Here is a 114,211-nt window from a genome sequence, read left to right as displayed (position 1 = left end):
GCCTGGTGTACGCACCTTGGGACGTCGCCACCTGGCGACGACGACGTCCTTCGGCCGGGCCGGATAGCCCGCGACGACCGGCCATGTGCCGCTCCGGTGTCTCCACACCGGTGCGACCTGGCCCCACCGTCCCGACCATTGGCACTCACAGTGTGCGAGTGCCAATGCCTTTTTTAGCACTCTCACCTGCCGAGTGCAAGCACGATGGGGCCGCTCAGCCGAGTTCCGCAGCCAGTCCGGCGCTGTTCACCGGCCCCTCATGGGCCCGCTGCTCGGTGTACGTGACCAGCAGGCCGGCCAGCTGGACGAGGTAGGCCGGCAGGGCCAGGACCGAGGTGACCACGATCACGGCCACCACGCCCACCGCGGAGCCCGGCGCGCCGAGCGGATCCGTACCGAACGGGACGGTGCCCACCGACTCCAGGGCGCCGGAGATCAAGCTGATGACGAGCACCACGCCGCCCACCAGCGCCACACGGCCGAGCATCATCCCGAACCGGTCGTGGAACATCCGGAACGACCGGCCGATCGGGTTGTGCCGTTCGAAGAGGTAGACCGGGCCGGCCATGCTCAGCGCGAACGCCAGATAGATGCCCGGCAGTACGCAGAGACAGATACCCACGCCGACGAGCAGGCCCATCACCAGCGTCCAGCCCCACAGGCCGAGCGCCCGGCGTACGCCGTACCGCAGCGCCCCGTCGAGGCTGGCCGGCCTGCCCGCGGCCTGCTGGGTGATCACCCAACTGCCTGCGGCCCACCCGACGGCCTGCACCGCACCGATGAGCAGGCTGCCGACGATCAGCACCACGACGAAGGTCAACAGCTCGGCACCGAAGTTGTCCGGCAGCCCGGCCACCGGGTCGACGGGCTGCGTATCCCACTTTGCCGTCGGGTCCAGGGCCAGCGAGATGATCGCCAGGACAGCCGCGGGCAGCACCTGGGTGAGCAGGAGAATCGGCACCAACTGCCGCCAGCCTCGCCGCAGTGCGCCGTTGAACCGGTCGAGCCAGCCCGGCAAACCGGCACCGGGCGGCGTGACAAGCGGGTCGTTGGGGTCGAGGCCGGGCGGGTACCAGCCGACCTGCGGCCCCGGGTACCAGTGCTGACCGCCGTAGGGACCAGCGCCGGGCGGGTAGCCGCCGGTGGGCGGGAAGACCCAGCCCTGCGGGGGCGGACCGGCCTGCGGGTCACCCCAGCCCTGCGGCGGCGGACCGGCCTGCTGACCCCAGCCGGCCTGCGGGTCACCCCAGCCCGGCGGCGGACCACCCGGCTGACCCCACCCACCCTGCGGGGCACCCCACCCTGGCGGCGGGCCGGCGGGCAGTTGACCTGCCTGCTGGCCCCAGCCACCCTGGGCGGCGTCCCATCCGGGCTGCTGACCGGGGTACGGGCCGGACGCGGGCGTCGCGCCGGGCGGAAGCGGATCGGACGGACCCTGCTCCCCCGGCCCGATCGGCGGGTTGGACGGGGGCGGCTGGTCGGTCATGAACCCTCCTCAGCAATGGCTGGAACGGTTCACGATCTTCCCGGGTGGGCTTCGCCGGCGCAGCCCCGACCCGCCGACGACCGGACACGATTCGGCTACCGGCCGGGCGGATGGGTGCGGGGCTGCGCTCAGGCGACGACGCGTACGTGCTCGGCCTGCGGACCCTTCTGACCCTGGGCGATCTCGAACTCCACCCGCTGACCGTCGTCCAGCGCCTTGTAGCCGTCCATCTCGATCGCGGAGAAGTGGACGAACACGTCCTGACCGCCGTCGACGGCAATGAAGCCGTAGCCCTTTTCGGCGTTGAACCACTTCACGGTGCCCTGTGCCACGGTGCACTTCCTCACTCTGCGCGGCGTTGCCTGGCCCCGGCGCACGGCAGGGCCGGACGCCTCCGGCCCACCGCTTCAGCGATCGACGACGGCCGCTGAAGGGGGTGACCGAAATCGCACGCTACACGAGGAGTGACGGCCGCGCACGACCACAAATCGGGCATATTCCTGACCCTTCCCTCAGCACGCCTGACGGTGGCGACAACCCCCGCTTGATTTACGCCCGTCGTTGCGCAGGTGGCCGCTGCCGGCCCTGATCAACCACCGCGGGATGCGCGTGGGCCTGCCGAGGATCCGGGTGGGAACGGGTCAGGCGCGGTCCGGAAAACGGCTTCTGCCCCTGTGGTAGGCATGCAGACATGACCACCGACACCGACTCGGCCGCCGTTCGGCAGGCGAAGATCCGTCGGGTCCGGCCGGAGGATGCCGGCCGGATGCGGGCCCTGCGCCTGGAGATGCTCGCCGACGCGCCGTTGGCCTTCCTGGAGACCCTGGCGGAAGCGGCGGCCCGGCCGCACGCCGAGTACGCGGCCCGGATCGCGTACACCTCGATCGGGTCCGACACCGCGCAGTTCGTCGCCGATCCCGGAGGTCGGCTGGTCGGGCACGCCGGTGGCACTGTGGCGCCGCGCGAGGCCGACCTGACAGTGATCTACGCGGTCTATGTCACGCCGACCTGGCGGGGCAGCGGCCTGCTCGGTGATCTGATCGACGAGGTGGCGGCCTGGTCGCTGGCCTGCGGTCGGCCGGAGTTGATGCTTGAGGTGGTGGTCGGCAACGACCGCGCCTGTCGCGCCTATCAGCGGCTGGGCTTCAAGGACACCGGGGTACGCGTGCCCCACCCCACGATCCCGGCCCTGACCGAACTACAGATGCGCCGCCCCGCCAAACTGCCACTGCAAAACCGCGTGCTGATCTGACCACCCAAGCAGGCTTCGACAAGCGTGCCCACAAAGGGTTTCCGGGGCAGCCCGACCCGCGCAGGGATCAAGCCTGACCGCCCGGAGCGGGTCGGGCTGCCCCGGAAACCCCAACCGCAACCACAATCAGACGTGACGCCGCGACTGCACCACCCGGAACCGGTTGGCGACATAAGCCCCGTCGGTCAGCGCCGAGTTGGCCGCTGCGTTCGCCCCGCTGCCGTGGAAGTCGGAGAACGCCGCGGACTGGTTCACGAAAACCCCACCGGTCAGGTTGCAGGACAGGTGCACCCCGACGTCGACGGCCACCGCCTCGGCGGCGTCCAGCACTGCTTCGTCGGTCGAGTAGACCGCCGCCGTGAGCGCGCCCTTCTCGCCGACGGTCCGGCGCATCAGCTCCAGGCTGTGCGCCGTGGAGTCGGTCGCGATGGCGAACGAGATGGGCCCGAACCACTCCCGGCCGTAGGTGTCCGCGTCGTCCGCGGCCAGCTTCACGATCGTCGGGGTACGCACCACGGCGTCGGCGTACGACGGGTGCGCGACGGCCCGCGACTCCAGGATGGGCTCGCCGACCTTTGTCACCTCGGCCAGCCGCTCCAGCACGCCGTCGTTGACGATGGCGCCGGTCAGCTCGACGCCCCGCGCCGGGTCGGCGGTGAGCTTGCCGACCGCCGCGGCGATGCCGCCGGCCACCTCGTCGAAGCTCTTGTGGCCCTGGTCGGTCTCGATGCCACCGGCCGGGATGAGGATGTTCTGCGAGGTGGTGCACATCTGGCCGCTGTAGAGGGTCAGCGTGAAGCCGAGGTTGCGGCACATGCCGGCGAAGTCGTCGGTGGAGTCGATCACCACCGTGTTCAGCCCGGCCTTCTCGGTGTAGACCGACGCCTGCCGGGCGTGCGTCTCCAGCCAGTCGCCGTACTCGGTGGACCCGGTGAAGTCGACGATCTTCACGGACCGGTGCAGGGCCAGGTCGCTGGCTAGCTTTTCGCCAGGCGCCTCGGCGGCCAGCAGGATCAGGTTCGGGTCGAAGCCGGCCTCGGCGAGCACCTCCCGGGCGTACTTCACTGTGACGGCCAGGGGCAGCACCGCGCGCGGGTGCGGCTTGACGATCACCGGGTTGCCGGTGGCGAGCGAGGCGAACAGCCCGGGGTACGAGTTCCACGTCGGGAAGGTGTTGCAGCCGATCACCAGCGCCACTCCACGGGGCACCACGTGGAAGGTCTTCGTCATCCGCAGCGGGTCGCCCTTGCCCGCGGGCTTCTCCCAACCGGCCGTCTGCGGGTGCCGGGTCATCTCGGCGTACGCGTACGCCAGCGACTCCAGCGCCCGGTCCAGCGCGTGCGCGCCGCCGGCCTGGAAGGCCATCACGAACGCCTGCCCGCTGGTGAACTGCACAGCGTTGGCAAGCTCGAAGATGTGCTTGTGCAACCGGTCGAGGATCTCCAGGCAGACGCCCACCCGGGCCTGCGGGCCGGCGTCACGCCAGGCCGGCAGCGCCGTCGAGGCAGCCCTGATCAGCTCGTCGGTGCCGGCGTGCGGGTAGCGCACGGCCAACTCCACACCGAACGGGCTCGCCTCGGTGGCGATCCGCCGGCCCGTGCCGGGCTGGTCGAGGGGGAAGTCCCCACCGAGGTACGCCTCGAAGGCGGCCTTGCCGTCGGCGGCGGCGGTCTCGCCGTACACCCGGGGGCTTGGGGATTCTGGGTACGCGGACCAGTAGCCCCGCTCCGTGATCGCGGTCAGCGCACGGTTGAGGGTGTCGGCGTGCCTGTCGTACAGGGGATGCGGGGTCTCCGTCATGCCGCCATCATGCCTGAGGACCCCGCACGAGCAGTAGCGCCGATCGCCCGTCAGAGGGTGAGCTGCCAGTTGTTCCAGGAGTCCACCGGGCGGAAGCCGAGCCGCTCGTTGATCGCCACCATGTAACTGTTGCTTGCCGCGTTGAAGGTGTCGACGACGCGTACCGCCGGCTCGTGGGTGAGCAGGTGATGCAGATTTTCGATCTTGGCGAGCAGACCGAGCCGGTGCCCACGGTGAGCGGGGTCGACGATGGTGATCTGCTGGAAGGCGTGCCAGTCTGCGCTGGCGCCCACGTCGAGCAGGGTCCAGGCGACAAGCCGACCGGACGCCTCGTGTCGCATCCCGAGGTGGTAGCGCCGCCGGCCCCTGGCCTCCAACGCCCGGTCGGTGCCCCGGATGCGTTCGGCGTCGACCTGCTCCGGCTCCCACTGCACGTCGCCCATTGGCGCGTCGATGAGCAGTCGGCCGTCCAGATAGGCGATGTCCGCCAGGTACTCCGTCGGGGTCGCACCCTGCCAGGTGACGGACTGATAGCCCTCGGCCATGGTGTGGGCCTCGGCGAGCGCAGCGCGCAGCGCGACCCGGTCGATGCTGTCGATGTCGAGTCGGCGACGCACGTCGACAAGCGCGGCCTGGGCTCCTATCGTGGCGGCGAACGCGTCACCCGCCACCGATCGGGGCGGCCCGTCGGGCATCGTGGAGACGGTCATAGCGACCACCCGCTTGCGTCCGTGCTCGCGCAGCAGGCGTACCCCGTACTCGTGCAGTGCCCGGCCGACGCCGCGACGCCGCAGCTCGGGATGCACCGTCAGCTCGACTGTCGCGTTGTCGGTGTTGTCGAGCTGGGGCAGGTCCAGTTGCAGGTAGCCGGCCGGTACGCCGTCCAGCCGGGCCAGTGCCCAGAGCGACTCGGTGCGGGGCATCGGCGTGTGCAGGAGCGCGTCGAAGCGTCGCCGGCAGAACGGCGGGAAGTCCGGCAGGTCGATGGTGCTGGCGGCCGCGCCGATCCGGTACGCCTCGTCGACCGCGGCCTGGTCGGCGCCGTCGAAGGACGCGATCGTGATGCTCATGCCGGCGAGCCTGTCACCGGAAAAAGCGATCGGGCCACCGAATTAATCCGGTGGCCCGATCGGACGTGGTCGGGAGGGACACTCGCACAACGCCTCCGGCGTTGGGTCGCAAGAACTTCAAAAGTCTCCGGCGAAATGCCCTCCCGCACGGAGCATCTTGCGCCGTCCGGTTCCTGTCGTCAAGTCCGCAGCGGCGGGTTTTCTACACTCACTGCGAAAAGCCAGTTACCCGGCGGATCGGCCCGATCCCCCGTCCGGGCGATCCCTCGCCCTCGACGGACGGCTCGACGCCGCTGGATCAGAGGAGGCCGGCGTCGCGGGCAGCGCGCAGCGACGGCTTGATGTGGTGGGTCGGGCCGACCTGACCGGCCACCGCGTCGATGGTCTTCAGCCCTTCGCCGGTGTTGAACACGACCGTCTCGGCCGTCGGGTCGAGCCGACCGGACTCGACGAGCTTGCGCAGCACCGCCACTGTGACGCCGCCAGCGGTCTCGGCGAAGACCCCTGTGGTGCGGGCCAGGTCGCGGATGCCGGCGCGGATCTCGTCGTCGTCGACGTACTCCATCCAGCCGCCGGTGCGACGGACCGCCTCCAACGCGTAGAGGCCGGCGGCCGGATCACCGATGTTGAGGGACTTGGCGATGCCTGTCGGCTTGACCGGGGTGATGGTGTCGGTGTCGGCGTGCAGCGCCGAAGCGATCGGGTTGCAGCCGGCCGACTGGGCGCCGAAGACCTTCCAGCCACCGGCCGGCGCCTCGACCAGGCCGATCTCGACAAGCTCGGAGAACGCCTTGTCAATCTTGGTGAGCAGTTCGCCGCTGGCCATCGGGATGACCACCTGGGCGGGGATCCGCCAGCCGAGCTGCTCGGCGACCTCGTAGCCGAGGGTCTTGGAGCCCTCCGCGTAGTACGGCCGGACGTTGACGTTGACGAACGCGGTGTCCTCGAACTCGTCGGTCTCGACCAACTCGCCGCAGAGCCGGTTCACGTCGTCGTACGAGCCGTCGATGGCGACGAGCTCGCCGCCGTAGACGGCCGTGGTGATGACCTTGCCCTGTTCCAGGTCGCTGGGGATGAAGACCACCGAGGGCACCCCGGCGCGGGCGGCGTGCGCGGCCACCGAGTTGGCCAGGTTGCCGGTCGACGCGCAGGCGAACCGGGTGAAGCCGAGCGCCTTCGCGGCGGTGAGCGCCACCGACACGACGCGGTCCTTGAACGAGTGGGTGGGGTTGGCGCTGTCGTCCTTGACCCAGAGCGGCGCGGTGATGCCCAGCTCGGCGGCGAGGTGCGGGGCCGCCACAAGGGGCGTCAGACCGGGGTCGACGGTCACCCGGGTGGCCGGGTCCTGACCGGCGGGCAGCAGCGCGGCGTACCGCCAGATGTTGTTCGGGCCGGCCTCGATCTGCTCGCGGGTGACTGTGGCGAGGGCGGCGGTGTCGTAGTCGACCTCCAGCGGGCCGAAACACTCGTAGCAGGCGTGCTGCGCGGCGAGCGGGTAGCGGGCCGAACAGGCGCGGCAGACCAGGGCGCGGGCGGGGCTGGCGGAGGTGTCGATGCCGGAGGCGGCGAGCGTCGACGTCATGTCGAGAGTCCTCTCATCTTTCCCCGCATCGCACGGTGCGGCAGGGACGGAATTGGCACCTGCCCCACGGGTCGCTCAGCGGTGAGCGCGCGGGGTGGTTGCCGGGGCGTCGTCGGGCCGTATCCCTCAGCCCCTCTGGATGAGGTATTCAGTTGTGCCGCCGAGTCTAGGCACCGCCGGCCGTCGCATCCAGCGCTGATCCCACGCTGTGAGCTAACCGACCAGGCCAGGACGGGTGACGAGCACGGCGCGTCGCCGGGGCCGCCTCGTCGAGGCCCCGGCGACGCGCGGTGGGAGCGCGGTCAGACCGGTACCGAAGTGGGCTCGGCGATCGGCGCGGTCAGAGTGGCGGGGCGACGCCGGGCCAACAGCGAGTCGAGCGCCCAGGAGCCTGGGCCGAGCACCGCGACCAGCAGGAAGGACCAGCAGAAGAGCGCGGACAACTCACCGCCGTTCTGTAGCGGCAGCAGGCCGTCCGGCTGGTGCACGACGAAGTAGGCGTACGCCATCGAACCGGAGGCGAGAATCGCGGCCGGTCGGGTGAAGAGACCGACAAGCACCAGCGCACCGCAGATCAGCTGAATCAGCGCGGCCCACCAGCCTGGCCACGTGCCGAGAGGTATCGCCTTGCCGGTCATGGGGTTGCCGCCGAACAACCCGAAGATCGAGGACAGGCCGTGCAGCGTGAACAGCAGGCCGGTCACGATGCGGAACAGGGACAGGATCGGCCCGCCGAGCCGAGAGACGTTCATGGGACCTCCATAGATGGATATCGATATCAACCATCATGGAGCATGAATCCATCGAAGTGAACAAGTTCCTTGCTAGTGGGAAAATCCCCGATCGAACATGTCCGGTCACACCCGTGACGACGGACGGCCTCGACGGAGCGTCACGCGGGCCGCCGCCGTGGGAGCGCTCCCGAGACGACGGTACAGCGTGTCACGCGGCCCGTACAGCCTGTCGAGCTGCCCCGGAGGTGGGGCAGTTGGTCGAGCCGCGAAAGAGATGCTGCGGCTGCTATGCCACCTCGGTCACCGGGGTGGCATTGTTCTTGATCGAGCGGAGGATCGAGACCATGCGGTCGGCGTCGGGGTTGGAGAAGAGCGCCTCGGGACCACGTGGGGCGACACCGTTGAACGGGGACTCGTAAAGCCGCCCCGGCTCCATCACACCGTTCATGGTCAGATCGTTGATGATCAGGTTGATGAAATCGAGCTGGGCGGCGCTGAGGTTCCGGTCGACGAGGAATTCGCTGAACGCATCCCGGGCCGCCTCGCGGTCCAGCCCGACCAGTGAGCGGATGAAGAGGCCCAGGCCCTCGGAGGATCGCCGGGCCTGGTCGATGTCCTGCTTGTCGCCGACGCCGCTCTCGCCGAGCATCCTTTCCAGCTCGGCGAGGTCGGTGCCGGAGAGTTGCCTGTTGCGGCGCAGCTTCTGCACGGCTACGTGATCTTCGTGGGTGCGCAGGTAGACGCGCATCTTCGCGCGGAAGCGATCGAGGTCGGTGCCGACTGTCACGCCGCTGAACGGCACCTCGACCTCCTGGTCGATCTCGTCCGCGAAGTTGGTGAAGACGACGGTGCGACGCGCCTTGGGCACCAGCCGGACCAGGTCACGCATCCGACGCCGGGCCAGCTCCAGCATGGGTAGCGTGACGTCCTGCCACCACTCGTCGCCGGCCACCTCGTCGAGCAACTGAGCCCGTTGCTGGATCATCGGGATGCTGGTCTGTTCCAGCAGCGCCGAGGCGACCTCCTGGACTTCGGTGCGGTGCCGGTTGAACCGGCTGTCGGGCACCAGCAAACCGAGCTGCATCCGCAGGATCAGCAGATCGAAGCGCTTGGCCTCCTCCCCGTCGTCGCGGACTTCGCTGGGCAGGCCGGCGAGGCCAGCGACGATCTGCGCGGAGGCTTCCGGCGACAGCCGGTGCCAGTTGGCGAGGTCGACGTAGTACTCGACGAGGCGACGGTGTGGACGCACCACCACGTTGTCCAGGCGCATGCCCTGCACCTGGCCGTTGAGGTCTCGGGCAATGTCCCGGCGCAGGCCAGCCTCGCTCTGCGTACCATCGGCCGCTTCACTGTCGGCGGCGTCGCCGGGTCGACGCTGGTCGAGCTGGCTGACCAGCTCGACCTTGGCCTTGAAGATCCGTTCGGTGAGGGACGGGCTGAGTGAGCCCTCGGTGGTGGTCGGGTCCTGGCCGAAATACTCGAAGTTGCCGCAGAAGTCGAAGACGAAGAAGTCCTTCTTGTGGATGCCCGGGGCATACAGGTCGAGCCGGAGGCGGGTGCCCCGGCCGAGCATCTGGGCGAACTTCGTCTTGGACCGCACGATCTTGAAGAACACCAGGTTGACGACATCGGGGACGTCGATACCGGTGTCGAGCATGTCGACGGAGATGGCGATGTGCGGCTGCTTGTCGGGGAGCGAGAAGGTGTCGATCAGGCCCTGCGCGCGCTCAACCCGATGGGTGATGATTCGGGCGAAGTCGCCCCGGTAGTGCGGGTAGTTGTCGTCGAAGCGCTTGGCGATGAACTTCGCGTGCTCGTTGTTCTTGGCGAAGATGATCGTCTTGCCGATCCGGTCACCGCCGGCCACCCGGTGACCTTTGGTCATCAGGTATTCGAGGACCTTGTCCACAGTGTCGGCGTTGAAGAACCACTTGTTGACCGCCTCGGCGCTCACCTCATCGGGAACGTCGACGTCGTCGCCCCACTCCAGGGCGTCCCAGTCGTCCTTCTGCTGCTCGGTCAACTCGTCGTAGCGCAGCCCGGAACGCTGGATCCGCAGGTCGACCGCGACCACCCGCGGCGGCACCAGATATCCCTCGTCGACGGCCTCTTCCAGGGTGTACGCGTCGGTGGGGACGCCGTCCACCAGGTCGAAGAGCCCGTAGGTGTTGCGGTCGACCTCATCCTTGGGGGTGGCGGTCAGCCCGACGAGCAGCGCGTCGAAGTAGAAGAAGATAGCCCGATACTTCTGGTAGACCGACCGGTGCGCCTCGTCGATGACGATCAGGTCGAAGTGCCCCGGCCCGAAGCGGCGCATCTCGCCATCGGTCTGGTTGATCAGGCCCAGCATGGTCGGGTACGTCGAGACGTACACCCGGCCTTCGCCGACCTTGTCGGCGGTCAGGTTGACGGTGGTCACGTCGGGCAGGTGGGCGCCGAACGCGTTGGCGGCCTGGTTGACCAGGGCCACCCGGTCGGCGAGGAACAGCACCCGCTTCACCCAGTTGGCACGCATCAGCAGCTCGACCAGCGCGATGACGGTGCGGGTCTTGCCCGCGCCGGTGGCCATCACCACCAGCGCCTTGCGCTGCCAGTCCACCTCGAACGCCTCGGAGATCAACCGGATGGCCCGCTGCTGGTAGTGCCGTTCGACGATCCCCCCGTCGATGGTCAGCTCGGCGAGCCGCCGCCGGGTCGTACGTCGCTGCACGAGCAGTTGAAGCTCGTCACGGGTGTAGAAACCCTGCACCGGCCGGGGCGGATAGCAGGCGTCGTCCCAGAGCCAGGTCTCGTAGCCGTTGGTGTAGAAAATGACCGGCCGCTGCCCGTGCGCCGCCTCCAACGCGTCGGCGTAGTTCTTGGCCTGCTGCTGACCGGTCAACGGGTCACGGCGGGTGCGCTTCGCCTCGATAATGGCGAGGGGCTTGTCGTCGTCCCCCCACAGCACATAGTCGACCCGTCCGGTGCCGGACCCGTGCGGCAGGCCGGTGACCGGGAACTCCCGGTCCCGTGGCTGGTCGAGCCGCCAACCCGCCTCGGCGAGCAGCACGTCGATGTAGCGGTCGCGGGTCTCCTGCTCGTTGTAGTCGTGCTCGTCGGGCCGGGCCGCGTTGGCGGCCTTCGCCGCCGTGATCTGCTCGCGCAGGGCGGCTACCTGCGCGTCCAGGTCGGCGTTGTCGGCCTCCGCCGCGGCCAGGGCAGCGTCCCGGGCGGCCAGCCGCTCGTCCAGCGCGCGCACCTCCGCGCGGCTCTGCGCCCGCGCATCCGCCGGTCGCGGCACCAGCGCAGAGTCAAAGACAAGAGCATCCGGGGGTACGGCGGAAGGGTCGCGGGTGTAACGACGAGCAATCCAGTACGTCAGGTCGAACAACTGCCGGACGACATTCTCGCCGTCCGGCTTGGGCACCTGCCCCTTGTCGTGCACCGCCGAGTTTCCCTTGATGCGAATGATCTGCATCTTGGCGGTCATCGTCGCGCCGACCAGGTTCTTCATCGTCGGCTCGTTGATCAGGGCGATGAGCCGAGTGTCGTTCGGCTTCCGCAATGTCTGATCGGCGCGATAGAGCCACTTCACCGCGTGTTCCAGGCAGCGGCGAGCATAGAAGCAGGCCGTACGCGGATTGACCAGAGCGTTCAGCTCGGCCTGCTCGGCCTCGGCGAACAACTCGGGCCACTCGGCGCGCAGGAACACGAAGTTGCTCATCGACGAAGATCCTCCCGGCGTGTGGACAGCCCTCGATCGTCACACATCAAAGCTCCCCACGAAAGGCCCTATCCTGAAGAGATGCGAAGAGGGCGTCCAACTCGGCCAAGCGCGCCCGGTGCATACCCTTAAGCCGATTGGCGGCGGCGGCTTGAATCGCAAACTTACGCAAAAGGTTGGGTGGCGGGACAAGGACCCGGGTGGCCGCAATCTGCTTGATGTTCAAGGTCGGCTGACTTACTGTCCGCAACTCGCGCACGAAGTAGTCCTGCACTGCCTTTGTTCGCAGATACGCCATCAGATACTGGCGAGTGTCGTCGTCGTCGAGAGGCACTCGTGCAACAGCGCGGGCAATATTGGATCCCACGTCCTTCGGACCAACCATCGATACCGAACCAATCGATCCAACACAGCTAACAAGTATCTCGTTTCCACGGATACGGGATCTATAATATTGACCCTCAATTGACGAACTTATGCGCTTCAAGACAGACCGATCAACTCCACCATCAGCCAGGTCGCCGACACGAATCATCGGCACCCCAGTCTCGTCGTAACCTCCCGGCTGGACAACTCCGTAATTAATCCGGTCCCCCCTGGATACGAGCTCAGCCAATTCGCACTCAGGAAACCCGTGGGGGTTCGCAAAAGGATCGCCGAACATATCCAGAAAAGCGGACCGCTCAAGCTCGTCGAGCAGGGCCTGAGCCTCCCGCTGCTTGGTGCTCAGATTATCCAGGCAGTCCAACATTTCGGTAATCCTGCGCTGCTGACCAAGCGCAGGGAGTGGAAGCGATAGCCGCAGTAGGGCGTCTCGACTTACGGTGGCTTGGTTCACCCACTGCTGGCACATCGACTTGAACACGCCGCGCAAGAATTGCATCTGCAGCCAGCGCGTCAAGTAACCCGGCAGCACCTTCGCCTCATCGACCCGCAGTCGGAAAAAGTGGTTGCTAAACACCGCTTCGGTCGATCGGGTGAACAGGGCCGCCTTACCTACAAGGTCGGGGCTGTTCGTGGCGTTGAAGAGGACATCACCGGGACGCAGTGAAAATTTCTCCATGCGCTCAGATTGGCGCGGAACCAATCGCCGTCTCGAAAGGTCGAGTCGACCGTCCCGGGTCACGTTATTCATGCGAATCTGTAGGATGCCATCCTCGACCTCTTCACCGCAGGCATACCCGGGTTTCACCTCAGTCAATAGATCCCAAAGAGGAACGATCGCCGGACGGCTCATCCGAGCATCGCCTTCAGGTCGGACATGCCCTGTTGGATCTCGGATTCGAGGCGTTCGAGGTCCGCGAGGATTTCTAGCGGAGGCCGGTGCTCGATCTCGTCGTGTACGACCGCCTTGTAGCGGTTGAGGCTGAGGTCGTAGTCCTGGGCGACGATGTCGTCCTTGGTTACGCAGAAGCTCTGCTCGGTTCGTGCGCGCTTCAGCTCGTCATGGTTGCGCTGCGCCCAGCGTGCCAGCACGTCCGGCAAGTTGTTCTTGGCGTGGTCGGCTTCGGTGAAGTCGACCGACGGCCGCGCACCGAGCTTGTCTTCCGGCAGCAGCGGGGTCCGCTTGTCGTCCAGGCTCCAGCCGTCGGCGGTCACCTCGTAGAACCACACGTTGTCGGTGCCGCCGCTGTTGGTCTTGGTGAAGAAGAGCACCGCCGTCGACACGCCTGCGTACGGCTTAAAAACGCCGCCTGGGAGCTTGACCACCGCGTCTAGCTTGTGGTCGTCGACCAGCATGCGGCGGATCTCCTTGTGCGCCTTGCTCGACCCGAAGAGCACCCCGTCGGGCACGATGACCGCCGCTTGGCCACCCGGCTTGAGTAGCCGCAGGAAGAGCACCAGGAAGAGCAGTTCCGTCTTCTTGGTTTTGACGACCTGGGTCAGGTCTCTCGCGGTGCTGTCGTAGTCGAGGCTGCCGGCGAAGGGCGGGTTGGCCAGGATGATCGAATACTTCTCGGCCTCGTCGGCGACGCTCTGCGCGAGTGAGTCGCGGTATTCGATGACCGGGTTCTCGACGCCGTGCAGGAGCATGTTCATGCTGCCAACGCGCAGCATGGTGCTGTCGAAGTCGAAGCCGTGGAACATGTCGTGGTGGTAGTGCCGGTTGCGCTTGGGCTCGTGAAAGAGGTATTCGTGCTCCCGGCTGACGTACCTGCTGGACTCCATGAGGAAGCCGGCGCTGCCGCAGGCCGGGTCGCAGATGGTGTCATCAGGCCCGGGAGCGACCATCTCCACCATGAGCTGGATGATGTGCCGGGGGGTGCGGAACTGTCCGTTGTGACCGGCTGTGGCGATCTTGCCGAGCAGGTACTCGTACAGGTCGCCGTTGGTGTCCCGGTCTTCCATCGGCACGCTGTTGAGCATGTCGACCACTCGGGACAACAGCGCAGCGTTCGGGATGGTGAAGCGGGCGTCCTTCATGTGGGTGGAGTAGGTCGAGCCGTCGCCGCCCAGCGTCCGAAGGAACGGAAAGACGTGCTCACCAACCGTGTCGAACATTTCAGCCGCGCCGACGTTTCTAAAGCGTGACCAGCGCAGCTCCTCGTACGGCTTGCCCTTGGCGTCGCTGCCGGGCGGGAAGATTGGCCGTTCGATCGGTATGCCGGTCCGCGTCGCTTTGTTGAGGGCCAGCGTGTGTAGGTCGTCCAGTCGGCGGATGAACAGCAGGTAGGTGATCTGTTCGATCACCTCAAGCGGGTTGGAGATACCGCCCGACCAGAAGGTATCCCAGATCCGGTCGACCTTGCTCTTCAGTTCCCCAGTGATCACGAAGCGTTGCCCCACCATCTCGATACGTCTCGGCTGAGCCCGTAAGGCTACGACGCACTTGTTCATCCGGGGAACCCGGCGCTCGGCGTCTTCGAGATGGTGTCGTCATGCCGACTGTGGCGATCTTCCGGGGCAGCGACGAGACGGCAGTGTCCGATAGCGTCCGGCCCAGCACACGGAGCGAGAATGTCTCGCCTCGTCAGCCGGAGGGGCCGCATGGCGAGCATCGAGGAAGTCAAGGCCGCGCTCGCACAGGCCGCCGAACAGGGCAACAGCACCCAGCAGCATATCCGCGCGGCCATCGAGGCGACCGAGCAGACGCTGGCCCGGCTACGCGCGGTGGCGGCTGGCACGGGGCAGCCGACCATCGCCGAGGCCATCGCGCGCGGCGAGCAGAGCAAGCAACGCCTCGTCGAGGCGATGACCCTGCTCCAGGGGAGTTCTCAGGCCCCACGCAACTCCATGAACGTGCTCGGCTAACGGGATACCCGGCGAGAAGGGCGAAAGTGTGAGTCGGCAAACGTCCCGATTGATGACGCAGGACAACCTCGGTGCGCTTCTGTCGCCGCTCGCCGCAGCGGTGACTGTCGGCGGAATCATCTGGGCGACGAAGAACCACGTTGCGCGCGAGGGGGTTATCCGGGTCGACACCAAGATCAAGGCCCTCGCGCCCTGTCGTCTACAGGTGCGGGTCAACTACCTCAAGCCGAGCGAGCCACAGTTTCAATACCTTGCCGGTGACGGCCGTACGGCCTTCTCAGCCCGCCGACTGTGCGTCAACACCCCACACCGTCCGTTCGCCGGCACCCACAAGCACCGGGTCGAGCCCGGCGGGGGCGAGGAGGCCGCCTACGAGCCCGACGACATCCCCTTCGTTCCGCTGCAACCACGGGTGTCACCCGGGACCTATCGTGCGATCCTGGAAGCGTTCGCTGCGGAATGCTTCATCACGTTCGGCACCGACTTCGGCTGGTCAGAACCGTGAGGGGGATGATCGTGGACGCTACGACCGTGATCGGCGCGGTCCTGCGGGCTGCCAATGACAACACTGTCGCGCACCCGTACGGCGATGGTCTGCTTGTTGATCTGCCGTTGGCCTACGGCGACGGCGACGGCGTGCGGGTGTTGGTCGAGCCGATGGGCACGGGGTTCCGAGTCAGTGATCGCGCAACGGCCGCCACTCTATTGGCGATGGCAGGGGTCAACCTCTTCGCCGGTCGCGCCGCAGAAGCGTTCGCAGAAATCACCCGCGGTGCTGGCCTCAACGGGGTCAACGCCGTCCCGGGTGAGCTTGCCACCTTCGGCACCGCCGACGATCTGGGCCGACTGATCCTTGCCGTCGCCCAGGCATCGCTGCGGGCCGATCAGCTTCGGTGGCTCGCACCCCGGCAGGCGGGCATGCGGTTCGTCGATCGGGTTGCCGATCGAGTCACCGTTTGGGCCGGTCGCACTCGCCACCTCCAACGGGACGCGCCGATCCCACTCGGGTCCGGGCGCACCCGCTCGGTGACGGTGCGGGTGGCCAACGACGGCAAGGCGGCATACGTCCAGGCGCTCAGCTTGCGTGACCCCGATCAGGCGGCCGAGCACTGCTACCACGTCTTTGGTCTCTCTACGATCGCAAAGGAGCGCCGCATTGCTGCCTTGGCCGGCACGAAGCGAGACTGGCCGGCGGCAATCGTGACGGAGCTCCAGACCGTCAGTGATGTCGAGTTCTTCGACGAGCCGCTGAGCCTGGAGCGACAGCTCGACAAGGTGGTTCCCCCACCGCAGCCTGCGCTCCGGGCGTAGCCTCTCCGGCCAAGTCACTGCGGGTTGTTCCGGGGCTGACTGAGGGTACGGATTTCGATAGGGTCGGCGGCGTTCGCAACGCCGAAGTGATCGCTCATGCCTCGCGTCATGAACGTCCTCGGCTGAACGGTAGTGCCTTGCTACGGCATCTGCGTCCGATCCCAGGTGTCGATCGTCAGCGCTCGGCTGCCCCTGCCGCTGGTATTCCTCAGTCCCGCGAAGCGAGTTGGGCTGCCTCCGTGAGCAGCGCCTCCAACTCGGCGTCAGCGAGAGCCTCGTCAGTGAAGACCTTCTGGACCGTCGCCGCTTGGATGCGTCCGATCATCTCCTGGCTGATCGCATAGTCAAGCGAGGGGTCGATGGTCGAGAGGATCAACGACTCGGCGTCGTCGGCTCGGATCTCAGGGCCACCGTCATACTGGGCGCGCAGGTCTGCGACAAATTTGATTACTCCGGCCCGGTCTGCGCGAACCCGCTACGACGTGATGTCCTTGCGGGTGAACCGCCAGAACGCCAGCCCCCAGAACAGCGTCGCGTAACAGATCGCCGAGATGCAGCCGCGCACCACGTCGTCGGTCTGCACCGGTGTGGAGAGCAGCCCCAGCCAGGCGGTGCTGAAGTGGGTGGGCAGGAAGTCGCGCAGAGCCCCCAGGGCGGTGATCTGGTCCAGGATGCTCGACAGGATCCACAGCAGCACAGCGCCGCCGACCGCGCCGAGCGCGGCGTCCGTCGTCACCGACAGCAGGAACGCCAGCCCGGCCACCACCAGGAGTACGACCGCCAGGTAGCCGAGCACGGCGAGCAGCCGGAGCAGCCCCTCGGTCGGCTCCAGCTCGGCGGCGACAGTGCTGCGCAGCGGCGACCAGCCGTAGCGCAGGGTGCCGGCGAGCAGGGCGGTGCCGGCCAGCAGGAGCAGGGCCAGCCCCGAGTACGCGAGCGCGACCACAAGCTTCACTGTGAGCAGCCGGGCGCGGGGCACCGGGATGGCCAGCAGGTAGCGCAGACTCCCCCAGCTCGCCTCACTTGCCACCGTGTCGCCGCAGAACAGCGCGACGACCACCACCAGCAGGAACGACGCCGACACGAAGATCGAGAACAGGGTGAAGTTGAGCCCGCCCGAGGTGGCCAGCTCGACCAGGCTGGAGAACTCGTTGCGGCCGTTGTCGTCGTCGCCGCCCGAGTCGAACTGGAACGCGATCAGGATGATCAGCGGCAGCAGCACCATGAACCCGAGCGCCAGTTGGGTACGCCGCCGCGACGCCTGCCGGCGGAACTCCGCCGCGAACGGCATGGTGGCCGACGGCCGGTAGCCACGGGCCGCACCGGCCGGATCGGTGACGCCCGACGGCGTGTCGACGGAAGAGCCAGCCATCACCGGTCACCGCTTCCCCGAGAGTTCTCGCCCACCAGGGCGAGGAACGCGTCCTCCAGGCGCCGCCGGGGCACCACCCGGTCCACTCCGATGCCGGCGCGTACCAGCTCGGCCACCACCTCGCTGCGGGCCGTGCCGTTGGTGTCGACCACCAACTGACCGTCGCTCTCCGGCAGCACCCGAACGCCGTGCAACTGGTCCAGCACCGCCCGCGCCGCCACCGGGTCGCTGACGTCGAACAGCACGCTCGGCGACTCGCCCACGATCTCCTCCACCGGCCCGGACGCCACGATCCGACCCTTGTTCACCACCACCGCGTGCGTGCAGGTCTGCTCCACCTCGGCCAGCAGGTGGCTGGAGACCAGCACCGCGCGCCCGTCGGTGGCGTACCGCTGCAGGACGCGGCGCATCTCGGCGATCTGCGGCGGGTCGAGCCCGTCTGTCGGTTCGTCGAGTACCAGCAGTTCGGGCAGGCCGAGCATGGCCTGGGCGATCGCCAGACGCTGGCGCATACCGTGGCTGTAGTTCTTGATCTTCCGGTGCACCGAGTCGCCCAGCCCGGCGATCTCCAACGCCGCGTCGAAGTGCGCGTCCTCCCACGGCCGTCCGGTGGCCCGCCAGTACGCCTTCAGGTTGTCCAGGCCGGACAGGTGCGGCAGGAAACCGGGCCCCTCCACGAGCGCGCCGATGCGGGAGAGCACCGGTGAGCCGGGCACCAGCCGCCGACCGAAGACGTAGATCTCACCGGCGGTCGGCTGGGTCAACCCCATCAGCACCCGCAGGGTCGTGGTCTTACCGGCGCCGTTCGGCCCGAGCAGACCCACCACCTGACCCGGGTGCACCTCGAAGTCGACGTTCGACACGGCCACGAAGCCGTCCGCGTACTCCTTGCGCAGGGAGCGCACGGCGAGCGGCGTGTCCGCGTACTCCGGATGCACCGAGCGGTCCTGGCGGCGATGGCGGCGGCGGACCACTGCGACGACCACGACGAGCCCGATCGCGATGGCCGCGAGCAGGCCGGCGAGCACCCAACGCCACACGGTCGCGGCGGTGGGGATGGGCTCGCCGTCGATCGTGGGCAGGCTCACCGCGCCGTCCACCGCCACCGTGTAGACGGTGGGCTCGGCAGGCGTGGTGTACGCCTGGTCGGACGTGGCGACCACAAGGCGCAGCCGGTGTCCGGCCTCGACGCGGTGGACGATACCGGGCAGCGTCACGGTGACCGGGCGGGCGTCCTGCACCTGCTCCGGCAGACCGGTGAGCCGGACCGGCGCGACAAGCCCGTTCGACAGGGTCGCGGCGCCGTCCTTGTCGACGTCGTAGAGCTTGACGAAGAGCACGGCCTCGCCGGTCGGCGACGCGGCCCGCAGGGTGACGGTGGGCGCGCCCGCCACGTCGACCGCCTCGGTCAGCGGCGTCGACTCGAACCGGGCGTGCTGGCCCGGCACGTCGCCGGCCACTCCGCCGAGCAGCGAGGTGAGCCCGCCGGCGAACGGGATCGAGGAGATGGCCGCCGGATTGCCGTTCGGCGGGTTCGCGATCGGCTGCGGCGGGCCGGCGACGGTGACCTCCCGGCGGCTGTCGCCGTCCAGACCCGGGTAGTCGGTGGTACGGAAGCCGGTGGCGACCAGACCTCGATCGAGCGCGTCGAAGCCGGCGATGCGCGACCAGGTGAAGTCGTCACCAGGCGCGTCGCCTTCGCCCTTGACGTAGTGGTCGAGCCACTGGGCGGTCAGGAACTTCACCCGGTCCGAATCCGAGCGGGGGCCGGCACCGCCGTCGTGGCCGCCGGTGAACCAGGCGACCCGCACCGGGGTGCCGGCGGCGGCGATGCCCTTGGCGTTGGCGTCCGCCTCGCCCAGGGGGAAGAGCGTGTCCGCCTCGCCCTGCACCAGCAGGGTGGGTGCCGTGATCCGGTCCAGCACGCCGGCCGGGCTGGACCGGCGCAGCAGGTCCACGGCGGCCTGGTCGGCCTGGCCGGTGGTGGCGATCCGCAGGTACGCGGCGCAGATGTCGGCGGCGAACCGGCCGCAGGCCGGGTCGGCCGCTCCGGCGGGTGCGCCACCCGGACCGGTGCCCGGCCCGCTGCCCGGCCCCGGGCTGGGCGGGCCGGCCGACGCGGGTGCGCCCTCCGGCTGGGCGGCGGTCGTGCCGGAGAGCCCGGCCGGGCCGCTGCCCACGTTGCCGCCCCCGCCGAAGAAGAGGCCCGCCCAGCCCTTCTTGAACACGCCCTCGGTCGGCGACGCGCCGGTGCTCTCCGGCAGGAACGCGCGGGACAGGTCGTTCCAGGTGATCATGGGGACGATCGCGTCCACCCGCCGGTCCTGGGCGGCCAGCAGCAACGCCAGCGCGCCGCCGTACGAGCCGCCGACCACGCCTACCTTCGGATCGCCGGGAGCGTCGGTGCGCACCTCGGGCCGGTCGGCCAGCCAGTCCAGCAGCCGCTGCGCGTCGCGTACCTCGTAGTCCGGGCTGTCCAGGTGGATCTGACCACCACTGCGGCCGAAGCCCCGCGCGGTCCAGGTGAGCACCGCGTACCCGCGTCCGGCGAACTCCTCCGCGTCGGAGCGCACCGAATCTTTTGTGCCGCCGAACCCGTGCGCCAGCAGCACGGCCGGCACCTTCCGTCCGGACGAGGCGTCGTCCGGCAGGTACAGGGTGGTGTCCAGGTCGACGGGCTGGTCACCGGCCGGTCCAGAGCGGACGGTGAGCATCGCGCTCTCGGTGCGTACCCCCGATCCCTGCGGCCACACCGCCCAGGTCACGGCGGCAGCCAGCAGGACGACGACCGCCGTCGCGGCGATCGCGCGACGGCGGGTGGGCAGGGCACGCCGGAACCACGCGGCCGGCGACGGCGATCTCATGCGGCACACGGTACGGCCCCGAGCCTGAGCGCTGGCTGAGATCCGCCGTACGTCCGTTCGGTTACTCCGATCGGTGATCGAGACGGGTGCGACCGCGCAACGTCCAGCGCTGGCCAGTGAGTTGAGTTCGCATTCCGTGAATTCCGATCTTCGTCGGAAATCCACCTCGATCCCTCCATGTCACACCCACCAATGCCACGCAGCGTGTCTACAACCCGGACGAATGGTGACATCGCTCGAACTGACGCAAACCTGACTCTGCGCCAGCGACCCCACCTCGACGGCTTCGGTTAGTTTTCCGGTCCGGCGGACGGGACTCATCGATGAACCCGAAACCGCGTCGACCCCCGCCCGACGCCGGAGGAGACACACCATGACAGTTCCCGCGCCGCGGGCCCGTCGACGGACGTCCACGCTGGGCCGAATGCTGCCGCTGCTGCTCATCGCCGCGCTCCTGGCCCCGGTGGGCTTGCTGCTCACCCAGAGCTGGCAACACACCGGCGAGAATCGGGACCAGGCCTCCCGGGCACGGCTGGGCGTGGAGTACCTGCGCGCCCTCGCCCCGATCACCGAAGCCCTTGTGGAGGCCCAGTCGGCCGCCGTCAGCGGCCGGCCCGTCCCCGGTGAGCCGCTGACCCGCGCCGTCGAGCAGGCCGCCACGCTGGACGCCCGCATCGGCGTCGAACTGCGCAGCCAGGAACGCTGGGCCGGGCTCCGGGCCAAACTGGAAGCGCTGCGCGACCGCCGCCCCGCCGACCCGGAATCCGCCTACACCGCGTACGGCGAGGTCACCGACCTGCTGCTCGACCTGCACGACAAGGTCCGGGAGAGCTCCGGGCTGGTCCGTGATCCCGGCGCCGACTCGTACTTCCTCCAGGACAGCGTCGGCCAGGAACTGCCCGAGGCGATGGTGGGCGCCGGCCGGCTCGCCGACCTGGGCACGCTCGTCAGCCGCCGGCCCGCCGCCGAACGGACCCGCGGCCTCATCGAACTGACCAGCGTGCGGGTATCCGCCCTCGCCCCCGCCAACGGCGTGGTGGACAACCTGCGATCGGCGGTGGACAGCTCGGAGAGCACCGACCTGGGCGCGAACGTGCTGACCCCACTTGACGCCTACCAGCGGTCGGTGGAGGCGCTTGCCGCGTACTCGACCCCGGCCGCCGGCACCGGCGCGGTGGATCCCGGTCAACTGGCCGCCGCCGCGCTCAACTCGCGCAACGCCGCCCGGCAACTTCAGCCGGTCGTCCTCGCCGAACTCGACGCCCTGCTCGTAGAACGGCTCGACGGGCTGGACCGGGACCGCTGGATCACAGTCGGTGCCGCAGCCGTCGCCGTGCTGCTGCTGGGCTGGCTCGCCACACTGCTGATCGCGGCCGCCCGCCGGGCCCACCGACGCGCGGCCACGCCGACCACTGACGTGGACAGCTCGGGCGACCTGACGACGGGTGATCCCTGGCAGCCGCCGGGTGGCACGGGCAGACCCGCCGACCAGCGAACGCTGCAACCCGTCGGCGCGACCCAGCACACGGAGATCGCGCAGTGGGGGCCCTTCGATGCTTCTCGGTAGGCTCCGGATCCGCGGCAAGCTCGCGCTGCTCGTGGTGATCCCCCTGCTCAGCCTGGTCGGCCTCGCCGTTCCCGTGGTGCTCGACCGGGTTGCCGCCGCGCAACGCGCCGGCGAGATCACCGACCGCGTACGGCTCGCCAGCCAGGTCGGCAGTCTCCTTCAGGACCTTCAGCAGGAACGCGTCCTCTCGATCGGCTTCCTGCTCCGCCGGGTCGACCGCTCCGAACTGATCCGGAAGTCCGCAGATGTGGACGACCGGGTCGCCGACCTGCGATCCGGAGCCGACACGAAGCTGACCGACCGGGTCGAGCACGCCCTCGACGCGGTGTCCAGCCTCATCGATCTACGCTCGGCAGTGCTGACCGGCACCGCGAACCCGATCCAGGTGATGGAGGGGTTCGGCCCTGTCAACACCGGGCTCATCGAGTCGCTCCGGCTGAACTTCGGCGTGGACACCGACACGCTCACCGGCCGCCAGGTGCTCGCCCTCGACGGGCTGCTGCGCGCCGACGAGGGTCTGGGCGCCTGCGCCACCCTGAGCCTGGTGGTCAAGGCGACAGGCGCACCGCAGGCCAGCGCCGCGTACGTGGCGTGCATCGCCGCCCTCCAGGTGGACAGCCGACGCTTCCGGAGCCTGATCACACCCGATCAGCTCAAGGTCGCCCAACTCCTGGACTCGGCTGTCGCCGCGCGTACCAGCCCCGACTTCCTGGTCACCAGCGCCCGGGACCCGGCCGGCGCCGTCCGCGACGTGCCGCTCGACGCGCTCTTCCCGTCCGTCCGCTCGATGATCCGACTCGGACAGTTCGTCGAGAAGAAGCTTGTCGCCGACGTGGTCGCCGAGGTCACCGCCGAGCGACGGCGGGCACTGACCGCCGCGCACCTGGTCGGTGGTGCCGCAGTGCTGATCATTGCGCTGGTGGTGCTGCTGAGCGCGGCTGTCGCGCGGACCGTGGCCCGGCCACTGACCCGCCTCACCCGCTCCGCCGACCGGGTCGCAAGGACCGCGGAGGCGGAGCTGATCCGGGTCACCGACGACGAGGCGGAGAGCGCACAGTCGGTACGTCTGGAACCTGTCGACATTCGGGCCAACGACGAGATCGGCGACCTGGCCCGGGCCTTCGACCGGGTGCAGAACACGGCGGCGCAGCTGGTCGAGCGGCAGATCGCCGGCCGGCGCAACGTGGCACAGATGTTCGGTCACGTCGGGCGGCGTACCCAGAACCTGGTGGGCAGGCAGATCGCCCTGATCGACCGGCTGGAGGAGCAGGAGGCCGACCCGGGCCGCCTGGAGCACCTGTACCGGCTCGACCACATCTCCAGCCGGTTGCGGCGCAACGCCGGCAGCCTGGTGGTGCTCTCCGGTTCGGCCGGAGCCGACCCGCACACCGCGCCGGTGCCGCTGGCGGACGTGGTGCGGTTGGCGCTCGGTGAGATCGAGGACTACACCCGGGTGGAGGTGCAGGTGCCGCCGGGCATCTCGGCCGCACCGGCAGTGGTCGGCGACCTCGTCCTGGCGCTGGCCGAGCTGATGGAGAACGCGACGGTGTTCTCCCCGCCGCACACCCGGGTGCTGGTGGCCGGTGAGCCGTCCGAGGTCGGTGCCCGGCTCACAGTGGTGGACCGGGGCATCGGCATGACCGAGCAGCGGCTGTTCGAGGAGAACGCACGCCTCACCCGGCGGGAACGCCTCGACCTCGCACCGACCGAGGTACTCGGCCTCTTCGTGGTGGGCCGGTTGGCCCGCCGCCACGGCTGGACGGTGCACCTGACCGCCACGGTGGGCGGTGGGGTGACCGCCCAGTTGGACATCCCGTCGGCGTCGCTTGTGGTGCGCCGTGCCGACCGGGCCGGGGCGACAGTGGCTCGGGCCGCGGTGCCGGACCGGAGCCGACGCCCCTCCGCCGCCGTCGACCCGGCTCCGAGTGCCCCTTCCCGTGCCGCCACCGTTGCGGCGGCCACCGCCGCGCCGGCCAGCCTGGAGACGGACCTCCTCAGCCGGGCCACGCGCAGCCTGGAATCCGGCGAGTCCTGGGACGCGTTCGGGGCCCGGGAGCCCGGCGACTCCCCGGTCACCGTCGACGCGGCGCACGCACCGGCACCGTCGGCACCGGCCGACCTGACGGACCCCAGCACAGGTCTGCCCCGTCGGCCAGCCCAGGGAACGGCGCGCGTAGACATCGGCCAACAGCGCCCGGCCACCGCGCCGGAGACCCGGGAACCGTCGGGCACCCCCAGCGGACCCCGGGTCCGGCAACGGGTACCCGGTGCCAGCCTGGGCGCCACGGCCGCGCCGGTCGGGCCGGTCGACGCCACGGCCGCCGACCCGACCGCCGCCCGGGCCCTGGTCGAGGCGGTCCAGGCCGGCGTACGCCGAGCCGAGCAGACCGTCACAATCGACCTGCCCGCGACGCCGGGCGACCCCATCCACCCGATAGTGGGCACCGGCGCCCCCGCAGACACCACACTGGACCGTCCACACCTCAACAGGCGGGTGCCCGGAGCGAACCTCGCGGTCACCCCGCCCTGCCCGCCGACCAGCCCGCACCCCGGCGACCCGGCCGAGGTTCGCAACCTCATCACCGAGTTCGAGGCGGGCGTTGCCCGCGCCCTCCGTGAAGTCAGTCCAGACCGCCGGAACGAAGAAGGATCATCACGGTGACCAGCCCCTTCCTGCACGAAAACGTCGACCAGAGCCAGCCCGGCGCCGCGGGGGACCTCAGCCCTGAGGCCCGCACCTTCAACTGGCTGCTGGACTCCTTCACCTCCAGCACGGCCGGGGTCCTGGAGGCGATCGCCGTCTCCTCGGACGGGCTGCTGATGGCCATGTCGGCCATCAAGGACCGGTCCAACGCCGAGCGGCTTGCCGCCGTGGTCTCCGGCATGACCAGCCTCGCCGGTGGGGCGGCCAGTTGGTACGCGCTCGGCGGCCTGAACCGGGTGATCGTCGACATGGCCGACGGTTACCTGCTGATCAGCGCGATCAGCAGCGGGTCGGTGCTCGGCGTCGTCGCCGACCGATCGGCCAACCTGGGCACCGTCGCCTACGAGATGACGCTCTTCGCGGGGCGGGCCGGTGGGGCGCTCACCCCGCGGCTGATCGTCGAGCTGAAGAACTCCGTCCAGCAATGACGCCGGAGGTCCCCGGCGACGATCCGGATCCGGACCCGCGGGTCCGGATCCGCCCCTACCTGCGTACGCCGCACCCGGGTGGGGGCGGCACGCCGGCGGCGCCGGAGCCGGACGACGGCCGTCCGGCGGGTCCACGCCCCTTCGTGCTCACCTCGGGACGGGTGGAGAGCGTGGACCCGGCGATCGGGCTGGAGACGCAGGTGACCCTGCGCGCCGACGACGGCCGGTGGACCGGTACGTCGACAGCCCTGCTGGCGCCGGAGCTTCAGGCGATCCTCGCGCTCTGCGCAGAGCCGATCTCCGTGGCCGAGTTGTCGGCCCGGACCCGGCTGCAATTCGGCGTGACCCGTGTCCTGGTCGGCGACCTGCGCGCCGCCGGTCACCTGGACGTGCATGTCACCGATGGCAACGACGCCTTCAACCCCGACCTCATCCTGCGAGTGATTGATGGACTCCGTGCGATCTCCTGAATGGCCGGTCGCCCCGATCGGGGGTCTCGCCGGCAACAGCGCCGCTGCCCGTTACGGCACGTCGCCGGGCACTGATCCCATGCTCGGGCGCATCGGCCCGCCGCCGACCGCGCCTCCGCCACCGCCGTACCGGCCGACGCCGAGCGCCGCGCCGTCGCTGCCGTCCGGCCGCCCGCCCGCGACGCCACCGATACCGGTGAAGATCCTCGTCGCCGGCGGTTTCGGGGTGGGTAAGACCACCACAGTGGGGGCGATCTCCGAGATCGCGCCGTTGACCACCGAGGCCGAGATGACAAGCGCGGGGATCGGCGTGGACGACCCCGGCATCCGGTCGGCCAAGACCACCACCACGGTGGCGATGGATTTCGGTTGCGTGACCATCGACCGCAGCCTGAAGCTCTACCTGTTCGGTACGCCGGGGCAGGCGCGGTTCGGCTTCATGTGGGACGACCTGGCCCGGGGCGCGCTCGGTGCGCTGGTGGTGGTCGACAGCGCCCGGCTGGACGACTGCTATCCGGCGATCGACTTCTTCGAGCAGGCCGGGTTGCCGTTCGTGGTCGGCGTCAACGCGTTCGACGGTCGACTGGCACTGGAGTTGGGTGAGATCCGCTGGGCGCTTGCCATCGGTGACCACGTGCCCCTGGTGCAGTTCGACGCCCGGGACCGGCTCTCGGTGCGGGACGCCCTGCTGGTCGTCCTGGACCGCGCGTTGGACCGGGCGACCGGGAAGGGTAGGGCCTGAGCCGACCGGCTCCGGTCGTGGCGGGAAGGGGTGATCGGGTGAGGGGCGACCTTGGCGAGACGCTGGCCCGGCTGGCCCGGCGCGAGGAGGCGCTGCGCCGCAGGACCAGTGACCGTGACGACACCTCGACGCCGCGTCCGGCGGGTGGCCCGGAGCACGGCCCGGGTGGCCGGGTCGACACCAGCGGGTCGGGCCGCCATGACGCGCGACACGCTGGGCGGGACGAACCCGCCGACGCCGCCGGATGGGGGCCGGTCGAGGCGGTGGCCGAGGCGGTACGCGAGGTCGTAAGCGCCCACCCGGGGCTGGCGGTGACGGTCCACGTCGAGCACGACGGCCGGACGTACCCGCTGCGGGTCGACTGGGACGGCCAAGACGTCACTGTCGGTCCGGCACCGGCGGCACCTGCTGTGGCACCGGTGGAGCCGCCACCGTCCTGGCCGCTGTCCGGTCGGACGGTGGCGGCCTGGACACCCGGCCCACACGGGTTGACGCCGGACCCGGCGGCCCGCCTGGCAGAGTTGATCCGGCGCGATCCGACGCTGCTGGACGAGGTGGATCCGGGGCGCTGATCGCCACGGCTGGCCGACGGCGGCTACGGTCGGGCGGTGGCGCAACCCGACCTGACTCTGATCGCGAGCCTGCGGCCCGCGGCGCTGGACGCCCGACGGGGCATCGTACGGCTGCACCCGGAGGCGCTGACCGCGCTGGGGTTACGCCCCGGTGACCCGGTCCGGCTGGCCGGCCGCCGGGAGACCGCCGGGATCGTCGCGGCGGCCGACGCGGGCGCGAGCAGTGCCCTGCTGTACGCCGATGACCTGACGCTCGGCAACCTCGGGCTGCGCGACGGCGGTCAGGTGCGGGTGTCGCCGCTGCCGTTGACCCCGGCGGGCCGGGTCACACTGGCCGGGCCTGTGGAGGTGGTCGCGGCGGTCAGTCCGGAGATGCTCCGGCTGGCCCTGTTGGGCAAGGTGCTCACGGTCGGCGACGACGTGTCGCTGCTGCCGCAGGACGTGCTGCCGGACGCCTCGGTGCGCAGCCTGGTCGAGGCGGCCCGCCGCAGCCTGTCCACAACGATCGGGTTCGCCTGGACCAGCACCCTGCTCACCGTTGTCGCCGTCGAGCCGTCCGCCGGGTCGCTGGTCACCATGGACACGCAGGTCGGCTGGGAGTACGGCCGGGCCACCCACGGCCCGACCGCCGGCCGTTCCTCCGCTCCGGCCGACGCCAGCCCGGCCGCCCGGCGTGACGCCACCCTCGCGCCGGAGACGGACGACGTGGACGACGCGCCCGACGTCGACGAGTTGCCGGGGCTGCGAGCCCAGGCCGAGGAGCTGACCGAACTCCTGGATCTCGGCTTCCACCATCGGGAGGTGCTGGGCCGGTTGGGCACCACGATCTCGCTCGGTGTGCTGCTCGGCGGGCCGGCCGGCTCCGGCAAGTCGGCGCTGGTCCGGGCCGTCGCGGCAAAGGTCGGTGCGCGCGTACACCCGCTGTGGGCGCCCGAGGTGGCAGCGCTGAGCAACCAGGCCGCCGCCGACCGGCTGCGGTCCGTGGCGACGGCTGCCCGCGCCGACGGGCCGGCGGTGCTGCTCGTCACCGACCTGGAGGCGCTGGCCCCGGCGGACGAACCCGGCCCGCTGGCCACTGTGTTCCGGCAGGTGCTCGCGGAGAGCGTCCGGGCCGGCGTCGCAGTGGTCTGCACCACAAGCCGACCGGAGGCTGTCGACCCGGCGCTGCGCGCACCCGACCTGCTGTCGCTGCGGATCAGCATCCCGCTTCCCGACCCCGCCCTGCGCCGCGAGCAGCTCGGCGTCCTGACCCGGCAGGTGCCGCTCGCCGACGACGTCCGGCTCGACGAGGTGGCCGGGCGTACCCCCGGGTTCGTCGCGGCGGACCTGGCCGCGCTGGTCCGGGAGGCCGGGGTACGCGCCGCGCTGCGGCAGAAGTCCGCCCAGACTCCTACCGTGTCGATGGCCGACTTCACCGCCGCCCTGGAGGTGGTACGGCCCACGACGATGGCCGCGTCGACCCTGGAGTTGGCCTCGGTGACGCTCGACGACGTGGGTGGGCTCGACGAGGTCAAGCAGACGTTGACCGAGTCGGTGCTCTGGCCGCTCACCTACCCGGACACCTTCGCCCGGCTCGGCGTGCAGCCGCCCCGCGGTGTGCTGCTCTACGGCCCGCCCGGCTGCGGCAAGACGTACCTGGTGACGGCTCTGGCCGGATCGGGGCGGGCGAACGTGCTGTCGGTCAAGGGCGCGGAACTGCTCTCCAAGTGGGTGGGTGAGAGCGAACGGGCCGTACGTGAGCTGTTCCGCCGTGCCCGGGAGGCGGCGCCGACGCTGATCTTCCTGGACGAGATGGACGCGCTGGCACCGGTACGCGGGCAGGCCACCGACGGGGGCACGACCGATCGGGTGGTCGCCGCCCTGCTCACCGAACTGGACGGGGTGGAGACCCTGCGCAACGTGGTGGTCATCGGCGCGACGAACCGGCCGGACCTGGTCGACCCGGCGCTGCTGCGGCCGGGCCGGTTGGGGCGGCTTGTCTACGTGCCGCCACCGGACGCGGAGGCCCGCGCGGAGATCCTGCGGGCCGCGTCCCGACACGTACCGCTGGCACCGGACGTCGACCTGGCCTCCCTCGGCGAGGAATTGACCGGCTTCTCGGCGGCAGACTGCGCGGCGCTGGTCCGGGAGGCGGCGCTCGCGGCGATGCGGGAGTCGCTTGCCGCCGCCACAGTCACCGCCGCGCACGTGGCCATCGCGCGGGAACGGGTCCGCCCGTCGCTGGACCCGGCTCAGGTGGAATGGCTCGCCAAGTACGCCGCCGAGCGGGGCTGACCGGCTCGGCGACCGGTCAGACGAGCTTCAGGGCGCGGACGACGTAGAGCTTCAGCGCGCGGGCGGCGTAGAGTCGAGGCAGATCTCGGCGTGCACCTTGCCGCCGGCCTCGCGCAGCGTCGCACCGCACTTCTGAAGGACCGCTATCGCGCCGGCGTTGTCAGGGGTCGTCTCGGCCACCACATTTCGCATGCCGGCCCCGGCCGCGGCGATGAGCAGCCCGCGCAGGGCGGCGGCGCCGATCCCCTGCCCGCGCGCGGACCTGCCGAGCCACATCCCGGCCTCCACCGTGCCCGGCTCGTCACAGCGAGTCATCCTGATCATGCCCAGCACCTCGCCGCCGACGGTGACGGCGTACATCTGCGAGCCGGTCGGGCCGTCCAGACCGCCGAAGCTTCCCCGGTGGTAGTTGCGGAACGCTTCCCGACGGGCGAGCGACCAGCCGGCGGGCGCCTCGACCGGGGGCATCACGTCATCGGGTTCGGCTTCAGCAGCCGCTACTGAGAGCAACGACTCAAGGTTCCGCTCGTCCACCGGCTCCAGCCGGACCGCACCTGGCACGTGCCGCAGTCTGCCGTTCCCATCGGCTGAAGTCCACCCCATTGGCCTTGCACTGGCGGTCCGGTCACCGGTACCGGCCGGTCGGGCGCTCGGGGTGTTCCTCCTCACGCTCCGTTGCCGCCCTTCGAGGTGACAGGGATTCAGACGGCGGACTCGAACTCGCAGAACACCACCGAGGCGTCGTCGGTCGCCTTGTGCCGGCGTAGCCGGTCGGCGTGGTCGCGCTCGGCGGCCCGGACCCGGTCGATGAGCGCCGCCGGCCCGTCGGCGCTCAACTCGTCCAGCAACCCCGGCCAGTCGGTCAACCCGAACTGCTCGACCGCGCTGGACGCGCCGTCGCTGAGCAGCGCCGCCCGGCGCAGCGCCCCCGGGCCGCGCCGGGGCACCGTCCCGGTCACCGCGTGGAACGCAGCATCCGGGTCGGCCGCCGCGACCCAGTAGCCGTGGGTACGGTTCATCCGCTCCCGCTGGACGCCCACCGCGTGCCGGAACCGGGTGACCGGGTCCGCCGGCCCGGCCGGTACGGTCGCGACCATCTGCCGCAGCTCGGTCATCGCCACCTCCAGCCGGTCGTCGGTCACCACCCTGATGTGACCGCCTTCGTCGAGCACAAGCGGGCTGTCGCAGAGCACCAGGTAGTCCACCTGGTCACCACGGTCCCGCAGCAGGCACACGGTGCTGGACGGCGTACCAGGGTGGTCGAGGTCGCACTGCCCGCCGTGGTCGGCGCGGACGGCGAGGATGGCGGCGGCCAGGTTGCTCGTCAGCCGGGCGGCCGGGCGTACCGCCTCGGCCACCGCGATCCGGGCGGCCAGGTGCCGGACGTACCACTCCGGCCCGTGCACGCATCCGGTGTCGAAGCCGTCCGGCACTGTCGCGCCGTCCAGGACGCCGACAAGCGGGCCGACCTGGAACGCAAGATCCTCGTTGACCTCGCGGCCGGGGGCCGGCGCGGACGCGGTGCGGACCCGCATCATCGGCGCGGTCCCCGCCCGGCCGACCGGGTCACCGGTGCCGGAGGTCGTCGACGGCCGCATGCGTCTGCCCCTGCACCTTCCCGGCGGCGGACCGGCCCTGCTCCCAGACCTCGGACATCCCCTGCTCGGCGGTGGACCGCACCGACTGTGCCGCCTGCTGCGCCGGCTCCCGCAGGTTGTCCCGGACCTGGTGGCCGACCTGGCTCGCCTGGTCGCGCAGCTGATCGGAGTGTTCGCTCACCATGTCGCGGGCCCGTCCGGCCAACTGCCGCTCCCGCCCGCTCGGCGGGACCAGGGACGCGGCCAGCAGCCCGACTCCGAAGGCGACCAGACCTGCCGCGAGTGGATTTCCCTGCGCCTGCTCACGGGACTGCCGCCCGAGTGACCGCGCCTCGTTGCGTGCCGAGTAGACCGCACCCTGCGACTGGTGCCCCAACGACCGGGCCTCGTCGCGCACCGAATTGGCCATGTGCGACATCCGTTCGCTGGACTGCTGACGGTTGTGGCTCGTGCTGCCCATCACCTTCTCCTTCGCTCGGGTGAACGCGCCACGCGCCTCGCCCACGCGGTCACCGGCGATCCGACGCGGGTTCATCTTGTCGGTCAACGCGTCGATATCGTTGCTCAACTCGTTGCGGGTCGTCTCGATCTCCCGCCGGATCCGATCCGGATCATTCGACATGACCTGCTCCCCTCGCGACGTGGTCACCGGCCCCGCAGGGCGTCCGGCATCTCCTGCGCGCTCTGCTTCGTCCGTGGCAGCACGGCACGCAACTGGCGCGCCTGGTTCCGCGCGTTGACGAAGAGGCCACCAGCGATGACTCCCCAGATGATCGCGACGATCAGCGCGGCCCAGCCCTCGTCCATCGTGTTGGACAGACCCCACCAGACGGCGTACGACACGAACAGCACGGCCAGGAACCCGGCCAGCCCCGCCCCGCCGAACATGCCTCCCGCCTTGCCGGCCTGGGTGGCCTCCTCGCGGAGTTCGGCCTTGGCCAGTTCGATCTCCTTGCGCACCAGCGTGGAGAGGTCCCTGGTCACGTCACCCATCAGGTCGCCGACGGACGCCTGGGTTCGCTCCTTCTCCGGGGCGCTCACGGTGCCACCCCACCCGGCACGTCCCGTTCCGGCTGGCCAGGCGGCGAGACGTTCTGCGCCCGAGCCATCCCGCTGTACGGCTGCGGTCGCGCGCCGGCTGCCTCGCCCTGTGGTGGTGGCCCGCTGGACATCGCCACGCCGCCGCCACCGCCGGTCAGGCTTCGGGTCAGCCGTCCGACCAGCAGCCCGGCCACCGCCGCGCCAGCGAGAAAGGTGCCGGGATGCTGGCGGGCGTACGTCCGCACGTCGTCAAGCACCTCACCGGGCTCCCGTCCGTCGAGCCAACCGGCGGCGCGTTCGGCGGCGTCGGCTGCCCGCCGGACCGCCTGCCCGGCCAGCCCGGAGTCGCCGTCCCGTTCGGCCATGGAGTGGAACCCTTGTCCCAGGTCGCGTAGACCGTCGACGGCCCGCTGCTGCTGCGACCGGGCCTGCTCCCGAAGCTGGTCGGTGGCTTCTCCGGTCAGGTGCCGGGCCTGTTGACGCGCCTCGGCGGCCACCTGCCCACCCTGCACGGCGGCGGTGTGGGCAACCTGGCCGCTGGCCTGGGCAGCCTGGTGCCCGACCTGGGACGCCTCCTGCCGTGCCTGTTGGGCCCTGCCGGTCGCACCTTGCGATGGCCGGCTCGGGTTGGCACCCGTCATGATCCCTCCCCCCGTCGGACCGCAGCCGCTGAGCAGCGGCTCGGTGTCCCCGGTGCCTACCCGTCGGGCCTGGCGACATGCTTTGGCCGACTGCGGCGGACCGGGCACCGGGGACGCCGTACTCAACAGGGCATTGTCGGTACGGGCGCGACGGCCGCTTCGGGGCGCGCGGAGGACGGATTTCCGCTCAGCGGCGGCGGTTACGGGCGCGTGACGAGCGCAGCCGGCGGAGCCGGCCGATCAGCACGGGGTCGGCCGCGAGCGCGGCCGGATTGTCCAACAGCCCGTTGAGCAGCTGGTAGTAGCGCGTCGAGGAGAGCCCGAACGTGTCCCGGACGGCCTGCTCCTTGGCACCGGCGTGCCGCCACCACTGCTGCTCGAAGGCGAGGATCGCCAGCTCCCGCGCGGTCAGTCCCGCAGCGGCCGGTTCGGCCGGTTCGGCCGCAAGCTCGTCGTCCAGCCCAATGTCGTCGTCCAGCCCGGCGTCGTCGGTGCTCTCGACCTGTGGCGCCGGCCGGGGCGTCGGAACGCTCGGCGAGCCGACGCCGGTCGTGTCGCCCGGACGAGCGTCGATGGACGGCTCGGGGGCGGCCGGGGAGGCGTCGGCGGGCATGACGTTCAGCCTAACCAGGGACGACCAAGGTCGCAGCAGCCGGCACGGCCGGCCCCGCTCGTCGGATGACCGACGGCCGGACCGGCCGCGCCGCTGTCGTCGCCTGTCGGGCTGACGCCGGTCAGGAGATGTCGCGCCGCCGCATCGCCCAGAGCGCCGCGCCGAGGATCACCACGACGCCGACCGAGAACAGCACAGACGACTGCTGCCAGGTGATGTCCATGGTGGCCGGGTTGCACTCGCCGTAGTAGTTCGCGTTGCAGGAGTTCCAGTCCTCCAGGGTGATCTTCTTGGTCATCCACGCCAACGCGTACGTGGGCAGCAGCCACGCCTCGGCGAACCGTACGCTCGCCATCGACAGCAGGATGCCCAACCCGAACTGGCCGACCACCATGAGCGCGACGACACCACCGAGGGCCATCGCCGTGTGCCGGCCGAGCGAGGCGAGCGCGAATCCGATGGTGGTGATGACCAGCACCAGGGCCACGCCGCGCAACCCGGTCAGGGCGAACGACTGCCAGGCTCCGGAGGTCATCTTCTCGGTGCTGCCGCGGAATGTCGCTACCGCCCAGAACCCGGCGAACCAGAGCACCGCGGCGGGCAGCGTCACCGCCAGGACGCCGGTGAGCAGCGCGGCCAGCTTGGTGAGCAGTACGGTGAGCCGCTTCGGTCTCCAGAGCAGCAGGTTCATCATGCCGCCGGTGCTCCACTCGGCGCCGATGAAGGACGCGCCGATCACGAACCCGACAAGCGCGAGGATCGCCGCGAACGGAACCAGCGTCTCGTCGAACGTCTCGCGGAAGTTGAAGGTCGAAGGCAGGAACCACTTCGCCTCGATCTGGTCGCGGCTCGGCGCCGTGATCATCGAGCAGTCGGCGGGGTAGCGGCCGTCGTTCGGTGTGCCGGCCGCCTTGGCCCGCTCGCACTCGACACGCTCCTGCTCGCTCCAGCGCACCTGCTCCTGGTGCTGCTGGTCGGCCTGACGCTCGGCCTTGGCGAGCTGAGCGGCGTCGATCTTCTGGTTGGTGAAGAAGACACCGACCACCACTGCGGCCAGCACCAGCAGGCCGAGCAGCGACATGTAGCGGGTGAAGCGCCGCTTGGCGAGCCGGCGCAGCTCCGTACGATAGAGGCTCACGCGCCCCACCCTCCTGCGGCGGCGCCGGGCTGGCCCGTCCCACCGACCTTTGTGGACTGGTCGACCTGCCGGTTCTGACCGGGGACCGGCGCGGTGGCGGTGAGTTCCAGGAAGACGCTCTCCAGGTCGACCGCGATCGGAGCCAGCTCGCTGACGTATAGGTGCTGCTCGGCGAGCAGACGTGTGACGGTTGCCGGCTTGTCGACGCCGGCCAGCATCAGGTGGTCCGGGTGTGCGGTGACCCGGACGCCGGCCCGGGTGAGCGCGTCGTTGGCCGCCGGCAGGTCGCTCACCGCCTCCAGCCGGACCCGGACTCCCCCGGACGAGTGCTGCGCGAGCACCTCGTCGACAGGCCCGAAGGCGACCCTCCGACCGAGCGAGATGATGGTGACCGAGTCGCAGATCAGCTGGATCTCGCCGAGGATGTGGCTGGACAGCACCACTGTCATGCCGTGTTCGGCGAGTGTCCGCATCAGCGTGCGCATCTCGCGGATGCCGCCCGGGTCGAGGCCGTTCGCCGGCTCGTCGAGGATGAGCAGCTTCGGGTCCTTCAGCAGGGCGGATGCGACGGCGAGCCGCTGCTTCATTCCAAGCGAGTACGTCTTGACCCGCTCGCCGGCCCGGTCGCGCAGCCCGACCAGCTCAAGTGCCTCGTCCACGCGGACGGCGGGCACCTCGCCCGCGCCGGCCAGCAGGGACAGCGTGTCGCGGGCCGTGAAGTGCGGGAAGAACTGCGGGCTCTCGACGATCGCCCCGACCTGGCTGGCGACTGTGGACAGCGCGTGGGGCACCTCGTGACCGAGCAACGCCATCCGGCCACCGTCGGGCCGGATCAGGCCGAGCAGTGTGCGCAGGGTAGTCGTCTTCCCGGACCCGTTGGGGCCGAGGAAGCCGTGCACCTGCCCTGCCTCGACCCGCATGTCGAAGCCGTCGAGCGCGTTGCGGGTGCCTCGTCGACGACTCTTGTACGTCTTACGTAGACCTTCGATCTCCAGGACAGCTGGCAAGCTGCACCTCCCCCGATGGTGGGCGTGACAGCCGACACCATACGCGGTATGCAGGCGCGCGCAATACCCGGTATGCATCGACGCGCCGATCGATGTATTCCATTGACGGAGCGTGACTGCTCAGGCGCAGACGACCTGCACTCCCGCCGCCCGGAAGGCGTCCACCACCTCGGGTGCGGCACCGGAGTCGGTGACCAGGGTCTCGACCCGCTCGACCGGGCAGATCCGGGCGAAGGCGTGACCACCCAGCTTTGACGAGTCCGCGATGATCACCACTCGCTTGGCGCGGGCCACCATCAGGTTGTTCATGGCGGCCTCCCCCTCATGGTGGGCAGCCGCGCCGAGCTGCGGGTCGATCGCGTCGACGCCGAGCAACGCGACGTCAAGCGTGACCTCGCGCAGCAGCGCCCCACCCAGCGGGCCGACCAGTTCGAACGACTTCGGGCGCACCACCCCGCCGGCCACCACCACCTTCATCCGGGACCGCACGAGCAGCTCGTTGGCGATGTTCAGCGCGTTGGTCACCACTGTGAGCTGGGCGCCCTCCGCGCTGGTGTTCAGGTCCGGCCGTACGGCGAGCGCCCGGGCCACCTCGGTGCTCGTGGTGCCACCGTTCAGGCCGACCACGGTGCCGGGCGTGACGAGTGCGGCGGCAGCGGCGCCTATCCGCTGCTTCTCCGCCGAGTGCTTCGCCGTCTTGTAGCGCAACGGCAGGTCGTACGAGACCCCGTTGGCGACCGCGCCACCCCGCGTGCGGGTGATCATCTGCTGCTGGGCGAGCTGGTCGAAGTCACGCCGGATGGTGGCCTGGGAGACGTCCAGCCGCTCGGCTGCCGCCTCGACGCTTACCCGGCCGTTGTCGGTGAGCATCTCGAGCAGGGCGTTCCATCTGGCGTACCGGTCCACCGAGGGCCCTCCACTGACTGCACGAACGGTGATTGATTGCGTGCACACTAGTGCGCGAAACTGGGTGGGCGCAAAAGACAGACCTGCGCGAACGGCCGGCCGGTTGCCACAGCCACCCCGGTTCGCGCAGAATGACGCGCGAAATACGGATGTAACGAGCCGTATTGCGCACAGCTCGGCTGCGAGGGAGTTTCCCATGACGTACGTGGACGCGGAGATCGCGAGCCAACCCGACTGCTGGCGGGAAGCGGCCCGGCTGTCCGGCGTCGTACACGGCGACCTTCCGCGCCCCGGCGAGCGGGTCGCCGTCGTCGGTTGCGGCACGTCGTGGTTCATGGCGATGGCGTACGCCGCCCGCCGCGAGCAGAGCGGCCAGGGCGAGACCGACGCGTTCCAGGCGTCCGAGTTCCCCGCCGGCCGCCGCTACGACCGGCTGATCGCCATCACCCGCTCCGGCACCACCACGGAGGTGCTGGAGCTGCTCGCCGCGTTGCGCGGGGGCACCCCCACCACAGTCATCGTCGGCGACCCGGCGTCCCCGGCTGTCGACCTGGCCACCGCCGCGGTGACGATGCCCTTCGCCGACGAGCGGTCGGTAGTGCAGACCCGCTTCGCGACCACCGCTCTGGCCCTGCTGCGCGCCCACCTCGGCGACCCGGTGACCGCGCTCGCCGCCGACGCCGAAGTGGCGGTGCGCTCCCCGCTGCCGATCGACCCGACAAGCATCGAGCAGGTCACCTTCCTCGGTCGGGGGTGGACGGTCGGGCTGGCCCAGGAGGCCGCCCTGAAGTGCCGCGAGGCGGCCACCTTCTGGGCTGAGGCGTACCCGGCAATGGACTACCGCCACGGGCCCATCTCGATCGCCGGCCCCGGCCGCCTGGTCTGGGCCTTCGGCGAGCTGCCCGACGGGCTGCCCGAGGACGTTGCGGCCACCGGCGCGGCCTTCGTGCACAGCCGTACGCACGGCTGGCGCACCGTGCTCGGCAGTTGGTCGGCTGGTCGTACGCCTGTCGATCCGATGGCCGACCTGATCCTGGCCCAGCGCTTCGCCGTCGCGCTGGCGACAAGCCGCGGCCTCGACCCGGACGCGCCCCGGCACCTCACCCGGTCCGTGGTGTTGGCGTGAGCGCGAGGAGTGAGCCGGGTTTGCGAGCCCCGCAGTCGCGAACCGAGGTGGCACCGTGAGCGCGAGGAGTGAGCCGGGTTTGCGAGCCCCGCAGTCGCGAACCAAGATAGCGCCGTGAGCGCGAGGAGTGAGCCGGGTTTGCGAGCCCCGCAGTCGCGAACCGGGCTGACACCGTGACCGACGGCGTCGCCGACCGGGTGGTCGTTGCGTTGGACGTCGGCGGTACCGGCATGAAGTGCGCGCTGGTCCGGCCGGATGGCGTCGTGGTCCGCGCCGAGCGGCACCCCACCGACGCCGGGCGCGGCCCGTCCGCAGTGGTCGCCACAATCCTCGACGTCGCCGACGGGCTGGCCGCCAAGGCGCGCGCCGACGGGCTCACCCCTGTCGCGGCGGGCGTCGCCGTGCCGGGGGTCGTCGACGAGGCGCGTGGGGTCGCTGTGTGGTCGGCGAATGTGGGCTTCCGGGACGTACCGCTGCGGGATCTTGTGGCGATGCGGCTCGGCCTGCCCACTGCGCTCGGCCACGACGTGCGCGTCGGTGGTCTCGCCGAGGCGCGGCTCGGCGCCGGGCGCGGCACCGGCCACGTGCTGTTCGTGGCGATCGGCACCGGCATCGCCGCCGCCCACGTCGTCGACGGTGTGGCCGCCGCCGGCGCGCACGGTGCCGCCGGCGAGATCGGCCACATCCTGGTACGCCCCGACGGCCCGCGCTGCGGCTGCGGCCGGCCGGGCTGTCTGGAGGCGTTGGCCTCGGCCTCCGCGATCGGCCGCCGGTATGCGGAGTTGGCCGGTGGAACGCCCGAGGTGACGGCGGCCGGGGTGGTCGAGCGGGCTACGGCCGGCGAGCCGCTCGCCGGGCAGGTCTGGCGGGAGGCGGTCGAGGCGCTCGCCGACGGCCTGGCCACCGGTCAGGCGCTGTTCGACGTGGCGACGATAGTGCTCGGCGGTGGCCTGGCCCAGGCCGGGGATCTGCTCCTCGACCCGCTGCGGGTGGCGTTGCGCGAGCGTTTGACCTTTCACCGGGAGCCGCGACTGGTGGTGGCGGCTCTCGGCGACGAGGCTGGCTGCCTCGGTGCCGCCCTGTTAGCCCTGGACGCCGCGGGCGTCGGTGACCCTCAGGAGGAACGATGACGGTACGGGTGAACGGCCGGGTGGTGACCCCGACCGGTGTGATCCGGCAGGGCTGCGTCGAGTGGGACGGTGAGCGGATCACCGCCGTGGCCGAGTACCCGTCGGTCCGGGACGGGCACTGGATCCTGCCGGGTTTCGTCGACATGCACACGCACGGCGGTGGCGGGCACACCTTCACCACGGGCGACGCCGACCAGGCCCGTGCGGCGGCCGGGTTCCACCTGAGACGTGGCACCACCACCCTGCTGGCCAGCCTGGTCAGCTCGCCGTTTCCGGTGATGCGGGCGGCCACCGAGGCGTTCGCACCCCTTGTCGAGGAGGGCGTGCTGGCAGGTGTCCACTTCGAGGGCCCGTACCTCTCGGACGCCCGCTGCGGCGCGCAGAACCCGGAGCACCTGCGCGACCCCTCCACCGACGAGCTGGCCGAGCTGATCGAGCTGGGTCACGGCACGGTCCGGATGGTCACCCTCGCCCCGGAGCGCGACGGCGCGCTGGAGGCGATCAAGCTGCTCACCGCCGCGCGGGTGGTGGCCGCCGTGGGCCACACCGACGCCACGTACGAGCAGACCCGCGCCGCGATCGCCGCAGGCGCGAGCGTCGGCACCCACCTGTTCAACGGGATGCGGCCGGTGCACCACCGTGAGCCCGGCCCGGTGGTGGCGCTGCTCGAAGCGCCAACGGTGATCTGCGAGCTGGTCGCCGACGGGGTGCACCTGCACGACGGAATGTTGACGTTCGCCACGACGACCGCCGGCCCCGACCGGGCAGCGCTGATCACCGACGCGATGGCCGCAGCCGGAATGGCCGACGGCGAGTACGAGCTGGGCGGCCAGGCCGTCACCGTGACCGACGGGGTGGCCCGGCTCGCCCGTGACGGCGCGATCGCCGGCAGCACGTTGACAATGGACGCGGCGCTGCGGCACGCGGTGGACGCCGGCATCCCGATGGCCGACGCCGCCCGGATGGTGGCCACCACTCCGGCCCGCGCCATCGGTCTCGGCGACCGGGTGGGCGCCCTTCAGGTCGGCCTCCGCGCCGACCTGGTGGTGCTCGACGATGACCTGAACGTGGTGCGCGTGCTGCGCGGCGGCTCCTGGGTGGAGTGATCGCCGACGCGGGTGCTGCCTGCCGCGAACAGCGGGCGGGATCAGCCTGCGGTGGGGACCTCGACGCCGAGGACTGCCTGCTCGTCGGGGCGGTGCACAAGCACGTCGGCCAGGTACGACTGGACGGCGTGACGCATCCCGACGTCCCGGCCGGCCTGCTCGGAGAGCAGCCACTTGTGCTCGATGATCTGCGCGAACAGCTCCTGCGGCTCCAACTTGCGGCGTAGGTGCGCGGGCACGGCCCGGACCACCGGCTCGAAGACCTCGGTGAGCCAGCGGTGCGCCGCCTGCTGCTCGTCGATCAGGTCGCTCTCCGCCCGGTAGGCGTCCAGGTCGTTGAGCAGCTTGCGGGCCTGGTTCTCCTCGGCGTCCAGGCCGGTGAGGCGCAGCAGCCGCCGGGTGTGGTAGCCGGCGTCGACGACCTTCGGGCGGACCAGGTAGCGCCCGCCCTCGATCGTCGACATGGCCACCTCGGCCACGTCGAAGCCCAGCTCGTTGAGGCGGCGGATGCGACCCTCGATGTCGTGCCGGGCCTCCCGCTCGATCGCCTGCTCGTAGGTGATCTCGTGCCAGAGCCGTTCGTAGCGCTGCACGACCTCCTCGCAGACCACCTCCGGGTCGATGGACTCGTGCAGCAGGCCGGCGGCCTGGAGGTCGAGCGCCTCACCGAAGATGTTCACCCTGGCGATCTCCAGGTCCTCGCCGCGCTGTCCGTTGGAGAGCGAGTTGTGCAGGGCGCCCGTCTCCGCGTCCACCAGGTAGGCGGCGAACGCGCCAGCGTCCCGGCGGAACAGCGTGTTCGACAGCGAGCAGTCGCCCCAGAAGAAACCGGTCAGGTGCATCCGCACGATCAGGGCGGCGAGGGCGTCCAACAGCCGGCTCATCGTCTCCGGACGCAGGGTGTGCGAGAAGAGCGCCCGGTACGGCAGGGAGAACTGAAGGTGCCTGGTGATCAGCACCGATTCGAGGGGCTCCCCGTCGTCGGTCTGCCGGTCGGCGACCACCGCCACCGCCTCCACCGACGGGAAGTCGATCCGCTCCAGCGCCCGCAGCAGGTCGTACTCCCGCTCGGCGATCCGCTCGCGGGTCTCCTTGAAGGCGTACACGTAATCGCCGAGCCGGACGAACCGGACGATGTGCCGCGAGATGCCCTGCGGCAGGGCCACCAGGTGCTGGGCAGGCCACTCTTCCAGCGGTGTCGACCAGGGCAGGTCGAGCAGCGCCGGGTCGACGAGGGCAGAGGTGATCCGCACGGGCACAAGCATGACGGTTCGCCCTCGCATCCGCCGCACATCGTGGCTCGGCCCACAGCGCTGAACACCTCACCGCACGCCGGGCCGGTAGCGTGGTCGCGTGCTCAAAACCTCGGGGGTACGACGTGAGCTGCGGTTGCGTCCCGTCCGGCCGGCCGGCTGGTGGTTCGACGCCCTGCTGCTTGCCGGACTGGTCGGGCTGACCGTCGCGCTCGCCGCCGACCAACTGTTCGGGCTGGACCGTGCGGTCGCCGACTGGGCCGACGGGCACCGGCCGACTGTCGCGTACTGGGTGGCGCGGGTGTTCAACCTGCTCGGCCAGGGCACCCCGCTGACCCTGATCGCCGCTGGGCTGGGCGTGTTGCTGGCCGTCCGGCTCCGCTCGGTACGCCCCCTGCTGCCGCCTGTCGTCGGGTTCGTGCTGACCAACCTGACGATCGGTCCACTCAAGGTGTGGACCGCCCGCGCCGCGCCGAGCGCAAGCGTCAAGGAGCCGTTCCTGCCTCCCGAGCAGACGCTGCCGCTGTTCCACGACGACCTGCCGGTCCGGTTCGCCCAGTCCTACCCGTCGGGCCACGTCGCCAACGCCATCGTCTGGTACGGCGTCATCGCTCTGCTGCTCGCCCCGCTCGCGCGCAGCTTCGGCCGGCAGCTCCCGGCCCGGTTGGTCACAGTGATCCGGGTGGTGCCGCCGCTTGTCGTCCTCACCACCACCACCTACCTGGGCTGGCACTGGCTCACCGACTCGGTGGCCGGGCTGCTGCTCGGGCTGCTGCTGGACCGGCTGCTGCACCGGGTGCCCTGGGACGATCTGCCGCTTCCCGGCCGGCTACGCGAATGGGACCGGCCGTTCACCTCGTACCCCTAGGGTCTCGGCTCGTGGATCAACTGGCGCGGCGGCTCGGCGTACCCGATGCGGTTGTCATCGGGTTGGGCTCGATGCTCGGCGCGGGCGTCTTCGTGGTCTTCGGCCCGGCCGCGGCGGCGGCCGGCGGCGCCGGGCTGCTGCCCGCGCTGCTGCTTGCAGGCTTCATCGCCTACTGCAACGCGACGAGCTCGGCGCGGTTGGCGGCCCGCTACCCGGAGTCCGGCGGCACCTACGTCTACGGCCGGGAACGCCTCGGCCCGCTCGCGGGCTTCGTTGCCGGTTGGGGGTTCGTGGTCGGCAAGACGGCGAGCTGCGCGGCGATGGCGTTGACGATCGGGGCGTACCTGTGGCCGGGGCAGGCCCGGCTTGTCGCAGTCGGCGCGGTGCTCGCGGTGACCGCCGTGAACCTGCGGGGGATCGGCAAGACGGCCACCGCCACGAAGGTGCTGGTGGCTGTGGTGCTCGCGGTGCTGGCCCTGGTGGCTGTCGTCGGCGTGGCGGGCGGGCCGGTGCACCTGGACCGACTGACCGACTCCGGCGGCTCCGCGCGAGGTCTGCTCACCGCCGCCGGGCTGCTGTTCTTCGCGTTCGCCGGGTACGCACGGATCGCCACACTTGGCGAGGAGGTCCGCGACCCGCGGCGGACCATTCCCCGCGCGGTGCCGCTGGCGCTCGGCGCGGTGCTCGCGATCTACCTGGTGCTGGCAGTGGTCACGCTCGGCGTGCTCGGCGCCGACCGCCTTGCCGGTTCCGCAGCGCCCCTTGTCGACGTGGTGACCGCCGCCGGGCTGCCGGGCCTTGCCTGGGTGGTCCGCGCCGGTGCGACCATCGCGGTCGTGGGCGTGCTGCTGTCCCTGGTCGCCGGGGTCGGCCGGACCACGCTCGCGATGGCCCGCCGCCGCGACCTGCCCGGGGCGCTGGCCGCCGTGCACCGGGTGCACCAGGTGCCGCACCGCGCCGAGCTGGCCGTGGCCGCCGTGGTGATCGTGGTGGTGCTTCTCGGCGACGTACGCGACGCGATCGGCTTCTCCAGTTGCACGGTGCTGGTCTACTACGCGATCACCAATGCGGCGGCGCTGACCCTGGGCCGGGACGCGGACCGGCGACTGCCGGTCCGCGTCCTCGCCGGTCTGGGGCTTGTCGGCTGCCTGCTGCTCGCTGTCAACCTGCCGTTGGGCAGCGTCGTGGCGGGCTTCGGGGTGCTCGCCGCCGGTGTCGTCGGGTACCTGGCGCTTGGTGCCCGCCGCCGACCGGAGTAGCGCCCACTGTCAGCGGCTCAGCCGCCGGTAGCGGCGCACCGCCAGCGGCGCGAACACCGCGATCAGGACCACCGGCCACAGCACCGCCAGCAGTATGGCGTTCTCCGCCGGCCAGGAATCGCCACCCAGACCCGGATTGCCGAACAGGTGGCGGATCGCCGCCACGGTCGCCGACAGGGGGTTCCACTCCGCTATCGCACCGAGCCACCGCGGCATCAACTCGGGCGCGACGAAGACGTTGGACAGGGCGGTCAACGGAAACGCCGCAGGGAAGACGATGACGCCTACCGTGTCCGGGTTGCGAACCAGCAGCGCGAGGTAGATGCCGGCCCAGGTGATCGCGACGCGCAGCAGCAGGAGCAGCCCGACAGCGAGCAGCGCCCGGCCCACGCCGTCACGCCACTGCCAGCCGACGAGCAGGCCGCAGACCAGCAGTGTGGACATCTCCAGCAGGGCACGGATGAGATCGGCGGCGCTACGGCCCGCCAGCAGGGCGGAACGCGCCATCGGCATCGACCGGAAGCGGTCGACGACGCCCCGGCTGAGGTCCAGCGCCACGCCCGTCGCGGTGGCGCCGAGGCCGTACAGCATCGTCATCACGAAGACCCCCGGGAGCAGGAACTCCCGGTAGTTGCCGCCACCTGGCACCTGCATGCCGCTGCCGAAGACGTACCCGAACACCAGCACGAACATGATCGGCAACGAGAAGTAGAGGATCAGCTCCTCCGGCGCGCGGATCACGTGGGTCATGTTCCGCCTGGTCATCGTCCAGCCGTCGGTCACCGCCGTCGTCATGCCACAGCCGCCTCTCGTGCGGCCGACCCGCGCACCCCGTCCGACAGGTGCCCGGTCAGGTGCAGGAACGCCTCGTCGAGCGTCGCGCGACGCAGACCGATGTCCTCGACAGCGATGCCGGCGTCGTCAAACGCCCGCACCACGTCGATCAGACCGGCGACCCGGTCGGCGACCGGCGCGCTCACTCGCCGGATCTCCGCATCCCGCTCGGGCTGCACGCCGCACACCCGGGCGACGATCTGCTCGGCCCCGGCCAACTGCGCCGCGTCCCGCACCACCACCTCGATCCGGTCACCGCCGGTCATCGACTTCAGCTCGTCCGGCGAGCCCTCGGCGACCACCCGCCCGGCGTCGATCACCGAGATCCGGTTGGCGAGCTGATCGGCCTCCTCCAGGTACTGCGTGGTCAGCAGCACAGTGGTTCCCTCCGCCACCAGGGCGCGGACCAGGTCCCACACCTGGTTGCGGCTGCGCGGGTCCAGGCCTGTCGTCGGTTCGTCGAGGAACAGCACACGCGGCGTACGGATCAGGCTGGCGGCGAGATCCAGCCGACGGCGCATCCCGCCCGAATACTCACCGGCGGACCGCCCCGCAGCCTCGTCGAGCCCGAACCGTTCCAGCAGTTCGGTGGCGCGTCGACGGGCTGCCTTCGGGCCGAGCCGGAACAGTCGACCGAACAACTCCAGGTTCTGCCGGCCGGTGAGGATCTCGTCGACCGCCGCGTACTGCCCGGTCAGCCCGATCCGGGCACGCACCTCGTCGGGCTGACGCAGCACGTCGAAGCCGGCCACCGTTGCCCGGCCGGTGTCGAACCGCAGCAGCGTGGCAAGGATCCGTACCGCAGTCGTCTTTCCCGCGCCGTTCGGACCGAGCAGCCCGTGGACCGTACCGGCCGGCACTGCCAGGTCGAACGTGTCGAGCGCGAGGGTCGGGCCGTACCGCTTGCCCAGCCCCTCGGCGACCACTTCGAATGTCGTCATGCCACGACGGTGCATGGCAGCGCTGACCGGTCACGCACCGTCCGCTGACGGCGGCTGGTCAGGCACTGTCACGCTCGTCTGCTCCGCCTCGGCGATCTGCGCGAGCACCAGCATGATCTCCGTACGGGTGGCCTCGCCGACGTACCAGCCGGTGAGTCCGCCGACCAGCGCCGCCTCGCAGAGCCGCCTGGCCTCGGCGAGGTCGCCGCGCAGCTGTGCCACCCGGGCGAGGCCGAGCCGGGAGGCGGACACGAACTCCGGCGCGCCGCTGCGCTGGGCGAGGTGCAGCGCGTCAGCGAAGTCGTTGTGCGCCGCCACGAGGTCACCGGCGCGCAGCCGGATCTCGCCACGCGTACGCATCATGTCGGCCCGGTCGACGACCGACCCGAGTTGCTCGGCCAGGCCCATTGCCTCGTCCAGCAGATCGCTCGCCGTGTCCGGGTCGTCCTGCCAGGCGGCGACCTCGCCAAGCGCGCCGAGTGTGATCATGGACCCCCACCGGTCTCCGGCACCCCGGAAACCGTCGAGCGCGACGCCGAGCGAGGTCCTGGCCCGCTCCCACTGACCCGTCGACATCTGCGCAGAGCCGAGCCCCATCGTGCCGAGCGCGTTGATCCAGACATCCGGGCCGGCCAGCCGCCGCAGGTGCCGCATGAGGTCGTCGACGTCCTCGACACCGCCGGCCGGCGGTCCGTTCGAGATCCCCGACAGATACAGCAGGAAGGGCTGTCGGGGCAGCCTGTCGAGGCCGTAGAGCAGCGGTTGCTCCGAGCCGAGGGACGACAACTGGCCGAACCCTCCGAGCGAGGCGTTGTAGACGCAGAGGGCGTACTCCTCGCTCAGCCCTGGCGGTGCCTCGGTGCCGAGCAGGTCGAGGACGGCGGAGGCCAGCCGGGCGCCCTCCCCACGCATGCCGCGCAGCCACCAGTAGAACGACAGGGCCGCGACAAGCCCGGCCGCCTCGGCCGTGTCACCGGCAGCTGTGGCACGACGCAGCGCCGTGTGCAGGTTGTCCCGTTCGGCGTCGAGCCGTCGCAGCCAGCGCACCTGATCCGGCCCGCGCAGGTGGTCACCGGCTGTCCAGGCGAACTCCAGGAAGTACGCGGTGTGCGCGCGCCGCAACTGCTCGGCCTCACCGGCCTCGGCGAGGCGTTCGGCGCAGAACGCGCGCACGGTTTCGAGCATTCGGTATCGGCCGCCGGTCAGCTCCACGAAGGACTTGTCGGCAAGACCGGTAAGCGCGTCGACAAGCTCGGCGGTGGGCAGGCCGGAGACCCGCCCGGCCGCCTCCAGCGTGGTACCGCCAGCGAAGACAGCCAGCCGGCGGGCCAGCCTCCGTTCGTCGTCGTCGAGCAGGTCCCAGCTCCACTCGACGACCGCGCGCAGCGTCCGGTGCCGCGGCGGGGCGGCCCGGCTGCCCACCGAGAGCAGCCGGAACCGGTCGTCGAGGCGGGCAGCCACCTCCGCGACGGGCAGCGCCCGCAGCCGCGCAGCGGCCAGCTCGATGGCCAACGGCAGGCCGTCGAGGGTGCGGCAGATGCACAGCACCGCCTCTGCGTTTGCCGAGGTGACGGCAAAGCCGGGTACGACGTCGGCGGCCCGCTGGGCGAACAGCCGCACCGCCGCGTAGTCGTCGACGGCCAGCGCCGGGACGTCGGGCGGCGGCACTGTGAGCCCGGACAGCGGGCACAACGCCTCGCCGGCCAGCCCGAGCGGTTCGCGGCTGGTGGCCAGGACGCGCAGCGACGGGCTGGCGCTCAGCATCCGTGCGGCAAGCCGGGCCACGTCGGCGACGACGTGCTCACAGTTGTCGAGCACGAGCAGCAGCCGCCGCTCCGCCAACGCCTCGACCAGCCGGTCGGTCGGATGTCGGCCGTGCTCGGCCGGGGCGCGCAGACCCGCGTCGCGCAGGCCGAGCGCACTCAACACCGCCTGCGGTACGTCCGACCCGTCGGTCAGCCCGGCCAGCTCGACGAAACGGATCTCCCCGCCGGCCCGGCCCGCCGCCTCGATCGCCAACCGCGTCTTGCCCGCTCCCCCGGGGCCGGTGAGGGTGACAAGTCTCCGCTCGCCGAGCAGGTCACCAACGCGCTTCAGTTCTTCTTCACGTCCGACGAACGTGGTGAGCTGGCTCGGGAGCGCCTGCTCGGTCGCCGGGCGTTCCTCACCGCGCAGCACCGCCAGATGGATCGCGGCAAGCTCCACCGAAGGATCGACGCCGAGCTGCTCGGCGAGCGTGCGCCGCGCGTCCTCGAACTCGGCGAGCGCCTCGGCCGGCCTGCCCAGCCCGGACAGGACGCGCATGAGCTGACCTCGCGCCCGTTCCCGCAGCGGATGCGCGACGACGAGCTCCCGCAGCTCCGCAACCAGCGCGCTGTGCCCGCCCAACGCCAGCTCCGCCTCGATCCGGTCCTCGACGGCGGCCAGCCGCAGCTCGTCCAGCCGTGCCGCCTGCGCTGGTGCGTTCAGCACATCGGCCAGAGCAGGGCCGTGCCACAACTCCGACGCCTCGCGCAACACAGCCGCCGCGTGGGACCAGTCACCAGCGGCGAGCGCGCGGCGCCCCGACTCGGCGAGACGTTCGAACCGGTGCGCGTCGACGTCCTCGGGATCCACCGCCAGGCGGTAGCCGGCCTGGTGAAACTCAACCAGGGCGTCCTCTGCGGGCAGGGCCTGACGCAGCCGCGACACCTGGGATTGGAGCGCGTTGGCCGGTCCACGGGGTGGGTGCTCGCCGTACAGGCCGTCGATCAGCCGCTCGGCGGGAACGATGCGGCCCGCATTGAGCAGGAGGAGCGCCAGGAGCGTGCGCAACCGAGGGCCGCCCACGGGAAGCTCTCGCCCGTCGGCAAGCAGCACCCTGGTCGGCCCGAGGACGCGGAAACGCATGCCATGGATTGTCGCTCAGTGTCGACCGGTTCCTGCGGATCGGTCAGCCGCTCAGCGCCCGGCGGAGATCCTTCATCAGCAGCAGCAGGTGCATGGGGTCGGTTGGGCTGGCCTCGAACTTGGCCAGCCCTTGGTAGAAGTCGCGGGCAGCTTCTGTCTCACAGTGAATGAGCACGGCGCGTACGCCGATGACCTCGGCGGCGGAGGCGATACGCCGCAGGGCATCGACCACCAGCGCTCGACCAAGACCGACGCCCTGGGCGCTGCGGTCGACTCCGAGCCGAGTCAGGATCACCACCGGTTGGTGGTAGCGGCCGGCCCCCTGCTGTAGGCGAGGTGAGGCATCGGCGGGAGCGACACTCCCGGCAGCCAGCGCGTAGTAGCCGACCACTCGCTGATCCGGGTGCTCGTTGTCACGCACCACGTACACCCGGGACAAGCCCGCTCGGTGGCTTTGTAGGGCATGCTCGACCAGCCACACCGACTGTGCGCGGGAGCCGCAGTCGAACCCGGTCACTGCGGACTCGGCCGACAGCGGCTCGACCGCCGAGAAGCGGGATCTCACCGCGACGCACCATCTGCCGGCGGATCGAGCACCGTTGGACCGGTCAACAGCTCCCGCAGCCCGGCGACGTCCTGCGCCGGCTCGTGCAACGCCTCGTCGAAGACCCGCCAGGCGTCCTCGTCCAGCACGAACACCCGCCGGTCGGCGAGCACATCCGCCGCGGCTTCGGTCGCCGCCTTCAACACGAACGTCGACACGCTGTCCCCGGACGCCTGACTCGCCGCCTCCAGCAACGCCTTCTGCTGCTCGTCGACCCGCAGGTGCAGTCGCTCTGCCTTGGCACTCACAGCCCGAGTGTACGCACAGCGTACGCCACCGCAACTCGGGTAGCTGGACAACGTCGGCCCGGGCTCACCGGACGCCGTCAGTTCACCTTGCCGGTCCCGTCATGTCGACGGGGTCACCTCGGGTTCGTCAGGTAGACCGCCGTTGGTCGTCGAGGGCAGATCTCCCGCCGGACGAACGGGGTGCGTCGTGTCGACCCCCGCACCTGCCTGGCCCGGCACCACGGGGGCCGCCGCCGCCAGGCTGTGCACTCCGCCGTGGACCGAGTCGGCCGGCCGGGAGACCGGCGCGGGCGGGGCGCACTGACCGGTCAGCCAGTCCAGGCCGCGTCGGCGGGCGACAACTGTGAGCCGGTCACCCGCGAAGATCACCTGACGGGGGTCGAGGTCCTTCCACCAGATCGTCCTGCCCCCACCGGTCGGAGTCCGGGCGATAAGGCGGACCTGCCCGTCCCGGCTGACCGAGCTCAGGGGACGGCCGTCCAACTCGGAGCCGGCGGCGACAGGCACCTCGGCTACCGGCAGCGCGTGCCGGTCGACAGGGATCGTGGTGATGACAGCGCGTTCGGTGAGAGCACCGATGAAGGCCGGCGCGGCCAGATAGGAGACCGATCGGGACACGCCTAGGGCAAGGGTCTCCTCGACACGTGCGGCGAAGTCGCCGTCGAGCAGGCGCAGCACCACCCGCAGGTCGTCGCGGAGGTCCCGGGCGGTCAGTGCCGCCTCCAGGTTCGCCACATCGTCGGTGGACGCCACCACCAAGGCCTGGCAGTCGGCCACCGACGCGGCGATGAGCGTCTCCGGCAGGGCGGCGTCACCGACGATCAACGGCACCTCCAGTTGCCGGGCCAGGGCACCGCCGCGCGGCTCCGGGTCCTTGTCGATGGCGACCACCTCGACGTCGTACTCGCGCAGGCGTGCCATCACCCGGGTGCCGACGTTGCCCAGGCCGATCACCACCACGTGCCCCGCCCGGGCCGGCTGCTGCCGGCCGGTGTGCAGGGCCAGCCGGGCGTTGACGATGCCGTCGACCACCACTGCGGTGATCAGCGGGATCAGCGCCAGCCCGGCCAGGTTGAGCACCACCTGCATGATCTGCGCGTCCGGTGGCTTGGCGGTGTCCGGGTCGGCGCCGCTGAGCGTTGTGACAAGCGTCAGGTACAGCGCCTCCAGCGGGGAGACGTTCTCGGCGCGGGAGATCAGTGCCCCCAGCACCGCGATGAGCGCGAGCACCAGCATCACCGCGATGCCGATCTTGCGGGTGGCGAAGCCGCGTACCGCGCGCATCAGCACCGCCACCGGACGACGCCGCCGTCGGGCGCGGACCAGCCGCCGGGCGGCGACCTCGGTGCCCGGCGGCTGACCGGTGGCCTCGGCCAGCACCAGGTCCGCGCCGGCCTGCTCGGCCGGCAGCAGCTTGACGCCCTGCTCCTCGCTGACGTGGGCCAGCGCGCACACCACGTCCTGCGGGCGGACGTCGGCCCGCCGGGCCACCCGCAGCGTCTTGTCCCGGTGCTGGAAGGAACTGGGGTCGACCTCGCCGAGCGCGGCGGCCACGAAGGCCGGCGCTGCCATCTCGGCGTCGGAGAGAACCTCGACGGGCGCCTTGAGCAGTTTGCGTACGCCGTCGGCGAGGGTGCCGTTGAACATGCGCAGCACCTGGCGGACCCGCTGGTCGACGGCCTGTGCGCACAGCGCGGCGTGCAGGTTGCCCACGTCGTCCTGGTGCAGCAGGGCCAGCCCGGTCGCACCGGCCAGCCCGGCGGCTTCGAAGGTGGCCACGTCCAGCCGGTCGGAGCGGACCACCCGGACCCCGCGCAACGCTGCCACGTCCGGGGCGTTGCGGGGGTAGCGCTCCGGCACCACGACTGTCACCCGGGCTCCGCCGACCGGCAGTTCGGTTTCGAGGATCGCGTGGGCGACGTAGTAGGCGAGTGCGTCCCGGCCGCAGATCACGTAGTGCGGGCGGGGATCCCCGGCGGCCCGTAGTCGCCAGTTCCACTCGACCGCCCGTCGCGCCCGGTCCCGCCACGGCTCAGCCATGTCCGGATCGTAGTCAGCACCACCACACTGGGCGACCCCGTCCGGATCATCCCCGGCCAGGCATGCCGGCCCCACGCGGCGGGTAGAGCACTGCCATGCAGACCTTCCTCCCGTATCCGGACTTTCTGGCCAGCGCCCGCGCGCTGGACCAGAGGCGGCTGGGCAAGCAGCGGGTGGAGGCCATCCAGGTGCTGCGCGGGCTGACCCGCCCCGGGTACGGCTGGCGCAACCACCCCGCCGTGAAGATGTGGGCCGGGTACGAGGAGGCGCTCACCCGCTACGGGCTGGACATGTGCGCGGTCTGGACCGAGCCGGGTCGGGCCGACACGTGTGCCGCCACGCTGGCCGTGGACCTCGCCGCCGCCTGCGGCCCCGGGGTGATCCGTACCCAGGACGAACTGACCCGGGCCGGCGAGCTGCCGCCCTGGCTGGGTCGCGACGACCTGCACCTCAGCCACCGCTCGTCGCTGCTGCGCAAGGACCCGGAGCACTACGGCTCGATCTTCGGCCCGGACGTGCCGACGGACCTGGAGTACGTCTGGCCGGCCTCCGACAGAGAGCGCCGCTGCCTGCCTTAGGAGAGACTGGCGGGGAGAGGGAGGTGCCCGTGGCGCTGTCGCGAGTGGTGGGTCGGCTCATCGGCGTACGTCAGCACGTGGTGGACCCGGGCGGCGATGGCGCGGACCGCGTACCGCGACCGGTGTCGGCGGTGGTGGTGGGCGGCGGGATCGCCGGCATGTCGGCGGCGGTCGTGCTGGCCGAGCGGGGTGTGGCGGTGACGGTGCTGGAGGCCGCGCCGACACTGGGTGGCCGGCTCGGCGCGTGGCCGGAGGCGCTCGCCGACGGCAGCCAGCAGAACGAGCACGGGTTCCACGCGTTCTTCCGGCAGTACTACAACTGGCGGTCCATCCTCCGCCGCGTCGACGCCGACCTGGGGTTTCTCAAGCCCATTCCGGGTTATCCGATCCTCAGTGAACAGTGGCCGACGGAGGAGTTCGGCAAGCTGCCGCCGGCACCGCCGGCCAACCTGCTGGCGTTGCTGCTGCGCAGTCCCAGCCTGCGCCTCTCCGACCTGCGGTCGATGGACCGCGACGCCGCGCTGCCGCTGCTCAGCTACGACCCGGTACGCACCTACGCCGAGCTGGACGACCGCACCGCCGACGAGTTGCTGGCGTCACTGCGGCTGCCGGACCGGGCGCGGGCAATGCTGTTCGAGGTCTTCTCGCACTCGTTCTTCAACCACGAGGCGGAGATGTCGGCAGCCGAAATGGTCGCCCAGTTCCACTTCTATCTGCTCGGCAACCCGGAAGGGCTGGCGTTCGACTGCCCCGACGAGGATTACGCGACGGCGATCTGGGAGCCGCTGACCCGGCACGTGGAGAAGCACGGCGGCCAGGTGCGCGTCGGCTCCGGTGCGACTGGTGTGCACCGTGACGCCGACGGCTGGCGGGTGACGACCACCGACGGCGGCAGTCATTCGGCCGGCCACGTGGTGCTAGCGGTGGATCCGCCGGCTCTCGCCGCGCTGGTGGCGGCCTCTCCCGACCTGGTCGAGCAGGCACCGGAGTTGGCGGAGCGGATGCCCGCGTTCGGCACGCCCGGCCCGCCGTACGCGGTGGCCCGGTACTGGTGCGACGGGGACGTGTCCGCCGAGCGGGCGGTGTTCAGCGGTGTGTCCCGTCAACCAACACTGGACTCGGTGACGCTCTACCACCGGCTGGAGAACGAGTCACGTCGCTGGGCGCGGCAGACCGGCGGTTCGGTCGTCGAGCTGCACGCGTACGCCTGCGAGTCCGACGTGCCTGCCGACGAGCTGGCCGAGCGGATGCGCCGCGAGCTGGTGACGCTCTGGCCGGAGGCCGCCGACCTGCGGGTCCGCGAGTTGCGCGCCCGGGTGGAGGCACAGGCGCCGGCGTTCACGCCGGGCAGCCACGCCTGGCGTCCGGGGGTACGCACCGAGGCGACAGGCGTCTACCTGGCCGGCGACGGGATCGCCACGGACTTCCCGAGCGCCCTCATGGAACGCTCTGCGGCAACCGGGATCATCGCGGCGAACCACATCCTGCGCGCCGAGGGCGCTGCTGCCGAGCCGGTGCGGTCGATCCGCCCCCGAGGGCTGCTCGCCGGGCGGCAGACCCCAAACCGACAGAAACCTACATAACCGACAGCCCGCTGCCGTACGCTCGAATGATCATCCGTCGATCGACCGGGCGGGAGGGCAGCGGAGATGTCACCACTGCACCGCGCCGGCAGCCTCCCGCTGGCCGAGGAGTCCGGCCGGGACGACGCGTACCCCCTACTGCGCGACGAGCGTGCCTGCGTCGTCACCGCCCTGCGGCTGGGCTGGTGGATGGCCGACGCGTACCACCACGGCCAGCACGCCGAGTCCTCACCCGCCGTCGCCACCCACCCGCCGGCCAAGCTCTCCAACCTGACCGAGATGTCGACACCGCGCCGGATGCGGATGTACCTGGACGGGGTCGACGTCGCGCTGGCCCAGATCGCCGCGCTCACCCGGCACACCGGGCAACTGCCCGACACGTCCGCCGCCCGCGCCCGACTCCCCGAGCTGGACCGGCTGCCCGACCTGGACCAGCCCGGACCCCTCGACCTCGAATCGCTGCTGCTCGCCTTGGACGACCTCAACGTGGAGGTGCTGCGGTGGGCGATGGCCACCAACCTCCGGATCGGGTTGGCCTACCGGCTCGGCCGGTCGCTGGCCGACACTGTCCGGCCCGGCGACGCCACCCAGTTGCTGCGCCGCTTCAGCGGCCGCCAGATCCAGCTCAGTCGCTGGCTGGACGAGCTGGCAAGCGTCCTGCCGCCGTACTCGGCTGCCGTGGTACGCCGTTCGCTGGCAGCCTGGGCGGTAGTGGTGGAGCGGGCCGGGCGGGGTGACCCGACCGAGCCCGACGCCGCCGAGCTGAGTCGCGAGCTGCGCAACCAGGGTGACCTGTGGCGCGGCGTACTCACCGGTGGCCTGCACCCCCGCGACCTGCTCGACGAGGAGGACTACGCGGTGGTCGCCCGCAACCTGATCATCCGCGACCGGCGGCTCGTGGCGCAGGCCGCCCGGGGCATCTTCTGGCCGGTGCTGGTGCCCCTGCTTGTGGTGCTGTTCGCCGTGGTCGGGGTGAGCGCCGCCGCGGCGGTCGGTTCGCCCACCACGCGGGCCGCCGTCGCACTGCTCGGCCTCGGCGCCGGCCTGGCCGCCATCTGGCGTTCCGTGTCCGGCCCGGCCCTGGCGGTCGCCGCCGAGGTCAACCGGCCTTTGCTGGACAGCGAACTCACCGCGCGGATGGCACTCCGACTGGACCGGCCGCTGGCCATCGCCCGCCGCTCGGTGGGAACCGCTCCCCGGACCCGTCGTCAGCGACGCCCCGAGTCGCCCGAGAGCCGATCGAAATACGTTGCCCCTCTCTCCCCCGCCGACCTACCGTGATCGCGCAAGGTCAACCACCACCGCGGGAGCAGGCAATGACGATGTGGCACGTCACCACCGTGTCGTCGTCGGTGCTGCCCGGCTGCGGTTGCCGAGCGGAAGGTCCCCGGGCGGGCCGGCCCGACTGACGCGTACCCGAACGCGCTGAGCCGCCCCGTCCGACAGCCGGACCGGGCGGCTCTTCGCTGTCCGGATCAGTCCGCCTCTGAAAGGAGATCCCGGTGGACGCCGTCCTCGTCATCAACGCCGACCTCGGCCCGCTGCACCGGGTCACCGTTCAACACGCCGTCCGGATGCTCTGCCGCCGGGTGGCCGAGATCCACGAGGCCGAGCCGGACCAGGTGATCGGTGTCTTCCCGATGCCCCGGGTGGTGCGGCTGGTCCGCTACGTGGTCACCCGGTGGCGGTTCGGCGCCGGGCCGGCCTGGTCCCGCGCCGGGGTGCTGCGCCGCGACAACCGCTGCTGCGCGTACTGCGGCGGCCCGGCGTCGACAATCGACCACATCCTGCCCCGCTCGCGCGGTGGCCGGAACACCTGGCGCAACACGACCGCCGCCTGCTACGCCTGCAACCAGCGCAAGGGCGACCGGACGCCGGCGGAGGCGGCCATGCCGCTGCGCCGGGAGCCGGTGAACCCGGGCTGGTCGGCGCTGGCCGCGCGGTGACCGACCGGGCCGGCGGGAACGGGGGGCCGCATCGGGGTGCGTCCCGGCGCGGCACCCGCCGGCCCCTGGTCCAGGGTGCGTGCCGTCGCTGCAGCCGCTGGTGAGGGATGCGCTCTCGGCTAGGAGGCGCGTTCCTTGACAGTCGACTTTGGACGGCCGCTGGGGCAGTGCGCCCGTATTTCGCTGCGGTTCCCGGCAGACCCCAAGCCGAGCCGGACCTGCTTGGCCGGTCCCGGGTCGTACGTCTCCGCCCGGTAGCCGGGCGCTGGCGTCACCGCGAGCACCTCGACCAGCTTTCCCACGCAGCGAACGGTTACCGTTCCGCCACGCGCCTCCACCGGTACGCCGGAGGACGAGCTGGGCGGCGAGGCGGCCCCGGTCGGTGCGGGCCCGGGGATGGTGGCGGTCGGGCTCGGGGTGGACGTCCGTCCCGGTCTGCTCGGAGGGCCGGGCCGGGGGACGGGCGAGGTGTCTCTGGCCGACGGAGCCGCAGACGGTCGAGGGTCCGTCGCAGCGGCCGATTCGGCGGTACGGGGAAACCCCACCGACGTGGTGCCCGGGCCGACGCCTGTCGGCGGCGCGTCCTGCCCCTGTCGACGATTGTTCGAGTCGCCAAGGGGCCCTGCCATCGCCACGGCGGCCATCAGCGCGCCACCGACAGCCAGAATCGCCCGCCGCCGACGCCACGCCCCCTGCCGCCCGCCCGGCTCAACCCGCCCGCCCGACTCGGCTGCCGCAGCTCGCTCCGGCTCGGCGGAATCGCCGCCCTGGGCAGCAGTGGTCGACGCCGGCTGGGCGGCGCTGACAGCCGTCCCGACCACGCCGCTGACGGGATCCACCGCTCCGGAGGCGACCAGCAGGATGCGGGCCGCCTCGGTGGCCGGCGGCCGGTCGGTCGGGTCGTGGGCCAGGCACCAGCGGTACAACCTTTGGACCTCGGCCGGCACGCCATCGATATCGGGCAGCGGGTCCGGCTCGACATGCTCGGACGCGCGCAGCATCCCGACCTGCGCTTCGGCGGCCCAGGGCAGCCGGCCGGTGAGCACCCGGTGCAGGAGCAATCCGAGGGCGTACACGTCGGAGGCCGGCAGCACCTCGCCGGCGGCCAGCCGTTCCGGGGCGAGGTAGGCCGGCGTACCGAGCAGCCGCCCTTCGAAGTCGATCTCCGGGTCGCCGATCGCGGCCGCGATGCCGAAGTCGAGCATCTTCGCCCCGGCGGGGGTGAGCATGACGTTGCCCGGCTTGATGTCGCGGTGCACCAGCCCTTGGGCGTGCGCTGCCGCGAGCGCCGACGCCACCTCGGCGCAGACCCGCAATCCGGCGCGGGGCGGCAGCGGCCCGGCGTCCAGCCGTTGTTCGAGGGTGTGGCCGTCGAGCAGTTCAAGCACCACGAACGGGACCAGGACACCGTCGAGCGGCGACTCCCCGTAGTCGTAGACGTTTGTGACGTGCGGATGCGACAGCCGGGCCGCCGCCTTGGCCTCCGCCCGGATCCGCCGCCTGCCGTGTGCACCCGAGACGACCAGCACCTTCACGGCCACGTCGCGTTCGAGCACCTCGTCGTACGCCCGGTGCACCGCTGACATGCCGCCACTGCCGAGACGCTCCAGGAGCCGGTAGCGGCCCGCAAGCACCCGATCACGCTGCACGACGGACAGCCTGCCGTACGGCCCCGGGCCGACACCACCCGGGATCGAGGTTTTGCCATACATGAAATCGACAACGACCGTGGGGCGGTCAGGTCCGGCTGGGCTCACGCGGCCCGGCAGGTGCCCCGTCACACCCTTTGCTCTGCTTCAACCCACGCAACAGATACGAGCCGTAAGTGTTGCGTCAGTTGAAGCAGAGCAAAGGGGGCACTGACAGGTAGGCGGGCCACCCGGCTGCCGGGCCGCAGCGGCTGCCGATCAGCCGCCGGTTGGCGCTCGCCAGGCGAAGCGGGGCGTCCGGCGTTCGGCGACCGCCGCCACGCCCTCCCGGGCCTCGCCAGTTGTCACCACCTTCCGGTGCCACCAGGCGATCCGCGCCGGCCCGGCACGGTCGTCGACGATCTCCTTGGCCGCTGCGACGCTCAGCGGCGAACGCTGCGCGATCGTGGCCGTGAGTTCGTCCACCCGCGCGGTGAGCCGGTCGGCGGGCAGCACCTCGTCGACAAGGCCGATCCGCAGGGCGCGTTCGGCGTCGATCAGCTCGGCGGTGAACAGGAGGTGCTTGGCGGCGGACGGGCCTACCAGCCGGGCCAGCCGGCGGGTGGTGGGTGCCGGATAGACCAGGCCGAGCCGGGCCGGCGGTACGCCGAACCGGGCGTCGTCCGCCGCTATCCGCAGGTCGCAGGCCACCGCGAGCTGGGCGCCACCTCCGACGCAGGCACCCCGGATGGCCGCCACTGTCGGCTTGGCGAAACTGGCCAGGCGTTCCTCGGCGGTCACCGCGATGCTGGCGTCGCCCGCGTCCAGCAGTTCGGCCAGGTCACCGAGGTCGGCGCCGGCGCAGAAGGCGTCGCCCGCGCCGGTCAGCACCAACGCGCGTACGTCGGGGTCGGGCTCCAGCCGATCGAGCAGCTCGGGCAACTGCCGCCACATGGCCGCCGTCATCGCGTTGCGCCGAGCCGGGTTGTGGATCACCACGGTCGCCACCGGCCCGGTCACGTCGACGGTCAACTCCGCGTCCGACACGTCCGCCCCCTTTCCGCGTCAGCCGTCCGGGGGCGTACGCCGCCGATCCGACCCGCCGGCACACGGCGGTGCGGCGACCATAACGGCGCGAACCCGGCGACCGCCCGTGAGGGGTGGCCGCCGGGTCCTGGCGTGTCAGCTCAGGTCAGGAGACGTTGAGCGCCGTGTCGTCGATGACGAAGGACGTCTGCAGCGAGGAGTCCTCGGTGCCGGTGAACTTCAGGCTGACGGTCTGACCGGCGTACGCGGCCAGGGAGAAGGACTTCTGGCTGTAGCTGGTGCCCTTGTTCAGGTTCGAGTAGGTCGCCAGCGTGGCCAGCACCGTTCCGCTCGAGTTGAGCACCTGCACGTTGAGCTTGTCGTACGCGACGCTTGTGGTCGTCTCGGCCGAGTTGACGTACAGCCAGAAGCTGAGGGCGTACGACGAGCAGCCGGCCGGCAGAGTCACCGACTGGGCCAGCGTCTCGGTGCGGGTGCTGCCGTACCCGTTCAGCCACGCCTTGTACGACCCGGTGCGGGCCGGCCGGGTGCTGGAGTTGGTGATGACGCCGGAGCTGGCCGTCCAGCCGGTCGCACCGGACTCGAAGCCCGGGTTGGCCAGCTTCTGACCCGGCGCGGTGCAGCCGCCACCGGTGCCGTTCACTGTCAGCGAGTACGTGGCGCTGCGGGTGACAGCGCCGGCACCGTTGACGGTGATCGAGTAGGTGCCGGGCGAGGTGCTCGCCGAGGTGCTGATGGTGAGGGTGGACGAGCCGCCCGAGGTCACCGAGGCGGGGCTGAACGCGGCGGTCGCCCCGCTGGGCAGGCCGGACGCGGAGAACGTCACGGTCTGCGCCGTACCGCTGGTGGTGGCGGTCGCCACAGTGGTGGAGACCGAGCTGCCCGGGTTGACCGCGCCGGAGGTCGGCGAGAGCGACACCGAGAAGTCGTTGCCGGTCGAGCAGGTCGAGTCGCTGCCGGCCACGTTCACAGCGGTCCAGGCGGCCTGAACGGCCTTGTACTCGGTGGAGCAGCTGCCGTACAGATCGGTGGCCGCGCGCAGGGTGTAGGCGCGGGAGGTGTTCGCCGGGTTGCTGGTGTTGACGTACGACGTGTTGGAGGTGAAGTAGACGTCCAACGCCCGGTACCAGATCTTCTCGGCCTTGACCCGGCCGATGCCGGTCACCGCGGGAGCGGAGCCGCAGACCGGAGAGGTGCCGTACGACGTGGCGCCCGTGCCCTCGGCGAGGTTGAAGAAGAAGTGGTTGGCGACGCCGGAGGAGTAGTGCACGTCCTTGTTCCGGGTGCTGGTGGACCAGCAGCTGTCGGACGAGCCGTCCAGCGACGGGTTGTACATGTAGCGCAGCGGCGTACCGTTGCCATTGATGTTGATCTTCTCACCGACCTGGTAGTCGCCCGGGTCGCTCGGCGCGGCGGCGTAGAACTCCACCATGTTGCCGAAGATGTCGCTCGTGGCCTCGTTGAGGCCACCGGACTCGCCGGAGTAGACCAGGCCGGCAAGCGCCTCGGTGACGCCGTGGCTCATCTCGTGCCCGGCCACGTCCAGCGACACCAGCGGCCGGGAGTTGCCCGAGCCGTCGCCGTAGGTCATCTGGGCGCCGTCCCAGAAGGCGTTGACGTAGTTGTTGCCGTAGTGCACGCGGCTGGGCACGCCCTGGCCGTTGCCGAAGATCCCGTTGCGGCCGTGCACGTTCTTGAAGTAGTCGAACGTCTTGGCGGCACCGAAGTGCGCGTCCACGGCGGCAGACTGCCGGTTGGAGGCGGCGCCGGTGCCCCAGGCGTTGTCGGCGTCGGTGAACGTGGTACAGGTGGACGTGCCGTTGTTCATGTCGCAGGTACGGCCGTTGCCGTGCGACGGGTCGATCATCTGGTACGTGCTGCCGGAGAGCGTCGTGTCGATGCTTACCGAGCCGCTGTAGATGCCCTGGCCGCTGCCGACCACCGACTCGATCTCGTCGTACGACCCCACTGCCGCGCCGGTGACGGCGTCGGTGATGACGTGCAGCCGGGACGGGGTCTGCCCGTCGGGCTGCCAGCCGCTGACCACAGTTTCCCAGGCGAGCCGACCCTTGCCGGAGCTGGCGTCGACGAACAGCTCGGGTGCGCCCACCGATTCCGCCTTGCCAGTGAATTCGGCGCGGGCGGCCTTCTGTGCCGCGTCGGCGGTGACCTTGGCCGTGGTGGCGACGGTAAGCGGTGCGGCGAGTCCGACCGAACTGCCGGCGTAGGTGCCGTTGGGCGCGGTGTGGATGACGAAGTCACCGCCGTACACCCGAAGGCCCTGGTAGGTCCGGGTGTAACGGGTGTGCGCCGCGCCGGAGGCGTCCACCTTGGTGCTCTGCACCTGGTAGGACTCGGCGCTCGAACCCTGGACCGCGCCGGGGTTCGTTCGCAGGACGCTCGCCGCCTGGGCCGCGGCGGAGGCGCCCGGCGCGGGGGCGGTGGGTGGGGCCGCTTGTGCCGCGGTGGCGACACAGGTCAGCAGGCCGCTGGTGAGCAGCGCTGCGCTGACGGCGGCGACGGATCGTTTCACGTGCCCTCCTGGAAGGAGAAAGAGTGTGACGGGGGTAGTCACGCATGTAGATATAGCCATGTGTTGACGAAAAGAGAAGGGCTGAACCGTTCCCAGACATCGACATTGGCCGAACGGATGAGTGCCTTGACAAGGGAACCAACGGCAGGCATCGCGCGTCCGACGGACATGAGACCCGCCTCGACAGCCGGTGCCACGATCGCGCTCCTGGCCGCCTTCCTGGTCGGCTGCACCAGCACCGACCAGGCCGACACCCCCCAGGCCCAGCCGTCGGCCACCGCCGACGGCACCTCGGCCACTGCCGCCCCGCCGTCCGCTGTCCCCGCCACCTCGGCACCCACGCCGACCGCCTCCGGCGCCACCGACAGCTCGACCGCGCGCGTGCTGCTGTTCCGCTCCGGCGGCTTCGCCGGCCGCGGCGACCAGGTGACAGTCGAGCCGGACGGCAGGTGGACTGCGGTGGACCGGGCCGGCAGCCGGCGCACCGGCCAACTCGCCCCCGCCGACCTCGGCCGCCTACGCGGGCTCGCCGCCGACCCCCGGCTCACCACCGAGGCCCGCCAGGGCACGAGCACTACCAGCTGCGCCGACGCCTTCAGCTACCGGCTGACCGTCGGCACCATCGAGATTGGGTACGTCGACTGCCCCGCCGACCCCGCACCGCCGCCGGCAACTCGCGCGCTCGTCGAACTGCTGCTGCGCGCCACCGACACTCAGACCAGGTAGTCCACCGGCAGGCCGGTGCCCCGCAACTCCAGAGGCAGGTGGGCAACGTCGTTGACAGCGATCAGACTCGGCGGCCCCGCCGGGCCGTACCGGATCACGGTCAGACCCGCGTTGTGCAGGTTCAAACCCAGCCACCGGTGCTCCGGCGCGTCGAGGGCGTGCCGCACCAGCCAGGCGATCAGGAAGTTGTGCGTCACGACCAGCTCGCGAATCGGTTCGTCACCGGCGGCCTCCGCGCTGACCGGGCCGGCGAACCGCCGCACCGCCGCCGCCGTCACCTTCGGCCCGTCGGCCCTCTCGGCCGCCGAGAACCGGGCAAGGAATTCGGCGTACGCCTGCGGCAGGCCAGCCGGATCCGTGTCGTGCGGCAGGTGGTCACCGGCCAGCTCCGTGGCGTACACCGGGACCCCGGGCAGCGACTGCGCGACCAGCTCGGCGGTCTGCGCGGCCCGGAGCAGCGGCCCGTGGTGGACGGCGGCGAACGGGCGGCCCCGCAGCCGCTCGCCGAGCAACGCGGCCTGCCGCCGACCGCGCTCCGACAGGCCGGTGTCCGGCTCGCCCTGCCCGGTCAGATCCTGCTCGCCGTGTCGGGTCAAGTACAGCAGCCGCGTCCGCATGCCCACACCTCAACACAGCGGAGGGCGCGGGATCGCCCGCGCCCTCCGCTGTGGCTCGCCCCTACGATCGGGGGAACATCTGGCCGATGCGGATCCGGTTGCCGAACGGGTCCCGGATACCGAAGTCGATCCCGTACGGACGCTCGGTCGGCTCGTCGGTGATCTCGACACCCTTCGCCACCAGATCCTCGTGCGTCTTGCGGGCGTCGTCGGTGGTCATGAAGAGGTATCCGCCCAGGGCGCCCTTGGTGAGAAGCTCACGGACCTGCTCCGCGGTGGCCGGGTCCAGTGCCGGCGGGCCCGGCTTCTCCAGCAGGATCTCCCGCTCCGGGTCGCCGGGCAGGTTGACGGTCAACCACCGCATGAAACCGAGGTCCTGGTCGGTGTTGACCTCCATGCCGAGCTTGTTCACGTAGAAGTCGAGTGCCTCGTCCTGGTCCAGGACGTAGATCTGGGAGCGGCTGATCGCGTTCATCGTCATGCCCATGACGGTAGAGGTCGCCCCTGACCTGCTGCTTATCCAAAACTGACAGGTCTGGTCCACGCCTTGGTGAAGCAGGACGGCACGTTTGTCGGTGTCGTCCGTTGACGGAAGCTCGTGGGTGACTCCCCGACGATCTGCCGGAACGTGCGGCTGAACGTGCCCAGGCTGCTGAAGCCGACCGCGTAACAGATGTCGGTGACGTCCCGGTCGGTCTCCACGAGCAGCGACATCGCCCGCTCCACCCGACGACGTTGCAGGTAGCGGTGCGGAGTCTCGCCGAACGTGGCCCGGAACGTCCGGATGAAGTGGGCATCCGACACGTGCGCGATCCGGGCCAACGCCGGGATGTCCAACGGCTGGGCGTACGCCCGGTCCATCGCGTCCCTGGCGCGCAGCATCGCCCGGTTCGACTGCTCCACCGCGCGACTCATCGGACCCCCGTCCCGCTCGGCTCGTTGCCCGACCCCAGGCTACCGCCAGGACTGGACAGCTCGGTCAGCCGAACTGGGGCTGCGGCAGTCGGCGCTGCTGCGCGTATGCGCCGGCGGCGACCCCGCCCGGTGAGGCCAGCACCGATGACCATCAGAGCGACGACGCCGAGCAGGGCGCCGAGCAGCACCGTGCTGCGCACGCCGTGGCCCGGCAGCGCGAGACCGGCGACCAGGGCGCCGCCGGTAATGCCGACGTTCACGGCGGCGGAAACGGTGGCGGCCGCGAGGTCGGAGCGCCCTGGCGCCACCTGGAGGACGACGCCACCGAGCACAGCTGTGAATGCCGCGAACGCCAGTCCGGCCAGAGCGAGCAGGCCCACCGCAGCCGCCGGGCGGTGGCCGATCGCGTACAGCCCGAGCAGTGCCACCGACTGCAGCGCGACTGTCGCGACCAGGGCCAGCCACGGGTTGCGGTCCACCACCGCTCCGACAGCGAGAATCCCGAGCACGCTGGCAACACCGCGCGCCAACAGGATGACCCCGACCGCCGAGGCGGGGAACCCGCTGACCTCGGTGACGAAGAGGGCGACGTAGGTGTAGGCGGCGATGGCACCTGCGGTCGTCAGGATCGCTACGGCCACCAGCAGCCAGAAGCGGCGGACGTCGGGTGTCGCACCTCGGGCGGCGTGTCCCTGATCGGGCGGCGCGGAGGGCAGCAGTGACGCCACCGCGACGAGCACGACCGCGCCGAGCCCGGCCACCGCCAGGAACGACACCCGCCAGCCCGCGCGTTCGCCGAGCCAGGTGCCCGCAGGCACCCCCATGACCAGGGCGACGCTGCCGCCGGCGAACACGATCGACACCACCCGACCGCGCAGCCCGGGTCGGAACAACTCGGCAGCGGCCGGCACCACAACGGCCCAGAACAACGCATGCGTCGCAGCGGTTGCCATCCTGGCCGCCAGCAGCAACGCGAACGTACTCGCGAACACAGTGATCGCGGTGCTGACGACGAAGCCGGCCAGGAGCGCCGACAGCAGTCGTCGGCGAGGAATCCTCCTGGCCAGGGCCGTCAACGGAATCGAGGCGACAACCACCACCGCGCCGTACGCGGTGACGAGCATGCCCACTTGCGACGGTGTGACGGCGAGGTCCGCGGCCATCGGGAGCAGCAGGCCGATCGGCAGCGCCTCGGCTGTGGTGTAGAGGAACGTCCCGCCGGACAAGCCGATCAGTGCCCCCACTGCTCGCCAGCGGCCCATCCACCCCTCCAACTGTTACCGGCTAAGTTCCTTACACTAGAAACAAGCTAGCGATGCCTCCGACGAGGGTCAACTGGTAAAGTCAGTTTTGATGGAAACAGCCGAGGACGTGACGCGGATGCACCTGGTGGGCGGCAACCTCGCCCTGGACTTCGTCAACACCCGCACCGGCCCACCCGTCGGGCCCTCGGACGACGACGTGCTCACGGGCTATCCGGAACTGGTCGCCTGGGGCGTGCACGCGGGCACCCTCACCCAAACTGAGGCGACAGCGCTACGCCGGCTGTCACGCAACGACCCAGAAGGCGCTCATGCTGCCTTTTCACGAGCGCTTGACACCCGCGACTACCTCGACGAAATCTTCCGATCGCTGGCCGCCGGAGGCGCACCGAGCACGGCCGCCCTGGCCCGGCTGCGGGACGACGAAGCGGACGCCCTCAGCCACGCACAGCTCGAAGGCGGGAGCACGTTCGCGTGGGTCTGGCGAGATGACCAGACGCTTGCCCGACCTCTCCGGCCGGTGGTGCATGCGGCGGTCCAACTGCTCACCGCAGGGCCGCTGGACCGGATCAAGGGTTGCGGAGGCTGCCGCTTCCTCTTCCACGATGAGAGCAAGAACCGCAGTCGCCGCTGGTGCAGCATGGACGACTGCGGCACTGCCGAGAAGATGCGCCGCTACGTCGCCGCGCGGCGGCGGCGCTCGGAAAAAGCCTGATGGAATTGGAGCCCCCGGCCGGGATCGAACCGGCGACATCTCGCTTACAAGGCGAGTGCTCTGGCCAGCTGAGCTACAGGGGCGCGTGCGTCGAGGTCAGCATAGCGACTGCCGTCCGGATATCCCGCTCGCGAGGGCTCCCGAGCACGGGAAACGTCAACAACCCGACGCCCGTACGTCTCCAGGTGGCCGATCGGACGTGTCGATTGATGTCCTACCGTGCCCGAGTGACCGGAATGCCTGACCGCTGACTCACTTCCGGCGACCCCCCATCTTGGCAGCGGGGTTAAACACGTTTACGGTGCAGTGACACGGATGACGATCAGCCACCCTCGTGGCGACCCGACGTCCGCTGACCGGTACGGCTTCGTACCGGTCGCTCCTTCACTCGGATCGTCCGGCACGTTCCTGCCGGTGAAAGGAAGCGCTTCACCATGGCTACGGTCACCTATTCCAAGGCGTCCCGGATCTACCCGGGCACCGAGCGTCCCGCCGTCAACGAGCTGGACCTCGAAATCGGCGACGGCGAGTTCCTCGTCCTCGTCGGCCCGTCCGGTTGTGGCAAGTCCACAAGCCTGCGGATGCTCGCCGGTCTGGAGGACGTCGACGCCGGCTCGATCCACATCGACCAGCGCGACGTCACCCACCTCCCCCCGAAGGCCCGCGACATCGCGATGGTCTTCCAGAACTACGCCCTCTACCCGCACATGACGGTGTACGAGAACATGGCGTTCGCCCTGAAGCTGCGCAAGACCTCCAAGTCGGAGATCGACCGGCGGGTCAAGGAGGCGGCCGGGCTGCTCCAGTTGGAGGAGTACCTCAGCCGTAAGCCGAAGGCGCTCTCCGGTGGTCAGCGTCAGCGTGTCGCGATGGGCCGGGCGATCGTCCGCGAGCCGCAGGTCTTCCTCATGGACGAGCCGCTGTCGAACCTCGACGCCAAGCTGCGCGTGCAGACCCGTACCCAGATCGCGTCGTTGCAGGCCAAGCTGGGCGTGACCACTGTGTACGTGACGCACGACCAGGTCGAGGCCATGACCATGGGTCACCGGGTTGCGGTGCTGCTCGACGGTGTTCTCCAGCAGGTGGACACCCCCCGGGCGCTGTACGACACCCCGGCGAACGTGTTCGTCGCCGGCTTCATGGGCTCCCCCGCCATGAACATCAAGACCGTTCCGCTGAACGAGCAGGGCGCCGAGTTCGCCGAGCTGCACATCCCGCTGAGCCGTGAGCAGGTCGCCGCTGCCCGCGCCGAGGGCGGCGACGGCAAGGTGACTGTGGGCTTCCGCCCGGAGGACTGCGACCTGGTCAGCCCGACCGAGGGCGGCATGCCGGTCGTGGTCGAGCTTGTCGAGGACCTCGGGTCGGACGCCAACGTCTACGGGCACGCCGCGCTGGGTGGCAACTCGGAGCGCTTCGTCGTCCGCACCGACCGGCGCACCATGCCGAACATGGGTGACACCGTGTTCGTCAAGCCGCGCACCGGCCGCAGCCACGTCTTCCACGCCGCCACCGGCAGCCGGATCTGACGTAACGCCGTACCGATGGGGGCGGTCCGCTACGGCGGACCGCCCCTTTCGTCGTACCGACGCCTGGGCCTACCGGGCCTGGACACGCGACGAGGCTCCTCCCGGCGGACCGGGAGGAGCCTCGTCGGCGTGGTTACAGCTCGACCGAGCGGCGGCGGGCCACCTCGGCGAGGGTGACCGCGGCGGCCACGCTGGCGTTTAGTGACTCCACCTCGGAGATCATCGGGATGCTGACGGTCAGGTCGCAGGTCTCCCCGACGAGCCGGGACAACCCGCGCCCTTCGGAGCCCACCACGACCACCAGCGGGCCGACGGCGGCCTCCAGGTCGTACAGGTCGGTGTCGCCGTCGGCGTCCAGGCCGACCACCATGAAGCCGGCGTCCCGGCACGCCTTCAGCGACCGGGTCAGGTTGGTGACCTGGGCCACCGGCACCCGCGCGGCCGCGCCGGCGCTGGTCCGCCAGGCGGTCGCCGTGATACCGGCGGCCCGCCGCTCGGGTACGAAGACACCCTGCGCGCCGAACGCGGCGGCCGAACGGATCACCGCACCCAGGTTGCGCGGGTCGGTGACCCCGTCCAGCGCGACCAGCAGCGGCGCCGGCTGCTCCAGGGCCGCGACGACCATGTCCTCGAAAGACTGGTACGCGAACGGCGGCACCTGCAATCCGACGCCCTGGTGCAGCACCCCGCCGGTCATCCGGTCCAGCTCGGCCCGGCTGATGTCCAGGATGGCGATGCCCCGGTCGGCGGCCGTCCGGATGATCTCGTTGATCCGGTCGTCCATGTCGATGCCCTGGGCCGTGTACAGAGCCGTCGCCGGCACCTGTGCGCGCAGCGCCTCCAGCACCGGGTTGCGGCCGACCAGCAGCTCCGGCGTGTCCTTGGCCGGGTTGGACTTGCGGCCCGGCGCGACCCGGGGGCCAGACCGACCGGGAGCACCGCCACGACCGGCAGCACCACCGCGACCGCCCGCGCCACCTCGGCCGGCGGCACCGCCCCGACCGCCCGGTACGCCACGACCGCCGCCCTTGCCCCAGGTGGTGTCCTTGCTGCCCGGCTGACCGATCTTCGGGGCACGCCCCTCCTCGGCCGCCGCGCGACGCTCCTTGTCCTGCTTCCAGGCGGTGCGCTGCGGCAGCTTCTCGGTGCCCGAATAACCCTTGTGCCAGGGCCGCTCGTCGGCGGGCAGGGTGCGGCCCCGCCCGGCCAGGGAGTCCTTGTTCTTGCCGCCGGAGCCCTTGGGGGCACCCGCCTTCGGCGTCAGTCGCCGGCCACGGCGCTGCGAGTTGCCGGCCATCAGTCCTGCTCTCCAATAGTCCAACGGGGGCCCTGGGGGGTGTCCTCGACCGCCACGCCGGCCAGCTTGAGCTGGTCGCGTACCGCGTCGGCGGCGGCCCAGTCCTTGCGGCCCCGGGCCTGCGCGCGCTGCTCCAGGGCCAGCGCGATCAGGGAGTCCACCACGGCGCGCAGATCGTTCGAACTGCCGCCACCGGTCCACGCCGGGTCGAGGGGGTCGATGCCGAGGATATCCAGCATCGCCCGTACCTCGGCCAGCGTGGTGCGGACGGTCACATCATCGCCGACGCTCAGCGCGGTGTTGCCGTCCCGGAGGTGCTGCTGCAACACCGCAAGCGCGGCGGAGGTGTTGAGGTCGTCGTCCATTGCCGCGACGAAGCCGGCCGGAAGTCCGCCGGGCTGCCCGGCGCCCACCCGCTCGGCGGCCCGCTGCACGAAACCTTCGATCCGCCGGTACGCGGTGGCCGCCTCGCGCAGCGAGTCCTCCGAGTAGTCGATCACCGAACGGTAGTGGGCGGCGGCGTAGTAATACCGCAGCTCGACCGGCCGCACCCCGAGCGACTCCACGTACGCCAGGCCCAGCGCGTTGCCGGCGGACTTGCCCATCTTGGCGCCGCCGATGCTGAGCAGCCCGTGATGCACCCAGTAACGGGCGAACGGCAGCCCGGCAGCCTTGGACTGGGCGATCTCGTTCTCGTGGTGCGGGAACGTCAGGTCCAGTCCACCGCCGTGGATGTCGAACTCCGGGCCGAGGTAGCGCCAGCACATCGCCGAGCACTCGATGTGCCAGCCAGGGCGGCCCAGCCCCCACGGCGACGGCCAGTAGGCATCCGCAGGCTCGTCCGGCTTGGCGCCCTTCCAGAGCGCGAAGTCACGCGGGTCCCGCTTACCCCGGTCGGGGGCGTCACCTGCCGACTGCATAGCGTCCGGGGACTGACCCGACAACGATCCGTAGGTCGGCCAGGACGCCACGTCGAAGTAGACGTCGCCGGAGCCGTCGGTCGCCGGGTACGCGTGCCCGGCGGCGATCAACTTCATGATCAGCTCGTGCATCTCGGGGATGTGCCCCGTGGCGCGCGGCTCATAGGTCGGCGCCAGCACGTTCAACGCCCGGTACGACTCGGCGAGGATCAGCTCGTTCGCGTACGCGATCGACCAGAACGGCCGACCCTGCTCCCCCGCCTTGACCAGGATCTTGTCGTCGATGTCGGTCACATTGCGGATGAACGTGACCTCGTAACCTGCCGACAGCAGCCAACGGCGCAGCACGTCATAGTTGACGCCGGAGCGAAGGTGGCCGATGTGCGGCGGAGCCTGAAGAGTGAGACCACACAGGTAGACCCCCACCTTGCCGGCTTCCCGCGGGACGAAGTCCCGCACCGATCGGGTGGCGGTGTCATACAGGCGTAGCGTCACCGTACAAGGGTAGCCGTCCGTGTCTGTCCGGGTCCGCCGGTGCCGGGTCGTACGCTGCCTGCGTGGATCCGACCGCACACCCCGGTGAGCCATCCGCCACCTCCACCAGCCCTGGGCAGGCCGAGGCAGTCGCTGGGCGTGCCGGCACGGTCGCGGGGCGGGGCGGGGAGACGGCGCAGACGCTGGACCGCGGGCTGCGGCTGCTGTACCTGGTCGCCGACGCGCCGGGCGGACTGACAGTCACCGAGGCGGCGACCCGGCTCGGCATCGGAAGGGCGGCCGTCTACCGGCTGGCGGCTCCGCTCATCGGTCACGGGATGCTGCGGCGCGACAGCGACGGCAGGCTCCGGCTCGGTGTCGGCGTACTGCACCTTGCCCGCCGCGCCCAACCACTGCTCGCCGAGGGGGCGCTGCCCGCCCTGCGCCGGCTCGCCGAGCAGGCTGGGGCAACCGCGCACCTGACAGTGGTCGAGGGCGGAGACGGAGTGGCCCTGGCAGTGGTCGAGCCGAGTTGGACGTCGTTCCACGTGGCGTACCGGACCGGGGCACGGCATCCACTGGACCGGGGCGCTGCGGGTCGGGCGATCCTCGCAGGCCGGGCAGGGGCGAGTGAGCCGGTGAGCAGCAGTGGCGAGTTGCAGTCCGGGGCGTTCGGGGTGGCAGCACCGGTACTCGGTGTACCAGGCCTTGAGGCGAGCGTCGGGGTGGTCGCGCTCGCCCCGCTGGACGTCGACACGGTCGGCCCGCAGGTGCTCGCCGCCGCCACCGCCATCTCGACCGCCCTGCGCTGACGCCGCCGCTGACGCCGCCGGTTGATCGACTCGGCTTCCTGGGAATCGGGCTGTCGCCGCCGCTCGGATACCGCGATTTCCAGGAAGGCGAGTCGATCTCCAGCCCGACGGCCATACCACGGCCGGCGATCGCCGTGGCGGCCGTCCACAGGGGCCGGCCGGGCGGCCTGGCGGGTTATCCACAGGGGTATCCGTTGGCGATGAGTGGTCGGCAGGCTGCTCGTCATGCCACCACGTCCACATCGACCCGATGCCCTGGCTTGGCAGGTCTTCCGCGGCTCCGACGCTGTCCGGGACGGCCTGCTCACCGAACATCAGCTGCGCAGCGCCGCCTGGGTGCGGGTGCGCCACGACGTGTACGCCGACGCACGACTGGACCGCGACCACGCCCTTGCCTGTCGCGCCGTTCTTCTCCGGCTACCTCCCGGGGTGGTCGTTGGTGGCCCCTCGGCCGCCTACCTGCACGGTGTCGAACACGCCGCCGCCTTCACCGACGACGTCCACGTCCTCGTGCCCCGACCGCTGCGGGTCGGCGCCCAGCGCGGCCTCCGCGTGCACATCGACGTCGGCGTTCCGTCCCCCGAAACCAGTGCCGATGAGCGATCCGGAACCACACCTGGCAGCGCGGTGCGGGTCAGCTCAGGCGACACGCGGGCAACCGGGCCGGGCGACAGGCGGATGAGCGTCGCCAGGGTGGAGCCCGTCCGCAGGCCGGGCACGTCGGTCGCCGACTCCCCACCGGGGTGGGAGTTCCGGGGGCAGCGAGGTGCGATCCCCCGCTCCGACCCGGGGCGGGCCGCCTGGGAGACGGCAGTGTGGCTCGATCCGATCCGGGCGGTAGCCATCGTCGACACGATGCTCGGGCAGGGCCTGACCGACAGCGACACGCTTGCCGAGATGGCAGCCCACAATGCGGACCGTTTCGGTGCGCGTCGGGCGCGCTGGATCTTCGGCCTGGCCGACGGCGGGGCTCAATCCCCGCCGGAATCGCAACTTCGAGTCCGCTTGGTGCTGGGCGGGTTGCCGCGACCGGCCGTTCAACATCCGGTACGCCTGCCCAACGGGATCGTCCTGCATCCCGACCTGGCCTGGCCGGAATACCGGGTAGCTGTCGAGTACGACGGGCAGTGGCATGCGGACGCCGAACAGTTGCACCGCGACCGCCGCCGGCTGAACCTACTCGTCGGGGCGGGCTGGCTGGTACTGCACGTGACCAGCCGACGGTTGCACGTCGAGTTCCCCGCGGTGCTCCGTGAGGTACGCGCTGCGCTGGTCGCCCGCGGTTGGCGCCGGTGAGCCACCGCCCCGACCGCCCCGACCGGCCAAGAGCATCACGGGTTCCTGGAAATCGGGCTATCCCACTCGCCTCGACACCCCGGTTTCCAGGAAGCCGAGTCGATCAAGCGCCCGGCCGCCCCGGACAGCCGCGGCACGGGCTGGACAACCCCGGGCCACGGGCCGGACCACGCCGGACACACGCCGGGACAGAAGCCGGAACACGCCGGGACGCGGGTCGGGGCCCGGTGACAGGTGTCTCCGGGCCCCGACGTGGTGCGTTACGGGCGGGCGTTCGGCTTGAGCGGGGTCTTCACCGCCGCGTAGGCGTCGACGATCCCGTAGCCGTAGAAGCCGTTGAAGTTGACCCCACCGGCGCAGTACGCGTCGTAGGTCTCGTCCCGGCCCTCGTTGCGGTACTGCTGGAGGCGCGGCTCGGGGCAGGCGTGCTCCGCAGCCGTCCGGTAGAGGTGCTGCTCGACCAGGTTCGGCGACATGCCGAAGCCACCGCGACGCTCCGGCTTGCCGTGCCGGCTGACGATCAGCGCGGCGACGCCGGCGGCGTGCGGGGACGCCATCGAGGTGCCCTGGAGGTAGGTGTAGTAGCCGCACTCGCCGTTGGCCTTGCACTGCTTGAAGACCGACTCTTCGAAACCGGCGACGATGTTGCCGTCGGCGTCGACCGAGCCTTCCTCCTGGAGCACGTGCTTCGGGTACGTCGAGAGGATCATGTTGGCGTCGGTGCGGAACGTGTCGGTGCCGAAGCCGTCCCGGAACCAGCCGCCCGGTGCCGCCACCGAGATCTGCTCGGTGCCGTAGTTGGAGAAGTCCGACTTCTTACCGGACGGGCCGACCGACGACACCCCGATGACGTGCGGGCCTTCGACGGGCAGGTCCCAGCAGCTGTTGTTGTCGATCGGCCGGGGGTACGGGGCGGTGTCACCGTAGTTCGGGCTGCTGGTGTCGGTGCGCGGCGCACCCAGGTCCATGTTGCTGTTGCCGAGCGCGCCGACCAGGGTGACGCCGTTGTTGTGGGCGAAGTTCAGGGCCCGCTTCATGGCCTTGATGGTGGCCCGCTGCGCCGCCTGGTTCTCGGGGGAGTCGGCCGGGTTGGCGGTGCAGTTGAAGAGCCACGGGTCGACGTAGAACGACATGTTGACCACGTCGATGCCGGACCGGCCTGCGTGCACCAGGGCGTTGACGACCGGGTCCAGGAAGAAGTAGCCGGAGTCCTGGCCACCCTTCAGCTCGACGAGCGAGACGTTCGGCGCGACACCGGAGAGGCCGAAGCCGTTCGCGGCGGCACCGATGGTGCCCGCCACGTGGGTGCCGTGCCCGCCGTCGTCGGTGCCGACCGGGTCGAGGCAGCTCGGGACCTCGCAGGGACCGTCGATGTCGACCAGGTCCGGTGCGAAGTTGCGCGACAGCGCCCAGTTGAAGTTCGGCGCGATGTCCGGGTTGCTGGCGTCGACGCCGGTGTCCAGTACGCCGACGGTCACCCGACGGTCACCCGGCTCGACCTTGCGGGCCTTGTCGGCCCCGATCATCTTGAGGCCCCAGAGCTTGTCGTCGAGCGGGTCCAGCTTGGCGCCCTTCTTGGCCGCCTTACCGGCGGCGGCCCTGGTGGCGCTGTTCAGGTGTTCCTGCTCGACGCGGTCCAGCTTCGGCTTGCGGCCGATCGCCTTCTGCTCGGCGGCGCCAACGAGCGCGGGGGCGGCGGTCGCCTTGGCCGCGAAGTCGGCCCGGTCGCTGGTCACCTGGAACATCCCGACCTCGTCGGACCGGGACACCACGGTGCCACCGGCTGCCTTGATGGCGGCGACGGCCGTCTCGGCCGCGACACCGTCCTCGGCGACGACGGTGAAGGTTCGGGAGCTGGTAGGCGCGGCACTGGCTGGTACACCCAGTCCCGCTGCCGTGAGCGCCAGCACTGCCGCGGTTGCGACAGCGCCGACGGTGAAGCGCTTGCTCACCACATCGGATCCTCTCGTTGAGGGACGTGGCGTCATCACACAACACCTAGCGGGATTCCGCCAGACGAGCGTCCGTCATGACGGTGATTCTCTGCCGGATCCGGCCAGGTCGGCAGCCACTCCATCCTGATCGACGGAAATCGCTGGACGATCGGCCGTCAGAGCCGCAAGCCCGGCGGCTTCAACCGGCAGCGCAGGCAGATCGGCGAGCACCGTAGGCGAGCCACCCGCCACCGCGGGCAGGTCGGCGAGCACCGCCGGCAGGTCGGCCATCGTCGACACTTCGGCGGTGGGCGGGAATCCATCGGGACGAGCCCGGCCGGTACGGTTCAGCCACACCGAGCGGAGGCCGGCGGTGCGAGGTGCGACGACGTCGTGCACCCACGAGTCACCGACGTACACGATCTGACTGGCCGGGACGCCGGCCGCCGCTACCACCGCCGCGTAGAACTCCGGGGCGGGTTTCTTGGGTAGGCCGTTCTCGTGGGCGTACACCTCGAAGGTGAACTCACCGGCGAGCCCGCAACGCTCGGCGCGGCTGTTGCCGTTCGTGGCGAAGCCCAGCGTGTACCGGGAGCGAAGCATGGCCAGCGCCGGCAGTACGTCCGGGTAGGGGCGGGTGAGGGCGAACCGGCGGGCGAAGAAGAGGTCGGCGATCTCGTCCAGGTGGTCGTCAAGCCCGGCGCGGGCCAACGATCGGGCCAACGCGGCGCGGCGGATCTCCGTCACCGGGGCGGCGCTGAGCTCGCCGAAGACCGCACCCCAGTCGGATTCCAACTCCGCGAGTGTCACGTCGGCGGCGGCCGGGGTCCGCCGCCGCATGTCGTCGAGGACTGCCATCAGTCCGCCGGTCACCGCCGGTCTCAGGTCCAGCAGTGTTTCGTCGGCGTCGAACACCACGGTTGTCAGCACGCTGCCCACTGTCTCACCGCAATCGGAGGCCAGGCGCGACAGGCACGACACACCGCCTCACCGTCCGTCGACGGCCAGCGCGGGCCTGGGCGGTACGGGTAGGGCCGGCGGCGTTGCGCGCAGCTCGTCGAGGCGTACCAGCGCGACTCCGGCGATGATCAGCGTGCCGCCGAACAACTGCCAGGCGGTCGGCAGTTCGTTGAGGAACAGCCACGCGATCAGCACAGCGAAGAGCACCTCGGTCAGCCCGACGAAGGACGCCAGCCGGGCGCCGAGGATGCGGGCGGCGGCGACCCCGGTGAGGTACGCGACGACGGCGGCGATCAGTGACAGCCCGGCGATGGGCAGCAGCCAACTGGTGCGCTGTCCGGCGAAGGTGACCTCGCCGAACGTGGCGTGCAGGGGCAGCAGGCCGGTCAGCCCGACAAGCAGCAGTGCGACGGCGCCGACGGCCATCCCGCCGCTGGCCAGGGCGACGGAGGGCAGCCGGGGGTCGGCGCGGCCGGCGAGTACGAAGTAGCCGGCCAGGCCGACTGCGGCGCCCAGTCCCCAGAGCACGCCCACGGGGTGGAAGGTGCCGCTGCCGGTGACGTCCAGCACGAATGCCAGGCCGCACAGGGCTGCCGCCGAGCCGATCAGTGTGAGCTGGCGGGGGCGCTGCCCGTGCCGCAGCCACATCCACGCGACGACGAGGATGATGCCGAGGTACTCCAGCAGGAGCGCGACGCCGACTGGCAGGTAGCGCACGGCGTTGAAGAAGCACACCTGGGCCACGGCGACCCCGAGCAGACCGAACATCCCGACCGCTGTGAGGTTGCTGCGCAGCACGTGCCATTTGCCTCGCAGCGACAGCAGGGCGGGGATCGCGAGCACGAGGGCGGCGATGCCGACCCGGCAGATCACCGCGGCCTCGGCCGACCAGCCGGCGTCGATGAGCGAACGTGCGAAGGTGCCCGAGGTGGCGAAGGTGACCGCGGAGAGCACCGCCAGCATGGCGCCCGCGGCGGGTCGTTGGTGCATTTCGCTCTCCTCGGGACGGCAAAGATGTCATGAGCAAACTACCCTTGCGCTGATGACGCTAAGTGGCACCTGTGACAGGAGTCAAGTTGCTATTCGCTCATGACACGGAACACTCGCTGATCTCTGCCGCAGCACTCGTCAACACCGATGGGCGGGAGGGCGAACTTCTGCCCGACGTCGCCGCGCTCAACAGCTACTTCGAACGGCACTCCTACACGGGTCGGCACGAGTGCGACGACGCCGAGTTGCAGGCCGTCCGGGACCTGCGCCCTCGCCTGCGCCGCATCTGGTACGCCGAGCCACCCGAGGTCGTCGCCGTGGTCAACAGCCTGCTGCTGGAACACCGCGCGTTGCCGCAGCTCATCCAGCACGACGACCAGCCGTACCATCTGCACGCCGTGCCCCGCGACGCACCGCTCGCGTCCCGGATGGCAGTGGAGGCGGCGATGGCGATCGCCGACCTGGTCCGGATGGGCGAGCTGAGCCGGCTGCGGATCTGTGAATACCCGGACTGCGACAACGTGGTCGTCGACCTGTCCCGCAACCGGTCGCGGCGGTTCTGCGACTCCGGCTGCGGCAACCGGGCGGCGGTGACCGCCTACCGTGCCCGTCGGGCCGCCGGCCGCCCCTGAGCCGCCGCCCAATCCTGCGCCCGCAACTCGTACTCCACCTCGCCGTGCTCGGTCCCCGGAATCGGGTCGTCCCACTGCACGTGGAAGGTGCGCACGTGGCGCAGCCCCGCCTTCGCCAGCACCCGCCGGGACCGGTCGTTGACCGCCATCGTCTCGGCCCACACCCGACGCACCCCGCCCACGTCGAAGGCGTGCCGCACCAGCGCCCGGGAGCCCTCGGTGGCCAGGCCACGCCCCCACGTCGCGCGACGCAGCCGGTAGCCCAACTCCGCCTCGTCACCACCGGCCGACGGGTCGAGCGCGAACCACCCCACGAACTCGCCGGTCGCCCGATCGAGCGCCACCCAGCGGCCCAGCCCGGGGTACCTGTCGTACTGACCCAACAGCCTCGGCAACTGCTCGTCGCGGACCGTGGCCAGCGGTGTGGCGACGCCACCGGTCAGGAACCGCATCACCTCGGGATCGCTGTCCAACTCGACAAGCGCGTCCACATCCGCAGCGGTGAACCGCCGGAACCGCAACCGCTCGGTCCCCGCAGGACCCTCCAGGCCATCGCCATCCATTACCGGATCATCCCGCCGCGACGCGACGCAGGTCGAGCCGATTACCCGGGCCGCCGCCACCCGCGCGATCCGCGCGGGGAAACCCGACCACCGCCGCGCGGCAGGCGGTCGCGTCAGCGCGGGATCGCCGCCACGAAGAGCCGCCAGGAGTACGCGTCGACGGCGAGCACGGGTCCGTCCGGGTCCTTGCTGTCACGCACCCCGACCACGTCCCCCAGATTCGTAGCCACCTCGACACAGTTGGCGTCCTGGTTGCTGCGGCTGCTCTTGCGCCAGTCAGCGCCGATCAGCTCCATGACTCGGCCACCTCGTTCATCAACTCGACGGAAGCCTGCGGGGGCAGGGCTTCCCCCAAGGTAGCCTCCCAGACCCGTTGCAACCGCGCGAGATCCGCAGGCCGATCCAGCTCCTGACCCCGAACCTGACTGTCCAGATAGGCCAGTACGGTGCCGTCTGGCAGGGCAGCGAGCGCAAATTGCCCACCGAGCGCCCCGGATACTCCTCTGCGGATCGCGGCACCACGTGCAGCCTGACCCGAGGGTGTCCGGTGGCGATGCTCGCCAGATGCAGCGTCTGTTCGCGCATCACCTTGCGCCCGCCCACCCGTCGGCGCAGCACCGCCTCGTCCAGCACTGCCACGATGTGTGGGGATCGCTCGCTGTGCAGCACTTCTTGACGGTTCATCCGGTCGGTCACTCGCCGGTCAACCTCATCGGAGTCGAGCAGGCCACCCGCCTCGAAGACCGCCCGCGCGTAGTCCTCCATCTGAAAGAGACCGGGCACGTAGCGGGGCTCGTACCACCGGACCGTGCGCGCCTGCTCAAGGATCGCCTGCCAGCCGCGCAGCCACGGCTGGGCCCGGTCCAGGCTGACCAGCTCGGTGGACATGCGGCCGAAGAGGCCGCCGGTGTCCAAAGCGCGGTCGACGAGTTCCAGGTATTTGCCGGTGGGCGGTTGCTGGCCCAACTCGACGGCGCTGACCATCGACGCCGAGTAGTTGACCGCCTTGGCCAGCTCCTCCTGACTCCAACCGCGCCGGGCTCGCGCCCGACGAAGCTCCGCGATCAGGAACGCCGCCGCCGTCATCTGCCCATCGGCCATGCCTGCCGCCCTCCACCCCGCCGACGATCAACTCCAGTCGGCCGCCAGCGGCGGTACCACCCGAAACAGGGCTACTACGACGACGCGACCAAACCCTTCCGACCGTAGTCGCCCGATCACCAGACTGTGAGGTGCGGCACCGCTCCCCGTCCCCCGGGCCTGTAGGCGCCGCAGGGGACCGCCCGCTCCCCGGTCGGGCGGTCCCACCCCAGACCACGCCGACCGGCCCCGGAAGAGCGTGCTCGATCGTGGATGTAGTGGGCTCCTGGCGGGCGGAGACCACTACATCCAGGATCGAGCGCGATCTTGACGGTGGCGCTCGGCTCCAAGGGAGGCCGCACCATGACCCGGAGCGCACCGGACGACCGCTCGGCTACGCCACGCCGGCAGCACCTGCCGCTGCGTCCACTCTGGCTCTGCCGGGTCTGCGCCGCACCCTGGCCGTGCCCGGTCGCGCGGCTCACACTGCGGCAGGAGTACGCGCACGACCGGATCGCGTTGAGCATCTACCTGTGCGCGGTCCTGCACGACGCGGCCGCCGACCTGTACCGGCTCAACCCGCACGACGGCCCGGACCCCGCCTCGCTCTACTCCCGCTTTCTCGCCTGGGCGGCACCGCGCGGCGACCCGCAGGTCAGGGGTGGGTCATCCGGAGCAGGTCGAGGGCCTCGTCGAGCTGGGTCTCACTGAGCTTGCCGGAGTCGACGTGGCCTCGGGAGATCACCACCTCGCGGATGGAGGTCTGCTTGGCCAGCGCCTCCTTGGCGATCGACGCGGCCTCGTCGTACCCCAGGTGGCGGTTGAGCGGGGTGACGATCGACGGCGACCCCTCGGCGTACGCCAGGCAGACCTCGGCGTCCGCGACCAGGCCGGCCACCAGACGGTCGGCGAACAGCCGGCTCGCGGCGGCCAGCAGCCGGATCGACTCCAGCAGGTTGCGGCCCATCACGGGGAGCATCACGTTCAGCTCGAAGTCGCCCTGCGAGCCGGCGAAGCCGACCGTCGCGTCGTTGCCGATGACCTGGGCGCAGACCTGCCGCATGGCCTCGGCGACCACCGGGTTGACCTTGCCCGGCATGATCGACGAGCCGGGCTGGAGGTCGGGGATGCGCAGCTCCCGCAGGCCGGCGCGGGGGCCGGAGCCCATCCAACGGATGTCGTTGGCGATCTTGTAGAGGCCCACGGCGACGGTGCGCAACTGCCCCGAGGTCTCGACCAGCGCGTCCCGGGCGCCCTGCGCCTCGAAGTGGTTGCGCGCCTCGCTCAGCGGCAGCCCTGTCGACGCGCGCAGCCTCTCGATGACTGCGGCGGCGAAACCCAGCGGGGTGTTGATCCCGGTGCCCACGGCGGTGCCGCCCAACGGAAGCTCGGCAAGCCGGGGCAGCGCCGCCTCCAGCCGCTGCACGCCGTAGCGGACCTGTGCCGCGTACCCGCCGAACTCCTGCCCGAGGGTGACCGGCGTGGCGTCCATCAGGTGGGTACGGCCCGCCTTGACCACAGTCTCGAACTCGGCCGCCTTGCCCTCAAGCGTCTCGGCGAGGTGGGTCAGCGACGGCAGCAGATCTTCCACGATGAACTGGGTGGCGGCCAGGTGGATCGAGGACGGGAACACGTCGTTGCTGGACTGGGATGCGTTGACGTGGTCGTTCGGGTGCACCGGCGAGCCCAGCTCCCGGCTGGCCAGAGTGGCGATCACCTCGTTGGCGTTCATGTTGGACGACGTTCCGGAGCCGGTCTGGAACACGTCGATCGGGAACTGGTCGTCGTAGCCGCCGTCGGCCACGTGCGCGGCGGCGGCGGAGATCGCGGAGGCCACGTTCGCGTCGATCACACCAAGCTCGCCGTTGACCTCGGCCGCCGCACCCTTGATCTGGGCGAGCGCCTTGATCTGCGCCGGCTCGATGCCTCGGCCGGAGATCGGGAAGTTCTGCACCGCGCGCTGGGTCTGCGCCCGCCACAGAGCCTCGGCGGGCACCTCCACCTCGCCCATCGAGTCGCGTTCGATTCGGTAGCCGGTCGCCTCTGGAGTCGTCACGCATACCATCCTGCCGCGCCACCCGCCGGTGTGCAGGGAAAGTGGCGCGGCCCTCAACCCAGCTCGGCCAACAGCCGTTCCACCTCGTGCCGGTCCGGCAACTCGATCTGTTCAAACAGGGCAAGCGCCCGCAGCAGGTGGGTACGGGCCGCCGCCGGGTCGGTGGCGCGCACGCAGCGGGCGATACCCACGAGCGCCTGGGCCTGCACGTAGCGGGCGCCCAGCACGGTGGCGTCCGCGAGCACCCGCCGATACAGGTCGAGCGCGCTTGTCGCGTCGCCCTGCGCCAGGATCGCCCTGGCCAGCAGGTTGCGCGAGGTGCACTGCTCGATCCGGTCCCCCGCCTCGGTCATCGCGACCAGGGCCTTGCGGTGCAGGTCGGCGGCGCGCTCCGGCCGGCCGGCCTCGCGTTCCATCATCGCGATCTCGTTGAGCACCTCACCCTCGCCGACCCGGGCACCCTCCTGCCGCCTGAGGCGCAGCGCATGCCGCAGTAACCGACGCGCCGGCTCCACGTCCCCCATCCGGTGCCGGATCATGCCCAGGTGCCCCAGGGCCCTGCCGAAGTGGCGCAGGTCGCCGGTCACCCGGGTCAGGAACAGGTGCCGACGGCAGACGATCAGCGCCTCGTCCAGCCGGCCGTGGTACAGCAGGGTGACCGACAGGTTGTTGAGCCCGCTGGTGAGCTCCCCCATCGCCTGTAGGCGTCGCGCCAGCGCCAACGATTCGTCATAGCACTCACGGCTACGGCGGTAGTCACCGTTCAGGCCGTACACGGCGCCCAGATTGCCCAGGGCGTTGCACACCTCGCGACGCAACCCGAGTCTGCGGTACACGCCGACCGCCTGCTCCATGAGGCGGATCGACTCCGACAGGTGGCCCATCCGGAAATAGCCCGACGCGAGGTAGTTCAACATGATTCGCGTGCCCGTGTCGTCGCCCAGTTCCTCGGCGGCGCTCAGACCGAGGGTGTGCGTCTCGATCAACTCCTCCAGGTGGCCGCCGTCGTACTGGGCGTGCCAGCAGGCCCGGGCAAGCTGCCAACAGTGGCTGCGGTAACCCTCGGCGTACGCCAGCCGGACCAGGCCGGTCAACTCGGCCAGGTTCTCGTCGAACCAGGCTCGCCCCTGCTCGGCGGCCGACGCGACCAGGTCCGCACGGACCGGCTCGGGCAGTGACATCAGGGTCCAAGTGGCGGAGATTTCCCTCTTCCGGGCGATCATCGCGCCGACCTGGAGGTGATGGTCGAGCAGACGTTCGATGCCGTCCCGCCGCTCGGTCGCACGTTCCGGTGCGGCGACCAACGTGCGGGCGTACTCCCGCACCAGGTCGTGCAGTCGGTACCGGCCGGACCCCACCTCGTCCACCAGGTTCGCGTCGACAAGCTCGTCCAGCAGGTCCTGCGCATCGGGCACCGGCAACTCCGTGAGAGCTGCGGCTACCAGGCCGTCGAACCGTACGCCGGGATAGAGGCCCAGCAGCCGGAACGTGCGCTGCGCGGCGGGTGACACCTGCGCGTACGACAGGGCGAAGGCGCGGCCGACGGACCGTTCGCCCGCCTCGAACTCGGCAAGCGGATCCGGCCGCGAGGTCAGGCGCTCGGCCAGGTCGGCGATCCGCCAACGGGGGCGGTGGGCCAACCGGGCCCCGGCCAGCCGGATGGCCAGGGGCAGGTGACCGCAGCGGCGGACCACCTCGTTCGCGGCCTCCGGTTCTGCCGCGACCCGCTCCGGGCCGGCCACCCGCCCGAGCAGTTCGACAGCCTCGTCGGGGTCGAGCACCGGAAGCGACGACGGTCGTCCCTCGTCCACCCCGACGAGCCGACGACGGCTGGTGACCAGCGTCAGGCACTGCGAGCTGTTGGGCAGCAGCGGCGCCACCTGGTCGGCGGTGGCGGCATTGTCCAACACCACCAGCGCACGCCGGTCGGTCAGCTCGGTCCGCCAGAGCGCCAACCGGTCCTCCGGGTTTCCCGGCAACCGGTCCGCTGGCACACCGAGCTGCCGCAGCAGCGTGGCCGCCGCCGCAGTCGGCGTCAACGGGGTCCGTTCGCTGTGCCCGTGCAGGTCGATGTAGAGCTGGGCGTCGGGATAGTCGTCGCTGAGGGCGGTGGCGACGTGCACCGCGAGGGTGGTCTTGCCGCTGCCGGCCATGCCGTCGATGAGCTGGATCCGGGCGCCTTCGCGTACCTCCTTCACGAGGCGGGCCACAGTCTCCTGCCGGCCGGTGAAGTCGCCGATCGCCCGGGGCAGCGAGCGGACCGGGCCGACCAGCCGGGGGGCCTGCCTGGCCAGGGCCAGGTCACCGGCGAGTACGCGCTGGTGCAGCGCCTGCAACTCGGCGCCCGGCTCGATGCCCAACTCCTCGGCGCAGAACCGCCGTCCCTCCCGGTAGACGGCCAACGCCTCCGCCTGCCGGCCCGCCGACGACAGGGCGAGCATCAGTTGGCCGCGCAGTCGCTCCCGCGACGGGTGCTGATCGACGCTCTCGGTGAGTTCGTCGATCAGCTCCAGGGCCCGCCCGAGGCGTAGCTCGATGTCGACGCACTCCTCCAGGGCGGTGAGGCGCTGTTCGTCAAGCGTCTGCGCGCGTCGGCGGACGCTGCGGCAGCTGATGCCGGCGAGCGCCGGCCCGCGCCAGAGCGCCAGGGCCGAGCGGAACCACTTCGCCGCCTCGCTCAACCGGCCGGCTGCGGCGGCGCTCCGCGCGGACTCCACGTCACTGGCGAACACCTCGGAGTCGAGTTCGTCCGGGGCAAGTCGGATGCCGTACCCGGCCGGGTCGGTGACGATGGTCTCCGGTGCCATCCCCAGCTCGGCCAGGCGCCCCCGCAGCCGAGACACGCAGGTCTGCAACTGGGCTCGGGCAGTGGCCGGCGGGTGCTCCTCCCAGACCGCGTCGACCAACTCCTCCACCGGCACCATCCGACCGGGACGTAGCAGCAGCATGGCGAGCACGATCCGGTCCCGACCGGCGGTGACTGTGGATTCGCCACCACCGACGTGCAGGGGGCCCAGGATCCCGAACCGGATCTGCTCTTCCGCGTCCAGACACTGGTCGCAGGGCTGCGCGGCGGGCAGGCTGGTCCCCGTTTCCTCTGGCGGGTTCGCCCGGAGGTCGAGATCGGGGTCTTCGCGGATGATCGCCACCTCGAGGTCCCGCAGCTCGGGGGCGGGATCGAGACCCAGGTCCCGGTTGATCGAATCCCGATGCTGGCGGTATGCCGCAAGCGCGTCCTGTCGACGCCCGCACCGGTAGAGGGAGAGCATGAGCAACTTGACGAGCTGCTCGTTGAGCGGCTGCGCCTCGGTCACCCTGGTCAGCTCGATGACCGCCTGTTCGTGGCGGCCCATCTCCAGGTCCGCCGCCACACACAGTTCGAGGAGCTGCCGATGAATCTCGATCAACGGCCGGCCGACCCGGCGTCGCAGCTCGTCCGAGGCGACGTCCGCCAGCGGATCGTCGCGCCACAGCGCCAGGGCTTCCCGTCCATACCGGACGCGGTCGGCGGGTAGCTGCTCACGGCGGGCACGGTCCGCCAGGGTCCGGAAGCGCTGGGCGTCGATGGACTCGGGCTCAGTGAGCAGGGCGTAGCTCTGGCCCTCCCGGACCAGTCGGGCCGTGGACCCGGCTGAGGCCAGGCAGCCGCGCAGTCGGGCGGCGGCGGTCTGCACGGTTCCCCTCGGGTTCGAGACGTGTCGGTCCGCTGTGAGAAGTTGGGCCAGCCGGTCCACCGGAATCGGCTGGCCCGGTTCGAGCAGCAGGAGACCGAGCAGCAGCCGGACCTGCCGCCGCGGTAGGTCCAACTCCTGACCATCCACAAAGGCCCGTACCGGTCCCAGGACCAGAAATTGCACGTCCACAGGTCGTTTTCCCATCGCCGTGGTGCCGGTCGATCTAGTCAGTACCAGGTCGTTCGGGGGGCGACAACGGAAAGTCCGTCGCGTTCTGGCAACACCCGAGCCGGGCGGCGCGTCGATGACCTCGCCCGAACTGACCCTGTCCGCGGCGGCGATAGTGATCTGAGAGCGGATCGAGGGCGGCCTACCGGAAGATCTTCAGGTGGTCGGTGACGGGGCCCGACGGGGGCGGTTGCGCCTGCCCAACCCCAGCGGGGCGGGCGCACCGATGTCGGTGGGGCACCGACGACACAGGGGGTGCCGGGCGGATCGCCCGGCACCCCCTTTTCGCGTACGTGTCGGTCAGCGGCGGCCGACGGTGAGCACCGGCTTGGTGACCTCGGCGAAGAAGTCGTTGCCCTTGTCGTCGACAACGATGAAGGCGGGGAAGTCCTCCACCTCGATCTTCCAGACCGCCTCCATGCCCAACTCGGCGTACTCCAGCACCTCGACGTGCCGGATGCAGTCCTGGGCGAGGCGGGCCGCCGGGCCGCCGATCGAGCCGAGATAGAAGCCGCCGTGCTCCTGGCAGGAGCGGGTCACCTGGCCCGACCGGTTGCCCTTTGCCAGCATCACCTGTGAACCGCCGGCGGCCTGGAACTTCTCCACGTAGGCGTCCATCCGGCCGGCGGTGGTCGGGCCGAACGAGCCGGACGCGTACCCCTCGGGGGTCTTCGCCGGGCCCGCGTAGTAGACCGCGTGGTCGCGCAGGTACTGCGGCATCGGCTCACCCGCGTCCAGCCGCTCGGCGATCTTGGCGTGTGCGATGTCGCGGGCCACCACCAGCGGGCCGGACAGGGACAGCCGGGTCTTCACCGGGTACTTGGACAGCTCGGCGCGGATCTCGTCCATCGGCCGGTTCAGGTCGACCCGGACGACCGTCTCGGCGTCGAGCGAGTCGTCGGTGACGTCGGGCAGGAAACGCGCCGGGTCGGTCTCCAGGCGCTCCAACCAGACACCCGACGGAGTGATCTTGGCGACGGCCTGACGGTCCGCCGAGCAGGAGACGGCGATCGCCACCGGGCAGGAAGCGCCGTGTCGGGGCAGCCGGACCACCCGTACGTCGTGGCAGAAGTACCGGCCGCCGAACTGCGCGCCGATGCCGAAGTTGCGTGTCAACTCCAGCACCTCCGCCTCCAGCTCCAGGTCACGGAAGCCGTGCGCGCTCATCGACCCGGAGGTGGGCAGCGCGTCGAGGTACTTGGCGCTGGCGTACTTCGCGGTCTTCAGCGCGTACTCGGCGGAGGTGCCGCCGATGACGACGGCCAGGTGGTACGGCGGGCACGCCGCAGTGCCGATGAGCCGCAGCTTCTCCTCCAGGAACTGCATCATCCGCGTGGGGTTGAGCAGCGCCTTCGTCTCCTGGTAGAGGTACGACTTGTTGGCCGAGCCGCCGCCCTTGGCCATGAACAGGAACTTGTACGCGTCGGCGTGCCCGTCCGGGTCCTCGGCGTACAGCTCCACCTGCGCGGGCAGGTTGCTGCCGGTGTTGCGCTCGTCCCACATGGTCAGCGGGGCCAGCTGCGAGTAGCGCAGGTTCAGCCGGGTGTACGCCTGGTAGACACCTCGGGAGATCGCCTCGGCGTCCGTACCGTCGGTGAGCACGTGCCGGCCGCGCTTGCCCATCACGATGGCGGTGCCGGTGTCCTGGCACATCGGCAGGACACCACCTGCGGCGATGTTTGCGTTGCGCAGCAGGTCCAGCGCGACGAACCTGTCGTTCGGCGACGCGGCCGGATCGTCGATGATGGCGCGGAGCTGCGCCAGGTGCGCCGGGCGTAGGAAGTGTGCGATGTCGTGCATCGCCTCGGCGGTCAGCGCGGTGAGCGCGGCCGGCTCCACGGTGAGGAACCGGCGGCCTCCCGGGCCGTGCACGACGTCCACGCCCTCGTCGGTGATCAGGCGGTAGTCCGTCTGGTCGGGGCCGGTCGGCAGGAGGGGGGCGTACGAGAATCCGGCGGCACTGCTCATGAGCGGCAAGCCTAGGGCAGACGGGTCGATCATTCCCACCCGCCGGGCTGCTGCTGGGACGGTGCTCTCATCCGCCGCGCCGATCGGGCTCCGACGAGGCCCTGGCACACCGCCGTTCACCCCGCCTTACGGCCGGTCGACGGGCCCGGCTCAGCCGTCCTTGCTGCCGTCGGGGCAGAGCTCCCGCTTCGGACCGCAGGTGCTGTCGTCGCCCGGCCCGCCGGGGCCGGTGCCACCCGGACCGGTGCCACCCGGACCGGGGACGCCGCCCTCGCCGGGCCGTGGAGCGGGGCCGCCGCCGGTGGCGCCGAAGCGGACGTACCCGATCTCCCGCCCCTCACCGATGATCATTCCTTGTGGGCCGACCGCGAGGGCGTTCGCGGAGGTACGCAGGACCGCCAACTCCCGACCGCTGCGGGGGTCCACCGCCACCAGGCGGGACGGCTTCTCGTCGCCGAGCACCGCCGCGTACGGGGTGAGCGCCGCGCCGGCCTTGGCGCTGGCGGAGCGGGTCCACAGAACCCGGTCGGTGCCCAGCTCACGGGACACCACCGAGCGCTTGTCGGCACTGCGGAACACCGCGTAGCGGTCGTCGACAGCGATCAGCTTGGTGGCCGCGTCGCCGACCCAGAGCAGCCGCCCGTCGTACCCGTCGATGACCGCCTCGCGGCCGTCCGCGCCGACCCCGATCAGTACGTTCCGGGCGCCCTGCGGGTCCTCGCGCTGCACGCAGCCGGCGGAGTCGGCGGTCCGCAGGTTGACCCCGGCCCGCTGCCACGCCTCCTGCCCGGTCGCCGGGTCCCGGGCGGAGATGGCGTAGTAGCAGGTGCCGTCCTGGGATCGGGCGGCGATCCGCAGCATCCGGCCGCCCACCACGGAGAGCCGCTCCTCCCGACCCGGTTCGACGTTCTGGAGCACCCGTCCGGTGGCGGTGTCCACGACGTGCACGCGGCCGTCGACCGGGAAGCCGAGCAGCGGTGGCACCGGCTCCGGCCCGGCCACCCCGTCGTCGATGCGGGTGGCGGTCAGCCGGCGGGTGCCCCGCAGGCCCGGGTTGTCGGCGAGCAGCCCGCTGTGCACCCCGGGCAGGAATGCCGTCCACAGTGGCTTGCTGCCGCGCGGGTCCCAGGCGCTCAGGGTGCAGTCGGTGGCATCCGTGCAGCGGGCGTCGAGCAGCAGGTTGCGGTACGTCCACACGGCCACCGCGTCGTCGTCGCGTCGCCGGGTCGCGCCGGTGGTCGGGTCGAGCAGCTCGTACCCCTTGACCAGGAGCTTGCCCACTGCGACGACAGGGTCCCGGTCACCGCCGGCGACCGCCGACCAGTCGGCCTTGCGCTCCCAGAGCTGGGTGCCGGTGGCCAGGCTGCGGGCCTCGACCCGGGTACGTTGCTCGACCACGACGGCGTCACCGGCGATCGTCACACTGCGCGGGGTGCCACCGACCCGCTGCTGCCAGACGACGTCCGGCTCGGAGATGGGTTCGCTGCGGTCCACCCAGTCCCACACGGCCGGGAAAGGGTTCCACACACCCGTGGCGGCGAGGGCCACGACCACGGCGAGGCCGACCAGCAGCCCACCGCGCACGCTCCCCTTCGCCACACCGCACACCGTAGCCACGATCACGGATCTTCCGTACGCCCGCGCCGCCGTGTCGCCGCGCTTTCTGGGCGTCGAGGTGTTACGTGGTGGATCGTCCGTCGGTGCGGACGGCGCTGCGCACCAGCGGAAGCGTGCGGTAGGGAATCTGCTCGGCCAGCGCGATGATCGTCGAGGCGCGGGTTATCCCGGCGGAGGACACGATCTGGTCGATGACCCGCTGGAGGTCGGTGTTGGAGCGGGCCACGATCCGGCACAGCACGTCGCTGGAGCCGGTGATGGTGTGCGCCTCCAGCACCTCGGGGATCGCCGCGAGGTGCGCGGTGACCGGGTCGTGGCCGTGCCGCTGGCTGATCTCCAGGGTGACGAAGCTTGTCACCCCGAACCCGATGGCCGCCGGTGAGATCTCCGGCCCGAAGCCGCCGATGACGGCCCTGTCGACGAGCTTGTCGAGCCGGGCCTGCACGGTGCCTCGGGCGACGCCGAGCCGGCGGGAGCACTCCAGCACGCCGATCCGCGGCTCCTCGGTGAGCAGTTCGATCAAGCGGACGTCGAGCACGTCGAGCTGTACATTCTGCTCACCATTCATGGGTTGACACCATACCGAATGCGCAACCTGACCAGCATTTATCCAAACGGTTGCCCAGCCATGGCCCGCACCGCGATCCTCGCCACAAGACAGAGACCACGGCGGCCCACGAGGCCGGCCGGTACGCGAGGGAGGCCACCATGACCCAGGCGATCGACCGACCCCAGTCGACCGAGGACGTCGACATCGACCAGCTCGTCGGCGCGGTCGACCACGACATCAGCCACGACCCGTTCCCGGTGCGGGGCCTCGACCACGTGCACTTCCTGGTCGGCAACGCCAAGCAGGCCGCGCACTACTACTCCACTGCGTTCGGCATGACCTGCGTGGCGTACCGGGGTCCCGAGCAGGGCTACCGGGACCACGCCCAGTACGTGCTGACCAGCGGCTCGGCCCGGTTCGTGCTGACCGGCGCGGTGCGCCCCGACGCAGACGGCGCCGAGCACGTGGCCCGGCACAGCGACGGGGTCAGCGACATCGCGCTCGAGGTGCCCGACGTCGACGCCGCGTACGCGCACGCCGTCGCGCAGGGCGCCACCGGCGTCGTCGAGCCGCACGAGGTGAGCGACGAGCACGGCACCGTCCGGATGGCCGCCATCGGCGCGTACGGCGACACCCGGCACACGCTCGTCGACAGGTCCCGCTACACCGGCCCGTTCCTGCCCGGCTTCGTGGCGCACGGCCCGATCGTGGACCGGCAGCCGATGATCGCCGCCGGCCTCCAGCCGAAGCGCTTCTTCCAGGCCGTCGACCACGTGGTCGGCAACGTGGAGCTGGGCCGGATGGACGAGTGGGTGGAGTTCTACAAGCGGGTGATGGGCTTCTCCAACATGGCGGAGTTCATCGGCGACGACATCGCCACCGACTACTCGGCGCTGATGAGCAAGGTCGTGGCGAACGGCACCCGCAAGGTGAAGTTCCCGCTCAACGAGCCGGCCATCGCCCGCAAGAAGTCGCAGATCGACGAGTACCTGGAGTTCTACCAGGGCCCCGGTGCCCAGCACATCGCCGTCGCCACCAACGACATCCTGGCCAGCGTCGACGCGATGCGGGCCGCAGGTGTGGAGTTCCTGGACACCCCTGACTCGTACTACGAGGACCCGGAGTTGCGCGCCCGCATCGGCAACGTCCGGGTGCCGATCGAGGAGCTGAAGGCCCGCAAGATCCTGGTCGACCGCGACGAGGACGGCTACCTGCTGCAGATCTTCACCAAGCCGGTGCAGGACCGTCCGACGGTCTTCTTCGAGCTGATCGAGCGGCACGGCTCGCTCGGCTTCGGCAAGGGCAACTTCAAGGCGCTATTTCAAGCAATCGAGCGGGAGCAGGAAGCGCGCGGCAACCTGTAACACTTGCGAGCGTGACGCAGCCTCCGACGTACCCGACGCCGCTGGCCGGTGGGCCCCCGCCCGCCGCCGGCGGCTTCGCGCCGCAGCCTGGACAGATCCCCCACGGGTACGCCGTGCCGCCGCAGTACGCCCCACCCGGGTACCCGCAGCCGCAGTGGCCGGTCGCCCCTCCGGCGCTCAGCCCGGCCGGGCAGCCGCTGGCCAGCTTCGGCGACCGGCTGATCGCCTGGATCATCGACACGGCGCTGGCGAGCGTCGTGGCGATGGTGCTGTTCATGCCGGCCTTCCTGGCCCTCTGGTGGTGGATGTTCACCGAGATGACCCAGCTCGACCCGGACGGCACGGTCGTGGAGCCCACCCCTGTCACGTTCCTCACCGGCTTCTTCCTGCCGGTCCTGCTGCTGCAGTTCACGCTGGTCGTCGTACTGCTCGGGATCTACTGGCTCTACCACGTGGAGTACCTCAAGCGCGGCGGCCAGACGCTCGGCAAGAAGATCATGAAGCTGCGTGTGGTGCCGCTCGATCCGAACGGCACGCTCGACCGGCGGATGGCCGGCCGGCGGTGGCTCGTGCAGTACCTGGCGGCCACGCTGATCCCGGGCGTGAGCTACGCGGACGGATTCTGGCAGCTCTGGGACAAGCCCTGGCAGCAGTGCCTCCACGACAAGTTCGCCGGAACCGTCGTCGTTAAGGTTGCCTCGTGAGTGAGCACAGCGAGCGACCCATCAGGCTCAGTAGCGTGGCGTCTACCTCCGGCGCGCGGCGAAGCGGAGCGGCGGCGTGAGCGTGCAGCCCGGCTGGTACGTCGACCCCGCCGACCCCGAAACCCGGCGCTACTGGGACGGTGATGGTTGGCTCGGCGCTCCCATCCCCGTCGACGCCACCCCGCCGGACGGGCCGCCCCCGGTCGAGCCGCCTCCCGTGCCGGCCACCCAGGGCGCGCCCGCCGCGACCAACGAGGTGACCGGCGCGCAGGGCTGGCCGCCGCAGTCCGGCACGACATCACAGCCCGGCGCGACACCGCCGCCTGGCACGACAACGCAGCCTGGGCACGACCCGCAGGCCGGCCAGGGCTCAGGCTGGACGCCACCGTCCGGCCCGCCCGGCTGGGCGCCGCAGGGCGGCCCGTCTGGCTGGACGCCCCCGCAGGGCGCCCCTCCCGGCTGGACACCTCCGCAGGCCGGCCCCCCGGGCTGGACGCCGGCAGGCCCGCCGCCCGGTTGGACGCCGCAGGCCGGCCCTCCCGGTTGGGCGCCGCCCGGTGCGCCGGCCGGCTGGACCGGCCGGCCACCCGAGCCGCGTCCGCACGGGCTGCCGCTTGCCGGCTACGGCCGCCGGTTCACCGCCCGGCTGATCGACTTCGGCATCGTCTTCGCCCTGAACGCGGTGGTCAACGGCTGGTTCGTCTGGCGGTGGCTGAGCGAGATGCTGCCGTACTGGCGGGAGGCGTTCCGGCGCGGCCTGGAAGGCAACACCTCCACCGAGGGGATGCCGCCGATCAGCGAGCAGACCGGGCTCCTCCAGTTGGTGATCGTCATGATCGCCGCGGCGCTCTGGCTGGCGTACGAGGTGCCCTCGATGGGCGCCAACGGGCAGACCTTCGGCAAACGCGTCATGCGGATCCGTGCGGTGCCGATCGCCGCCGACCAACCGTTGGGCCTCGGTCGGGCGTTCAGCCGGTGGAGCACGATGGGCCTGCCCACACTGCTCTGGTACTGCGCTGGCCTCGGCCTGGTGCTGCAACTGATCGGCGCGCTCTCCCCGCTCTTCGACCATCCGCTCCGCCAGGCGCTGCACGACAAGCGCGCGCAGACGGTGGTCGTGCAGCTCCCCGACCGCACCGATTCCGCCACCCCTGACGACCACCCCCAGCCCTCGGGAGACACCCCATGACCGATCCCGGACGTCACGAGCCGGCGCTGCGCCTGACCCGCGCCGACCTGGACGCGCTGCCCAACTACGTTCCCGGGCGCAGCCCCGCCGACCTGGCTCGCGAACTGGGCCTGCCGGAAGCGATCAAGCTGGCCAGCAACGAGGTGCCGTACGGGCCGCTGCCCGGCGTCGTCGAGGCGGTCACCGAGGCGATCACCGCTTCGCACCGCTACCCGGACATGGGCGTCGTGGCGCTGCGCGACGCGCTCGCCGAGCGGTACGGGGTGGACGCCGACCGGATCGCCACCGGCTGCGGGTCGGTGGCGCTCGCCGAGCACCTCGTCCGGGCCACCTGCCTGCCCGGTGACGAGGTGCTCTACTCGTGGCGGTCGTTCGAGGCGTACCCGATCATCGCGGCGACCAGCGGCGCCACAAGCGTGCGGGTGCCCAACGACGCCGGGCACGGGCACGACCTGGCGGCCATGGCCGCGGCGGTGACCGACCGGACCCGGATGGTCCTGGTCTGCAACCCGAACAACCCCACGGGCACTGCGGTACGCCGAGCCGAGCTGGACCGGTTCCTCGACGCGATGCCCGACGACGTGCTGGTGGTCATCGACGAGGCGTACCGGGAGTTCGTCACCGACCCCGAGGTGCCGGACGGCCTGGACTACCTGGACCGGCCGAATGTCGCGGTGCTGCGCACGCTGTCCAAGGCGTGGGGCCTGGCCGGGCTGCGGATCGGCTGGCTGGTCGCCCAGCCGGCGGTGGCGTCGGCGATCCGCAAGGTGGCGACCCCCTTCTCCACGAGCACGGCCGCCCAGGCCGGGGCGCTCGCCGCGCTGACCCAGGTCAGCGAGATGGAGCGCCGTTGCGCGCTGGTCATCGCCGAACGGGACCGGGTCACCGAGGCACTGCGCAAGTTCGTGCCGGACGTGCCGACCAGCCAGGCCAACTTCGTCTGGCTGCCGCTGGGCGACCGGGCCGTGGCGTTCGGCAAGTCGTGCGAGGCGCGCGGCGTGATCGTCCGACCGTTCCCCGGCGACGGGGTCCGGGTCACCATCGGCACGCCAGCCGAGAACGACGCCTTCCTCGCGGTCGCGGAGACGGCACTAGCTTGACCAAGTGACCGATATGTGACATAAGTGTGGTTTGTGCAGTTCTGCGTAGTTTCTGCCCTAACTTCCGAAGTAAGCCGGTCGTGCCGAGGACGCACGCCGGCTCACTTCGAGAAACGGGGTAACGAACAGTGCGTACAGCCAAGACTTGTCTCGCCGCCGCGGCCGCCACCGCGATGGTGGGCTTCCTCGCCGCGCCAGCCGCCGCCGCGCCCGACGACACCACGACGACCACCTTCGAGGTGCTCGCCGGCACGCTCGACGTCGTTGCGCCCGCCACCGCCGACCTGGCTCCGGTGCCCCCGGTGGCACCATCACCGGCCAGCTCGGCGACGTGACGGTCACCGACTCCCGGGCCTCCGACGACGCCTCCTGGATCGCCTCGGTGACGGCCACGGTCTTCCAGGCCGGCGGCGGCTCCCCAGCCGAGACGGTCCTCCCCGAGGAGGTCGACTACTGGTCCGGCGCGGCGACGGCGACCAGCGGCAACGGCACCTTCACACCTGGGCAGGCCACCGCCGGCGACGCAGCGGCGCTGTCCAGCGGCACCCAGCTCACCGCGTTCACCCACTCCGGCGGGACCGGCGGCAACAGCGCAACCTGGAACCCCACCCTCGTGGTCAACGTCCCGCTGGACAACATCGCGGGCACCTACACCGGCACGGTGACACATTCGGTGGCGTAGCCGCCGGGGGCGGTCGACCATCGCGGTCGCGCTCGCCCTGTTCTGCCTCGCCGGTCCGGGACAGTCGACCCGGGCCGGCGCGGCCGAACCGGCATCGGACGAGGGCAGCATCGGGATCCGTCTACTGGAGGCCCCTACCGACCGCCGCACCGACCCCCGGGCGCTGCGCTACATCGTCGACCACCTACCGCCGGGAACGACAATCAAACGGCAACTGCTGATCGTCAACCGAACAGCCGGAACCCGCCACATCGACGTGTACCCGGCTGCGGCGACCCTGAACGATTCGGCTTTCCAGTTCGGCGGGGACCGCGAAGCCAACGAGCTGACCTCCTGGGTCACCCTCGACCGCGCCGCGTTCACGCTGGAGCCCTGGGGTGAAGCTCGGGTTCGGGCGACAATCACTGTGCCGCCGGACGCCTCACGCGGCGAGCGGTACGGCGTGCTCTGGGCGGCCACCGCCTCCGCGCCCAGGGCCACCGCCCCTGCGTCCAGTGCCACCGGCGAGATCAACCAGGTCCACCGGGTCGGCGTCCGGATGTATCTCGACATCGGCCCCGGCGGCGAACCGGCCTCCGACTTCACGATCGGCGACGTACACCCGGCCCGTGGCCCGGAGGGCGAACCGTCGATCACCGCCCAGGTCACCAACACCGGCGGGCGCGCCGTCGACCTCACCGGCACTATCACCCTGACCGACGGGCCGGCCGGCAGCCGGGCCGGACCGTTCCCGATCGGGCAGGGCGTCACGCTGGCGCCGGGGCACTCCGGGCAGGTCGTCGCCCGGTTGCCGGTCGAGCTGCCCAACGGCCCGTGGAAGGCCGAGGTGAACCTGGAGAGCGGCCTGGTGAAGCGCAGCGTCACAGTGCAGGTCCAGTTCCCCGACCCCGGTCAGGTCGGCACACGCGCCAGCGTCGTGTCCCGAGTGGTGTCGGCCTGGAGCATCGGTGTGGGCATCGTGGTCGTACTGCTGAGCGCCGGTCTCGTGCTGGCGTTCCGCGTCCGCCGGCACCCTGCCGGGCAGCGCCGGGGACGCGTCGCGGCCTGGCGGTGAGAGCACCGCGAGGTTCGGTTATCGGGGACGGGCGGCGGCCAGGATCACAGCTTCGGCCGTCAGGTAGTAGCGCTGGTCGTCGCCCTCCGGATCGACCGGCTTCCGGAGCCGCTCCACAGCGACGTAGCCGTCCTCGGCGGACACCGCACCGGGCGCCCAGCCCGTGCCATCGGAGCCGACGTTCATCGAAAAGCGGGACAGCTGCCTGCCGGTCGCCGGATCCAGTGTCACCAGGTCGTTCGCCTCGGTCAGCAGGTGCACCAGGCCGGGCTGCGCCGCGAGCACTTGCGCCCCTCCGAGCGCCGGCGACCGCCACAACTCGCTGCCGTCGCGCGCCGAGCGACCTACCGCCACCCCGTCGTCGACAATTGCGACAGCCTGCTCGTCGACAAGCGTGGCACCGGCCGGGTCCAGCGCGGGAGCGGCAAGCGGCTCGCCAGCGCCCAGAAGCCAGCCCCGACCTCCCGCATCCCCGGGCCCGGCGGTCCGCAGCCCCGAACAGTCCGAACGGCCGGTACGGCAACCGAGCGGAGTCGCCACCAACTCGTCCGAGCCGCCCGGCGGTCGCCAGCGCGTACCCACCGCGCCCGTCGCCGCGTCCCGGAACTCGACTGTGGCCGGTCCGGCGCAGCCGTCCAGGCCGATCAGCTGTCCGGACGCTGTGGTGCCGATGTCACGACGGCAACCGCCGGGCAGGTCGACCCGCCACAGCACCCGTCCGCCGGCCACCTCCACGGCACCCGCCTGGGTGTCGCCGGTGGCCACCAGCACCGTACGACCGTCTGCAAGGTCGGCGAGGTAGAGCCCGCGTGGCTCCCAAACGGTGGCGGCTCCGGTCCGCCGCACCACAGTCGCGCTCTTGGCGGGCACCGGACCGTCGGCCCGCCACAGCACCCGCCCGGTGGGTGCGTCCAGCGCGACAAGTTGGCCGTCCGACCAGCGGCTGACCACCGTGCCGCCGGTGGCCACCACCCCGGTGAGTTCCGCGGGCCACCGCCGGTACGACCAGTAAGGGCTGGTGCGGTGCCGTCCGTCGACCGGCCGATCGGCATAGACCTGGCGGTGCGCGGCGTACACCCGCAGTCTTTCGTCCACGATCAGCGGGGCGACCGGCAGCCGACCGATCACGCCGGCGGCCGGTTGGGCCGCCGCCGGATATTCACCCCGCGCCACCGTGCTCACCTCGGCCGGCGCGAGCACCCGGTGGACGATGACCGCGGTGGCCGCCGTGGCGAGCAACGCCACCACAGCCAACGCGAACCGTCGCCGACCTCTCGGGAACCCCATGCCGCACCTCCGCCCGGCACCCTACCCAGCGGAACCTGCCAAACCCCGGTCAGGTCGGCACGGTCGCACCGAGCGCGGGCGGTGCGAGCTCTCGGCTCGCGGCTGCCAAAGGCCGGCGCCCGGCGCCCGGCCCGGCTGCCGGTCAGGCGGCTTCGGCCGAGCCTGTCGCCCGCGCCGCCACGGCCAGGTCGGCGAGATCACGCCGGAGGGCCACCTCCACCGCCCGTGCGGCGAGCCCGCCGAGCAGCAGCGCCACCACCCGGCCGTACGGGTCGGTCGGCACCGCTTCCTGGGTGATGGTGACCGCTGTACGAGCCCGGCGGCGACGGCGGACCGGCCGCAAAGTCCAGGTGATGCGGTAGTCGGCACCCGCGCCGGAGGAGCAGAGCACCAGTCGCTGCGGAGCGAGCGCCTCCACCACCAGGAACTCCTCGGTGAGCGTGCCGCCGCCCGGCTGGGCGCGCTCCTCACGCCAGGCGGTGCCCGGCCCGAACGGACCCGGGGTGAGCAGCTCGACCGGCCCGGCAACGGTAAGCCGCTCCGCCCGGCCGGGCAGGTCGATCAGCAGACGCCAGACATCGACAGCGTGCGCCTCGATGAGACCGGAAACCGTCACCGTCGACATGCCACCCTCCCGTGTCGTCGACGGTACGCGCGGTGAGGGCCGGACGAGGCCCCCGGGACGGAATTTCCACCGCCCGGAGGCCACGCTGTCCGTTTCGGCATTCGCTTGGGACCGGTCGTCGACCGGTACCGGCGCGCCGGTCAGCGGTCGAAGCGACCGTCCCGGATGGCGCCGATGAACGCTGTCCACCCCGGCGGGCTGACTGCCAGTGTGGGACCGGACTGGTCCTTGGAGTCGCGAACCCCGACTACGCCGAGGGCGTCGACCAGGTTGTCCGCCACCTCCACGCAGAGCCCCTGGTCGTTTGAGCGGCTGCTGGTACGCCAGATGGCTCCCGCAAGATCGTGCATCGTCGTTACCTCCGTGTGCGATGGGTTGCCCCACCGCCGGCGGTAGGGCGTAGACCCGATACGTACCGGTCGGCGGGGCGACATGATCCGCGTCACCCAACGCGGTAACGAGGCTTGGTGATCGCACAGCCGGTGCGATCACGAGTCGCATCGGCGAGACGGCCCGATGGGCGGGGAATCGGACCACCGCCAGGGCGGAGGAAGGCGCCACTCACCCACCTTTGCTCTGCTTCAACTGACGCAACAGAAAAGGGCCGCAAGCGTTGCGTGGAGTGAAGCAGAGCAAAGGAGCCGAGGCAGGGTGACAGGGAGCTCGGCGGACAGGCCCGAGCCACACGCACAGCGCGCCAGACAGCAGCGCGCCAGCCACCAAGGCAACGGGGCCGAGGCTGCCGGTGCCGCTCAGCGGGCCGGGTGGATGGTTCCGGTGACCTCGCCGAGAGCGATGGTGGTGCCGTCCGGGCCGGGCGCCGTGGCCGTGATGGTCACCGTGTCGCCGTCGGCGAGGAAGGTGCGGCTCTCGGCGCCGACCTTCGCCGGCTCCGCCCCACCCCAGGTCAGCTCCAGGAACGAACCGACCTGCGTACGGTCGGGGCCGGAGACGGTGCCCGAGGCGTACAGATCGCCGGTTCGCACTGACGCGCCGTTGACGGTGAGGTGCGCCAACTGCTGTGCCGGCGTCCAGTACATGCCGGCGAACGGCGGCTCGCTTACCCGTTCCCCGTTCCACTCGACGGCCAGGCGCAGGTCCAGCCCCAGGTGCGGTACGTCGCGCAGGTAGGCGGCCACCGGCGGGTCCTGGTCGGGGGCCGGCACGAAAGCTTCGGACAGCGCGTCCAGCGGCGTCACCCAGGCCGAGACGGAGGTGGCGAACGACTTGCCGAGGAACGGGCCGAGAGGCTGGTACTCCCACGCCTGGATGTCCCGGGCCGACCAGTCGTTGACAAGCACCACACCGAACACGTGGTCGGCGAAGTCGTCGACGGAGACCCGCGCGCCCAGGTCGCTGGGCACGCCGACCACGAAGCCGACCTCGGCCTCGATGTCGAGGCGTACCGACGGGCCGGTGACCGGGCCCTCGGCGGACGCCCGCTGACCGGTCGGACGGGTCACCGGCGTGCCGGAGACGACGACGGTGCCGGCCCGCCCGTGGTAGCCGATCGGCAGGTGCTTCCAGTTGGGCAGCAGCGGCGGCTGGCCGGGGCGGAAGATCTGCCCGACGTTCGAGGCGTGGTGCTCGGAGGAGTAGAAGTCGACGTAGTCGGCCACCTCGAACGGGAGCAGCATCTCCACCACGTCCAGGGGCACCAGCAGCGGCTCCACGGCGGCGCGGTGCTCCGGGTCGGTCAGCAGCTCGGTGATCCGCTGCCGCACCGACGTCCACTGGGGACGACCGAGTGCCATGAAGTCGTTGAGTGTGGGTCGACCCAGCGCTCCGGCGGCCAGCACCAGCTCACCGGCCTCCGCTGCGGCCAGGTCGAACACCCACGACCCGATCCGTACGCCGATGCGCGCCTGCCCCCCGTCGGTTCGGAACACCCCGTACGGCAGGTTCGTCACCCCGTACGGCGAACCGTCAACGCCTGTCACCCAGGTCATGCGTCGTAGCCCCCGTTCACCAGCCCCAGCCGGATCAGATCGGTAAGTGGTTCCAGGATGCTGCACGAGCCGAAGCCGACCCAGAGTGGACGCGGCGCGTCAAGCCCCACGGTGGCGCGCTCCAGCAGCGGGCGCGGGTCGAGCACTGTCAGCAGCTCGGCGACCGTACCGACGCTCTCCCCGGCGGCGGCTGCCAGCGTCGCGGCCAGCACGTTGGCGTAGCCGTGGTGGGTGAAGCCGGTCTCCGGGTCGAGGTGCCGGACGGCCTGGTGCAGCCCTGCGGTGAGCTTGAACGGCAGTTCCCGGTCCCGGCAGGCGCAGATCACGGCGGCCAGCTCGGCGGGGGTGGGGAAGAGTTCGGCGGCCAGGCCACCGGTGCGGAACTTGGCGGCGATGGGCACCCCGTCGGCGCGGGCGGCGGCCAGTGCGTCGAGCGCGCCCATCAGTCCGAAGGTCAGCGGCAGTTCGGCGTAGACGGCCTCGACGCCCGGCAGCTCGTCGGTCAGCCGCAGCAGCTCGGCGATGCCGGGCAGCGGGTCCTCACCGCGCTTGGCGACGGCCACCTCCACCTGACGGGCCGTGACACCGTCCGGTGGCAGGAACGAGAGCGCGAACGGCAGGGCCGCGATCCCGGTGTCACCGATCAGGCCGATCACCAGCCCCTCGCCCGGGTCGACGACACCGCTCAGCTCACCGGCGGCGACTGTCGAGGCGGGGACGAGCAGTGGGCCGACCAGATCCGCGTACCAGGCGGCGCGGTGCCGGCGATGGGCGGTCAGCGCGTCGTGAAGCTCGGCGCTGCCCGGCGGGAAGACGGCAGCGTCGTCCACCAGGCCGTCGAGGAGTGCGGGCACCTGCGTTGACACGGAACAAGAATGTACGGGACGCTACAAGGAACGGACAACAGCGTCCGATTATCGGACGTCTTCGGCCGGTGGACGGGACTTATCGGGAGGCGAAGATGCCGTACTACCGCAGCGTCGGCGAGGTGCCGCGCAAGCGCCACACCCAGTTCCGCCAGCCCGACGGCAGCCTCTACGCCGAGGAGCTGATGGGCCAGGAGGGCTTCTCGTCCGACTCGTCCCTGCTCTACCACCGGCACGCGCCCACAGCGATCCTGGCCGCCGACGAGTTCACCCCGCCCGCCTTCACCCGGGCGCCCAACCTGCCACTCAAGCCCCGCCACCTGCGCACCCACAAGCTCGACGCCGGCAGCGCCGACCCGATCCTCGGCCGGCAGTACCTGCTCGCCAACGACGACGTCCGCATCGGGTACGTCCTCGCCGACCGCCCGTCGCCGCTGTTCCGCGACGCCACCGGCGACCACTGCCTCTACGTCGAGGCGGGCACGCTGCGGGTCGAGTCCCCGTTCGGGGTGCTGGAGGCGGTGGCCGGCGACTACGTCGTGATCCCCACCTCGACCATCCACCGGCTGGTGCCCACCGGCGAGCAGCCCGTTCGACTGCTCGCCGTCGAGGCGTCCGGTCACATCGGCCCGCCCAAGCGCTACCTCTCCGTACGCGGGCAGTTCCTGGAGCACTCGCCGTACTGCGAGCGGGACGTCCGCGGTCCGGACGCGCCGTTGCTCGTCGACGGCGAGGAGGTCGAGGTGCTGGTCCGCCACCGGCGCGGTTGGACCCGCTACGTCTACGCCAACCACCCGTTCGACGTGGTCGGCTGGGACGGGCACCTCTACCCGTGGGCGTTCTCCATCCACGACTTCGAGCCGATCACCGGGCGCATCCACCAGCCGCCGCCGGTGCACCAGACCTTCCAGGGCCCCAACTTCGTCATCTGCTCGTTCGTGCCCCGCAAGGTCGACTACCACCCCGACTCGATCCCGGTGCCCTACAACCACCACAACGTCGACTCCGACGAGATGCTCTTCTACACCGGCGGCAACTACGAGGCGCGGCGCGGCTCCGGCATCGAGCAGGGCTCGATCTCGCTGCACCCGTCCGGGTTCACCCACGGCCCCCAGCCGGGTGCGGCCGAGCGGTCCATCGGCGCGGACTACTTCGACGAGTTGGCCGTCATGGTCGACACGTTCCGCCCGCTGGACCTCTGCGACGCGGCCCGCAACTGCGAGGACGACGGCTACGCCTGGACCTGGGCGCGTCGCGGCTAGTCACCGGATCGCGGTGCGGGTGAACACTGCGAACTCGGCGATCGTGGTGACGGCGATGGCCAGCACCAGCGGCCACGGCGAGCCGACCATCGCGTACACCAGCAGCAGCACCGGCGCGGCGGCCACCGCGTAGACCGCCAGGGCGAGCGTCCGGTCCGAATGCAGCAGGGTGGGCAGGATGGTCCGGGTCAGGCCCGGCAGCCGCGCCGCGAGCTGCCAGACCACGACGCCGCCGGTGAGCGCGGCAAGGACCGCGACGATGCGCGAGAACCCGCCGTTCGCGGCGGCCGCGAACGCCACCACCACCGCCGCGACGAGCGACCAGCCGGCACCGTAGAGCACCAGCCGGTGCAGACCCTGGGCGACGGTACGGCCCGAATCCATCCGGCTGGGACCGACCGGTACCGCCTCGGCTACCTGCTCCAATGCCTGCGACCAGCGGCGCTGCTCCAACCGGAGGACACCGACGTCCTGGCGGGCGTCGGCGAGACGCGGGTCCAGCCGCAGCGCCTCGCCGTAGGCGCGCTCGGCCAGGTCGAACAACCCCAGCCGGGCAGCCACCAGGCTGAGCACCAGGTGCGCCTGCGGCTCCTGGGGCGCCAGCTCGACCCCCCGCCAGGCCGCGTTCAGCGCCGGCTGGCCGTTGCGTGCGTCGGCCAGGATCGCCGCCGCGCTGCGCTGGGCGTACGCGTCGGCCGGGCCGAGCGCCAACAGCCGGTCGGCTGCCTCGGCGGACTCGGCGTAGCGCTCCAGGTCGGCAAGCGCCATGGCCCGGACCACCAACTGTGGCAGCGCCTCCGGGGCGGCAGCCACGGCAGCGTCGGCGGCGGTGAGCGCGTCCGCAGGCCGACCCGCAGCCAGGTGCACCCGGGCCAGCATGGTGAGCGCCTCCGGATCGGCCGGCTTCAGGGCGAGCCCATAGGTCAGCTCGGTGGCGGCCTCGTCGTGGCGGCCGAGTTCGGCGAGAAGCTGAGCCCGATCGAGGTAGCCGTCGGCGGCGGAACGGTCGGGGGCGGGGTCGCTGGACATCGCGGCGAGCCTAGGCGGCTGGCGCGTCGTACACCAGGGCCACCGCGATGCCTGTCAGCCCTTCTTCACGGCCTGTGAAACCGAGCCCGTCGGTCGTCGCGGCCGAGAGGGTGACCGGCGCGCCCACGGCGGCGGAGAGCACCTGCTGGGCCTCCTCCCGACGCCGGGCGATCTTGGGCCGGTTGCCGACGATCTGCACGGACACGTTGCCGATCTCCAGGCCGGCGGCGCGTACGCGGCGGGCCGTCTCGGTCAACAGGGCCACCCCTGAGGCGTCCGCCCATTCCGGCTCCCCCACCCCGAAGATGGCACCCAGATCGCCCAGACCGGCGGCGGAGAGCAGGGCGTTGCAGGCGGCGTGCGCGACGACGTCCGCGTCCGAGTGCCCGGCGAGACCGTCCTGGTCGGGCCAGAGCAGACCAGCCACCCAGCAGGGGCGGCCCGGAGCGAACGCGTGTACATCAGTCCCGATGGCAACCCGAGGAACGATCATGATCCGAGGGTACGCGTCAGCCGCCGGCGGCAAGCAGATGCTCCGCGAGCACGAGGTCGAACGGGCGGGTGATCTTCAGGGCGTACTCCGAGCCGGGCACGCAGCTCACCGCGACGCCCTGCTTCTCGACGAGCCCCGCATCGTCGGTGAGCGCGTCGCCGCCGACGGCGTGCGCGGCGGCGAGCACGGCCCGGCGGAAGCCCTGCGGGGTCTGCACCGCACGGAGGGCGGACCGGTCGACGGTGCCGAGCACCACCTCGCCGGCACCGACCTCTTTGATCGTGTCGACGACCGGCAGGACGGGGATCACGGCGTCCCGGCCGCTGCGGACGGCCGCCGCGACGGACTCGACAAGCTCCGGTGGGGTCAACGCGCGGGCGGCGTCGTGCACCAGGATGATCGTCGGACCGTCGGGCACGGCAGCCAGCGCGGCTGCCACCGACGCCTGCCGCTCGACGCCGCCGGGCACCACGATCACCGGTGCCACCGGGGCCAGCAGGTCACGCACGGCCGCCACCTCGGCTGGCGGCGCGGCCACCACGATCGTGTGCACCGACGCGGCTGCGGCCAGCCGACGCACGGCGTGCACCAGCAGCGGCTCGCCAGCTAGCAGGCGCAGCGCCTTGGGTCGGCCGGGGCCGAGCCGTACGCCAGCGCCTGCCGCAGGCACGAGGACCGCGACGTCACCGCGCGGATTGAGCTGCGCGGTCACGTCGCGGTCCTCGGTGGTTTCTTCGCTACGAAGTGGGTACGACGATGCTGTTGACTAGGCCTCGGTGAGCACCTTGTCGAGCAGCGTCTCCGCCTCGTCCTTGGTGCTCTTCTCCGCCAGCGCGACCTCGCCGACGAGGATGTCGCGGGCCTTGGCGAGCATCCGCTTCTCGCCCGCGGAAAGGCCCCGCTCCCGCTCCCGACGCCACAGGTCGCGCACGACCTCGGCGACCTTCAGCGGGTTGCCGGAGGCCAGCTTTTCCAGGTTGGCCTTGTAACGCCGCGACCAGTTGGTCGGCTCCTCGGTGTGCGGAGCCCGGAGAACGTCGAAGACCTTGCCGAGGCCCTCTTCGCCAACCACCTCGCGGACACCCACGATCTCGGCGTTCTCGGCCGGCACCCGGACCGTCAGGTCACCCTGCGCGACCCTCAGGACGAGATATTGCTTAGGCTCGCCCTTGATGACCCGAGTCTCGATTGCCTCGATGAGTGCGGCCCCGTGGTGGGGGTAGACAACGGTCTCGCCGACACTGAAAACCATAGGTTCGAAACCCCTTTCGCTGTGTCTAGGGTAACACGCTCAGGCAACGATGTCTCACCGATGTCCTGACCGTTGGCGCAGCTCAGGGGCCCTGTGAGAGGTCTTTCTTCAGCTTGACAGGCAGTCAAGCTGATGGTTCGAACACTCTCCGTAACCGTGGGATAACCTCCCGGTACGGGTGAACGGAACGCCGAGATCAAGGGCTATGCGCTCCTCCCATGGTATCCCGCCCGGCGGGACTCCGCCCAGATGTAGCGGGAGGCGCCCCCGGTGCGGGACCCTTGAGTACGAGCCACACTCCGCTCTCGAGACGCTTCCAGGGGGTCCGATGGGCAAGCCGGATGCAGAGGGCCACGGGTCGTCCGACGGGCTGCCCGACCTGCCACCCGAGTGGGGCCGCATCGTGGTCCCCGGCGACGCGTCGGCGCTCGCCGGCGAGGCAGCCCAGATCCGCCGCGAGTTGCGCCAGGCCGCCGGCCAGCACGCCGGGCACCCGACCTTCGCCCTCCCCCTGCTGGTGCTGCTCGTGGCGGTGCTCACCACGCTCGCCGGCCTCCTGGCCGTGACTTGGCCGCGCGCAACCCGGGGCACCGCCGACCGACCGGCCCCGAGCCCGAGCCCGTACCTGCCACCCGCGACGGTCACCGGGCAGGCACTGCCCGCGCTTGATCTCGTCGACGCCGCTCAGGCGCCCGTGCCGCTACGCGGCCTGCTTCCTGCCATGATCATCCTGGTGGACGGCTGCCCCTGCCCCGAACGGGTAGCCCAGGCTGCGGCTGCCGCCCCCGCCGGGGTCGCCGTGATCACCGTGGCCGGGCGTTCGGTCACGGCCACGCCGCAGGCCGGCGGATCAGTCCGGACGTTGGCCGACCCCGCTGGCGGGCTGCGCTCGTTCCTGGGTCAGCCGGGGCGACCCGGCGCGCTCACCGCGCTACTTGTCGACCGCACGGGCGTGGTGACCCAGGTGCTTCCCGACCTCGGGCCGGTCGAGACGTACCAGGATGAGCTGGCCGCCCTCGCCCCGTGACCGGAGCCCCGCTCAGGGCACCGTGACGAGTTGCGCCTGGACGTCGACGGGCTGCCCGGCCGTCGACACCAGCGACACCCGGATCCGCCCGCCATCGGAAACCACCACGGCCGTGGCGATCGTGCCGTCGCAGACGATGCGGGACGGGCCGCCCAGCCGGGCGCCGGTGACCGTCACAGCCAGGGAGCCGCGCCTTGTGCACTGGACCTGGAGCAGGTGGCGGGCGCCATTGTCGGCGGACTGCCGGGTCACGGCCTCTCCCGGGGTGAGCTCCCGCCGTTCCCGCCAGACCGTCTCCTTGAACAGCGGCAGGTCACCCGTGCCGAAGCTGTCGCCCGGCGGGCCCTCGACGTCAGTGATCATGCCGGTCGCCGGGTCCATCACCACTCTCGACCTGGTCCGCACCTCGCTGACCTCGCCCGTCTCGGGATCGATCCGCACCCGCACCGGCCCGTCGGACATCCCGGAGGCCACGACACGTTCCACGGCGGTGCTGACGGACGGCCCCACGCTCGGCTCGGCCGTCGGGCGAGCCGGACCGGCCGTCGGCTCAGGAGCGGTGACCTGCCACCACCAGCCACCGACCACCAGGGCGGCCACGGCAACACCGGCCAGCACCGCCGACCGCACCCGATCGTCCGCCCCCGAATCCATGCGGCTGAGCGTACCGGCCGGGTCGTGGAGGGTCAGTCCTGTCGATCGAGCAGAGCGGCGTACAGGGTGAGGCCGGGACCGAACGCAAGCATGACGACACGCCTCGCCGCAGGCGTCGCGCGCGCCAGTCGGTCCAGGATCAACAGCACGGTCGGCGAGGAGCAGTTGCCGTGCTCGTCGAGCGTCGCCCTGCTCGCCGCCAGCGCCTGCGGCGGAAGGGCCAGTTCCCGCTCGACCACGTTGAGGATCCGCGGACCGCCCGGATGCACGGCCCAACCATCCACGTCGGAGATGGTGCCACCGTGCCGGGCCAGCAGATCGTCCACCAGAGCGCGTACGTGCCGGGAGAGCACCTGCGGCACCTTCGGCGACAGCCCCATCCGGAAACCGGCGTCGGTGACGTCCCACGTCATGTGGTCGGCCGTCGAGGTGTCGGTGACCGAGGCGACCTCACGTAACGCGTACCCCGGGCCACCCGGCACCACCACGGCGGCCACTGCGGCGTCCGAGAAGAGCGCGTGCGAGACGATCTGCTGGGTGTCCACCCGGGCGCTCGACGGCTGGATGTGCAGGCTGGTCAGCTCCGCGCACAACAGCAGCGCCGAGCGGCCCCGTGCCGTGACGAAGTCACTCGCCGCGCCCAGTCCGGGCAGCGCCGCGTAGCAGCCCATGTGGCCGACGAACATCCGCTGGGTGTCCGCCGCCATGCCGAGGTCCCGGGCGAGCAGGATGTCCAGGCCCGGAGTGGCGTACCCGGTGCAGGAGCAGACGATGAACATGCCCACGTCGCCGGCGCCCATCCCGGCGGCCGTCAACGCCCGGCCCACCGCCTCCTTGCCCAGCGGCAGCGCCTCCACCTGGTAGCGACGCATCCGGCGCTCGGTCGGCCAGTCCGAGACGTCCTCCAACAGGGGGTTGACCGCGGCCTGGCGCCGGGTCACACCCGAGTTCGCGAAGATCCGCTGGGCCAACGACCGGGTGGTGCCGGAGAAGTGCCGGGAAAAGAAGCCCTCCCACAATTCGGCCTGCGAAGCGGACGGCGGATGCGCCGTCCCGAGCCCCGCGATCACTGGTACGGGCACGATCCCCACCTCTCCTCAGACGCTGTCCTCCCCCTTGCCGTCCCACCGGCCGCCTCGGCCGGCCCATCCCCCGCGCCGAGCCCGCACAGCCGGCTCACCAACGTGGCGCCGATCCGTCACGATCCGGGTCGCCGCCCAACGCGGCGATGCCCAACCAGTCGGCGCAGACGTCCGACGTGGCCGGGTGCAGCGAGCCGCAGCGGGCGTCCCGGTAGAGCCGCTCCAACGGATGGCCGCGCCGGGTCGCCGAGGTGCCTGCCGCCTCCAGCATCGACGCGGCCACCTCGGCAGCCGTGGTGCCCGCCAGCAGCTTCGCCCGCCACACCCAGCGGTTGGTCTCCGCGTCACCGGGCGCGTCGTCCACCCTGCGGGCCGCCTCGGCCACGACCAGTTCGGCCGCCGCCGTGGCCGCGTCCGCCCGGCCCAGCCGCGCCCGTACCGCAGGCAGGCTTGCCAGGTTGCGGGCGTTGAGATGCTCGGCAGCCGCGTCGATCGACGCGCGGGCCACTCCCACGTACACGGCGGCATAGCTGGCCACCAGCCAGTGCGGCATCAACTGGGCGACCACCAGGGCCAACCCCTCCACCCCGCCCAGCAGCCGGTCGGCCGGCACCGCGACGTCCAGATGCAGATCGTGCGAGGAGGTGGCACGCATGCCGAGCGCGTCCCAGGTCGGCTCGACGGTCAGACCATCGCCGGCCGGCACCAGGAACTGGGAGACCACCGACTGGTCGGCGGAGCTGCGCGCGGCCACCAGATAACCGTCGGCGTGCCCGGCGCCGGAGCAGAAGGTCTTGCTGCCCTTGAGGCGCCAACCGTCGTCGGTCGCCTCGTAGACGGTGCTCAACTGGGACAGCCGGGCCCCCGCGCCGCGCTCGCTCATCGCCACCGCGTACCAGGAGCCCTGCGCGGCTGCCGTGAGCAGCCGGTCCCGGGCGGCCAACGCCTCGTCGGGCACACCGAGCGCCTCGGCCAACTCCTCGGTCACCGCGCCCAGCGCGCCGGTCACCGAGGCGTGCATGTTGAACACCAGGGCGGTAGCGCCATTGCCCCGGGCGAGCTCGGTGGCCACTGCCGCGTACTCGGCGAAGGTGGCACCCATACCTCCGAGCGCGCGCGGCACCATCAAGCCGAACAGGCCGGCCTCACGCAGGTCACGGAAGTCCTCGACCGGAAAGGAGCCGTCCCGGTCGTGCTCCGCCGCCCGCGCGGCGAACCGCGGCGCCAACCGGCGGGCCGCCTCAAGCGCGTGCACCGTCATATCGCCCCCTCCTCGGCGTCCTTACCCCCGCCACGGACCGACTATCCGTTACGGACACCCCAGCCCTGGTACAACACGGCCGTCGACCGGATCGGCACGATGCGCGGGGCACGGCCGCCAGGCGCCACACCCGCCGTCCGGGTCGCCCGAACGCGGCGCCACAACCAGGCGACCAGACCGCCGACCTGTGGCCGCACGCCCTGCACGCGCAACTCGACGCCGTGCCTGGCGCACTCGGCGACCAGCTCACGAGCGTCCACGAACAACCGTGGATCGTGGATGCCGCGCGGCACCGTCGGCAGTCGCTCGCCGATCCGTACCGCGACCAACCGGGCCAGCGCCGTGTCGTTGAGTGTGTCCAGCACCAGCAGGCCACCCGGCCGCAGCAGCCGGCACGCCTCGGCCACCACCTGTCGCCACGCCGGCACATGCTCCAGCAGCTCACCCGCCGAGACCACGTCGGCGCAGCCGTCGGGGAGCGGCACCGCCGTGGCGTCGCCCTGCACCACCCGTACGCCGTGCTCGGCCGCCTGCATCAGCGCCGAGCGGGTCAGGTCGACACCGATGTGCCGGTAACCCTTGCCGGCCAGATGCGGCGCGAGCAGCCCGGCGCCGCAGCCCAGGTCGACGAGGACCACGCCCGGACGGTCAGCCGGTGGCACCAGCGCCGCGCGGGCCTCGGCCAACCAGTGCAGCATCGCGAACGCCCCGTCCGGCCGCCACCACTCGTCGACCAGGTCGTCGTACTGGCGCGGATCGTTGGGCGGCAGCACCCGGGAGCTGGTGGACGCCGCGGCCGCAGCCACGTCTCGCATGGGACCGAGCGTGGCACGACTGCTCGGTAACGACCAGACTTCCCTTATGTCGTCGAGGGTGTTAGGGCTGGTCAGAGCGAGCCATCCGGAGCCGGCCGCCGCGGTGACCACGGTGGCCGGTCTGCTCGCCTGGGGAGTCGGGCACCGCCCGGCCGGAATCGTCTCGGTGGTGCTCGCCGTACTCGCCAGCCAGCTCGCCGTCGGCTGGACCAACGACGCGCTGGACGCCGAGCGGGACGCCACTGTGGGACGTACCGACAAGCCTGTCGCCGCCGGCGCGGTCGGCCGGCGCGCCACGGCCTGGGCCGCGGCGGTGGCCGCTGTGGCCTGCCCGCTGCTGGCGCTGACCACGAACGCCACGGCGGCGTTCTGGCTCACTGTCGCGCTGGTCTCCGCGCTGCTCTACGACTGGCCGCTGAAGGCCACCGCCTTCTCGGTGGTGCCGTACGCCGTCTCCTTCGGCGCGCTGCCCGCCTTCGTGGTGCTGGGGCTGCCCGGCCAACCCACCCCGCCGGCCTGGCTGCTGGTGGCGGCGGCGTGCCTGGGGGCCGGCGCGCACTTCGCCAACGTGCTGCCCGACCTGGCCGACGACGCCCGGACCGGGGTACGCGGCCTGCCGCACCGGCTCGGCGCGGCGGGCAGCCGGGCAGCCGCGGCGGGCCTCCTCCTCGCCGCGACCGCGGCCCTGGTGCTGGGACCACCCGGGCCGCCGTCGGTGGTCGGCCTGGCGGCGATCGCCACGGCCGCCGTGGTGCCGCCCCTGAGCTGGTACGCCGGGCGCTCGGCGGCCCGCGCCGGCCGGCGGCCGGTGTCCGCTTTCCGGGCGGTGATGCTCGTGGCCCTCATCGACGTGGTTCTCCTGGTGGCGAGCGGTCGGGTGGTGTGAGGGACACCCGGGAAGGTGGCATTGCCGGGTCCCTGTGCGGGCCTCGATCAGCTCCAACTACCCTGGAGCGCGGTCTGCGCGGGTATGGCCACCGTGCCCGGCGTGCGGCCGGGTGGGATCGCAACGAGGAGGACCGACGTGACGCGCTCGATCAGGGGATCCCGGCGGGCGGCCCTGTTGCTGTCCGGTATTGCGGCTGCCAGCCTGCTGGTGTCCGGATGCGGCACCGGTCAGATCGCCGAGACGGCCGAGAAGGAACCGTCGGTCCAGGGCGTCAGCCTCACGACCGCCAACGGCGCGTACGCGGTTCGTGGCCTGCTTGTCGACTACCCGGGCACCGAGGGCTACCAGGCCGGCCAGGACGCCCTGCTCAACGCCGTGATCTACAACGACTCGAAGAGCACCGTGACGGTCACGATCACCACCGACAGCGCCCGCGAGGTGGTGATCTCGAGCGGCTCGGCAAGCGCCATGCCGTCGGCCGAGGCTTCGCCCTCCGCCAGCCCGTCGGAAACCGAATCCAGCACGGCCAGCCCGTCGGCCACCCCCTCCGCCACCGAGTCGGCCTCGGCCGCCCCGTCCACGCCTTCCGCCCCGGAGTCGGCGCGGGCGTCCGGTTCCGCCAGCCCCGCCGCCCCCGGTCAGCCGGCCCGGATCGAGCTGGCCCCGCAGAGCTACCTCCAGCTCAACTCCGAGGCGACCAGCCAGCTCCGGCTGGTCGGCCTGAAGGAGGCGCTGCGCAGCGGGCAGAACGTCTTCGTGACCTTCGACTTCGGCAACGGCAACACCGTGACCGGTCCCGCCCCGATCGCTGTGCCGTTCACCGCCCCGCCGGTTCCCTCGCCGATCATCGAGCGCGAGGGTGGCTACGACGAGGGCGGCACCGACCACGAGTGACAGGCTTTGACATCGACGAACACCCCGGCGTGGGAACCACCACGCCGGGGTGTTTTCGTCGCACCGGGCGGCTAGCGTCCTGATGTGACCACCTCCCGATCGACCTCACCGCGCGGCGGCACGGCAGGTGCCGCCCGCGGTCGGTCCGCCGCCCGCGAGCCGCGCCCGGCGTACGAGTGCGACGCCTGCGGCCACCAGCCCCCCAAGTGGGTGGGTCGCTGCCCGGAATGCGGCGAGTGGGGCTCGGTGGTCGAGTCCACGGTGACCGGCCCGACCGTCTCCGGCCGGGTGGTCAGCTCCCGGCTACCGGCCGAGCCGGCGCGGCCGATCGCGACCATCAGCGCCGCTCCGGCCCGCGCCCGGCCCACCGGCGTGAGCGAGCTCGACAGGGTGCTCGGTGGCGGGCTGGTTCCCGGCGCTGTGGTGCTGCTCGCCGGGGAGCCCGGCGTCGGCAAGTCGACCCTCCTGCTGGATGTGGCGCAGCAGTGGGCGGTCGGCGCCGGCAGCCCCTCGCTGGTGGTCAGTGGCGAAGAGTCGGTAAGTCAGGTGCGGCTGCGGGCCGAGCGGATGGGCACGCTGCACGACAAGCTCTACCTGGCGGCCGAGAGTGACCTGGCCTCGGTGCTCGGGCACCTCGACGCGGTCAAACCGGGCCTGCTGGTGCTCGACTCGGTGCAGACCATCTCCACAACCGGCACCGAGGGCGTGCCCGGTGGGGTGACGCAGGTCCGCGCGGTCACCGCCGCGCTGGTCTCGGTCGCCAAGGAGCGGGGCATCGCCACAGTGCTGGTCGGGCACGTCACCAAGGACGGCCAGGTGGCCGGGCCACGGGTGCTGGAGCACCTTGTCGACGTGGTGCTGCACTTCGAGGGCGACAAGCACTCCTCGCTGCGGCTCGTGCGCGGCGTCAAGAACCGGTTCGGCGCCGCCGACGAGGTCGGCTGCTTCGAGATGCACGAGGGCGGCATCAGCAGCCTGGCCGACCCGTCCGGCCTGTTCCTGACCCGCTACTCCGAGCCCGTCCCCGGCACCTGCGTGACAGTGGCGATGGAGGGGCGACGTGCGCTTGTCACCGAGGTGCAGGCACTGATCGGCGCGACGGTGGCCGGCTCGCCCCGTCGTACGGTCTCCGGCCTCGACTCCGCCCGCCTGGCCATGGTGCTCGCGGTGCTGCAACGGCGCACCGAGCGGTTGACGCTGCACGACAGGGAGGTCTTCGCGGCCACCGTGGGCGGCATCCGGGTGGTGGAGCCTGCGGCCGACCTGGCCGTCGCGTTGGCGGTGGCGTCCGGCGGTCTGAACCTGGCCATCGCGCCGCACCTCGTGGCGATCGGCGAGGTGGGCCTGACCGGCGAGGTGCGCCGGGTGGGCGCGGTGCCGCGCCGGCTCGCCGAGGCGGCACGGCTCGGGTTCAAGGTCGCCCTGGTGCCGCCGGGTTGCGGCCCGGCCAGCACCGGCGCCGGGCCCGAGCAGATGCGCGTGACCGAGGTCACTGACGTACGTTCGGCGCTGCACCACGCGGCCCGCGCGTCCGCCGAGTGACACACCGTGTCGGCGCGGACGGCTATACCGGACAGGGACGGCGCAAGCGGAAATGCGTGGAAGGGGCAGCATCGTGACACATCACAGTAACCACGACAGCACCCACCGCACGGCAGTCCGTAGACTGTGCCCGTGCCGATCGACCGCGATACCACCAAGCCTGCCGGGCCACCGCCCCAGGCCCGCACCGGCGCCGTGGGCTCACCGGCCCGCCCGATCAGCGTGAGCGTGTCCGCCGCTGCCGGGGGCGCCGGGGATCCGCTGCGCGCCAACCTTGCCCTGATGGCACCCGGCACCGCGCTGCGGGACGGGCTGGAGCGCATCCTGCGCGGGCGTACGGGCGCGCTCATCGTGCTCGGTTACGACAAGGTCGTCGAGGGCCTCTGCACCGGCGGCTTCCCCCTCGACGTGGAGTTCTCCGCGACCCGGGTCCGCGAGCTGTGCAAGATGGACGGCGCCGTGGTGCTCTCCAGCGACGGCACGCGCATCGTCCGGGCGGCCGTGCACCTCATGCCAGACCCGTCCATCCCCACCGAGGAGTCGGGCACCCGGCACCGCACCGCCGAGCGGGTCGCCCGGCAGACCGGCTACCCGGTCATCTCGGTGAGCCAGTCGATGCGGATCATCAGCCTCTACGTCAACGGTCAGCGGCACGTGCTCGACGACTCGGCGGCGATCCTGTCGCGGGCCAACCAGGCGCTTGCCACCCTGGAGCGCTACAAGCTTCGGCTGGACGAGGTCTCCGGCACCCTGTCGGCGCTCGAAATCGAGGACCTGGTCACCGTGCGGGACGCGGTGGCGGTGGTGCAGCGACTGGAGATGGTTCGCCGGATCGCCGACGAGATCGCCGGCTACGTGGTCGAGCTTGGCACCGACGGCCGGCTGCTCGCACTCCAGCTCGACGAGCTGATGGCCGGTGTGGACGCCGACCGGACGCTCGTCATCAGGGACTACCTGCCCGTCGGCCGCAAGTCCCGCACGCTGGACGAGGCGCTTGTCGAGTTGGATCTGCTCGGTGCCACCGAGCTGATCGATCTGGTGTCGGTCGCCAAGGCGATCGGCTATCCGGCCGCCTCGGACGCGCTGGACGCCGCCGTCAGCCCGCGTGGCTTCCGGTTGCTGGCCAAGGTGCCCCGCCTGCCGGTGGCCGTTGTCGACCGTCTGGTGCTGCACTTCGGCAGCCTCCAGCGGCTGCTGGGCGCCACAGTGGAGGACCTGCAGGCCGTCGAGGGCGTGGGCGATGCCCGCGCCCGAGGTGTCCGCGAAGGGCTGTCCCGGCTCGCCGAGGCATCCATCCTGGAGCGGTATGTCTGATCCGGCTCAGCCGGTGATGGTGAGCTTCACGGGTGCGCTGAGTTTGGTGCCGACCCTGGCGAACACCTGGTACGTCCCGACCGGCGGGAACGGGCCTGCGGCCAGCCCGCTGCCGTCGCACCTTGTGGCGTCCCGCCCGTTCCAGCCCACCTGGTAGGAGCGCTCGAACCCGGGCGTGAAGGACTGCACGTCCGACCCCTGGGCCTTGCCGCAGGTGTCCGACGACCACACCTTCTCGGCACCGGACTTGATGAAGATCTCCTGGAGGTCGGCGCCGACGTTGCGGCTGCACGTACGGTCCGACGTGTTCTTGATCTTCAACTGGAGGTCGACGACCGTTCCGCGCTGCACCGAGGTCGACCGCACCACCGAGGTCACGCTGATCTCCGCGTCGGTGCAGGTGCCGTCGTCCGCCGAGCCGCCCGAGTTCGCTGGCGGGTTGTTGCTGGTGATCTCGGGGGTCGGCTGCGAGGCCTCCGGAGCGGCCGACTCCGACGCCGGCGGCACCCCCGTCTGCGGGGTCAGCACGGGACCGGCCGGCCCCGGGCTCCCAGCCGACGGGCCCGCTGTCGACGTCGGGGTCGCCCCCGCCTCCGGTTGTCGACCGCCCGAGCGACCCGAACCGGTGCAGGAATAGAGCAGGACAATCAGGAAGAGAAGCCCCGCTCCGAGTACGACGGCGCGACGCCGCCAGTACACGGCGGGTGGCAGGGGGCCGACCGTCAGACGCATGATGCCCCCCACCGTAGCCGCGCCGCGCCCACCAGCCCGACGCGACGCGCCGGAACGTCATCCCGACGACCCACCAACACTCCACTAGGGACGGACACTGCGGTCGCCCACGTCCCGCTCAGAGGTAGACCTTCCGCTGGTAGACGGCATGCGCGCCAGCCACCCGGTCCAGGAAGAGCAGGCCCGCGCAGTGGTCGATCTCGTGCTGCAACGCCCGCGCCTCGAAACCGTCCGTCACCAGCCGGACCGTCGCGCCGCTGCCCGGCAGCTCACCCTCCACGACCAGTCGACTGGCCCGCTTCACGTCCCCGGTCAGATCGGGCACCGACATGCACCCCTCACGGCCCGCCTTCCACCGGGTCGCCTCGACGACCCGGGCGTTGCAGAGCACGAACGTGCCGTGCACGGTGACCGCCTTCGGATGCCCGGTCACATCGACAGCGAACACCCGGGCACCAACACCCACCTGCGGCGCCGCCAAGCCCACACAGCCCGGCGAGACCCGCATCGTGGCGACCAGGTCGGCTGCCAACCGGACGGTCTCCTCGGCCGTCGGATCGACATCGCCGCCGGCCTGGCTCAACACCGGGTGCGGGGCGGACACCACCGCCCGCACCTCACCCGGCACGGCCAACGCCTCCGGTGTCCAACCACAAAGGCCGGCGTACGCCTCGACGTCCGGGCCGGTGACCGGCCCCTGCTCGCCGCTCACAACAGGTCCGGGTCCGCCGGCCGGAGCGTGACCTCCACGCCCAACTCGACGGCCGTCCGTTGCAGCCGCTCGACAAGCGTGTCGGCGACACCAGCAGGCAACTCGACCTCAGCCAGCACCACGTAGAGCGAACCCGCCAACCGGGTGCTCAGATCCGTGACGTTGCCACCGGCGTCCACAAGCACCCGGGTCATGGCCGCGACGATGCCCATCCGGTCCGACCCGTGCACCGCCATCACGTACGGCTCCCCCACCGGAGCAACCTCGGCGTCGGGCGTGACAGCGCGTACGGTCGCCAGCAGTTGGCCCTCGGCGGTCAGCGCCACCAACGCCGCCTCGACCTCGGCTGCGGCCGGCCCAGTGCAGATGAGGGTCATCGCGAAATGCCCCCGAAGCCGGGTCATCGTGCTGTCGGTGAGGTTCGCGCCGAGACGGGCCAGGACCTCGGCGACGTCGGCAACGATGCCCGGCCGGTCCCGGCCGATGACGGTGATCGCGAGCTCGTTCATCCGCGCATTCTGCCCGATCCGCCCGCCGCCCCGACGACACCCCGCCCGAGCCGCCCACTCAGCGGGAATACATCGCGTGACATCATCGACGACGCCATGACTCAACCCGATTTCGCCGCTCTGGTCAGCCGATGGTTCCAGCAGCACGCCCGTGACCTGCCGTGGCGCCAACCCGACGTCACCCCGTGGGCGATCCTCGTCAGCGAGGTGATGCTCCAGCAGACCCCGGTGGTCCGGGTCGTGCCGGCCTGGCACGCCTGGCTGGCCCGCTGGCCGGAGCCCGCCGCGCTCGCTGCGGACACACCGGCCGAGGCCATCCGGATGTGGGGACGCCTCGGCTATCCCCGTCGGGCCGTCCGGCTGCGCGAATGCGCTGTCGCGATCGTGGAGCGGCACGGCGGCCAGGTGCCGGACCGACTGGACCAACTACTGGCGCTGCCCGGCGTGGGCACGTACACGGCGCGGGCCGTGGCCGCGTTCGCGTACGGCCAACGGCATCCGGTCGTCGACACCAACGTACGGCGGGTGGTCTGCCGGGCCGTTGCCGGCGAACCGGACGCCGGACCGGTCACCCGCCCGGCCGACCTGGTCGCCACCGAGGAGCTGCTGCCAGCGGAGCCTGCCGCGGCGGCCCTCGCCAGCGCCGCGTTCATGGAGCTGGGAGCGGTGATCTGCACCGCCCGGTCGCCGCGCTGCCCGGCCTGCCCTGTCGAGTCGATCTGCGCGTGGCGGGCCTCCGGGCAGGAGCAGCCGGCGGGCCCAACCCGCCGTCCCCAGCGGTACGCGGGCACTGACAGGCAGGTACGCGGACTGCTGCTCGGCGTGCTCCGGGAGGCCACCGGGCCGGTGCCGCACCAGCGCCTGGACCAGGTCTGGACGGACGACGTGCAGCGCGCCCGCGCCCTGGCCGGGCTCGTACAGGACGGACTTGTCGAACCGGTCGACGCGGACTCCTTCCGCCTCGTCGGCGACGGCCCACCCCTCCCAACCACCCCAATCGTCTCCTGACCACCCCGCACCTCGCGCTCCTGCCCCCTGCACCTCGCGGCCCTGGCCGTCGCGCGCGCTCATGCCCGCGCCGCGCCGCGCCGCGCCGGGCCGGGATCGCGCTCGATCCTGGATGTAGTGGCCTCGACGTCGAGGGAGACCACTACATCCAGGATGATGCGCGATCTTGCGGGCGGGCGGGTTAGGCGGGCGCGCGGACGGCAGGCCGGCAGGTGGGTGGCACCGGGGTTCGCGAGGTGTGGCTTGTGGGGGTACGGAAAAGGCGGGGCCCCCGGGGGGGTAGCCACCCGGGCCCCCCCCCCAGCAGGGGGGGGAAAAAAACCAACGCCCCAGGGGCGGCGGGGCGCCCCCGGGCGGCCCGGCC

At 71.2% G+C, this 114,211-nt stretch carries 103 protein-coding genes, 1 tRNA gene, 3 pseudogenes and 1 riboswitch; of the genes and pseudogenes, 41 read left to right on the top strand and 66 right to left on the bottom strand.

What is annotated here, in order from left to right; all coding sequences use genetic code 11:
• Positions 1–214 precede the first annotated feature (214 nt).
• A complete protein-coding gene (locus ACPXB1_RS09845; protein WP_355630416.1) occupies positions 215–1,486 on the bottom strand; it encodes a hypothetical protein in 1,272 nt (423 codons plus the stop codon).
• A 128-nt stretch (positions 1,487–1,614) separates the two neighbouring features.
• A complete protein-coding gene (locus ACPXB1_RS09840; protein ID WP_053654337.1) occupies positions 1,615–1,818 on the bottom strand; it encodes a cold-shock protein in 204 nt (67 codons plus the stop codon).
• 359 nt (positions 1,819–2,177) lie between these two features.
• Between ACPXB1_RS09840 and ACPXB1_RS09835 the strand changes: the two genes are divergently transcribed.
• Entirely contained in the window at positions 2,178–2,738 is a 561-nt protein-coding gene (locus tag ACPXB1_RS09835; protein ID WP_053654340.1) for a GNAT family N-acetyltransferase, read from the top strand.
• A gap of 126 nt (positions 2,739–2,864) precedes the next feature.
• Here the strand turns inward: ACPXB1_RS09835 and paaN are convergent, their stop codons facing one another.
• The 7 genes from paaN to ACPXB1_RS09800 form a co-directional block, all read right to left on the bottom strand.
• Complete coding sequence (gene paaN, locus ACPXB1_RS09830; protein ID WP_306273329.1) at positions 2,865–4,538, bottom strand: phenylacetic acid degradation protein PaaN; 1,674 nt, start codon at positions 4,536–4,538, stop codon at positions 2,865–2,867.
• 50 nt (positions 4,539–4,588) lie between these two features.
• Positions 4,589–5,608 (bottom strand): GNAT family N-acetyltransferase, encoded by a 1,020-nt coding sequence (locus tag ACPXB1_RS09825; RefSeq protein WP_425735093.1) that lies wholly within the window; start codon positions 5,606–5,608, stop codon positions 4,589–4,591.
• Positions 5,609–5,906: 298 nt separating this feature from the next.
• Positions 5,907–7,190, bottom strand: coding sequence for a threonine synthase (thrC, locus tag ACPXB1_RS09820; protein WP_355589794.1), 1,284 nt, complete (start codon positions 7,188–7,190; stop codon positions 5,907–5,909).
• 10 nt (positions 7,191–7,200) lie between these two features.
• Positions 7,201–7,336, bottom strand: a riboswitch (SAM riboswitch).
• Positions 7,337–7,492: 156 nt separating this feature from the next.
• Positions 7,493–7,942, bottom strand: coding sequence for a DoxX family protein (locus tag ACPXB1_RS09815; RefSeq protein ID WP_425735092.1), 450 nt, complete (start codon positions 7,940–7,942; stop codon positions 7,493–7,495).
• A 268-nt stretch (positions 7,943–8,210) separates the two neighbouring features.
• Positions 8,211–11,627, bottom strand: a complete 3,417-nt coding sequence (locus ACPXB1_RS09810; protein ID WP_425735091.1) for a DEAD/DEAH box helicase family protein — start codon at positions 11,625–11,627, stop codon at positions 8,211–8,213.
• 46 nt (positions 11,628–11,673) lie between these two features.
• Positions 11,674–12,864, bottom strand: coding sequence for a restriction endonuclease subunit S (locus tag ACPXB1_RS09805; protein WP_425735090.1), 1,191 nt, complete (start codon positions 12,862–12,864; stop codon positions 11,674–11,676).
• Entirely contained in the window at positions 12,861–14,399 is a 1,539-nt protein-coding gene (locus ACPXB1_RS09800; protein ID WP_425735089.1) for a type I restriction-modification system subunit M, read from the bottom strand. The genes ACPXB1_RS09805 and ACPXB1_RS09800 overlap by 4 nt, the downstream gene beginning before the upstream one ends.
• A gap of 216 nt (positions 14,400–14,615) precedes the next feature.
• Between ACPXB1_RS09800 and ACPXB1_RS09795 the strand changes: the two genes are divergently transcribed.
• Genes ACPXB1_RS09795 through ACPXB1_RS09785 form a run of 3 tightly spaced genes read left to right on the top strand, consistent with a single transcriptional unit; the run spans position 14,616 to position 16,190 of the window.
• The gene (locus ACPXB1_RS09795; RefSeq protein ID WP_425735088.1) at positions 14,616–14,879 is read left to right on the top strand and encodes a hypothetical protein; all 264 of its coding nucleotides are present in this window, start codon (positions 14,616–14,618) and stop codon (positions 14,877–14,879) included.
• A 52-nt stretch (positions 14,880–14,931) separates the two neighbouring features.
• A complete protein-coding gene (locus ACPXB1_RS09790) occupies positions 14,932–15,384 on the top strand; it encodes a hypothetical protein (protein WP_425735087.1) in 453 nt (150 codons plus the stop codon).
• 5 nt (positions 15,385–15,389) lie between these two features.
• On the top strand, positions 15,390–16,190 hold the full coding sequence (locus tag ACPXB1_RS09785; protein ID WP_425735086.1) for a hypothetical protein: 801 nt from the start codon (positions 15,390–15,392) through the stop codon (positions 16,188–16,190).
• A 208-nt stretch (positions 16,191–16,398) separates the two neighbouring features.
• Here the strand turns inward: ACPXB1_RS09785 and ACPXB1_RS09780 are convergent, their stop codons facing one another.
• From ACPXB1_RS09780 to ACPXB1_RS09770, 3 genes are all read right to left on the bottom strand, one after another.
• Complete coding sequence (locus ACPXB1_RS09780; RefSeq protein ID WP_425735085.1) at positions 16,399–16,566, bottom strand: hypothetical protein; 168 nt, start codon at positions 16,564–16,566, stop codon at positions 16,399–16,401.
• Positions 16,567–16,665: 99 nt separating this feature from the next.
• A complete protein-coding gene (locus tag ACPXB1_RS09775; protein WP_355589800.1) occupies positions 16,666–17,562 on the bottom strand; it encodes an ABC transporter permease in 897 nt (298 codons plus the stop codon).
• Positions 17,562–20,426, bottom strand: a complete 2,865-nt coding sequence (locus ACPXB1_RS09770; protein ID WP_425735084.1) for an alpha/beta fold hydrolase — start codon at positions 20,424–20,426, stop codon at positions 17,562–17,564. Before ACPXB1_RS09770 ends, ACPXB1_RS09775 begins: the two co-directional genes overlap by 1 nt.
• 373 nt (positions 20,427–20,799) lie before the next feature.
• On the opposite strand from ACPXB1_RS09770, the gene ACPXB1_RS09765 reads away from it, so the two are divergent.
• Genes ACPXB1_RS09765 through ACPXB1_RS09735 form a run of 7 tightly spaced genes read left to right on the top strand, consistent with a single transcriptional unit; the run spans position 20,800 to position 29,183 of the window.
• Complete coding sequence (locus ACPXB1_RS09765) at positions 20,800–21,993, top strand: hypothetical protein (RefSeq protein WP_053654353.1); 1,194 nt, start codon at positions 20,800–20,802, stop codon at positions 21,991–21,993.
• Entirely contained in the window at positions 21,980–24,655 is a 2,676-nt protein-coding gene (locus ACPXB1_RS09760; RefSeq protein WP_425735083.1) for a nitrate- and nitrite sensing domain-containing protein, read from the top strand. Before ACPXB1_RS09765 ends, ACPXB1_RS09760 begins: the two co-directional genes overlap by 14 nt.
• The gene (locus tag ACPXB1_RS09755) at positions 24,652–25,125 is read left to right on the top strand and encodes a roadblock/LC7 domain-containing protein (protein ID WP_053654358.1); all 474 of its coding nucleotides are present in this window, start codon (positions 24,652–24,654) and stop codon (positions 25,123–25,125) included. The genes ACPXB1_RS09760 and ACPXB1_RS09755 overlap by 4 nt, the downstream gene beginning before the upstream one ends.
• Complete coding sequence (locus ACPXB1_RS09750; protein WP_355589813.1) at positions 25,122–25,595, top strand: DUF742 domain-containing protein; 474 nt, start codon at positions 25,122–25,124, stop codon at positions 25,593–25,595. The genes ACPXB1_RS09755 and ACPXB1_RS09750 overlap by 4 nt, the downstream gene beginning before the upstream one ends.
• Positions 25,573–26,337 carry a GTP-binding protein gene (locus ACPXB1_RS09745; protein WP_355589816.1) on the top strand — a complete coding sequence of 255 codons (765 nt, stop codon included), beginning with the start codon at positions 25,573–25,575 and terminating at the stop codon, positions 26,335–26,337. The genes ACPXB1_RS09750 and ACPXB1_RS09745 overlap by 23 nt, the downstream gene beginning before the upstream one ends.
• A gap of 38 nt (positions 26,338–26,375) precedes the next feature.
• Complete coding sequence (locus ACPXB1_RS09740) at positions 26,376–26,909, top strand: hypothetical protein (protein ID WP_355589819.1); 534 nt, start codon at positions 26,376–26,378, stop codon at positions 26,907–26,909.
• A 36-nt stretch (positions 26,910–26,945) separates the two neighbouring features.
• Positions 26,946–29,183 (top strand): AAA family ATPase, encoded by a 2,238-nt coding sequence (locus tag ACPXB1_RS09735; RefSeq protein ID WP_355589821.1) that lies wholly within the window; start codon positions 26,946–26,948, stop codon positions 29,181–29,183.
• Between the two features lie 51 nt (positions 29,184–29,234).
• On the opposite strand, the gene ACPXB1_RS09730 is transcribed toward ACPXB1_RS09735, so the two are convergent.
• From ACPXB1_RS09730 to ACPXB1_RS09690, 9 genes are all read right to left on the bottom strand, one after another.
• On the bottom strand, positions 29,235–29,744 hold the full coding sequence (locus ACPXB1_RS09730) for a GNAT family N-acetyltransferase (RefSeq protein WP_306273322.1): 510 nt from the start codon (positions 29,742–29,744) through the stop codon (positions 29,235–29,237).
• Between the two features lie 140 nt (positions 29,745–29,884).
• Complete coding sequence (locus ACPXB1_RS09725; protein ID WP_355589824.1) at positions 29,885–30,781, bottom strand: hypothetical protein; 897 nt, start codon at positions 30,779–30,781, stop codon at positions 29,885–29,887.
• Complete coding sequence (locus ACPXB1_RS09720) at positions 30,750–31,403, bottom strand: DUF3618 domain-containing protein (RefSeq protein WP_355589827.1); 654 nt, start codon at positions 31,401–31,403, stop codon at positions 30,750–30,752. The genes ACPXB1_RS09725 and ACPXB1_RS09720 overlap by 32 nt, the downstream gene beginning before the upstream one ends.
• A gap of 23 nt (positions 31,404–31,426) precedes the next feature.
• Positions 31,427–31,822, bottom strand: a complete 396-nt coding sequence (locus ACPXB1_RS09715) for a phage holin family protein (RefSeq protein ID WP_355589830.1) — start codon at positions 31,820–31,822, stop codon at positions 31,427–31,429.
• A complete protein-coding gene (locus ACPXB1_RS09710) occupies positions 31,819–32,463 on the bottom strand; it encodes a hypothetical protein (RefSeq protein ID WP_355589833.1) in 645 nt (214 codons plus the stop codon). Before ACPXB1_RS09710 ends, ACPXB1_RS09715 begins: the two co-directional genes overlap by 4 nt.
• A gap of 187 nt (positions 32,464–32,650) precedes the next feature.
• The gene (locus tag ACPXB1_RS09705; RefSeq protein WP_355589836.1) at positions 32,651–33,076 is read right to left on the bottom strand and encodes a DUF3263 domain-containing protein; all 426 of its coding nucleotides are present in this window, start codon (positions 33,074–33,076) and stop codon (positions 32,651–32,653) included.
• Between the two features lie 121 nt (positions 33,077–33,197).
• Positions 33,198–34,214, bottom strand: a complete 1,017-nt coding sequence (locus ACPXB1_RS09700; RefSeq protein WP_355589839.1) for an ABC transporter permease subunit — start codon at positions 34,212–34,214, stop codon at positions 33,198–33,200.
• Positions 34,211–35,221, bottom strand: coding sequence for an ABC transporter ATP-binding protein (locus ACPXB1_RS09695; RefSeq protein ID WP_355589842.1), 1,011 nt, complete (start codon positions 35,219–35,221; stop codon positions 34,211–34,213). Before ACPXB1_RS09695 ends, ACPXB1_RS09700 begins: the two co-directional genes overlap by 4 nt.
• A gap of 120 nt (positions 35,222–35,341) precedes the next feature.
• Positions 35,342–36,127 carry a DeoR/GlpR family DNA-binding transcription regulator gene (locus ACPXB1_RS09690; protein ID WP_053654382.1) on the bottom strand — a complete coding sequence of 262 codons (786 nt, stop codon included), beginning with the start codon at positions 36,125–36,127 and terminating at the stop codon, positions 35,342–35,344.
• 196 nt (positions 36,128–36,323) lie between these two features.
• Between ACPXB1_RS09690 and ACPXB1_RS09685 the strand changes: the two genes are divergently transcribed.
• The 3 genes from ACPXB1_RS09685 (at position 36,324) to nagA (ending at position 39,489) form a co-directional block, all read left to right on the top strand.
• Positions 36,324–37,253, top strand: coding sequence for an SIS domain-containing protein (locus ACPXB1_RS09685; RefSeq protein ID WP_355589845.1), 930 nt, complete (start codon positions 36,324–36,326; stop codon positions 37,251–37,253).
• A 173-nt stretch (positions 37,254–37,426) separates the two neighbouring features.
• A complete protein-coding gene (locus ACPXB1_RS09680; RefSeq protein ID WP_355589848.1) occupies positions 37,427–38,383 on the top strand; it encodes an ROK family protein in 957 nt (318 codons plus the stop codon).
• The gene (gene nagA, locus ACPXB1_RS09675) at positions 38,380–39,489 is read left to right on the top strand and encodes an N-acetylglucosamine-6-phosphate deacetylase (protein ID WP_355589851.1); all 1,110 of its coding nucleotides are present in this window, start codon (positions 38,380–38,382) and stop codon (positions 39,487–39,489) included. The genes ACPXB1_RS09680 and nagA overlap by 4 nt, the downstream gene beginning before the upstream one ends.
• 41 nt (positions 39,490–39,530) lie before the next feature.
• Here the strand turns inward: nagA and ACPXB1_RS09670 are convergent, their stop codons facing one another.
• Positions 39,531–40,754, bottom strand: a complete 1,224-nt coding sequence (locus tag ACPXB1_RS09670) for a DUF4032 domain-containing protein (RefSeq protein ID WP_053654390.1) — start codon at positions 40,752–40,754, stop codon at positions 39,531–39,533.
• A 118-nt stretch (positions 40,755–40,872) separates the two neighbouring features.
• On the opposite strand from ACPXB1_RS09670, the gene ACPXB1_RS09665 reads away from it, so the two are divergent.
• Positions 40,873–41,610 (top strand): phosphatase PAP2 family protein, encoded by a 738-nt coding sequence (locus ACPXB1_RS09665; protein WP_355630443.1) that lies wholly within the window; start codon positions 40,873–40,875, stop codon positions 41,608–41,610.
• Positions 41,611–41,621: 11 nt separating this feature from the next.
• A complete protein-coding gene (locus tag ACPXB1_RS09660) occupies positions 41,622–42,869 on the top strand; it encodes an APC family permease (protein ID WP_425735082.1) in 1,248 nt (415 codons plus the stop codon).
• Between the two features lie 9 nt (positions 42,870–42,878).
• Here ACPXB1_RS09660 and ACPXB1_RS09655 read toward each other — a convergent pair whose 3' ends face one another.
• The 6 genes from ACPXB1_RS09655 to ACPXB1_RS09630 all read right to left on the bottom strand — a co-directional run bounded on the left by ACPXB1_RS09655 (position 42,879) and on the right by ACPXB1_RS09630 (position 50,425).
• Positions 42,879–43,664 (bottom strand): ABC transporter permease, encoded by a 786-nt coding sequence (locus ACPXB1_RS09655; RefSeq protein ID WP_355589857.1) that lies wholly within the window; start codon positions 43,662–43,664, stop codon positions 42,879–42,881.
• On the bottom strand, positions 43,661–44,644 hold the full coding sequence (locus ACPXB1_RS09650; RefSeq protein ID WP_355627795.1) for an ATP-binding cassette domain-containing protein: 984 nt from the start codon (positions 44,642–44,644) through the stop codon (positions 43,661–43,663). The genes ACPXB1_RS09655 and ACPXB1_RS09650 overlap by 4 nt, the downstream gene beginning before the upstream one ends.
• A gap of 30 nt (positions 44,645–44,674) precedes the next feature.
• Complete coding sequence (locus ACPXB1_RS09645; protein WP_425735081.1) at positions 44,675–47,533, bottom strand: BTAD domain-containing putative transcriptional regulator; 2,859 nt, start codon at positions 47,531–47,533, stop codon at positions 44,675–44,677.
• Between the two features lie 43 nt (positions 47,534–47,576).
• Entirely contained in the window at positions 47,577–48,098 is a 522-nt protein-coding gene (locus ACPXB1_RS09640; RefSeq protein WP_355589866.1) for a GNAT family N-acetyltransferase, read from the bottom strand.
• The gene (locus ACPXB1_RS09635) at positions 48,095–48,385 is read right to left on the bottom strand and encodes a DUF1778 domain-containing protein (RefSeq protein WP_355589869.1); all 291 of its coding nucleotides are present in this window, start codon (positions 48,383–48,385) and stop codon (positions 48,095–48,097) included. Before ACPXB1_RS09635 ends, ACPXB1_RS09640 begins: the two co-directional genes overlap by 4 nt.
• Positions 48,386–48,484: 99 nt before the next feature.
• Positions 48,485–50,425, bottom strand: coding sequence for a potassium channel family protein (locus ACPXB1_RS09630; protein ID WP_355627804.1), 1,941 nt, complete (start codon positions 50,423–50,425; stop codon positions 48,485–48,487).
• A gap of 95 nt (positions 50,426–50,520) precedes the next feature.
• On the opposite strand from ACPXB1_RS09630, the gene ACPXB1_RS09625 reads away from it, so the two are divergent.
• From ACPXB1_RS09625 to ACPXB1_RS09610, 4 genes are all read left to right on the top strand, one after another.
• Positions 50,521–51,003, top strand: coding sequence for an MSMEG_6728 family protein (locus ACPXB1_RS09625; RefSeq protein ID WP_355589875.1), 483 nt, complete (start codon positions 50,521–50,523; stop codon positions 51,001–51,003).
• A 29-nt stretch (positions 51,004–51,032) separates the two neighbouring features.
• Entirely contained in the window at positions 51,033–52,586 is a 1,554-nt protein-coding gene (locus tag ACPXB1_RS09620; RefSeq protein ID WP_355589878.1) for an FAD-dependent oxidoreductase, read from the top strand.
• Positions 52,587–52,652: 66 nt separating this feature from the next.
• Positions 52,653–53,867, top strand: a complete 1,215-nt coding sequence (locus ACPXB1_RS09615) for a hypothetical protein (RefSeq protein ID WP_355627807.1) — start codon at positions 52,653–52,655, stop codon at positions 53,865–53,867.
• Between the two features lie 221 nt (positions 53,868–54,088).
• The gene (locus ACPXB1_RS09610; RefSeq protein WP_053654411.1) at positions 54,089–54,532 is read left to right on the top strand and encodes an HNH endonuclease; all 444 of its coding nucleotides are present in this window, start codon (positions 54,089–54,091) and stop codon (positions 54,530–54,532) included.
• A 119-nt stretch (positions 54,533–54,651) separates the two neighbouring features.
• On the opposite strand, the gene ACPXB1_RS09605 is transcribed toward ACPXB1_RS09610, so the two are convergent.
• The 3 genes from ACPXB1_RS09605 to ACPXB1_RS09595 form a co-directional block, all read right to left on the bottom strand.
• Positions 54,652–56,181, bottom strand: a complete 1,530-nt coding sequence (locus ACPXB1_RS09605; RefSeq protein ID WP_425735080.1) for a serine/threonine-protein kinase — start codon at positions 56,179–56,181, stop codon at positions 54,652–54,654.
• Between the two features lie 258 nt (positions 56,182–56,439).
• Positions 56,440–57,207, bottom strand: coding sequence for an enoyl-CoA hydratase/isomerase family protein (locus ACPXB1_RS09600; protein WP_355627813.1), 768 nt, complete (start codon positions 57,205–57,207; stop codon positions 56,440–56,442).
• 145 nt (positions 57,208–57,352) lie between these two features.
• Entirely contained in the window at positions 57,353–59,740 is a 2,388-nt protein-coding gene (locus tag ACPXB1_RS09595; RefSeq protein WP_355589890.1) for a M4 family metallopeptidase, read from the bottom strand.
• A gap of 168 nt (positions 59,741–59,908) precedes the next feature.
• On the opposite strand from ACPXB1_RS09595, the gene ACPXB1_RS09590 reads away from it, so the two are divergent.
• Complete coding sequence (locus tag ACPXB1_RS09590; protein ID WP_355627815.1) at positions 59,909–60,466, top strand: hypothetical protein; 558 nt, start codon at positions 59,909–59,911, stop codon at positions 60,464–60,466.
• Here ACPXB1_RS09590 and ACPXB1_RS09585 read toward each other — a convergent pair.
• From ACPXB1_RS09585 to ACPXB1_RS09570, 4 genes are all read right to left on the bottom strand, one after another.
• The gene (locus tag ACPXB1_RS09585; RefSeq protein WP_425735079.1) at positions 60,454–61,083 is read right to left on the bottom strand and encodes a histidine phosphatase family protein; all 630 of its coding nucleotides are present in this window, start codon (positions 61,081–61,083) and stop codon (positions 60,454–60,456) included. The two genes, ACPXB1_RS09590 and ACPXB1_RS09585, sit on opposite strands and share 13 nt — an antisense overlap.
• 61 nt (positions 61,084–61,144) lie before the next feature.
• Positions 61,145–61,564, bottom strand: coding sequence for a VOC family protein (locus ACPXB1_RS09580; RefSeq protein ID WP_053655034.1), 420 nt, complete (start codon positions 61,562–61,564; stop codon positions 61,145–61,147).
• Positions 61,565–61,599: 35 nt separating this feature from the next.
• On the bottom strand, positions 61,600–61,998 hold the full coding sequence (locus ACPXB1_RS09575) for an AraC family transcriptional regulator (RefSeq protein ID WP_355589899.1): 399 nt from the start codon (positions 61,996–61,998) through the stop codon (positions 61,600–61,602).
• Positions 61,995–63,260, bottom strand: coding sequence for an MFS transporter (locus ACPXB1_RS09570; protein ID WP_425735078.1), 1,266 nt, complete (start codon positions 63,258–63,260; stop codon positions 61,995–61,997). The genes ACPXB1_RS09575 and ACPXB1_RS09570 overlap by 4 nt, the downstream gene beginning before the upstream one ends.
• 91 nt (positions 63,261–63,351) lie before the next feature.
• Between ACPXB1_RS09570 and ACPXB1_RS09565 the strand changes: the two genes are divergently transcribed.
• Positions 63,352–63,975, top strand: coding sequence for a CGNR zinc finger domain-containing protein (locus ACPXB1_RS09565; protein WP_355627823.1), 624 nt, complete (start codon positions 63,352–63,354; stop codon positions 63,973–63,975).
• Positions 63,976–63,981: 6 nt separating this feature from the next.
• Here ACPXB1_RS09565 and ACPXB1_RS09560 read toward each other — a convergent pair.
• Positions 63,982–64,058, bottom strand: a tRNA-Thr gene (locus ACPXB1_RS09560).
• 351 nt (positions 64,059–64,409) lie between these two features.
• Here ACPXB1_RS09560 and ACPXB1_RS09555 point away from each other — a divergent pair.
• Positions 64,410–65,501 (top strand): ABC transporter ATP-binding protein, encoded by a 1,092-nt coding sequence (locus tag ACPXB1_RS09555; protein WP_355589908.1) that lies wholly within the window; start codon positions 64,410–64,412, stop codon positions 65,499–65,501.
• A gap of 133 nt (positions 65,502–65,634) precedes the next feature.
• On the opposite strand, the gene rlmB is transcribed toward ACPXB1_RS09555, so the two are convergent.
• Both rlmB and cysS read right to left on the bottom strand, forming a co-directional pair.
• Positions 65,635–66,798: a 23S rRNA (guanosine(2251)-2'-O)-methyltransferase RlmB gene (gene rlmB / locus ACPXB1_RS09550; RefSeq protein ID WP_355589910.1), complete on the bottom strand. Its 1,164-nt coding sequence runs from the start codon at positions 66,796–66,798 to the stop codon at positions 65,635–65,637.
• Positions 66,798–68,213, bottom strand: coding sequence for a cysteine--tRNA ligase (gene cysS / locus ACPXB1_RS09545; RefSeq protein ID WP_355589913.1), 1,416 nt, complete (start codon positions 68,211–68,213; stop codon positions 66,798–66,800). The genes rlmB and cysS overlap by 1 nt, the downstream gene beginning before the upstream one ends.
• Positions 68,214–68,275: 62 nt before the next feature.
• On the opposite strand from cysS, the gene ACPXB1_RS09540 reads away from it, so the two are divergent.
• Positions 68,276–69,004: an IclR family transcriptional regulator gene (locus ACPXB1_RS09540; RefSeq protein ID WP_425735077.1), complete on the top strand. Its 729-nt coding sequence runs from the start codon at positions 68,276–68,278 to the stop codon at positions 69,002–69,004.
• 225 nt (positions 69,005–69,229) lie between these two features.
• Positions 69,230–70,300 (top strand): hypothetical protein, encoded by a 1,071-nt coding sequence (locus tag ACPXB1_RS09535; protein ID WP_425735076.1) that lies wholly within the window; start codon positions 69,230–69,232, stop codon positions 70,298–70,300.
• A 260-nt stretch (positions 70,301–70,560) separates the two neighbouring features.
• On the opposite strand, the gene ACPXB1_RS09530 is transcribed toward ACPXB1_RS09535, so the two are convergent.
• From ACPXB1_RS09530 to ACPXB1_RS09520, 3 genes and pseudogenes are all read right to left on the bottom strand, one after another.
• Entirely contained in the window at positions 70,561–72,252 is a 1,692-nt protein-coding gene (locus tag ACPXB1_RS09530; RefSeq protein WP_355589922.1) for a S8 family serine peptidase, read from the bottom strand.
• A gap of 240 nt (positions 72,253–72,492) precedes the next feature.
• Positions 72,493–73,164: pseudogene (locus ACPXB1_RS09525) on the bottom strand (HAD family hydrolase); the annotation flags it as partial.
• 57 nt (positions 73,165–73,221) lie between these two features.
• Positions 73,222–74,184: an EamA family transporter gene (locus tag ACPXB1_RS09520; RefSeq protein WP_355589925.1), complete on the bottom strand. Its 963-nt coding sequence runs from the start codon at positions 74,182–74,184 to the stop codon at positions 73,222–73,224.
• An 86-nt stretch (positions 74,185–74,270) separates the two neighbouring features.
• Here ACPXB1_RS09520 and ACPXB1_RS09515 point away from each other — a divergent pair, with 86 nt between their 5' ends.
• Positions 74,271–74,816 (top strand): CGNR zinc finger domain-containing protein, encoded by a 546-nt coding sequence (locus ACPXB1_RS09515; protein WP_355589927.1) that lies wholly within the window; start codon positions 74,271–74,273, stop codon positions 74,814–74,816.
• On the opposite strand, the gene ACPXB1_RS09510 is transcribed toward ACPXB1_RS09515, so the two are convergent.
• The 3 genes and pseudogenes from ACPXB1_RS09510 to ACPXB1_RS09500 form a co-directional block, all read right to left on the bottom strand.
• Positions 74,783–75,379, bottom strand: coding sequence for a GNAT family N-acetyltransferase (locus tag ACPXB1_RS09510; RefSeq protein ID WP_425735075.1), 597 nt, complete (start codon positions 75,377–75,379; stop codon positions 74,783–74,785). The two genes, ACPXB1_RS09515 and ACPXB1_RS09510, sit on opposite strands and share 34 nt — an antisense overlap.
• Before the next feature lie 113 nt (positions 75,380–75,492).
• Complete coding sequence (locus ACPXB1_RS09505; RefSeq protein WP_355589933.1) at positions 75,493–75,675, bottom strand: DUF397 domain-containing protein; 183 nt, start codon at positions 75,673–75,675, stop codon at positions 75,493–75,495.
• Positions 75,666–76,480 (bottom strand): annotated as a pseudogene (locus tag ACPXB1_RS09500) (helix-turn-helix domain-containing protein). Before ACPXB1_RS09500 ends, ACPXB1_RS09505 begins: the two are co-directional and overlap by 10 nt.
• A 342-nt stretch (positions 76,481–76,822) precedes the next feature.
• Between ACPXB1_RS09500 and ACPXB1_RS09495 the strand changes: the two are divergent.
• Positions 76,823–77,170, top strand: coding sequence for a hypothetical protein (locus ACPXB1_RS09495; RefSeq protein ID WP_425735074.1), 348 nt, complete (start codon positions 76,823–76,825; stop codon positions 77,168–77,170).
• Here the strand turns inward: ACPXB1_RS09495 and ACPXB1_RS09490 are convergent.
• The 6 genes and pseudogenes from ACPXB1_RS09490 to ACPXB1_RS09465 form a co-directional block, all read right to left on the bottom strand.
• The gene (locus ACPXB1_RS09490; protein WP_377672969.1) at positions 77,115–78,524 is read right to left on the bottom strand and encodes a class II fumarate hydratase; all 1,410 of its coding nucleotides are present in this window, start codon (positions 78,522–78,524) and stop codon (positions 77,115–77,117) included. The genes ACPXB1_RS09495 and ACPXB1_RS09490 overlap by 56 nt on opposite strands.
• A 44-nt stretch (positions 78,525–78,568) precedes the next feature.
• Positions 78,569–81,547, bottom strand: a complete 2,979-nt coding sequence (locus tag ACPXB1_RS09485; RefSeq protein ID WP_425735148.1) for an AfsR/SARP family transcriptional regulator — start codon at positions 81,545–81,547, stop codon at positions 78,569–78,571.
• A gap of 120 nt (positions 81,548–81,667) precedes the next feature.
• Positions 81,668–82,393, bottom strand: a pseudogene (locus ACPXB1_RS09480) (AfsR/SARP family transcriptional regulator); the annotation flags it as partial.
• A gap of 324 nt (positions 82,394–82,717) precedes the next feature.
• Positions 82,718–84,385, bottom strand: coding sequence for a fumarate hydratase (locus ACPXB1_RS09475; protein WP_355589945.1), 1,668 nt, complete (start codon positions 84,383–84,385; stop codon positions 82,718–82,720).
• Positions 84,386–84,535: 150 nt separating this feature from the next.
• The gene (locus tag ACPXB1_RS09470) at positions 84,536–85,993 is read right to left on the bottom strand and encodes a PQQ-binding-like beta-propeller repeat protein (RefSeq protein WP_425735147.1); all 1,458 of its coding nucleotides are present in this window, start codon (positions 85,991–85,993) and stop codon (positions 84,536–84,538) included.
• Between the two features lie 70 nt (positions 85,994–86,063).
• A complete protein-coding gene (locus ACPXB1_RS09465) occupies positions 86,064–86,570 on the bottom strand; it encodes an Lrp/AsnC family transcriptional regulator (protein WP_355589951.1) in 507 nt (168 codons plus the stop codon).
• A gap of 140 nt (positions 86,571–86,710) precedes the next feature.
• On the opposite strand from ACPXB1_RS09465, the gene hppD reads away from it, so the two are divergent.
• The 7 genes from hppD (at position 86,711) to ACPXB1_RS09430 (ending at position 92,645) form a co-directional block, all read left to right on the top strand.
• A complete protein-coding gene (gene hppD / locus ACPXB1_RS09460) occupies positions 86,711–87,916 on the top strand; it encodes a 4-hydroxyphenylpyruvate dioxygenase (RefSeq protein ID WP_425735073.1) in 1,206 nt (401 codons plus the stop codon).
• A gap of 11 nt (positions 87,917–87,927) precedes the next feature.
• Complete coding sequence (locus ACPXB1_RS09455; protein WP_425735072.1) at positions 87,928–88,620, top strand: RDD family protein; 693 nt, start codon at positions 87,928–87,930, stop codon at positions 88,618–88,620.
• 76 nt (positions 88,621–88,696) lie between these two features.
• Positions 88,697–89,809 carry an RDD family protein gene (locus ACPXB1_RS09450; RefSeq protein WP_425735071.1) on the top strand — a complete coding sequence of 371 codons (1,113 nt, stop codon included), beginning with the start codon at positions 88,697–88,699 and terminating at the stop codon, positions 89,807–89,809.
• Entirely contained in the window at positions 89,806–90,909 is a 1,104-nt protein-coding gene (hisC, locus tag ACPXB1_RS09445; RefSeq protein ID WP_355589962.1) for a histidinol-phosphate transaminase, read from the top strand. Before ACPXB1_RS09450 ends, hisC begins: the two co-directional genes overlap by 4 nt.
• A gap of 128 nt (positions 90,910–91,037) precedes the next feature.
• Positions 91,038–91,244, top strand: a complete 207-nt coding sequence (locus ACPXB1_RS09440) for a hypothetical protein (RefSeq protein WP_425735070.1) — start codon at positions 91,038–91,040, stop codon at positions 91,242–91,244.
• Positions 91,241–91,591 carry a hypothetical protein gene (locus ACPXB1_RS09435; RefSeq protein WP_425735069.1) on the top strand — a complete coding sequence of 117 codons (351 nt, stop codon included), beginning with the start codon at positions 91,241–91,243 and terminating at the stop codon, positions 91,589–91,591. The genes ACPXB1_RS09440 and ACPXB1_RS09435 overlap by 4 nt, the downstream gene beginning before the upstream one ends.
• Before the next feature lie 256 nt (positions 91,592–91,847).
• On the top strand, positions 91,848–92,645 hold the full coding sequence (locus tag ACPXB1_RS09430) for a hypothetical protein (protein ID WP_355589968.1): 798 nt from the start codon (positions 91,848–91,850) through the stop codon (positions 92,643–92,645).
• A gap of 18 nt (positions 92,646–92,663) precedes the next feature.
• Here the strand turns inward: ACPXB1_RS09430 and ACPXB1_RS09425 are convergent, their stop codons facing one another.
• The 5 genes from ACPXB1_RS09425 to ACPXB1_RS09405 all read right to left on the bottom strand — a co-directional run bounded on the left by ACPXB1_RS09425 (position 92,664) and on the right by ACPXB1_RS09405 (position 97,372).
• Positions 92,664–93,932: a PQQ-binding-like beta-propeller repeat protein gene (locus tag ACPXB1_RS09425; RefSeq protein WP_355589971.1), complete on the bottom strand. Its 1,269-nt coding sequence runs from the start codon at positions 93,930–93,932 to the stop codon at positions 92,664–92,666.
• A gap of 142 nt (positions 93,933–94,074) precedes the next feature.
• On the bottom strand, positions 94,075–94,557 hold the full coding sequence (locus ACPXB1_RS09420; RefSeq protein WP_355589974.1) for an SRPBCC family protein: 483 nt from the start codon (positions 94,555–94,557) through the stop codon (positions 94,075–94,077).
• 140 nt (positions 94,558–94,697) lie between these two features.
• Positions 94,698–94,907 carry a DUF397 domain-containing protein gene (locus tag ACPXB1_RS09415; RefSeq protein ID WP_355589977.1) on the bottom strand — a complete coding sequence of 70 codons (210 nt, stop codon included), beginning with the start codon at positions 94,905–94,907 and terminating at the stop codon, positions 94,698–94,700.
• 402 nt (positions 94,908–95,309) lie between these two features.
• Positions 95,310–96,506 carry a fumarylacetoacetase gene (gene fahA / locus ACPXB1_RS09410; RefSeq protein WP_355627839.1) on the bottom strand — a complete coding sequence of 399 codons (1,197 nt, stop codon included), beginning with the start codon at positions 96,504–96,506 and terminating at the stop codon, positions 95,310–95,312.
• Positions 96,503–97,372, bottom strand: coding sequence for a hypothetical protein (locus ACPXB1_RS09405; protein WP_355589983.1), 870 nt, complete (start codon positions 97,370–97,372; stop codon positions 96,503–96,505). The genes fahA and ACPXB1_RS09405 overlap by 4 nt, the downstream gene beginning before the upstream one ends.
• Positions 97,373–97,467: 95 nt before the next feature.
• On the opposite strand from ACPXB1_RS09405, the gene ACPXB1_RS09400 reads away from it, so the two are divergent.
• On the top strand, positions 97,468–98,634 hold the full coding sequence (locus tag ACPXB1_RS09400) for a homogentisate 1,2-dioxygenase (RefSeq protein WP_355627842.1): 1,167 nt from the start codon (positions 97,468–97,470) through the stop codon (positions 98,632–98,634).
• On the opposite strand, the gene ACPXB1_RS09395 is transcribed toward ACPXB1_RS09400, so the two are convergent.
• The 4 genes from ACPXB1_RS09395 to ACPXB1_RS09380 are packed head-to-tail and all read right to left on the bottom strand — an operon-like array spanning position 98,635 to position 101,408.
• Positions 98,635–99,663, bottom strand: coding sequence for a tetratricopeptide repeat protein (locus tag ACPXB1_RS09395; RefSeq protein WP_355627845.1), 1,029 nt, complete (start codon positions 99,661–99,663; stop codon positions 98,635–98,637). It abuts the gene before it with no gap.
• 10 nt (positions 99,664–99,673) lie between these two features.
• Positions 99,674–100,159 (bottom strand): 2-C-methyl-D-erythritol 2,4-cyclodiphosphate synthase, encoded by a 486-nt coding sequence (ispF, locus tag ACPXB1_RS09390; RefSeq protein WP_425735146.1) that lies wholly within the window; start codon positions 100,157–100,159, stop codon positions 99,674–99,676.
• A gap of 13 nt (positions 100,160–100,172) precedes the next feature.
• On the bottom strand, positions 100,173–100,868 hold the full coding sequence (gene ispD, locus ACPXB1_RS09385) for a 2-C-methyl-D-erythritol 4-phosphate cytidylyltransferase (protein WP_425735068.1): 696 nt from the start codon (positions 100,866–100,868) through the stop codon (positions 100,173–100,175).
• 54 nt (positions 100,869–100,922) lie between these two features.
• The gene (locus ACPXB1_RS09380) at positions 100,923–101,408 is read right to left on the bottom strand and encodes a CarD family transcriptional regulator (RefSeq protein ID WP_007073334.1); all 486 of its coding nucleotides are present in this window, start codon (positions 101,406–101,408) and stop codon (positions 100,923–100,925) included.
• A 328-nt stretch (positions 101,409–101,736) separates the two neighbouring features.
• On the opposite strand from ACPXB1_RS09380, the gene ACPXB1_RS09375 reads away from it, so the two are divergent.
• Positions 101,737–102,435, top strand: a complete 699-nt coding sequence (locus tag ACPXB1_RS09375) for a hypothetical protein (RefSeq protein ID WP_355589995.1) — start codon at positions 101,737–101,739, stop codon at positions 102,433–102,435.
• Between the two features lie 12 nt (positions 102,436–102,447).
• Here ACPXB1_RS09375 and ACPXB1_RS09370 read toward each other — a convergent pair whose 3' ends face one another.
• The 4 genes from ACPXB1_RS09370 to ACPXB1_RS09355 form a co-directional block, all read right to left on the bottom strand.
• Positions 102,448–103,089, bottom strand: a complete 642-nt coding sequence (locus tag ACPXB1_RS09370; RefSeq protein WP_425735067.1) for a hypothetical protein — start codon at positions 103,087–103,089, stop codon at positions 102,448–102,450.
• Between the two features lie 32 nt (positions 103,090–103,121).
• Positions 103,122–104,180, bottom strand: a complete 1,059-nt coding sequence (locus ACPXB1_RS09365; protein WP_425735066.1) for a type III polyketide synthase — start codon at positions 104,178–104,180, stop codon at positions 103,122–103,124.
• A gap of 85 nt (positions 104,181–104,265) precedes the next feature.
• Positions 104,266–105,432: an acyl-CoA dehydrogenase family protein gene (locus tag ACPXB1_RS09360; RefSeq protein WP_355590004.1), complete on the bottom strand. Its 1,167-nt coding sequence runs from the start codon at positions 105,430–105,432 to the stop codon at positions 104,266–104,268.
• Between the two features lie 41 nt (positions 105,433–105,473).
• A complete protein-coding gene (locus ACPXB1_RS09355; protein WP_425735065.1) occupies positions 105,474–106,247 on the bottom strand; it encodes a methyltransferase domain-containing protein in 774 nt (257 codons plus the stop codon).
• A 46-nt stretch (positions 106,248–106,293) separates the two neighbouring features.
• On the opposite strand from ACPXB1_RS09355, the gene ACPXB1_RS09350 reads away from it, so the two are divergent.
• The 4 genes from ACPXB1_RS09350 to disA all read left to right on the top strand — a co-directional run bounded on the left by ACPXB1_RS09350 (position 106,294) and on the right by disA (position 110,886).
• Positions 106,294–107,133, top strand: a complete 840-nt coding sequence (locus ACPXB1_RS09350; protein ID WP_355590010.1) for a UbiA family prenyltransferase — start codon at positions 106,294–106,296, stop codon at positions 107,131–107,133.
• A gap of 138 nt (positions 107,134–107,271) precedes the next feature.
• Entirely contained in the window at positions 107,272–108,030 is a 759-nt protein-coding gene (locus ACPXB1_RS09345; protein WP_425735064.1) for a hypothetical protein, read from the top strand.
• An 84-nt stretch (positions 108,031–108,114) separates the two neighbouring features.
• Positions 108,115–109,572 (top strand): DNA repair protein RadA, encoded by a 1,458-nt coding sequence (radA, locus tag ACPXB1_RS09340; RefSeq protein ID WP_425735063.1) that lies wholly within the window; start codon positions 108,115–108,117, stop codon positions 109,570–109,572.
• A gap of 132 nt (positions 109,573–109,704) precedes the next feature.
• Positions 109,705–110,886 carry a DNA integrity scanning diadenylate cyclase DisA gene (gene disA, locus ACPXB1_RS09335; protein WP_355590019.1) on the top strand — a complete coding sequence of 394 codons (1,182 nt, stop codon included), beginning with the start codon at positions 109,705–109,707 and terminating at the stop codon, positions 110,884–110,886.
• A 6-nt stretch (positions 110,887–110,892) separates the two neighbouring features.
• Here disA and ACPXB1_RS09330 read toward each other — a convergent pair whose 3' ends face one another.
• The 3 genes from ACPXB1_RS09330 to ACPXB1_RS09320 form a co-directional block, all read right to left on the bottom strand.
• Positions 110,893–111,618: a hypothetical protein gene (locus ACPXB1_RS09330; protein ID WP_355590022.1), complete on the bottom strand. Its 726-nt coding sequence runs from the start codon at positions 111,616–111,618 to the stop codon at positions 110,893–110,895.
• A gap of 118 nt (positions 111,619–111,736) precedes the next feature.
• On the bottom strand, positions 111,737–112,330 hold the full coding sequence (locus ACPXB1_RS09325; RefSeq protein ID WP_425735062.1) for a peptide deformylase: 594 nt from the start codon (positions 112,328–112,330) through the stop codon (positions 111,737–111,739).
• Positions 112,327–112,839, bottom strand: a complete 513-nt coding sequence (locus tag ACPXB1_RS09320) for a glycine cleavage system protein R (RefSeq protein ID WP_053654731.1) — start codon at positions 112,837–112,839, stop codon at positions 112,327–112,329. The genes ACPXB1_RS09325 and ACPXB1_RS09320 overlap by 4 nt, the downstream gene beginning before the upstream one ends.
• A 96-nt stretch (positions 112,840–112,935) precedes the next feature.
• On the opposite strand from ACPXB1_RS09320, the gene ACPXB1_RS09315 reads away from it, so the two are divergent.
• A complete protein-coding gene (locus tag ACPXB1_RS09315; protein WP_355590027.1) occupies positions 112,936–113,847 on the top strand; it encodes an A/G-specific adenine glycosylase in 912 nt (303 codons plus the stop codon).
• Positions 113,848–114,211: the final 364 nt, after the last annotated feature.

It is taken from the genome of Micromonospora sp. DT68, from assembly GCF_049847245.1.
GTDB classification, from domain to species: domain Bacteria; phylum Actinomycetota; class Actinomycetes; order Mycobacteriales; family Micromonosporaceae; genus Micromonospora; species Micromonospora profundi.
The sequence above is the reverse complement of the archived record's forward strand: the minus strand, read 5'-3'. Positions and strand labels throughout refer to the sequence as shown.

Bases quoted from the DNA above. Each gene is read 5' to 3' on its own strand.
- ACPXB1_RS09495 (WP_425735074.1), top strand. From the start codon at position 76,823: ATGACCCGGAGCGCACCGGACGACCGCTCGGCTACGCCACGCCGGCAG.
- ACPXB1_RS09415 (WP_355589977.1), bottom strand. From the start codon at position 94,907: ATGCACGATCTTGCGGGAGCCATCTGGCGTACCAGCAGCCGCTCAAAC.
- paaN (WP_306273329.1), bottom strand. From the start codon at position 4,538: ATGACGGAGACCCCGCATCCCCTGTACGACAGGCACGCCGACACCCTC.
- ACPXB1_RS09505 (WP_355589933.1), bottom strand. From the start codon at position 75,675: ATGGAGCTGATCGGCGCTGACTGGCGCAAGAGCAGCCGCAGCAACCAG.
- ACPXB1_RS09815 (WP_425735092.1), bottom strand. From the start codon at position 7,942: ATGAACGTCTCTCGGCTCGGCGGGCCGATCCTGTCCCTGTTCCGCATC.
- ACPXB1_RS09845 (WP_355630416.1), bottom strand. From the start codon at position 1,486: ATGACCGACCAGCCGCCCCCGTCCAACCCGCCGATCGGGCCGGGGGAG.
- ACPXB1_RS09705 (WP_355589836.1), bottom strand. From the start codon at position 33,076: ATGCCCGCCGACGCCTCCCCGGCCGCCCCCGAGCCGTCCATCGACGCT.
- ACPXB1_RS09615 (WP_355627807.1), top strand. From the start codon at position 52,653: ATGTCACCACTGCACCGCGCCGGCAGCCTCCCGCTGGCCGAGGAGTCC.
- ACPXB1_RS09670 (WP_053654390.1), bottom strand. From the start codon at position 40,754: ATGCTTGTGCCCGTGCGGATCACCTCTGCCCTCGTCGACCCGGCGCTG.
- rlmB (WP_355589910.1), bottom strand. From the start codon at position 66,798: ATGGCCGGCAACTCGCAGCGCCGTGGCCGGCGACTGACGCCGAAGGCG.
- ACPXB1_RS09770 (WP_425735084.1), bottom strand. From the start codon at position 20,426: ATGAGATCGCCGTCGCCGGCCGCGTGGTTCCGGCGTGCCCTGCCCACC.
- ACPXB1_RS09655 (WP_355589857.1), bottom strand. From the start codon at position 43,664: ATGACGACGGCGGTGACCGACGGCTGGACGATGACCAGGCGGAACATG.
- ACPXB1_RS09685 (WP_355589845.1), top strand. From the start codon at position 36,324: ATGACGTACGTGGACGCGGAGATCGCGAGCCAACCCGACTGCTGGCGG.
- ACPXB1_RS09315 (WP_355590027.1), top strand. From the start codon at position 112,936: ATGACTCAACCCGATTTCGCCGCTCTGGTCAGCCGATGGTTCCAGCAG.
- ACPXB1_RS09720 (WP_355589827.1), bottom strand. From the start codon at position 31,403: ATGTCGAATGATCCGGATCGGATCCGGCGGGAGATCGAGACGACCCGC.
- thrC (WP_355589794.1), bottom strand. From the start codon at position 7,190: ATGACGTCGACGCTCGCCGCCTCCGGCATCGACACCTCCGCCAGCCCC.
- ACPXB1_RS09835 (WP_053654340.1), top strand. From the start codon at position 2,178: ATGACCACCGACACCGACTCGGCCGCCGTTCGGCAGGCGAAGATCCGT.
- ACPXB1_RS09475 (WP_355589945.1), bottom strand. From the start codon at position 84,385: ATGAGCAGTGCCGCCGGATTCTCGTACGCCCCCCTCCTGCCGACCGGC.
- fahA (WP_355627839.1), bottom strand. From the start codon at position 96,506: ATGACCTGGGTGACAGGCGTTGACGGTTCGCCGTACGGGGTGACGAAC.
- ACPXB1_RS09425 (WP_355589971.1), bottom strand. From the start codon at position 93,932: ATGGGGTTCCCGAGAGGTCGGCGACGGTTCGCGTTGGCTGTGGTGGCG.
- ACPXB1_RS09790 (WP_425735087.1), top strand. From the start codon at position 14,932: ATGACGCAGGACAACCTCGGTGCGCTTCTGTCGCCGCTCGCCGCAGCG.
- ACPXB1_RS09520 (WP_355589925.1), bottom strand. From the start codon at position 74,184: ATGCACCAACGACCCGCCGCGGGCGCCATGCTGGCGGTGCTCTCCGCG.
- ACPXB1_RS09765 (WP_053654353.1), top strand. From the start codon at position 20,800: ATGACAGTTCCCGCGCCGCGGGCCCGTCGACGGACGTCCACGCTGGGC.
- ACPXB1_RS09350 (WP_355590010.1), top strand. From the start codon at position 106,294: ATGTCGTCGAGGGTGTTAGGGCTGGTCAGAGCGAGCCATCCGGAGCCG.
- ACPXB1_RS09810 (WP_425735091.1), bottom strand. From the start codon at position 11,627: ATGAGCAACTTCGTGTTCCTGCGCGCCGAGTGGCCCGAGTTGTTCGCC.
- ACPXB1_RS09375 (WP_355589995.1), top strand. From the start codon at position 101,737: ATGGGCAAGCCGGATGCAGAGGGCCACGGGTCGTCCGACGGGCTGCCC.
- ACPXB1_RS09395 (WP_355627845.1), bottom strand. From the start codon at position 99,663: ATGTCCAGCGACCCCGCCCCCGACCGTTCCGCCGCCGACGGCTACCTC.
- ACPXB1_RS09825 (WP_425735093.1), bottom strand. From the start codon at position 5,608: ATGAGCATCACGATCGCGTCCTTCGACGGCGCCGACCAGGCCGCGGTC.
- ACPXB1_RS09625 (WP_355589875.1), top strand. From the start codon at position 50,521: ATGCAGACCTTCCTCCCGTATCCGGACTTTCTGGCCAGCGCCCGCGCG.
- ACPXB1_RS09630 (WP_355627804.1), bottom strand. From the start codon at position 50,425: ATGGCTGAGCCGTGGCGGGACCGGGCGCGACGGGCGGTCGAGTGGAAC.
- ACPXB1_RS09585 (WP_425735079.1), bottom strand. From the start codon at position 61,083: ATGCGGACGCGGCTGCTGTACTTGACCCGACACGGCGAGCAGGATCTG.
- ACPXB1_RS09750 (WP_355589813.1), top strand. From the start codon at position 25,122: ATGACGCCGGAGGTCCCCGGCGACGATCCGGATCCGGACCCGCGGGTC.
- ACPXB1_RS09330 (WP_355590022.1), bottom strand. From the start codon at position 111,618: ATGCGTCTGACGGTCGGCCCCCTGCCACCCGCCGTGTACTGGCGGCGT.
- ACPXB1_RS09645 (WP_425735081.1), bottom strand. From the start codon at position 47,533: ATGCGTTTCCGCGTCCTCGGGCCGACCAGGGTGCTGCTTGCCGACGGG.
- ACPXB1_RS09360 (WP_355590004.1), bottom strand. From the start codon at position 105,432: ATGACGGTGCACGCGCTTGAGGCGGCCCGCCGGTTGGCGCCGCGGTTC.
- ACPXB1_RS09465 (WP_355589951.1), bottom strand. From the start codon at position 86,570: ATGAATGGTGAGCAGAATGTACAGCTCGACGTGCTCGACGTCCGCTTG.
- nagA (WP_355589851.1), top strand. From the start codon at position 38,380: ATGACGGTACGGGTGAACGGCCGGGTGGTGACCCCGACCGGTGTGATC.
- ACPXB1_RS09370 (WP_425735067.1), bottom strand. From the start codon at position 103,089: ATGGATTCGGGGGCGGACGATCGGGTGCGGTCGGCGGTGCTGGCCGGT.
- ACPXB1_RS09575 (WP_355589899.1), bottom strand. From the start codon at position 61,998: ATGAGTCGCGCGGTGGAGCAGTCGAACCGGGCGATGCTGCGCGCCAGG.
- ACPXB1_RS09760 (WP_425735083.1), top strand. From the start codon at position 21,980: ATGCTTCTCGGTAGGCTCCGGATCCGCGGCAAGCTCGCGCTGCTCGTG.
- ACPXB1_RS09795 (WP_425735088.1), top strand. From the start codon at position 14,616: ATGGCGAGCATCGAGGAAGTCAAGGCCGCGCTCGCACAGGCCGCCGAA.
- ACPXB1_RS09725 (WP_355589824.1), bottom strand. From the start codon at position 30,781: ATGCGGCCGTCGACGACCTCCGGCACCGGTGACCCGGTCGGCCGGGCG.
- ACPXB1_RS09785 (WP_425735086.1), top strand. From the start codon at position 15,390: ATGATCGTGGACGCTACGACCGTGATCGGCGCGGTCCTGCGGGCTGCC.
- ACPXB1_RS09355 (WP_425735065.1), bottom strand. From the start codon at position 106,247: ATGCGAGACGTGGCTGCGGCCGCGGCGTCCACCAGCTCCCGGGTGCTG.
- ACPXB1_RS09380 (WP_007073334.1), bottom strand. From the start codon at position 101,408: ATGGTTTTCAGTGTCGGCGAGACCGTTGTCTACCCCCACCACGGGGCC.
- ACPXB1_RS09710 (WP_355589833.1), bottom strand. From the start codon at position 32,463: ATGACGGGTGCCAACCCGAGCCGGCCATCGCAAGGTGCGACCGGCAGG.
- ACPXB1_RS09570 (WP_425735078.1), bottom strand. From the start codon at position 63,260: ATGGGCCGCTGGCGAGCAGTGGGGGCACTGATCGGCTTGTCCGGCGGG.
- ACPXB1_RS09535 (WP_425735076.1), top strand. From the start codon at position 69,230: ATGCCACCACGTCCACATCGACCCGATGCCCTGGCTTGGCAGGTCTTC.
- ACPXB1_RS09420 (WP_355589974.1), bottom strand. From the start codon at position 94,557: ATGTCGACGGTGACGGTTTCCGGTCTCATCGAGGCGCACGCTGTCGAT.
- hppD (WP_425735073.1), top strand. From the start codon at position 86,711: ATGACCCAGGCGATCGACCGACCCCAGTCGACCGAGGACGTCGACATC.
- ACPXB1_RS09400 (WP_355627842.1), top strand. From the start codon at position 97,468: ATGCCGTACTACCGCAGCGTCGGCGAGGTGCCGCGCAAGCGCCACACC.
- hisC (WP_355589962.1), top strand. From the start codon at position 89,806: ATGACCGATCCCGGACGTCACGAGCCGGCGCTGCGCCTGACCCGCGCC.
- ACPXB1_RS09775 (WP_355589800.1), bottom strand. From the start codon at position 17,562: ATGGCTGGCTCTTCCGTCGACACGCCGTCGGGCGTCACCGATCCGGCC.
- ACPXB1_RS09555 (WP_355589908.1), top strand. From the start codon at position 64,410: ATGGCTACGGTCACCTATTCCAAGGCGTCCCGGATCTACCCGGGCACC.
- ACPXB1_RS09490 (WP_377672969.1), bottom strand. From the start codon at position 78,524: ATGGTATGCGTGACGACTCCAGAGGCGACCGGCTACCGAATCGAACGC.
- ACPXB1_RS09510 (WP_425735075.1), bottom strand. From the start codon at position 75,379: ATGGATGGCGATGGCCTGGAGGGTCCTGCGGGGACCGAGCGGTTGCGG.
- ACPXB1_RS09565 (WP_355627823.1), top strand. From the start codon at position 63,352: ATGGAAACAGCCGAGGACGTGACGCGGATGCACCTGGTGGGCGGCAAC.
- ACPXB1_RS09320 (WP_053654731.1), bottom strand. From the start codon at position 112,839: ATGAACGAGCTCGCGATCACCGTCATCGGCCGGGACCGGCCGGGCATC.
- ACPXB1_RS09745 (WP_355589816.1), top strand. From the start codon at position 25,573: ATGGACTCCGTGCGATCTCCTGAATGGCCGGTCGCCCCGATCGGGGGT.
- ACPXB1_RS09805 (WP_425735090.1), bottom strand. From the start codon at position 12,864: ATGAGCCGTCCGGCGATCGTTCCTCTTTGGGATCTATTGACTGAGGTG.
- ACPXB1_RS09580 (WP_053655034.1), bottom strand. From the start codon at position 61,564: ATGACGATGAACGCGATCAGCCGCTCCCAGATCTACGTCCTGGACCAG.
- ACPXB1_RS09590 (WP_355627815.1), top strand. From the start codon at position 59,909: ATGAGACCCGCCTCGACAGCCGGTGCCACGATCGCGCTCCTGGCCGCC.
- ACPXB1_RS09650 (WP_355627795.1), bottom strand. From the start codon at position 44,644: ATGACGACATTCGAAGTGGTCGCCGAGGGGCTGGGCAAGCGGTACGGC.